This window comes from Micromonospora globbae (assembly GCF_036184225.1).
Classification (GTDB): domain Bacteria; phylum Actinomycetota; class Actinomycetes; order Mycobacteriales; family Micromonosporaceae; genus Micromonospora; species Micromonospora globbae.
In genome coordinates this window covers 5,726,895-5,838,337 of sequence record NZ_CP108084.1, presented here as the reverse complement: position 1 = coordinate 5,838,337, position 111,443 = coordinate 5,726,895, and the positions used below count along the sequence as shown (strand labels likewise).

112 protein-coding genes, 3 tRNA genes, 3 rRNA genes, 1 other RNA gene and 1 pseudogene (2 of these 120 cut by a window edge) are annotated in these 111,443 nt (G+C 71.1%); 57 read left to right on the top strand and 63 right to left on the bottom strand.

Going from position 1 to position 111,443, the window contains the following annotated elements:
* Together OG994_RS26560 and OG994_RS26555 are read left to right on the top strand one after the other, a co-directional pair.
* Positions 1-789 carry the 3' portion of an ArsA-related P-loop ATPase gene (locus OG994_RS26560; protein WP_328851346.1) on the top strand. 189 nt of this gene lie to the left of the window's left edge, so only the last 789 of its 978 coding nucleotides appear in the window; its start codon lies off the left edge, out of view; its stop codon occupies positions 787-789.
* 54 nt (positions 790-843) lie between these two features.
* A complete protein-coding gene (locus OG994_RS26555; RefSeq protein ID WP_328851345.1) occupies positions 844-1,995 on the top strand; it encodes an ArsA family ATPase in 1,152 nt (383 codons plus the stop codon).
* Here the strand turns inward: OG994_RS26555 and OG994_RS26550 are convergent.
* On the bottom strand, positions 1,982-2,299 hold the full coding sequence (locus OG994_RS26550; RefSeq protein WP_120329813.1) for a WhiB family transcriptional regulator: 318 nt from the start codon (positions 2,297-2,299) through the stop codon (positions 1,982-1,984). The genes OG994_RS26555 and OG994_RS26550 overlap by 14 nt on opposite strands.
* Positions 2,300-2,704: 405 nt before the next feature.
* On the opposite strand from OG994_RS26550, the gene OG994_RS26545 reads away from it, so the two are divergent.
* On the top strand, positions 2,705-5,158 hold the full coding sequence (locus OG994_RS26545; RefSeq protein WP_328851344.1) for a penicillin-binding protein: 2,454 nt from the start codon (positions 2,705-2,707) through the stop codon (positions 5,156-5,158).
* A gap of 115 nt (positions 5,159-5,273) precedes the next feature.
* Here the strand turns inward: OG994_RS26545 and OG994_RS26540 are convergent, their stop codons facing one another.
* Positions 5,274-5,729 carry a GatB/YqeY domain-containing protein gene (locus tag OG994_RS26540; RefSeq protein ID WP_120329811.1) on the bottom strand — a complete coding sequence of 152 codons (456 nt, stop codon included), beginning with the start codon at positions 5,727-5,729 and terminating at the stop codon, positions 5,274-5,276.
* A gap of 25 nt (positions 5,730-5,754) precedes the next feature.
* Between OG994_RS26540 and OG994_RS26535 the strand changes: the two genes are divergently transcribed.
* Complete coding sequence (locus OG994_RS26535) at positions 5,755-6,648, top strand: metallophosphoesterase (protein ID WP_328851343.1); 894 nt, start codon at positions 5,755-5,757, stop codon at positions 6,646-6,648.
* A gap of 183 nt (positions 6,649-6,831) precedes the next feature.
* Positions 6,832-6,908 (top strand) — tRNA-Pro (locus tag OG994_RS26530).
* Positions 6,909-7,165: 257 nt separating this feature from the next.
* Here OG994_RS26530 and OG994_RS26525 read toward each other — a convergent pair.
* Positions 7,166-7,660, bottom strand: a complete 495-nt coding sequence (locus OG994_RS26525) for a pyridoxamine 5'-phosphate oxidase family protein (RefSeq protein ID WP_328851342.1) — start codon at positions 7,658-7,660, stop codon at positions 7,166-7,168.
* Positions 7,661-7,762: 102 nt separating this feature from the next.
* Entirely contained in the window at positions 7,763-8,173 is a 411-nt protein-coding gene (locus OG994_RS26520; protein WP_120329808.1) for a VOC family protein, read from the bottom strand.
* 89 nt (positions 8,174-8,262) lie between these two features.
* Between OG994_RS26520 and OG994_RS26515 the strand changes: the two genes are divergently transcribed.
* Complete coding sequence (locus tag OG994_RS26515; protein WP_328851341.1) at positions 8,263-8,685, top strand: glutaredoxin domain-containing protein; 423 nt, start codon at positions 8,263-8,265, stop codon at positions 8,683-8,685.
* Between the two features lie 52 nt (positions 8,686-8,737).
* Here OG994_RS26515 and OG994_RS26510 read toward each other — a convergent pair whose 3' ends face one another.
* Positions 8,738-9,940, bottom strand: coding sequence for a low temperature requirement protein A (locus OG994_RS26510; protein ID WP_328851340.1), 1,203 nt, complete (start codon positions 9,938-9,940; stop codon positions 8,738-8,740).
* A gap of 59 nt (positions 9,941-9,999) precedes the next feature.
* Positions 10,000-10,473 carry a hypothetical protein gene (locus tag OG994_RS26505; RefSeq protein ID WP_328851339.1) on the bottom strand — a complete coding sequence of 158 codons (474 nt, stop codon included), beginning with the start codon at positions 10,471-10,473 and terminating at the stop codon, positions 10,000-10,002.
* 128 nt (positions 10,474-10,601) lie between these two features.
* Between OG994_RS26505 and OG994_RS26500 the strand changes: the two genes are divergently transcribed.
* The gene (locus tag OG994_RS26500) at positions 10,602-11,882 is read left to right on the top strand and encodes an MFS transporter (protein WP_328851338.1); all 1,281 of its coding nucleotides are present in this window, start codon (positions 10,602-10,604) and stop codon (positions 11,880-11,882) included.
* Positions 11,883-12,073: 191 nt separating this feature from the next.
* On the opposite strand, the gene OG994_RS26495 is transcribed toward OG994_RS26500, so the two are convergent.
* Together OG994_RS26495 and OG994_RS26490 are read right to left on the bottom strand one after the other, a co-directional pair.
* Positions 12,074-13,774, bottom strand: a complete 1,701-nt coding sequence (locus OG994_RS26495) for a bifunctional metallophosphatase/5'-nucleotidase (protein WP_328851337.1) — start codon at positions 13,772-13,774, stop codon at positions 12,074-12,076.
* A 196-nt stretch (positions 13,775-13,970) separates the two neighbouring features.
* Positions 13,971-14,750 carry a phosphodiesterase gene (locus tag OG994_RS26490; RefSeq protein WP_120329802.1) on the bottom strand — a complete coding sequence of 260 codons (780 nt, stop codon included), beginning with the start codon at positions 14,748-14,750 and terminating at the stop codon, positions 13,971-13,973.
* A gap of 216 nt (positions 14,751-14,966) precedes the next feature.
* Between OG994_RS26490 and OG994_RS26485 the strand changes: the two genes are divergently transcribed.
* A complete protein-coding gene (locus OG994_RS26485) occupies positions 14,967-16,436 on the top strand; it encodes a diguanylate cyclase (protein ID WP_328851336.1) in 1,470 nt (489 codons plus the stop codon).
* Positions 16,437-16,603: 167 nt separating this feature from the next.
* Here the strand turns inward: OG994_RS26485 and OG994_RS26480 are convergent, their stop codons facing one another.
* Both OG994_RS26480 and OG994_RS26475 read right to left on the bottom strand, forming a co-directional pair.
* On the bottom strand, positions 16,604-17,662 hold the full coding sequence (locus OG994_RS26480; protein WP_120329800.1) for an aspartate-semialdehyde dehydrogenase: 1,059 nt from the start codon (positions 17,660-17,662) through the stop codon (positions 16,604-16,606).
* Between the two features lie 3 nt (positions 17,663-17,665).
* Entirely contained in the window at positions 17,666-18,931 is a 1,266-nt protein-coding gene (locus OG994_RS26475; RefSeq protein ID WP_120329799.1) for an aspartate kinase, read from the bottom strand.
* Between the two features lie 320 nt (positions 18,932-19,251).
* On the opposite strand from OG994_RS26475, the gene OG994_RS26470 reads away from it, so the two are divergent.
* The 3 genes from OG994_RS26470 to leuA all read left to right on the top strand — a co-directional run bounded on the left by OG994_RS26470 (position 19,252) and on the right by leuA (position 22,921).
* Entirely contained in the window at positions 19,252-20,109 is an 858-nt protein-coding gene (locus OG994_RS26470) for a hypothetical protein (protein WP_240033032.1), read from the top strand.
* Between the two features lie 83 nt (positions 20,110-20,192).
* The gene (locus OG994_RS26465; RefSeq protein WP_120329797.1) at positions 20,193-20,849 is read left to right on the top strand and encodes a nitroreductase family protein; all 657 of its coding nucleotides are present in this window, start codon (positions 20,193-20,195) and stop codon (positions 20,847-20,849) included.
* Between the two features lie 320 nt (positions 20,850-21,169).
* Entirely contained in the window at positions 21,170-22,921 is a 1,752-nt protein-coding gene (gene leuA / locus OG994_RS26460) for a 2-isopropylmalate synthase (RefSeq protein ID WP_328851335.1), read from the top strand.
* A gap of 41 nt (positions 22,922-22,962) precedes the next feature.
* Here the strand turns inward: leuA and OG994_RS26455 are convergent, their stop codons facing one another.
* Positions 22,963-24,372, bottom strand: a complete 1,410-nt coding sequence (locus OG994_RS26455; protein WP_120329795.1) for an MFS transporter — start codon at positions 24,370-24,372, stop codon at positions 22,963-22,965.
* A gap of 135 nt (positions 24,373-24,507) precedes the next feature.
* Between OG994_RS26455 and OG994_RS26450 the strand changes: the two genes are divergently transcribed.
* Complete coding sequence (locus OG994_RS26450) at positions 24,508-25,149, top strand: HNH endonuclease family protein (RefSeq protein ID WP_120329794.1); 642 nt, start codon at positions 24,508-24,510, stop codon at positions 25,147-25,149.
* 58 nt (positions 25,150-25,207) lie between these two features.
* Positions 25,208-25,684, top strand: a complete 477-nt coding sequence (locus tag OG994_RS26445) for a hypothetical protein (protein ID WP_407942549.1) — start codon at positions 25,208-25,210, stop codon at positions 25,682-25,684.
* 265 nt (positions 25,685-25,949) lie between these two features.
* Here the strand turns inward: OG994_RS26445 and OG994_RS26440 are convergent, their stop codons facing one another.
* The 9 genes from OG994_RS26440 to ffs all read right to left on the bottom strand — a co-directional run bounded on the left by OG994_RS26440 (position 25,950) and on the right by ffs (position 36,040).
* On the bottom strand, positions 25,950-27,047 hold the full coding sequence (locus OG994_RS26440) for an ABC transporter ATP-binding protein (protein ID WP_328851334.1): 1,098 nt from the start codon (positions 27,045-27,047) through the stop codon (positions 25,950-25,952).
* Positions 27,044-28,030 carry an ABC transporter ATP-binding protein gene (locus OG994_RS26435; protein WP_120329792.1) on the bottom strand — a complete coding sequence of 329 codons (987 nt, stop codon included), beginning with the start codon at positions 28,028-28,030 and terminating at the stop codon, positions 27,044-27,046. The genes OG994_RS26440 and OG994_RS26435 overlap by 4 nt, the downstream gene beginning before the upstream one ends.
* Before the next feature lie 45 nt (positions 28,031-28,075).
* Positions 28,076-29,032, bottom strand: coding sequence for an ABC transporter permease (locus OG994_RS26430; protein ID WP_120329791.1), 957 nt, complete (start codon positions 29,030-29,032; stop codon positions 28,076-28,078).
* Positions 29,033-29,087: 55 nt separating this feature from the next.
* Entirely contained in the window at positions 29,088-30,095 is a 1,008-nt protein-coding gene (locus OG994_RS26425; protein WP_120329790.1) for an ABC transporter permease, read from the bottom strand.
* 96 nt (positions 30,096-30,191) lie between these two features.
* A complete protein-coding gene (locus tag OG994_RS26420) occupies positions 30,192-31,865 on the bottom strand; it encodes an ABC transporter substrate-binding protein (RefSeq protein ID WP_120329789.1) in 1,674 nt (557 codons plus the stop codon).
* Between the two features lie 253 nt (positions 31,866-32,118).
* Positions 32,119-32,712: a recombination mediator RecR gene (recR, locus tag OG994_RS26415; RefSeq protein WP_120329788.1), complete on the bottom strand. Its 594-nt coding sequence runs from the start codon at positions 32,710-32,712 to the stop codon at positions 32,119-32,121.
* 7 nt (positions 32,713-32,719) lie between these two features.
* Positions 32,720-33,028, bottom strand: a complete 309-nt coding sequence (locus OG994_RS26410; RefSeq protein ID WP_328853802.1) for a YbaB/EbfC family nucleoid-associated protein — start codon at positions 33,026-33,028, stop codon at positions 32,720-32,722.
* Between the two features lie 219 nt (positions 33,029-33,247).
* On the bottom strand, positions 33,248-35,782 hold the full coding sequence (locus OG994_RS26405) for a DNA polymerase III subunit gamma and tau (RefSeq protein WP_328851333.1): 2,535 nt from the start codon (positions 35,780-35,782) through the stop codon (positions 33,248-33,250).
* A gap of 163 nt (positions 35,783-35,945) precedes the next feature.
* An RNA gene (gene ffs / locus OG994_RS26400) (signal recognition particle sRNA small type) lies at positions 35,946-36,040 on the bottom strand.
* A 79-nt stretch (positions 36,041-36,119) separates the two neighbouring features.
* On the opposite strand from ffs, the gene OG994_RS26395 reads away from it, so the two are divergent.
* Positions 36,120-36,205, top strand: a tRNA-Ser gene (locus OG994_RS26395).
* An 87-nt stretch (positions 36,206-36,292) separates the two neighbouring features.
* Here the strand turns inward: OG994_RS26395 and OG994_RS26390 are convergent.
* The gene (locus OG994_RS26390) at positions 36,293-36,895 is read right to left on the bottom strand and encodes a TetR/AcrR family transcriptional regulator (RefSeq protein ID WP_328851332.1); all 603 of its coding nucleotides are present in this window, start codon (positions 36,893-36,895) and stop codon (positions 36,293-36,295) included.
* Between the two features lie 82 nt (positions 36,896-36,977).
* Between OG994_RS26390 and OG994_RS26385 the strand changes: the two genes are divergently transcribed.
* The 3 genes from OG994_RS26385 (at position 36,978) to OG994_RS26375 (ending at position 39,168) form a co-directional block, all read left to right on the top strand.
* Complete coding sequence (locus OG994_RS26385; RefSeq protein ID WP_328851331.1) at positions 36,978-37,769, top strand: alpha/beta fold hydrolase; 792 nt, start codon at positions 36,978-36,980, stop codon at positions 37,767-37,769.
* Positions 37,770-38,034: 265 nt separating this feature from the next.
* Entirely contained in the window at positions 38,035-38,601 is a 567-nt protein-coding gene (locus tag OG994_RS26380; protein ID WP_120329784.1) for a hypothetical protein, read from the top strand.
* Positions 38,602-38,682: 81 nt separating this feature from the next.
* The gene (locus OG994_RS26375; protein WP_328853801.1) at positions 38,683-39,168 is read left to right on the top strand and encodes a hypothetical protein; all 486 of its coding nucleotides are present in this window, start codon (positions 38,683-38,685) and stop codon (positions 39,166-39,168) included.
* Here OG994_RS26375 and OG994_RS26370 read toward each other — a convergent pair.
* From OG994_RS26370 to OG994_RS26360, 3 genes are all read right to left on the bottom strand, one after another.
* Complete coding sequence (locus OG994_RS26370) at positions 39,165-40,208, bottom strand: hypothetical protein (protein ID WP_328851330.1); 1,044 nt, start codon at positions 40,206-40,208, stop codon at positions 39,165-39,167. The genes OG994_RS26375 and OG994_RS26370 overlap by 4 nt on opposite strands.
* A gap of 48 nt (positions 40,209-40,256) precedes the next feature.
* The gene (locus OG994_RS26365) at positions 40,257-41,069 is read right to left on the bottom strand and encodes a DUF998 domain-containing protein (protein ID WP_328851329.1); all 813 of its coding nucleotides are present in this window, start codon (positions 41,067-41,069) and stop codon (positions 40,257-40,259) included.
* Positions 41,070-41,196: 127 nt separating this feature from the next.
* Positions 41,197-41,475, bottom strand: coding sequence for a hypothetical protein (locus tag OG994_RS26360; RefSeq protein ID WP_328851328.1), 279 nt, complete (start codon positions 41,473-41,475; stop codon positions 41,197-41,199).
* 618 nt (positions 41,476-42,093) lie between these two features.
* On the opposite strand from OG994_RS26360, the gene OG994_RS26355 reads away from it, so the two are divergent.
* The 7 genes from OG994_RS26355 (at position 42,094) to OG994_RS26325 (ending at position 48,306) form a co-directional block, all read left to right on the top strand.
* Positions 42,094-42,330, top strand: coding sequence for a hypothetical protein (locus OG994_RS26355; protein ID WP_328851327.1), 237 nt, complete (start codon positions 42,094-42,096; stop codon positions 42,328-42,330).
* A 252-nt stretch (positions 42,331-42,582) separates the two neighbouring features.
* A complete protein-coding gene (locus OG994_RS26350; RefSeq protein WP_328851326.1) occupies positions 42,583-43,113 on the top strand; it encodes an RNA polymerase sigma factor in 531 nt (176 codons plus the stop codon).
* The gene (locus OG994_RS26345; RefSeq protein ID WP_328851325.1) at positions 43,103-43,270 is read left to right on the top strand and encodes a hypothetical protein; all 168 of its coding nucleotides are present in this window, start codon (positions 43,103-43,105) and stop codon (positions 43,268-43,270) included. The genes OG994_RS26350 and OG994_RS26345 overlap by 11 nt, the downstream gene beginning before the upstream one ends.
* A 118-nt stretch (positions 43,271-43,388) precedes the next feature.
* Entirely contained in the window at positions 43,389-44,348 is a 960-nt protein-coding gene (locus OG994_RS26340; RefSeq protein ID WP_328851324.1) for an HNH endonuclease signature motif containing protein, read from the top strand.
* Between the two features lie 425 nt (positions 44,349-44,773).
* Positions 44,774-46,186 carry a hypothetical protein gene (locus tag OG994_RS26335; RefSeq protein WP_328851323.1) on the top strand — a complete coding sequence of 471 codons (1,413 nt, stop codon included), beginning with the start codon at positions 44,774-44,776 and terminating at the stop codon, positions 46,184-46,186.
* A gap of 165 nt (positions 46,187-46,351) precedes the next feature.
* Entirely contained in the window at positions 46,352-47,014 is a 663-nt protein-coding gene (locus tag OG994_RS26330) for an AbiTii domain-containing protein (protein ID WP_328851322.1), read from the top strand.
* Between the two features lie 56 nt (positions 47,015-47,070).
* Complete coding sequence (locus OG994_RS26325) at positions 47,071-48,306, top strand: tyrosine-type recombinase/integrase (RefSeq protein ID WP_328853800.1); 1,236 nt, start codon at positions 47,071-47,073, stop codon at positions 48,304-48,306.
* Positions 48,307-48,392: 86 nt separating this feature from the next.
* On the opposite strand, the gene OG994_RS26320 is transcribed toward OG994_RS26325, so the two are convergent.
* A tRNA-Ser gene (locus OG994_RS26320) sits at positions 48,393-48,479 on the bottom strand.
* Positions 48,480-48,554: 75 nt separating this feature from the next.
* On the opposite strand from OG994_RS26320, the gene deoD reads away from it, so the two are divergent.
* From deoD to OG994_RS26305, 3 genes are all read left to right on the top strand, one after another.
* Positions 48,555-49,262 (top strand): purine-nucleoside phosphorylase, encoded by a 708-nt coding sequence (deoD, locus tag OG994_RS26315; protein ID WP_120329778.1) that lies wholly within the window; start codon positions 48,555-48,557, stop codon positions 49,260-49,262.
* A 157-nt stretch (positions 49,263-49,419) separates the two neighbouring features.
* The gene (locus tag OG994_RS26310; RefSeq protein ID WP_328851321.1) at positions 49,420-50,058 is read left to right on the top strand and encodes a TetR/AcrR family transcriptional regulator; all 639 of its coding nucleotides are present in this window, start codon (positions 49,420-49,422) and stop codon (positions 50,056-50,058) included.
* Positions 50,055-50,519: an acyl-CoA thioesterase gene (locus OG994_RS26305; RefSeq protein ID WP_120329777.1), complete on the top strand. Its 465-nt coding sequence runs from the start codon at positions 50,055-50,057 to the stop codon at positions 50,517-50,519. Before OG994_RS26310 ends, OG994_RS26305 begins: the two co-directional genes overlap by 4 nt.
* A 102-nt stretch (positions 50,520-50,621) precedes the next feature.
* Here OG994_RS26305 and OG994_RS26300 read toward each other — a convergent pair whose 3' ends face one another.
* From OG994_RS26300 to OG994_RS26285, 4 genes are read right to left on the bottom strand one after another with little or no spacing between them, the layout of a single operon-like run.
* Complete coding sequence (locus tag OG994_RS26300) at positions 50,622-51,857, bottom strand: ABC transporter permease (RefSeq protein WP_120329776.1); 1,236 nt, start codon at positions 51,855-51,857, stop codon at positions 50,622-50,624.
* Positions 51,857-52,555: an ABC transporter ATP-binding protein gene (locus OG994_RS26295; RefSeq protein ID WP_120329775.1), complete on the bottom strand. Its 699-nt coding sequence runs from the start codon at positions 52,553-52,555 to the stop codon at positions 51,857-51,859. The genes OG994_RS26300 and OG994_RS26295 overlap by 1 nt, the downstream gene beginning before the upstream one ends.
* Complete coding sequence (locus tag OG994_RS26290; RefSeq protein WP_407942619.1) at positions 52,552-53,613, bottom strand: peptidoglycan-binding protein; 1,062 nt, start codon at positions 53,611-53,613, stop codon at positions 52,552-52,554. The genes OG994_RS26295 and OG994_RS26290 overlap by 4 nt, the downstream gene beginning before the upstream one ends.
* A gap of 17 nt (positions 53,614-53,630) precedes the next feature.
* Positions 53,631-54,158, bottom strand: coding sequence for a hypothetical protein (locus tag OG994_RS26285; RefSeq protein ID WP_120329774.1), 528 nt, complete (start codon positions 54,156-54,158; stop codon positions 53,631-53,633).
* A gap of 155 nt (positions 54,159-54,313) precedes the next feature.
* Between OG994_RS26285 and OG994_RS26280 the strand changes: the two genes are divergently transcribed.
* Both OG994_RS26280 and OG994_RS26275 read left to right on the top strand, forming a co-directional pair.
* Positions 54,314-54,970 carry a response regulator transcription factor gene (locus tag OG994_RS26280; RefSeq protein WP_328851319.1) on the top strand — a complete coding sequence of 219 codons (657 nt, stop codon included), beginning with the start codon at positions 54,314-54,316 and terminating at the stop codon, positions 54,968-54,970.
* Positions 54,967-56,196, top strand: a complete 1,230-nt coding sequence (locus tag OG994_RS26275; RefSeq protein WP_120329772.1) for a sensor histidine kinase — start codon at positions 54,967-54,969, stop codon at positions 56,194-56,196. Before OG994_RS26280 ends, OG994_RS26275 begins: the two co-directional genes overlap by 4 nt.
* 49 nt (positions 56,197-56,245) lie before the next feature.
* Here the strand turns inward: OG994_RS26275 and OG994_RS26270 are convergent, their stop codons facing one another.
* From OG994_RS26270 to OG994_RS26255, 4 genes are all read right to left on the bottom strand, one after another.
* Positions 56,246-56,785, bottom strand: coding sequence for a nucleoside deaminase (locus OG994_RS26270; protein ID WP_328853799.1), 540 nt, complete (start codon positions 56,783-56,785; stop codon positions 56,246-56,248).
* Positions 56,786-56,969: 184 nt separating this feature from the next.
* Positions 56,970-57,497, bottom strand: coding sequence for a tRNA adenosine deaminase-associated protein (locus OG994_RS26265; protein WP_328851318.1), 528 nt, complete (start codon positions 57,495-57,497; stop codon positions 56,970-56,972).
* 125 nt (positions 57,498-57,622) lie between these two features.
* Positions 57,623-57,790 (bottom strand): hypothetical protein, encoded by a 168-nt coding sequence (locus OG994_RS26260; RefSeq protein WP_192902192.1) that lies wholly within the window; start codon positions 57,788-57,790, stop codon positions 57,623-57,625.
* A 179-nt stretch (positions 57,791-57,969) separates the two neighbouring features.
* Positions 57,970-58,362: a hypothetical protein gene (locus OG994_RS26255; RefSeq protein WP_396845410.1), complete on the bottom strand. Its 393-nt coding sequence runs from the start codon at positions 58,360-58,362 to the stop codon at positions 57,970-57,972.
* A gap of 61 nt (positions 58,363-58,423) precedes the next feature.
* On the opposite strand from OG994_RS26255, the gene OG994_RS26250 reads away from it, so the two are divergent.
* Both OG994_RS26250 and OG994_RS26245 read left to right on the top strand, forming a co-directional pair.
* The gene (locus OG994_RS26250; RefSeq protein ID WP_328851317.1) at positions 58,424-59,161 is read left to right on the top strand and encodes a M23 family metallopeptidase; all 738 of its coding nucleotides are present in this window, start codon (positions 58,424-58,426) and stop codon (positions 59,159-59,161) included.
* Between the two features lie 18 nt (positions 59,162-59,179).
* Positions 59,180-60,250, top strand: coding sequence for a PHP domain-containing protein (locus OG994_RS26245; protein ID WP_328851316.1), 1,071 nt, complete (start codon positions 59,180-59,182; stop codon positions 60,248-60,250).
* Positions 60,251-60,272: 22 nt separating this feature from the next.
* Here the strand turns inward: OG994_RS26245 and OG994_RS26240 are convergent, their stop codons facing one another.
* A complete protein-coding gene (locus tag OG994_RS26240) occupies positions 60,273-61,259 on the bottom strand; it encodes a DMT family transporter (RefSeq protein WP_328851315.1) in 987 nt (328 codons plus the stop codon).
* 144 nt (positions 61,260-61,403) lie between these two features.
* Here OG994_RS26240 and OG994_RS26235 point away from each other — a divergent pair, with 144 nt between their 5' ends.
* The gene (locus OG994_RS26235; protein ID WP_328851314.1) at positions 61,404-63,074 is read left to right on the top strand and encodes a DUF885 domain-containing protein; all 1,671 of its coding nucleotides are present in this window, start codon (positions 61,404-61,406) and stop codon (positions 63,072-63,074) included.
* A gap of 72 nt (positions 63,075-63,146) precedes the next feature.
* On the opposite strand, the gene OG994_RS26230 is transcribed toward OG994_RS26235, so the two are convergent.
* The 3 genes from OG994_RS26230 to nudC all read right to left on the bottom strand — a co-directional run bounded on the left by OG994_RS26230 (position 63,147) and on the right by nudC (position 66,793).
* The gene (locus tag OG994_RS26230; RefSeq protein ID WP_328851313.1) at positions 63,147-64,802 is read right to left on the bottom strand and encodes a DUF6114 domain-containing protein; all 1,656 of its coding nucleotides are present in this window, start codon (positions 64,800-64,802) and stop codon (positions 63,147-63,149) included.
* A gap of 80 nt (positions 64,803-64,882) precedes the next feature.
* The gene (locus tag OG994_RS26225; RefSeq protein WP_120329927.1) at positions 64,883-65,431 is read right to left on the bottom strand and encodes a DUF6230 family protein; all 549 of its coding nucleotides are present in this window, start codon (positions 65,429-65,431) and stop codon (positions 64,883-64,885) included.
* Between the two features lie 432 nt (positions 65,432-65,863).
* Positions 65,864-66,793 carry an NAD(+) diphosphatase gene (nudC, locus tag OG994_RS26220; protein WP_328851312.1) on the bottom strand — a complete coding sequence of 310 codons (930 nt, stop codon included), beginning with the start codon at positions 66,791-66,793 and terminating at the stop codon, positions 65,864-65,866.
* A gap of 262 nt (positions 66,794-67,055) precedes the next feature.
* Between nudC and OG994_RS26215 the strand changes: the two genes are divergently transcribed.
* Positions 67,056-68,858, top strand: a complete 1,803-nt coding sequence (locus tag OG994_RS26215) for a VanW family protein (RefSeq protein WP_120329763.1) — start codon at positions 67,056-67,058, stop codon at positions 68,856-68,858.
* A 40-nt stretch (positions 68,859-68,898) separates the two neighbouring features.
* Here the strand turns inward: OG994_RS26215 and OG994_RS26210 are convergent, their stop codons facing one another.
* The 6 genes from OG994_RS26210 to OG994_RS26185 form a co-directional block, all read right to left on the bottom strand.
* The gene (locus tag OG994_RS26210; protein WP_120329762.1) at positions 68,899-69,525 is read right to left on the bottom strand and encodes an NADPH-dependent F420 reductase; all 627 of its coding nucleotides are present in this window, start codon (positions 69,523-69,525) and stop codon (positions 68,899-68,901) included.
* Positions 69,526-69,697: 172 nt separating this feature from the next.
* Positions 69,698-69,814 (bottom strand): 5S ribosomal RNA (gene rrf / locus OG994_RS26205).
* A gap of 85 nt (positions 69,815-69,899) precedes the next feature.
* A 23S ribosomal RNA gene (locus OG994_RS26200) occupies positions 69,900-73,013 on the bottom strand.
* Positions 73,014-73,378: 365 nt separating this feature from the next.
* Positions 73,379-74,892, bottom strand: a 16S ribosomal RNA gene (locus OG994_RS26195).
* The 16S, 23S and 5S rRNA genes sit together here, the layout of an rRNA operon.
* 835 nt (positions 74,893-75,727) lie before the next feature.
* On the bottom strand, positions 75,728-75,985 hold the full coding sequence (locus OG994_RS26190) for an SCO4848 family membrane protein (RefSeq protein WP_120332158.1): 258 nt from the start codon (positions 75,983-75,985) through the stop codon (positions 75,728-75,730).
* A gap of 147 nt (positions 75,986-76,132) precedes the next feature.
* Positions 76,133-76,597, bottom strand: coding sequence for a hypothetical protein (locus OG994_RS26185; RefSeq protein ID WP_328851311.1), 465 nt, complete (start codon positions 76,595-76,597; stop codon positions 76,133-76,135).
* Between the two features lie 331 nt (positions 76,598-76,928).
* Between OG994_RS26185 and OG994_RS26180 the strand changes: the two genes are divergently transcribed.
* The 7 genes from OG994_RS26180 to OG994_RS26150 all read left to right on the top strand — a co-directional run bounded on the left by OG994_RS26180 (position 76,929) and on the right by OG994_RS26150 (position 81,162).
* Positions 76,929-77,393: a PRC-barrel domain-containing protein gene (locus OG994_RS26180; RefSeq protein ID WP_120332156.1), complete on the top strand. Its 465-nt coding sequence runs from the start codon at positions 76,929-76,931 to the stop codon at positions 77,391-77,393.
* Positions 77,394-77,440: 47 nt separating this feature from the next.
* Positions 77,441-77,614 (top strand): hypothetical protein, encoded by a 174-nt coding sequence (locus tag OG994_RS26175; RefSeq protein ID WP_158610195.1) that lies wholly within the window; start codon positions 77,441-77,443, stop codon positions 77,612-77,614.
* A 127-nt stretch (positions 77,615-77,741) separates the two neighbouring features.
* Positions 77,742-78,800 carry a tryptophan--tRNA ligase gene (gene trpS / locus OG994_RS26170; protein WP_328851310.1) on the top strand — a complete coding sequence of 353 codons (1,059 nt, stop codon included), beginning with the start codon at positions 77,742-77,744 and terminating at the stop codon, positions 78,798-78,800.
* 50 nt (positions 78,801-78,850) lie between these two features.
* Entirely contained in the window at positions 78,851-79,552 is a 702-nt protein-coding gene (locus OG994_RS26165; RefSeq protein WP_328851309.1) for a DUF6098 family protein, read from the top strand.
* The gene (locus OG994_RS26160; RefSeq protein ID WP_328851308.1) at positions 79,543-80,067 is read left to right on the top strand and encodes a pyridoxamine 5'-phosphate oxidase family protein; all 525 of its coding nucleotides are present in this window, start codon (positions 79,543-79,545) and stop codon (positions 80,065-80,067) included. The genes OG994_RS26165 and OG994_RS26160 overlap by 10 nt, the downstream gene beginning before the upstream one ends.
* A 63-nt stretch (positions 80,068-80,130) precedes the next feature.
* Positions 80,131-80,505: a VOC family protein gene (locus tag OG994_RS26155; protein ID WP_328851307.1), complete on the top strand. Its 375-nt coding sequence runs from the start codon at positions 80,131-80,133 to the stop codon at positions 80,503-80,505.
* A gap of 105 nt (positions 80,506-80,610) precedes the next feature.
* The gene (locus tag OG994_RS26150) at positions 80,611-81,162 is read left to right on the top strand and encodes a DUF5872 domain-containing protein (RefSeq protein ID WP_120332152.1); all 552 of its coding nucleotides are present in this window, start codon (positions 80,611-80,613) and stop codon (positions 81,160-81,162) included.
* Positions 81,163-81,212: 50 nt separating this feature from the next.
* Here the strand turns inward: OG994_RS26150 and OG994_RS26145 are convergent, their stop codons facing one another.
* The gene (locus tag OG994_RS26145) at positions 81,213-81,815 is read right to left on the bottom strand and encodes a TetR/AcrR family transcriptional regulator (RefSeq protein WP_328851306.1); all 603 of its coding nucleotides are present in this window, start codon (positions 81,813-81,815) and stop codon (positions 81,213-81,215) included.
* Between the two features lie 67 nt (positions 81,816-81,882).
* On the opposite strand from OG994_RS26145, the gene OG994_RS26140 reads away from it, so the two are divergent.
* Entirely contained in the window at positions 81,883-82,416 is a 534-nt protein-coding gene (locus tag OG994_RS26140; RefSeq protein WP_328851305.1) for a hypothetical protein, read from the top strand.
* Between the two features lie 324 nt (positions 82,417-82,740).
* Positions 82,741-83,493, top strand: a complete 753-nt coding sequence (locus OG994_RS26135; RefSeq protein WP_328851304.1) for a GNAT family N-acetyltransferase — start codon at positions 82,741-82,743, stop codon at positions 83,491-83,493.
* A gap of 100 nt (positions 83,494-83,593) precedes the next feature.
* Here OG994_RS26135 and OG994_RS26130 read toward each other — a convergent pair whose 3' ends face one another.
* The 3 genes from OG994_RS26130 to OG994_RS26120 form a co-directional block, all read right to left on the bottom strand.
* A complete protein-coding gene (locus OG994_RS26130; protein WP_328851303.1) occupies positions 83,594-84,859 on the bottom strand; it encodes an MFS transporter in 1,266 nt (421 codons plus the stop codon).
* Positions 84,860-85,337: 478 nt separating this feature from the next.
* On the bottom strand, positions 85,338-86,249 hold the full coding sequence (locus OG994_RS26125) for a cation diffusion facilitator family transporter (RefSeq protein ID WP_328851302.1): 912 nt from the start codon (positions 86,247-86,249) through the stop codon (positions 85,338-85,340).
* Positions 86,249-86,632 carry an ArsR/SmtB family transcription factor gene (locus OG994_RS26120; protein ID WP_204985323.1) on the bottom strand — a complete coding sequence of 128 codons (384 nt, stop codon included), beginning with the start codon at positions 86,630-86,632 and terminating at the stop codon, positions 86,249-86,251. The genes OG994_RS26125 and OG994_RS26120 overlap by 1 nt, the downstream gene beginning before the upstream one ends.
* 351 nt (positions 86,633-86,983) lie before the next feature.
* On the opposite strand from OG994_RS26120, the gene OG994_RS26115 reads away from it, so the two are divergent.
* Positions 86,984-87,142, top strand: a complete 159-nt coding sequence (locus OG994_RS26115) for a hypothetical protein (protein ID WP_158610194.1) — start codon at positions 86,984-86,986, stop codon at positions 87,140-87,142.
* A 94-nt stretch (positions 87,143-87,236) separates the two neighbouring features.
* Complete coding sequence (locus OG994_RS26110) at positions 87,237-87,791, top strand: GrpB family protein (protein ID WP_328851301.1); 555 nt, start codon at positions 87,237-87,239, stop codon at positions 87,789-87,791.
* Between the two features lie 1,065 nt (positions 87,792-88,856).
* Here the strand turns inward: OG994_RS26110 and OG994_RS26105 are convergent.
* The 7 genes from OG994_RS26105 to OG994_RS26075 form a co-directional block, all read right to left on the bottom strand.
* On the bottom strand, positions 88,857-89,414 hold the full coding sequence (locus OG994_RS26105) for a DUF5994 family protein (protein ID WP_328851300.1): 558 nt from the start codon (positions 89,412-89,414) through the stop codon (positions 88,857-88,859).
* Positions 89,414-89,818 (bottom strand): LapA family protein, encoded by a 405-nt coding sequence (locus tag OG994_RS26100; RefSeq protein WP_328851299.1) that lies wholly within the window; start codon positions 89,816-89,818, stop codon positions 89,414-89,416. Before OG994_RS26100 ends, OG994_RS26105 begins: the two co-directional genes overlap by 1 nt.
* 398 nt (positions 89,819-90,216) lie before the next feature.
* On the bottom strand, positions 90,217-90,408 hold the full coding sequence (locus tag OG994_RS31635) for a sigma-70 family RNA polymerase sigma factor (protein ID WP_407942548.1): 192 nt from the start codon (positions 90,406-90,408) through the stop codon (positions 90,217-90,219).
* Positions 90,393-91,010, bottom strand: coding sequence for a sigma-70 family RNA polymerase sigma factor (locus OG994_RS26090; protein ID WP_328851297.1), 618 nt, complete (start codon positions 91,008-91,010; stop codon positions 90,393-90,395). Before OG994_RS26090 ends, OG994_RS31635 begins: the two co-directional genes overlap by 16 nt.
* Positions 91,011-91,161: 151 nt before the next feature.
* Positions 91,162-91,893, bottom strand: a complete 732-nt coding sequence (locus OG994_RS26085; protein WP_328851296.1) for a GAF and ANTAR domain-containing protein — start codon at positions 91,891-91,893, stop codon at positions 91,162-91,164.
* Positions 91,894-92,049: 156 nt separating this feature from the next.
* Complete coding sequence (locus OG994_RS26080; RefSeq protein WP_328851295.1) at positions 92,050-93,093, bottom strand: fatty acid desaturase family protein; 1,044 nt, start codon at positions 93,091-93,093, stop codon at positions 92,050-92,052.
* Between the two features lie 376 nt (positions 93,094-93,469).
* Positions 93,470-93,643, bottom strand: a complete 174-nt coding sequence (locus tag OG994_RS26075; RefSeq protein ID WP_328851294.1) for a hypothetical protein — start codon at positions 93,641-93,643, stop codon at positions 93,470-93,472.
* 435 nt (positions 93,644-94,078) lie between these two features.
* Here OG994_RS26075 and OG994_RS26070 point away from each other — a divergent pair, with 435 nt between their 5' ends.
* From OG994_RS26070 to OG994_RS26060, 3 genes and pseudogenes are all read left to right on the top strand, one after another.
* Positions 94,079-94,216 (top strand): hypothetical protein, encoded by a 138-nt coding sequence (locus OG994_RS26070; protein WP_328851293.1) that lies wholly within the window; start codon positions 94,079-94,081, stop codon positions 94,214-94,216.
* A gap of 225 nt (positions 94,217-94,441) precedes the next feature.
* Complete coding sequence (locus OG994_RS26065) at positions 94,442-95,623, top strand: low temperature requirement protein A (protein ID WP_328851292.1); 1,182 nt, start codon at positions 94,442-94,444, stop codon at positions 95,621-95,623.
* Between the two features lie 267 nt (positions 95,624-95,890).
* A pseudogene (locus tag OG994_RS26060) lies at positions 95,891-96,802 on the top strand (ArsO family NAD(P)H-dependent flavin-containing monooxygenase); the annotation flags it as partial.
* A 44-nt stretch (positions 96,803-96,846) separates the two neighbouring features.
* Here OG994_RS26060 and trxB read toward each other — a convergent pair.
* The 7 genes from trxB to OG994_RS26025 form a co-directional block, all read right to left on the bottom strand.
* Positions 96,847-97,779, bottom strand: coding sequence for a thioredoxin-disulfide reductase (gene trxB, locus OG994_RS26055; protein WP_328851291.1), 933 nt, complete (start codon positions 97,777-97,779; stop codon positions 96,847-96,849).
* Between the two features lie 67 nt (positions 97,780-97,846).
* Positions 97,847-98,254: an arsenate reductase ArsC gene (locus tag OG994_RS26050; RefSeq protein WP_120332248.1), complete on the bottom strand. Its 408-nt coding sequence runs from the start codon at positions 98,252-98,254 to the stop codon at positions 97,847-97,849.
* Positions 98,251-98,403 carry a hypothetical protein gene (locus tag OG994_RS26045; protein WP_328851290.1) on the bottom strand — a complete coding sequence of 51 codons (153 nt, stop codon included), beginning with the start codon at positions 98,401-98,403 and terminating at the stop codon, positions 98,251-98,253. The genes OG994_RS26050 and OG994_RS26045 overlap by 4 nt, the downstream gene beginning before the upstream one ends.
* A 32-nt stretch (positions 98,404-98,435) precedes the next feature.
* Complete coding sequence (locus OG994_RS26040) at positions 98,436-99,182, bottom strand: aquaporin (RefSeq protein WP_120332250.1); 747 nt, start codon at positions 99,180-99,182, stop codon at positions 98,436-98,438.
* Between the two features lie 55 nt (positions 99,183-99,237).
* Positions 99,238-99,894, bottom strand: a complete 657-nt coding sequence (locus OG994_RS26035; protein ID WP_120332251.1) for an arsenate reductase ArsC — start codon at positions 99,892-99,894, stop codon at positions 99,238-99,240.
* Positions 99,891-100,577, bottom strand: coding sequence for an arsenate reductase/protein-tyrosine-phosphatase family protein (locus tag OG994_RS26030; protein ID WP_328851289.1), 687 nt, complete (start codon positions 100,575-100,577; stop codon positions 99,891-99,893). The genes OG994_RS26035 and OG994_RS26030 overlap by 4 nt, the downstream gene beginning before the upstream one ends.
* A 75-nt stretch (positions 100,578-100,652) precedes the next feature.
* The gene (locus tag OG994_RS26025; protein ID WP_120332257.1) at positions 100,653-100,985 is read right to left on the bottom strand and encodes an ArsR/SmtB family transcription factor; all 333 of its coding nucleotides are present in this window, start codon (positions 100,983-100,985) and stop codon (positions 100,653-100,655) included.
* A 62-nt stretch (positions 100,986-101,047) separates the two neighbouring features.
* Between OG994_RS26025 and OG994_RS26020 the strand changes: the two genes are divergently transcribed.
* On the top strand, positions 101,048-102,175 hold the full coding sequence (locus tag OG994_RS26020; RefSeq protein ID WP_328851288.1) for a flavin-containing monooxygenase: 1,128 nt from the start codon (positions 101,048-101,050) through the stop codon (positions 102,173-102,175).
* 36 nt (positions 102,176-102,211) lie between these two features.
* Here OG994_RS26020 and OG994_RS26015 read toward each other — a convergent pair whose 3' ends face one another.
* The gene (locus tag OG994_RS26015; RefSeq protein ID WP_328851287.1) at positions 102,212-102,586 is read right to left on the bottom strand and encodes an ArsR/SmtB family transcription factor; all 375 of its coding nucleotides are present in this window, start codon (positions 102,584-102,586) and stop codon (positions 102,212-102,214) included.
* An 85-nt stretch (positions 102,587-102,671) separates the two neighbouring features.
* On the opposite strand from OG994_RS26015, the gene OG994_RS26010 reads away from it, so the two are divergent.
* The 7 genes from OG994_RS26010 to OG994_RS25980 all read left to right on the top strand — a co-directional run bounded on the left by OG994_RS26010 (position 102,672) and on the right by OG994_RS25980 (position 108,006).
* Positions 102,672-102,821 (top strand): hypothetical protein, encoded by a 150-nt coding sequence (locus tag OG994_RS26010; protein WP_158610204.1) that lies wholly within the window; start codon positions 102,672-102,674, stop codon positions 102,819-102,821.
* A 17-nt stretch (positions 102,822-102,838) separates the two neighbouring features.
* Complete coding sequence (locus OG994_RS26005) at positions 102,839-103,087, top strand: hypothetical protein (protein WP_240033319.1); 249 nt, start codon at positions 102,839-102,841, stop codon at positions 103,085-103,087.
* Positions 103,084-104,331, top strand: coding sequence for a M28 family metallopeptidase (locus OG994_RS26000; protein WP_328851286.1), 1,248 nt, complete (start codon positions 103,084-103,086; stop codon positions 104,329-104,331). Before OG994_RS26005 ends, OG994_RS26000 begins: the two co-directional genes overlap by 4 nt.
* Positions 104,332-104,339: 8 nt before the next feature.
* Complete coding sequence (locus tag OG994_RS25995; RefSeq protein WP_328851285.1) at positions 104,340-104,669, top strand: ArsR/SmtB family transcription factor; 330 nt, start codon at positions 104,340-104,342, stop codon at positions 104,667-104,669.
* Entirely contained in the window at positions 104,669-105,166 is a 498-nt protein-coding gene (locus tag OG994_RS25990) for a GNAT family N-acetyltransferase (protein WP_328851284.1), read from the top strand. Before OG994_RS25995 ends, OG994_RS25990 begins: the two co-directional genes overlap by 1 nt.
* Positions 105,167-105,243: 77 nt before the next feature.
* Positions 105,244-106,659: an FAD-dependent oxidoreductase gene (locus OG994_RS25985; RefSeq protein ID WP_328851283.1), complete on the top strand. Its 1,416-nt coding sequence runs from the start codon at positions 105,244-105,246 to the stop codon at positions 106,657-106,659.
* Positions 106,660-106,728: 69 nt separating this feature from the next.
* Positions 106,729-108,006: an MFS transporter gene (locus tag OG994_RS25980; RefSeq protein ID WP_328851282.1), complete on the top strand. Its 1,278-nt coding sequence runs from the start codon at positions 106,729-106,731 to the stop codon at positions 108,004-108,006.
* A gap of 194 nt (positions 108,007-108,200) precedes the next feature.
* Here the strand turns inward: OG994_RS25980 and OG994_RS25975 are convergent, their stop codons facing one another.
* On the bottom strand, positions 108,201-108,572 hold the full coding sequence (locus OG994_RS25975; protein WP_328851281.1) for an ArsR/SmtB family transcription factor: 372 nt from the start codon (positions 108,570-108,572) through the stop codon (positions 108,201-108,203).
* Between the two features lie 327 nt (positions 108,573-108,899).
* Here OG994_RS25975 and OG994_RS25970 point away from each other — a divergent pair, with 327 nt between their 5' ends.
* Complete coding sequence (locus OG994_RS25970) at positions 108,900-110,801, top strand: Hsp70 family protein (protein ID WP_328851280.1); 1,902 nt, start codon at positions 108,900-108,902, stop codon at positions 110,799-110,801.
* Positions 110,690-111,443: the 5' portion of an AfsR/SARP family transcriptional regulator gene (locus OG994_RS25965; protein ID WP_328851279.1), read on the top strand. Its footprint extends 1,457 nt past the window's final position; only the first 754 of its 2,211 coding nucleotides appear in the window; it begins with the start codon at positions 110,690-110,692; its stop codon lies off the right edge, out of view. Before OG994_RS25970 ends, OG994_RS25965 begins: the two co-directional genes overlap by 112 nt.

The window sequence follows — 111,443 nt, the reverse complement described above, 5'->3', positions numbered from 1 at the left end:
GGCACCGACCCGCTGCCGTACGAGGAGCGGCACCTCACCGACGCGCCCGGCGGCGGACAGGTCCGGGCCCTCGCCGTGGACGCCGAACTGGCGCTGCTCGAGTACCTGGACATGTTCTACAAGCTCGGCGCGGCCGGCCGGGCGCTGCGCAAGTTCGGGGCCATCGACTTCGCCACCACCATCGCACCAGGGCTGCGGGACGTGCTGCTCACCGGCAAGGTGAAGGAGGCGACCACCCGGACGGTCGACCAGCGCCGGGTCTACGACGCGGTGGTCCTGGACGCTCCGCCCACCGGCCGGATCGGCCGGTTCCTCAACGTGACGGCGGAGACGGCGCGGCTGGCCAAGGTCGGCCCCATCAAGACGCAGAGCGAGGGGGTGGCGGCGCTGCTGCGCTCCCCGATGACCGCCGTGCACGTGGTCACCCTGCTGGAGGAGATGCCGGTCCAGGAGACGGTGGACGCCATCGCCGAGCTGACGTCGTACGGCTTCCCGGTGGGTCGGATCATCGTGAACGGCACCCGGCCGCCGCTGCCGGCCGGCCGGGTGGTCACCGCCGCCGAGCTGAAGCGGGGGCTGGTCGCCGCCGGGCTGCCGGCGGACCGGGACACCGTGGCGGGCCTGCACGACGAGGCGCGCGACCAGGTCATCCGCCGGGAGCTGGAGGACTCCCTCCGCGCCGACCTGGTCGAGTTGGGGCTGCCGTTGACCGAGTTGCCGCTGCTGCCGGACGGGGTCGACCGGGACGGGCTGGACGTCCTGGCCGACGCCCTGCGGCGGGCCGATTGACTCACACCTGCCGTCGGCACGGGCGCACGGACCGGGTCGGCCCGATACGCTCGATTGGTGCCTTCCGAAGACGCGGCGCCACCGTTGGACGTCGACGAGATCCTCGCTGATCCGGGCGTGCGGATCGTGGTGTGCTGCGGCGCCGGTGGGGTCGGGAAGACCACCACGGCCGCCGCGCTGGCGCTGCGCGCCGCGGAGCGGCACGGGCGTCGCACGGTGGTGCTCACGATCGACCCGGCCCGCCGCCTGGCCCAGTCGCTCGGCCTCACCGAGCTGGACAACACGCCCCGCCAGGTGAAGGGGATCGACGTCGAGGACAGCGGCGGCGAGCTGCACGCCATGATGCTGGACATGAAGCGGACCTTCGACGACGTGGTGCTGCAGCACACCGACCCGACGAAGGCGGCGGAGATCTTCGCCAACCCCTTCTACCAGGCGATGAGTTCGACCTTCGCCGGTACGCAGGAGTACATGGCGATGGAGAAGCTGGGTCAGCTGCACGCCCGGGGCGAGTGGGACCTCATCGTGGTGGACACCCCGCCGTCCCGTTCGGCGCTGGACTTCCTGGACGCGCCGGCCCGCCTCTCCCGGTTCCTCGACGGGCGGATGCTGCGGATGCTGCTCGCCCCGGCCCGCACCGGCGGCCGGAGCATGTTCAGCCTGGTCACCGCGTCGTTCGGCATGTTCTCGAAGGTCGTGCAGAAGGTGCTCGGCGCCCAACTGCTCACGGACCTCTCCGGGTTCGTGGCCGCTCTCGACTCGATGTTCGGCGGCTTCCGGCAGCGCGCCGAGCAGACGTACCGCATCCTCCAGGCACGGGAGACGGCGTTCCTGCTGGTCGCGGCGCCGGAGCCGGACGCGGTCCGGGAGGCCGCCTACTTCGCGGGGCGGCTGCGCGACGAGCGGATGCCGCTGGCCGGGCTGGTGCTCAACCGGGTGCACCGGCCGGCGGTGCCGGAGCTGGACGCCGCTACCAGCCGGGCCGCCGCGGACCGCCTGGCCGAGATCGGTGGGCACGAGGGCACCGTCGACGTGCTGCGGGCGCACGCCGCGCTCGCGCGGCAGGCGGTACGCGAGCGCGAGGTCGCCGCGCGGTTCACGGAGGCGTTCCCCGAGGTGCCGACCGTGTCGGTGACGGCGCAGCCCGCCGACGTCCACGACGTCGACGGGCTGCGGACGATCGGCGCGGCGATCAGCCGGTCGTGACCAGGATCCGGTCCTTGCCGGCCTTCTCCTTGGCGTTCTTCTTCATGGCCGCCTCGAACATCTTGCGCCAGCTCGTCACCTGGGGGTGACGGCGCAGCAGCGCCCGCCGCTCGCGTTCGGTCATGCCACCCCACACGCCGAACTCGATGCGGTTGTCGAGCGCGTCGGCCAGGCACTCGTACCGAACTGGGCAGCTCCGGCAGATCCGCTTCGCCACGTTCTGTTCGGCGCCCTGAACGAACAGCGCGTCCGGGTCCCCGTTCTGACACGCCGCCAGCGACGGCCAGTCAGCGATCATGCCCATGTGTACACGTCCCCCCTTGCAGTACCTACCGACCTCGTCACGCGTCAGCCGGCAATCCCCCCGATCGCCCGCCCGGCCTTCCCCAAGGCGGTACGGACGACATGTGGCGCTGTCGCCGTCCCCCATCATGCTCTGTAGTCACCCGATTACGCAACGTTGTCGGCCAAATCCATCATTCCGGACACTCCCGGCTTCTCGAGCCGTTGACCGCCGCATACCCGGCCGCAGTACGTGAAAACGCAGCGGTGCCCCCTCCGTACGAGGGAGACTCGGCGCCAGGTCCCACGCAACCACGCACCAGGGGTCGTGCGTTTAGCACAACGAGGGCAGCGCGCGCAGGAAATGGGGAAAAGACGCCCCAGCGCCCCTCGTTCTCTGTTCGCGTACCCTGTCGAGGTGACCTGGATGCGGAAACGTGACCACAATGTGCTGACCAACGCCGCATCGCTACTCATCTGTGGCCTGCTGGCCGGTGTGGTGGTCGCAGCGGCGGCCTTCCCCGCAGTGGCGATGTCCGGGCTGGCCGCGAAGGCCGGAGCCGAAACCTTCGGCGCGTTGCCGAAGGAACTGACGGTGTCGCGGGCACCGCAGATCACCACGTTGTACGCGTCGGACGGCAAGACGGTGGTCGCCACGCTGTACGACGAGTTCCGCAAGGACGTGAAGCTGGCCGACATCTCGCCGCACATGCAGAAGGCCATCATCGCGGCGGAGGACCACGACTTCTACAAGCACAACGGCGTCGACATCAACGGTGTCGCCCGCGCCTTCATCAACAACCAGTCCGGCGCGAGCTCCCAGCAGGGCGCCTCCACGCTTACCATGCAGTACGTCCGGCTGGCCATCGCGTACACGGCCACCCATCCGGCCGACGTGGTCGCCGCGACCGAGGACACCAGCGCCCGCAAGCTGCGCGAGATGCGCTACGCCATCCAGATCGACAAGGAGCTCTCGAAGGACGAGATCCTCGAGCGCTACCTGAACATCGCCTCCTTCGGCAACGGCGCGTACGGCATCTACGCCGCCAGCCGGGTCTACTTCCAGAAGAGCCCGAAGAACCTCACGATCCCGGAGGCCGCGCTGCTCGCCGGCCTCGTGAAGGCGCCCACGACCAACGACCCGACCACCGAGAGCGGCGAGAAGCTCGCGCTGGACCGGCGCAACTACGTCATCGACAACATGGTCAAGATCGGCGCCATCACCAAGGAGGAGGGGGAGGCCGCCAAGGCCACCCCGCTGAACGTCGCGGGCAAGCGCCAGCCGAACGGCTGCGTCGCCACCAACGAGAAGGGCTGGGGCTTCTTCTGCGACTACTTCTACCGCTGGTGGTTGCAGCAGGAGACGTTCGGCTCCACGTCGTACGACCGGGAGCGGCGCCTCAAGAGCGGTGGCTACTCCATCATCACCACCCTCGACGCGCAGGCGCAGCGGGGCGCGGACAAGGCCGTCCGCAGGGCGAAGAGCGTGAACAGCAAGGAAGCGGCCATGGTGGCGGTCGTCGAGCCCGGCTCCGGCCGGGTGCGGGCGCTCGCCGTGAACCGGAACTTCAAGCTGGACGACCCGAAGAACCCGGCCAACAAGCCGCACAGCGATCCCAAGCAGCGGAAGAAGGGCAAGCGCGGCAACTACCCGAACACGGTGAACCCGCTGCTCACCGGCGGTGACGGGATCGTCGGCTACCAGGCGGGCTCGACGTTCAAGATCTTCACGATCGTGGCCGCCCTGGAGAAGGGCATCCCGCTCAGCTACACGATGAACGCCCCGCAGACCTTCCGGTCGGAGTACATCGTCGAGCAGGGCAGCCCCGCCGCGTGCCCGGGCACCCACTTCTACTGCCCCACCAACTCCGGTAAGAAGGCCGGCGGCGTCCAGAACATGTGGAGCGCGTTCAGCGCCTCCATCAACACCTACTTCGTGCCGCTGCAGCAGCAGATCGGCGCGGAGAACGTGGTCGACGTGGCCAAGCGGCTCGGCATCCAGTTCCGGGTCAGCAAGGAGAACCAGTGGGCCAACAACAAGGAATACGCCCACGACTGGGGTTCCTTCACCCTCGGCGTCTCGGCGACCACGCCGCTGGAGCTGGCCAACGCGTACGCCACCCTGGCCGCCGACGGCAAGTACTGCGAGCCGATCCCGGTGCAGGAGATCCGCGACCTGGACGGCAAGAAGCTGGACATCGCCAACCCGCGCTGCGAGAAGCGGGTCAGCACCGAGGTCGCCCGGGCCGCCGTCGACGCCGCCCGCTGCCCCGTCGGCGACAACTCCCCGACCACGAAGTGCGGCGGCAGCCGCACGGCGGCGCGGGTGAAGGCGGAGGTCAAGGCGCCGGTGGCCGGCAAGTCCGGCACCACCGACTCGGAGAAGACGTCCGCGCTCGTGGCGATGACCAAGCAGTACGCGGTCGCCGGCATCATGGCCGACCCCGACTGGGCGCAGACGAACGTGAAGATGGGGCACGAGCGGCCCGACGGCATCAACCCGCCGGTCTGGCAGACGCTGCGGGACGCCATGAAGGGCAAACCCCGGATCGACTTCGAGCCACCCGGCAAGAAGATCTCCGAGGGTGACCAGCGCTCCATCCCGGACGTGAAGTGCCAGTCGGTCGACACCGCCCGCTCCCGCATCCGGGGCGCCGGCTTTCAGGCGGTCGTCTCCGACGTGCGGGTGGCCTCCAGCTGCCCGCCCGGCACCGCCGCCGGCACCAGCCCCAGCGGCCGCACCATCAAGGGCGGCGTGGTGACGATCCAGATCAGCAGCGGCAACGGCGGCGGCGACCAGCCGGACAACGGCACCTCCGGGCAGCCGCCGACTCCCGACCGACCCGGACGACCCGGCGGCGGCCGTCCCGGCGGCGGCTGATCCCACGGGGCCCGGCCCGCACCACGGCCGGGCCCGCACCCCGCACGACACAGGACGGGCGGGCACCCCGCGAGGGTGCCCGCCCGTCGTCGCGTACGGCCGAAGGAGCGGCGCCTCAGACGCCGAGCTGCCGGCGTACCTCCGCGGCCACCCGGCCGCCCTCGGCCCGGCCGGCCACCGCGGCCTGGACCGCCTTCATGGCCGGGCCCATCTGCGCCTTGCCGGTGAAGCCACCCGCGGCGAGCGCCTCGGAGACCACCTGGCCGAGCTCCTCGTCGGAGAGCTGCTTCGGCAGGTAGCGCTCCAGCACCTCGCCCTCCGCGGTCTCCTTGGCGGCCTGCTCGCCGCGACCCGCGTCGGCGAACGCGGCCGCCGCCTCCCGGCGCTTCTTCGCCTCCTTGGTCAGCACCGCGAGCACCTCGTCGTCGGTGAGCTCCCGCTTGGCCTTGCCGGCCACCTCGGCGTTACCCACCGCCGCCAGCGCCATCCGCAGGGTGGACGTGGTCAGCTCGTCGCGCGCCTTCAGCGCGGCCCGCATGTCCGCGGTGAGGCGGTCCTTCAGCGTGCTCATGGACGGTCAAACTACCCTGAACGCCATGCGAAAGCGCACAGTATTCCGGCTCGCGGCCACCACCGCCGCGGTGGGCGCGGCCACCCTGGCGTACGCGTCGCTCGTCGAGCGCAACATGTTCACCCTGCGCCGGTACGACGTGCCGGTGCTGCCGACCGATGCGGAGCCCCTCCGGGTCCTGCACCTGTCGGACCTGCACATGATGCCCGACCAGGCGCGCAAGCAGCGCTGGGTGGCGTCGCTGGCCGCGCTCGACCCCGACCTGGTCGTCGTGACCGGCGACAACATGGCGCACCCCGAGGCCGTGCCCGGCGTGCTGCGCGCCCTCCAGCCGCTGCTCGACTACCCGGGAGCCTTCGTCTTCGGCTCCAACGACTACACCGGCCCGGTCTGGAAGAACCCGTTCACCTACTTCCTGCCCGATCGCGAGTACGTCGAGGGCGTCGAGCTGCCGTACGAGGAACTGCGCGACGTCCTCACCGGTGCGGGCTGGATCGACCTCAACAACGCCCGGGCCACCGTCAAGGCCGGCGGACGGGTCATCGACCTGGTCGGTGTGGACGATCCACACATCGAGCGGGACGACTACGCGGCCGTCGCCGGGCGGGTCGCCGCGTCGGCCGAGGTGTCGATCGCGCTCACGCACTCCCCCGAGCCGCGGGTGCTCGACCAGATGTCCGCCGACGGCTTCGGCCTGCTGCTGGCCGGCCACACCCACGGCGGGCAGGTCTGCGTACCGGGGGTCGGGGCGCTGGTCACCAACTGCGGGCTGCCCCGGTCGATGGCCCGGGGGCTGCACCGCTGGCCGGGGTCCGACTCCTGGCTGCACGTCTCCGCCGGCCTCGGCACCCACCCGACCGCGCCGGTCCGGTTCGCCTGCCCACCGGAGGCGAGCATCCTGACCCTGATCGCGCGCTGATCCCGGGCGGAGCGCTGCGGCCTGGCCGGTGAGGCCACAACTTCCTGGATGTTGTGGCCTCCCCCGACCCGGGATGCCCCCACATCCTGGATGTTGTCTGGATCTTGAGCGCGCCGGCGCCGAGGGGCGGGGGTACCCAGTTTGACCGCCGGAGCGGGTGGGCTACTATTTGTCGGCACGCCTCGGGGTGTGGCGCAGTTTGGTAGCGCGCTTCGTTCGGGACGAAGAGGTCGTCGGTTCAAATCCGGCCACCCCGACCAGAGGTAACAGCAGGTCAAAGGCCCCTCCACGGAGGGGCCTTGATCTATTTCCGGGTCAGGTCGCGACCGGCTTGAACGAGCCGGCCCCCGCGAGCGCGGCATCCTCCCCGACGAGCGGCCGGAACGCCGGAGGGGGTGGCGCACGTCATGCCATCCCGGGCAGGGGATCGGCCGTCGCGTGGTCTCGGCGGACGCTTCCGCTCGCGTCGCCGCCCAACCCCTCGGGCGCTTCCGGGTACGGCTGCCGTCCTACGCGGTCAGCCGAGCCAGCGGCCGTCGCGCATGAGGACCCGTCCCCGGAGTTCGTTGGCCTCCCGCCAGGCCTGGATGCGCCGGGGGCGGATCAGGAAGTACTGGTAGGGCTCGTCGAGCGTACGCGGGTCGAAACCCGTCTTGGTCGCGAACGCGTCGCCGGTGTCCGGGCCCAGGTCGGCGACGTCCACCGGTTCGGCCGTGCCGTCGACGATGACGACGTCGCGGGTCGGCCCGAGGCTGAGCCGCACCCGATCGTCCGCCAGCAGGTTGCGGCTGGTGCGCGAGGCGCGCGGGGTCGAGATGAGGAAGGCGGCCCCGTCCCAGAGGAACGAGAGCGGGACGAGGTGAACGCCGCCCGGGGAGCCCGACGTCGCGACCCAGAGGTCGACGTCGTTCTCCAGCTTCGCGCGGGTGTCCCGCAGCCGTTCGTCGAGCGTACGCGGGGGCGCGGGCGTGGGGTCGGCCGTCTCGGGGGTGGCGGTTTCGGTGGATGCCATGATCGTCAGGCTAGCGGCGCCCCGCCGGGCGGCCTTCTCGAATCCTGACGGATGCCCACCGGTCCCGCCACGTGCGGCGACGTGTCCGTCGGACCGTACGTCTCAACGGACCTCCTGGATCCGGACCAGGTTGCCGGCCGGGTCGCGGAAGGCGCAGTCGCGAATGCCGTACGGCTGCTCGGTCGGCTCCTGGACGACCTCCGCCCCGCGCGACCGCACCGTCTCGAAGGTGTCGTCGAGGTCGCGGGAGGCCAGCAGGACCCAGCCGTACGTGCCCTTGGCCATCATCGCGGTGATGGTGCGGCGCTCCTCGTCGGTGATCCCCGGGTCCGCGGCCGGCGGCGCCAGGAGGATGGAGGTGTCGGGCTGGTTCGTGGGGCCCACGGTGATCCACCGCATGGTGCCCTGGCCGACGTCGCTGCGTACCTCGAACCCGAGGGCGTCCCGGTAGAAGGCCAGGGAGGCGTCCGGGTCGAGGTGCGGCAGGTAGGTCGTGTGGATGGTGACGTCCATGACGACGATGCTAGGTGCGGGCGCCTGACCTGCGGGCGCGACAGCCCGAGCCGGGATCTCGTCGGCCGGCGGGGCTAGCATCCGACGTCATGCTGCGTAGTTGGGGACCGCCGGTGCTGCTGCTGGCGTGCGGCGTGCTCGTGGTGGTCCGCGACCGGCCGTCGTGGGTCGGCGTCGGCTGGCTGGTGCTCCTGGCGGCGCTGGCCGTGCTGCTGTCGCCGCTGGTCTTCCCGCGATCCGTGACGGCGGACGAGGCGCAGCGGCGCAGCGCGGCGGACGGCCGGCCGGTCATCTACTGGCGGCCGGGCTGCCGCTACTGCCTCCGTCTGCGGTTCCGGCTCGACCGTGCCGCGCGGCGCGCGTACTGGGTCGACATCTGGCGCGACCCGGCCGGGGCGGCGGCCGTGCGAGCCGTCACGGGCGGGGACGAGACGGTGCCGACGATGGTGGCGGACGGCGAGCCCGTCGTGAACCCGGACCCGGATCTCGTACGGCGGCGGCTGGCCGCATAGCACCGCCACGAGAGCCGGGCGAAACCCCCGGTCTCACCCGCGCCGGCCGGCGTCAACCCGCTGGCTGGTTGGCGGGCAGCGGGGCCGCCGGTCGGGGCCAGCGCCACTCCACGGCGAGCTGCGCCATGAGCGCCAGCACCAGCAGCGCCAGGGCGACGACCGCGGGCAGCAGCCGGGCCGGCGCGATCAACAGCAGGAGTACGGCGGCGCCCGCGAGCGGCGCCAACGTGGCGTGCATGGTGGCCAGCCGCAGGCAGAGCGCCCGGCCGACGAGGTACAGCGCGCCGCCGGCGTAGAGCGCGACCGTCCCGGGGAGCCCCAGCGGCCGCTGGTGTGCGTCGGGCTCGTGGATCAGCGTGGCGAGCACCTGCTCGATGCCGAACGCCACGTACATGATCCCGGCCACCATCGGGAAGTGCGCGAGGCTGTACGCGTCGCTCGCGATGGTGGCCCGCCGCGCCGCGGACGCCCCCTCCAGGCTCCGCTCGATGACCGACGCGAACCGGTCGAAGTACAGCCGCCACAGGCTGGCCGCCGCCGCGAACCCGAGCAGTGCCGCCAACAGCACCAGCCAGCCGCGCAGCTCCGCGCCCGCCCCGATGCCGATCGAGATCAGGGACTCGCCGACGGCGATGATGAGCACCAGCCGGTGCCGCTCGGTGAAGTGGCTGACGCTCCGCAGCGGCCAGGGGCTGAACCCGGAGGCGATGCGCGCGCCACCGACGTCGACGGCGAACGCCACCGTCCAGAGCACCGTCTGCGTGGCGCCGCCCACCAGCGCGCCGGTGACGAGCGGGATCCACCCCAGCACCACCGGGATCGCGGTGAGCCGGAGCGTACGGGTGAGCTGCCGGTCCCGGGACACGGCGAGGAAGAGCGCGAGGTGCAGGGTCCGCACCGCCATGTAGGACGCGGCGAGGACGAGCGCCGTCGGCACCGGACCGGACCCCCGCCAGGCGCCGGGGATGGCCAGCGCCGCCACGAACATCGCCGCCATGGCGGCCAGGGTGCCGGTGCGGACCAGGCCGACGTCCGCGCGCACCTGGTTGCCGAGCCAGGCGTACGAGGACCAGGAGAACCAGAGCAGCAGGAAGAGCAGCAGGCCACGGGTCAGGGTGACGGCCGAGGGCTCGTCCTCCATGAACTCGACGATCCGGGTGAGCGCGAAGACGAACACCAGGTCGAAGAAGATCTCGAAGCTGGTCGTCCGGTGCCGTTCCGCGGTCGTCTCGTACCGGCCCCGGAAGATGCGCACCCTGCCATCTTCGTGCGCCCCTGCCGGCACGGCCGGGCGGTTTGCGTGAACTGCGCCGTTCAGTCGTGCCGCTCGGCGCGCTCGATCTCGGCGAGGGCGGCGGCCAGGTAGCCGTCGAGGGGGCGGCCCGTGGCGGTGAGCAGGTCGGCGACGAGGAGGGGCGCGTGCCGCGCGACCGCCGGCGGGTCGGGGGGCGACTCGTCGCCGGCCGGGTCGTACACCCCGAGGGCGCCCGCGAGCAGGACGAGCAGCACGTGCGGGTCGACGTCCGTGAGCCACTGGAGGCCGTCGCGGGCGACGCGCTCCAGCACCCGGCGGACGTCGTCGCCGTCGAGGCCGTCGGGGTGGGTCTCCTCGAGCAGCAGCCGGACCACCCCGCCGAGGACGAGGCCGGACTGGTCGGCCGCCGCGAGCCGGGCCACGGCCTCGTCGTACGCCTGCCCGTCGCGTCGCCGTACGGCGGCGACGGCCTCGGCGGCGCTCACCGCGATCTCGCGGGCGGGGGCGGGCAGGTGGCGCCAGGTGGTGGTCACGGCGCCAGCATTCCAGACGGGTCGGACAGCGGCCGGGAGTGGGCTTCGTCACCACGCGGGACCACGCTGGGCGTGGCGGGCGGGAATCCGGTCGCCGGCCGTCACACCCTCGGCAGAGAATGCCTCGCATGATCCGCCGCGCCCTGCCCCGCCGTCCCGAAGCCCGCCGGATCCTGATCGGCACCCTGCTCTCGGCCATCGGGCGTGGCCTCACCCTGCCGTTCCTCTTCATCTACCTCACCGACGTGCGGGGCCTCACCGACGCACGGGCCGGCCTGGTGATCGGCTGGTACGGCGCGGTCACCCTCGTCCTGTCGCCGCTGGGTGGCAGCCTCATCGACCGGTTCGGCGCGCGACGGGTGGTGATCCCCTGCCTGCTGATCGAGGCGGCGGGCACGGGCTCTCTCGCGCTCGTCCACTCGACCACCTCGGCGTTCCTGGTGATGACGGTGATCGCGGTCGGCAGCTCGGCCATCTGGTCGGGGCAGAACACGATCCTCGCCACGCTGACCGACGACGGCGAGCGGCAGCGGGTGTTCGGGCTGAACTTCGCCCTGCTCAACCTGGGCATCGGTGTCGGCGGTCTGATCTCCGGCGCGATCATCGACACCGAGCGGCCGGTGACCTTCCAGGCGATCTACGTGCTGGACGCGGTGAGCTACCTGACGCCGGCCATCATCCTGCTGACCCTGCCCGCCGTGGGGCGCCGGATCGCCGCCGCGTCGAGCGGGGACGCGCCGTCGACCGGTGGCTACTTCGCCGTCCTGCGGGACCGCCCGTTCCGGCGCCTGGTGATCTTCGGCCTGGTCCTCACCACGTGCGGCTACGCGCAGATCGAGGTGGGCTTCGCCGCGTACGCCGTCCGGGTCGCCGAGGTGAGCCCCCGCGTGGTGGCCTGGGCGCTCACCGCCAACACCGTGATGATCGTGCTGGCCCAGCTCGTGGTGATCCGGCGCTTGGAGGGGCGCAGCCGCACCGGTGCGCTCGCCGTCGTGGGCGCCGTGTTCGCCGCCGCCTGGCTGGTGCTGGGCGCCGCCGGTGTCGTGGCCACGGGCAACGCGATCGTCGCCGCGCTCTGCGTGGTGGCCTGCTCCGCGATCTTCGGTTTCGGCGAGACCATGCTCTCGCCGATGATGCCGGCGCTGACGAACGCGCTCGCCACCGACGAGCTGCGCGGCCGGTACAACGCCATGAGCTCCATGATCTTCGGCATCAGCGGGGTGATCGGCCCGGTGACCGCCGGCCCGCTGATCGGCGCCGCCGACGGCAAGGTGTGGGTGGTGGCGGTCGTCGGCGGGTGCCTGATCGCCTCGCTGGTGGCGCTGTCCCTGCGCCGCCTGCTCACCCCGATCCAGGACGGCCGCGTCCTGGCCACCCCGGTCGCGGAGCCCGCTCCGGCCCACGCCTGACCCGTCGGCCGGCTCGACAGGATCGCGCTGCATCGTGGTTGTGGTGGCCTCGCCGGCACGCGGAGGCCACCGCGTCCACGATCGAGCGTGATCTCCGCCGTGACCGGCACGGGCGGCGGCGAGCGGCGCCCGGAGACGCATCGGGCCCCGGAGCGGGTGCTCCGGGGCCCGACCGTGGGACGACCGAGCCGTCAGGCGGACTCGGCGGTGGTGCGGATCCGGTCCAGCGCCGGGGCGGAGACCGGGGACTCGGCGGTCAGGTACGCCACGAACGCGTCCAGGTCGATCTGCCCGGTGACCAGGTTCGTGCCGGCGGTGAGCGTGCTGAAGCCGTCACCGCCGCCGGCCAGGAAGTTGTTCACCGTCACCCGGTAGGTGGCGGCCGGGTCGACCGTCGTGCCGCCGATGGCGAGGCTGCCCCGGACCACCCGGGTACCACCGCACGGGTCGGCGGCCGGGGCGGTGGCGCCGTTCGGGTCGACGACGTACCGGACGGTGGACGACGGGTAGAGGATCCGGTTCACCACGAACTGCTGCTCCAGCACGCAGTACAGCTGCGCGCCGGTGAGGTCGAGGGTCACCAGGTTGTTGGCGAACGGCTGGACGGTGAACGCCTCCTCGTACGTGACCGGGCCGGCGTCCAGGTCGGCTCGCACGCCGCCGGGGTTCATGAACGCGGCGACGGCGTTCTGCTCGTCGTCGGTGGCGGCGAGCTGCGCGTCCGCGATCACGTTGCCCAACGGCGACTCGCCCATCGTCGTACCGAAGAGGGTCTCCTGGCTCCGCGTGATCGCCTCGGTGGTCTCGCCGACCTGACGGTCGGCGACCGGGCCGAGCACGGTGGTGTAGCGGTCGATCAGGGCGGTCTGCGCCGGGTCCTTGGCCACGTCCCGGGTGACGACCACGTTCTCGGCCGACGCGCTGAGGACGTCACCGCTGCGCCGGTCGATCTTCAGGTCGATGTCGGTGACGAGGCGGCCGAACGAGCTGGCGCTCGTGACCAGCTTGCCGTTGATCTCGCAGTTGTACGCCTGGTGGGTGTGGCCGCTGACCACGACGTCGATCGACGGGTCCATGCGGTTGGCGATGTCCACGATGGGGCCGGTCATGCCGACGCAGTCGTTGATGCCACCGCCGGCGGCCTGGGTGCCGCCCTCGTGCAGCAGGACGACGATCGACTGCACACCCTGGCGGCGCAGCTCCCGGGCGTACCGGTTGGCGGTCTCCGCCTCGTCGGCGAAGCTCAGGCCGGCGACGCCCTCCTGGCTGACGATCTGCGGGGTGCCCTCCAGCGTCATCCCGATGAAGCCGATCCTGACGCCCTGCACCTCGTGGATGGCGTACGGCGCGAGCAGCGGCTGGCCGGTCGCGGTCCGGAACGCGTTCGCCGAGAGGTACTGGAACCCGGCGCCCTCGTACGGGGTGCCGTCGGCGCAGCCGTCCACCGGGTGGCAGCCGCCGTTCTGGATCCGCAGCAGCTCGTTGGCGCCCTCGTCGAACTCGTGGTTGCCGACGCTCGCGTAGTCGAGCCCGGCCATCGACAGGGCCTCGATCGTCGGCTCGTCGTGGAACGCGGCGGAGAGCAGCGGGGACGCACCGATCAGGTCGCCGGCGGCGACGGTGATGGTGTTCTTGTTCGTGGCCGCCCTGCGCAGCTCGGCCAGGTGGGTGGCGAGGTACTCGACACCGCCCGCGCTCTGCCCGGCGATGGTGCCGCTGGAGCCGCTCGGCGGTTCGAGGTTGCCGTGGAAGTCGTTCAGTGCGAGCAGGGTGACGTCGACGGGCTTGGGCCCCGCCTCCGCCTGGTCGGGGGTGCTGGTGACCGCGCCGAACGCGGCCACCGCGAGCGCGGTCAGGCCGACGGCGGCCCGACGCATCCCGGGGATGGACATGGAACTCCTCGTGAGACTCGGTGGGGGGCGGCACCGGGCCGTGGGTCGCCCGGACGCCGACCGGCACCGTCGGAAGGGTCGGTGCGGCGGCAGCGCTCGGGGGTACGCTGCCCCGTCCGGCACAGCCTCTCATCCCGGACGCCCCGGGTCGACCGGGGACGGCGTCGGACCTGCGGATACGCGATCGCCCGCTGCCTCAGAACCCGCAGGTGTGCCCCGCCGAGTGGCTGACCTGCACGGTGTGCGTGACACAGCCGCCGCCCTCGACGAGGTGCAGCAGGAACGCCGTGGGCTCGGCCACCCAGCCGATCTGCTCGTCCGGGCTCATCGTCAACGACGCCTGCCGCCAGGTGCTCGGCGCGGTCGTGACGACCGTTCCGGCGAATCCCGCCGTGAGCGGCCGGTGCAGGTGACCGGCGCCGATCCGGAGCACGTGGGGGTGCCGGCCGATCACGTCGGCGAACCCGTCGGCGTCGGCCAGCCCGATCGCGTCGGCGGCGGGGACACCCGCGGCCACCGGAGGGTGGTGCAGGAAGACCAGGGCCGGCACGTCCGGTCGGCCGGCCAGGACGCCGTCCAGCCAGCCCAGTTGCTCTTCACCGAGCCGCCCGCCGCTCGCCCCGGGCACCAGGGAGTCGAGGACGACCACCGTCGCGGCCGAGTGGTCGACGAGGTAGTACGCCGAGAAGCCGTCGCCCAGCCACGGGGTGCCGCCGAACGTGTCGAGCAGCGACTCCCGGTCGTCGTGGTTGCCGGTGACCAGGTGCACGGGCAGGGGAAACCGCCCGATGACCTCGCGCAGCGCGAGGTACTCGTCGGGACGGCCGTGGTCGACGAGGTCCCCGGTGATCACCACGCAGTCGGGGCGGGGGGTCAACGCGAGCACCCGGCCGAGCGCCCGGTGCAGCCCGGCGGCCGGTTCGGCGGCGAGCGGGCCGGTGGTCAGGTGCGGGTCGCTCAGCTGGGCGATGCGCATGGGACGCCTCCTCGCGGCCGGGGTATTCACGCTATCGCCGCCGCGACCCGCCCGGGGCCCGCTGTATCCACCGGCCGCGTCCACAGCCTGTGGATAGCACGTGTGTACGAAGAGCCTGCGCGAGCCTGAGCGGAAGGGCTCCCGTCACGCCACGAGTACGCTTGATCGCAGGCGCGGCAGCGGCCGGCCCCCACCCCTACCTGGAACGACGAGCGAGTGGATCACGAGCGGATCATCCGTGACGTCACGGCCAGCCTTCCCGCGGCCTCGACCGCCCTGGAGGCGTGCCAACGCGCCGTCACCGCCCTCGCGAGGCACACCCCGGCCACGATCTCCGTACTCCTACAGGTCCACGACCGGCTGCGCTGCGTGGCCGCCACCGGCGCCTGGCAGGTCTTCGCGACGGTGCCGCCGAAGACCGGGATCGTCGGCCGGGTGCACGCCTCCGGGGAGACCGCCGTCGTGCCCGACGTCGCCGCGGACCCCGACTACCTGCCGGTCCGCCCGGACGTGGTCACCGAGATCTGCGTACCGGTGGTGGACCCCGCCGGGCGGCCGGTCGGCGTGCTCGACCTCCAGTGGAGCGCACCTGTCGACCTGACCCCGTGGCGGGTCACCGCGGAACGGCTGGCCGGGCGGCTCGGCGCCCGGATCATGGCACTCGGCGGCCCTCCTGCGGAGAGCCGCAGCGAGAAACTGCTCCGGCACGCCGCCGCGCTCTCGGCCGCCCCGACCGAAGGCGAACTCGTCGCGGCGGCGGTGTGCGCCGCGCGCGACGTCGCCACCCTCTCCGCCGGCGTGCTGGTGCTGGCGGATCGTGACGGGCACCGCCTCGGCACGCCGCCGCACGGTCAGTTCGGCGGCGTGGCCGGGATCGCGGATCAGGCCGACGGCGCGGTACCCGGTGAGCTGGAGTCGCGGATCCGCGCCGAGTTGACCGAGGCGGGTCCGGGCGCGCTGCGGGCCATCGTCGAGCGGGTCCACCGGTACGGCGCGGGCTACACGCTCGGCGAGGCCGGCCAGCCGCCGACGGCGGAGTACCAGCCGCTGGCCCACGCCGGCGTACGCACCCTCGTGGCCGTGCCCCTCGGCCCGCCCGACCGCGGCGGGGTGCTGCTCGTCGCCGACGAGCGGCTGCTGTACCCCGACCCGACCACGGTCAGCCTCATGGAACTCCTCGCCGGCCACGCCTGGAACAGCCTGGACCGGCTGCGCACCCTCGACCGGCTGCGCGAGCAGGCCATCTCGGACCCGCTCACCGGGCTCCGGCACACCGGGCCGTTCGGCAAGCGGATCGCGGCGGCCACCCCGGGCCGCACGGCCCTGCTCGCGATCGACGTGGACGGCTTCAAGACGGTCAACGACACGTACGGCCACCAGGCCGGCGACCAGTTGCTCATCGGCCTCGCCCGGGCGCTGGAGGGCGCGCTGCGGCAGGGCGACGAGCTGTACCGGGTCGGCGGCGACGAGTTCGTCGCCGTGATCGAGGTGAACCGCCCGGAGGAGGCGGTCCGGATCGCCGAGCGGTTGACCGAGGCGGCCCGCCGTACCGGCCGCACCATCAGTGTCGGGGTGGCCCTCCCCCGTCCCGGCGAATCCGCGGAACTCGCACTGCGCCGCGCCGACCAGGCCCTCTACGCCGTGAAGCGCCACGGCCGCGACGGAGTCCGCCTAGCCCCCGCGTAACCCCCCCACCCCGCCCTGACCCCGCGCCCCGCCCCTGACCCCCGCGATCTTGCACTTTCGGCCCTCGTTATGCACCATTCACACCCTTTGCCGGGGCACAAACTGCAAGATCGACGCTGGGAGCGGGGGCGCGGGGAGCGCGCGGGGGCGCGGGGGCGCGCGGGGGGTTAGCGGGTCAGCTCTTGGGCTAGGAGTTCGGCGATCTGGGCCGTGTTCAGGGCGGCGCCCTTGCGGAGGTTGTCGCCGGTGATGAAGAGGTCCAGGGCGCGTGGGTCGTCCAGGGCCCTACGGATCCGGCCCACCCAGGACGGGTCGGTGCCCACGGCGTCGATCGGCATGGGGAACTCGCCGGCGGCCGGGTCGTCGACCAGGATCACGCCGGGCGCGTTGCGCAGCACCTCGCGGGCGCCCTCGGCGTCGACCTCGGTGGCGAACACCGCGTGCACGGCCACCGAGTGCCCGGTCACGACCGGCACCCGCACGCAGGTGGCGGAGACCTTCAGGTCGGGCAGGCCGAGGATCTTCCGGGACTCGTTGCGGACCTTCATCTCCTCCGACGACCAGCCGCCGTCCAGGGCCGAGCCGGCCCATGGCACCACGTTCAGGGCGAGCGGCGCCGGGAACGGCCCGAGGTCGTCGCCGACCGCCTGGCGTACGTCGCCGGGCCGCGAGCCGAGCACGCGGTCCCCCGCGACCTTGCCGAGCTGCGCGTGCAGGGCGTCCACACCTGCCTGGCCGGCGCCGGAGACCGCCTGGTACGAGGAGACGACCAGCTCGCGCAGGCCGTACTCGCGGTGCAGCGGTGCGATCGCCACGATCATCGCGAGGGTCGTGCAGTTGGCGTTGGCGATGATGCCCTTCGGCCGGTTGCGTACCTGCTCGGGGTTGATCTCCGGCACCACCAGCGGCACGTCTCGGTCCATCCGGAAGGCGCCGGAGTTGTCCACCACGACGGCGCCACGGTCGACCGCGACCGGCGCCCACTGCGCGGACACCTCGTCGGGCACGTCGAACATCGCGACGTCGACCCCGTCGAAGGCCTCCGGGGTGACCGCCTGGACGGTCAGCTCGTCGCCCCGGCAGCGGACCCGCCGCCCGACCGAACGCTCGGAGGCGAGCAGGCGGATCTCGCCCCAGACGTTGCGGCGCCCGGTGAGCAGCTCGCACATGACGGTGCCGACAGCGCCGGTCGCCCCGACCACGGCGAGGGTGGGCAGCTCGCCCATGAGCTACCGCCCGGTGCCCGCGTAGACCACGGCCTCGGTGTCGCCGCCGAGGTCGAAGGCGTCGTGGATGGCACGGACCGCCGCGTCGAGGTCGGTGTCCCGGCAGACCACCGAGACCCGGATCTCGGAGGTGGAGATCATCTCGATGTTCACGCCGGCCGCGCCGAGGGCCGCGAAGAAGCCGGCCGCGACGCCCGGGTGCGAGCGCATCCCGGCGCCGATGAGCGACACCTTGCCGACGTGGTCGTCGTAGAGCAGGCCCTTGAACTTGACCGACTCCTGGATCTTGCTGAGCGCGGCCATCGCCGTCGGGCCGTCGGCCTTGGGCAGGGTGAAGGAGATGTCCGTCCGCCCGGTGCCCTCGGTGGAGACGTTCTGCACGATCATGTCGATGTTGATCTCGGCGCCCGCCACGGTGTCGAAGATCCGCGCGGCGGCGCCGGGCTCGTCCGGCACGCCGACGATCGTGATCTTGGCCTCGCTGCGGTCGTGGGCGACCCCGGTGATCAGTGCTTGCTCCACGGGAAGGTCCTCCATCGATCCGGTGACCATCGTGCCGGTGTTGGTCGAGTATGACGAACGGACGTGGATCGGCAACCCCGCGCGCCGGGCGTACTCCACGCTGCGCAGGTGCAGCACCTTGGCGCCGCAGGCGGCCAGCTCCAGCATCTCCTCGTAGGTGATCTGCTTGATGTGCCGGGCGTTGGGCACGATGCGCGGGTCGGCGCTGAAGACGCCGTCCACGTCGGTGTAGATCTCGCAGACGTCGGCGTCGAGCGCGGCGGCCAGCGCGACGGCCGTGGTGTCCGAGCCACCCCGACCGAGCGTCGTCACGTCCTTGGTGTCCTGGGAGACGCCCTGGAAGCCGGCCACGATCACCACGGCGCCCTCGTCGAGCGCGCCCTTCAGGCGGCCCGGGGTCACGTCGATGATCCGCGCCCGGCCGTGCACCGAGGTGGTGATCACGCCGGCCTGCGAGCCGGTGAACGAACGGGCCTCGTACCCCAGGTTGTGGATGGCCATCGCGAGCAGCGCCATGGAGATGCGCTCACCGGCGGTGAGCAGCATGTCCAGCTCACGGCCCGGTGGCAGCGGGCTGATCTGGTTGGCCAGGTCGAGCAGTTCGTCGGTGGTGTCACCCATCGCGGAGACCACCACCACGACATCGTCACCGGCCTTGCGTGCGGCGACGATGCGTTCGGCGACCCGCTTGATCCGCTCGGCGTTGGCGACGGAGGACCCGCCGTACTTCTGCACCACGAGTGCCACGACGGTGCACTCCCCTCCCAGTGACCCTGAGCGTGCCGACGCCGCCGGTCACGGGCCGGCGGCGTGTCAGACCTCCTCAGCCTATCGGGCCGGCGGGTCCGCCGGGTCGGGTGATCCCACCATCCGGCCCGCACGGGCGCGGACGCGCAGGTCGGCCGCGGGGGCGGACGGGACCCGCTGCGACACGCCGGTGACACGGCGGGCGGCGGGGAAGCGGAGGCCGACACGGCGGGGCGGGCGGGAAGGCGGGGGCCGACACGCCGTCGGTACGACGGGCGGCCGGGGCACCGCGGGGCGCCCGGGCACCGGAGAATGTGCCCGTGCCCGTCCTCTCCCGTTCGCCCCGGGTCGCCGGCAGGCGTACGCCCGACCGGCCCCGCCCCGACCGGCCCGGCCGGCGCGCCTGCGGCCCCCTCGTGTTCGCGATCGCCCTGCCGGCTGCACTCCTCCTCGGCTGCTCCGCCGAACCGCCGTCGACGCCGCCGCCGAGCGACCCGGCGAGCGACCCGACGCCGGTCGCGGCGGACGCCGCCCGGGACGAGCTGGCCGCGCTCGCGGCGGCGGCCCAGGACCGTCACCTCGTCGCCCGGTACACGTTCAGCCGTGGCGGCGAGCCGGACCGGACGATCGTGGTCACCAGCGCGGAGGACGGCACCTGGCGGGTCGACGTGCCGGGCGGGGCGCTCGGCGGGGCGGCCGACGTGTCGTTGGCGGCGACCGCCGACGGGCTCTTCCAGTGCGCCCTGCCGTCGGCGGCCCGGCCCCAGGCGGCGAGCTGCGTACGCCTCGGCGACCGGGACGACACGATCCCGCGCCGGTTCGACCCCCGGGTGCAGCACCCGTTCACGGACTGGCTGGACGTGCTCACCGACCGCCGCGCCCCGCTCTCGGTCTCGCCGGCGCAGCCGCCGAAGGGCGTCGCCGGCACCTGTTACGCGGTGGAGACCACCTCGGCCTCGCTGAACGCCCCGCTGGACGTGGGCATCTACTGCTACGACCAGGACGGCACGCCGACCGCCGTCCGTACCGAGCACGGCACGCTCACCCTCGCCGGGCCGCCGGCGCCCGCGCCACCGACCGTGCAGCTGGCCGGGCCGGTCGTCGACGGCGAGCCGCTGGGCACGGCCTCACCCCCGCCACCCGAGCCGTCGGGGAGCCCGAGCACCGGAACGCAATGATCTTCATCCCGTTACGGGTGCTGTTGCCCACATTTGCCCACCCCGGACGTCTGGGCGAATCGGCCATACAGGACGCTTCTCCCATGGCTGACCTCACCCCGCTGCTCGCCTTCCGCTGGAGCCCCCGGGCCTTCGATCCGAGCGCCGAGCTGACCCCGGACGAGGCCGCCTCACTGCTGGAGGCCGCCCGCTGGGCGCCCTCGGCGGGCAACCGCCAGCCCTGGCGGTTCGCCCTCGGCCACCGGGAGGACGAGACCTGGAAGCGGATCCTCGTCAACCTCCCGGAGCGGGAGCAGCGTTGGGCCCGTCGCGCCGCCGCGCTCCTTCTCGCCGCGCACGTCACCGCCACGAGCGACCGCGCGGCAGCCGACCCCGCCACGGGCGCCGCAGCGGACTCCGCTACGAGCGACCGCGCCGCAGCGGACACGGAGGCGAGCGCCGCACCGGGCCCGGCCGCGGGCGCCCCCGCCGCGCCGGACCCGCAGACGGCGTACGACCTGGGGCAGGCCGTCGCCCACCTCACCGTGCAGGCCACGGCGCTCGGGCTGCACGTACGCCAGATCCACGACCTCGACCGCGCCGGCCTGGCCGCGGACCTCGACCTCCCCGGCGACATCCGGCCCGCCGTCGCGCTGGCCGTCGGCCGGCTCGGCGATCCGTTGAGCCTCCCGGCCGACCTCGTCGCGGCCGAGACCGGGCTGCGCCACCGCCGGCCGCTCGACGACCTCCTCCTGGTCTGAGCTGGGCTTACGCGGCTCAGTCCTGCGACTCACGTCTCAAAGTCCGGACTGTCTTCCCAGATCCACGTCCCGAGTCGTAGGGTTGCGCTTGTCATGTGGCAGGCCCTTCTCCTTGGTCGCCGCGACGAGGCCTGACGGCCGGCACCTCGTCGCGGAGTTGAAGCGCGCCGCCCAGCAGATCCGAACGTCCGCCCGGAATTCCCCGGGCTCGGCACCGCCGCCGACACCGCGCCCCCGGCACCGTCGCCGGCCCGGCGCCCGCGGCACCCGCCGACAACCTCCGATTGCTGACGCCACGTGACCAACGGGAGCACTCCGCCATGGCTCAACCAGCCACCGACGTCGAGACCGATCCGATCGCCCGGCAGCGCCCCAGCCGGATGCCGTTCCAGCGCTACCAGCCCTACCAGCAGCAGTTCCGCGTCGACCTGCCGGACCGCACCTGGCCGACCCGGCACGTCGCCGCCGCGCCCCGCTGGTGCGCCGTCGACCTGCGCGACGGCAACCAGGCCCTGATCGACCCGATGTCCCCCGAGCGCAAGCGGCGCATGTTCCAGCTGCTCGTGCAGATGGGCTACAAGGAGATCGAGGTCGGCTTCCCGTCGGCGAGTCAGACCGACTACGAGTTCGTCCGGCAGCTCATCGAGCAGGATCTGATCCCGGACGACGTGACGATCCAGGTCCTGACCCAGTGCCGCGAGCACCTGATCGACCGGACGTTCGAGTCGCTGCGCGGCGCGAAGCGGGCCATCGTGCACTTCTACAACTCCACCTCGACGCTCCAGCGCCGGGTGGTCTTCGGTCTGGACCGCGACGGCATCACCGACATCGCCACCACCGGCGCCCGGCTCTGCCAGAAGTACGCGGAGATCCACACTCCGGACACCGACATCCACTACGAGTACTCGCCGGAGTCGTACACGGGCACCGAGCTGGAGTACGCGCTGGAGGTCTGCGCGAAGGTCGTCGAGGTGATCGACCCGACGCCGGACCGGAAGCTGATCGTCAACCTGCCGGCGACGGTCGAGATGGCCACCCCGAACGTGTACGCGGACTCGATCGAGTGGATGCACCGGCACCTGCCCCGGCGTGACAGCCTGGTGCTCAGCCTGCACCCGCACAACGACCGGGGCACCGGCGTGGCCGCCGCCGAGCTGGGCCTGCTGGCCGGCGCCGACCGGATCGAGGGCTGCCTGTTCGGCAACGGGGAGCGCACCGGCAACGTCGACCTGGTGACCCTGGGCCTGAACCTGTTCTCCCAGGGCATCGACCCGATGATCGACTTCTCGAACATCGACGAGATCAAGCGGACCGTCGAGTACTGCAACCAGCTGCCGGTGCACGAGCGCCACCCGTACGCGGGCGACCTGGTCTACACCGCGTTCTCCGGCTCGCACCAGGACGCCATCAAGAAGGGCTTCGACGCGCTCACCGCCGACGCCGCGGCGGCCGGCGTACCCGTCGACGAGTACCCGTGGGCGGTGCCCTACCTGCCGATCGACCCGAAGGACCTGGGCCGCACCTACGAGGCCGTCATCCGGGTCAACTCGCAGTCCGGCAAGGGCGGCGTCGCGTACATCATGAAGAGCGAGCACCAGCTCGACCTGCCGCGCCGGCTCCAGATCGAGTTCTCCGGCGTGGTGCAGCAGGTCACCGACCACGACGGCGGCGAGGTCGAGCCGGGCGCGATGTGGGAGATCTTCGCCCGCAACTACCTTCTCGACCACCAGACCGACCCGGCGGTGACGCTGGCCGGCTACACGATCGGCACCGCCGAGGGGAAGGTGGAGATCGAGGCCCGGATCGGCGTGGACGGCGAGGACCGGTCGCTCACCGCGGTCGGCAACGGCCCGATCGACGCGTACGTCACCGCGCTCCAGTCGGTGGGTGTCGGCGTACGGGTGCTCGACTACCACGAGCACGCGCTCTCCTCGGGTGGGGACGCGCAGGCGGCCGCGTACGTCGAGTGCGAGGTGGACGGTCAGACGGTGTGGGGCGTGGGTGTCGACGCCAACATCGTCACCGCCTCGATCAAGGCCGTGACCAGCGCCGTGAACCGCGCCCGACGCTGACGCGGGCAGGGGCCCCTCCGCGACGGAAGGGGCCCCTGCTCTCACCGTGGGCGCGGGCGGTGCACCAGCACGAGCGCCATGACCGCGCCGGCCACCAGCGCGCCGGCGCACCACAGCAGCGCGCCGCGGAACGCGCCGGTCAGCTCGCCGCGCTGCTCGTACCCGCCACCGGAGAGACCGACCAGCAGCGGCAGCGCGGCCACCGCGAGCAGGCCGCCCGCGCGGGCCGCCGCGTTGTTGAAGCCGCTGGCCACGCCGGCGAACCGGTCCGACACGGCGGCGAGCACCGACGCGGTGAGCGGCGCCACCACGAGGGTCAGGCCGGCGCCGAACAGCACCACCCCGGGCAGCACGTCGAGCCAGTACGACGCGCCGGGGCTGACCCGCCGCAACAGCAGCAGCCCGACGGCGGCCACCACCGGGCCCACGGTCAGCGGCAGGCGCGGACCGATCCGCGCGGACAGCGCACCCGCCCGCGCCGAGCCCACGAGCAGCAGGACCGTCATCGGCAGCAGCGCGACCCCGGTGAGCAGCGCCGACCAGCCGAGCACGTTCTGCAGGTAGACGGAGAAGAAGAAGGTGAAGCCGCCGAGCGCGGCGTAGACCACGACGGTGAAGACGTTCAGCACCGCGAACAGCCGGCTGCGGAACAGCAGGGTCGGCAGCATGGCGGTCTCGCCGCGACGTCGCTCCAGCAGGACGAAGGCCGTCGCCCCCAGCAGCCCGGCCAGCGCCGCTCCCCACACCGCAGGCGAGGCGACGCCGCGTCCGGGCGCGTCGATGAGCGCGTACGTCACGCCGCCCAGGGCGAGCGCGCCGAGCAGGGCGCCCGCCACGTCGAACCGGCGGTGCCGGTCGCCGGCGGCCCGCGTACGCGAGACGTCCTCGTCGCGGCTCTCCGGCACCCAGCGCAGCGCGGCGAGCACCACGAGGACGGCCAGCGGCAGGTTCAGGAAGAAGATCCACCGCCAGGACAGCGCGTCGATCAGCCAGCCGCCGATGAACGGCCCGAGCGCCGTCGACACCCCGGACAGCCCGGACCAGGCGCCGATGGCCCGACCCCGGTCGTCCGGGTGGAAGCTGGACTGGAGCACCGACAGCGACCCGGGGGTGAGCAGCGCCCCGCCGGCGCCCTGGAGGAAGCGTGCGCCGATCAGCCACGAGGTGCCCTGGGCCAGGCCGCAGAGGACGGACGCGCCGGTGAACCAGACCACCCCGAGCAGGAAGATCCGCCGGCGGCCGAAGCGGTCGCCGAGCGCGCCGCCGAGCAGCACGAACGCGGCGAGCGTCAACAGGTAGCCGTTCACCGTCCACTGGAGATCGGCCACGGTGGCGTGCAGGTCGGCGCCGAGCCGGGGCAGGGCCACGTTGACCACGGTGGTGTCCAGGAAGACCATGCCGGAGGCGAGGACCGCGGCGAGCAGGGTCCCCCGTCCTGCGGCGGTGCGCATGCGGAGCGCGGGCGAGGGCTGGGTCACGTCTGCCCATCTTTCCCGCACGATGTGGGAGAGGCCACGAAACGCCGAAACCGTGCTTGGGTACTGTGCGGGATCGCCACGAGCCCGCAAGCTGGAGAGGTGTCGTCTGTGCGTACCAGATCAGGACCGCGCGCGGCGCTGTCGGCCGCGCTCGCCGCGGCGCTGGCGCTCGGCGCGGCCGGCTGCGTGCCGGTGGACGAACCGGATGTGCCGCCCCGCACCGACGGTACGGCGATCCAGAAGCTGAGCCAGCTCACGGTGGCCAGCGCCGGGTCGATGAAGGGGTACAGCCGGGAGCGGTTCCCGCACTGGCGGGACACCGGCACCAACTGCGACGTACGCGACACGGTGCTGCGCCGGGACGGCCGCAACATCCGGCTCTCCGGCTGCAACGTGGTGGCCGGCCGGTGGGAGAGCGCGTACGACGGCCGCGCCTTCACCGATCCCTCTGATGTGGACATCGACCATGTGGTGCCGCTGGCCAACGCGTGGCGCTCGGGCGCCGACGAGTGGGACGACGCGAAGCGCGGCGATTTCGCCAACGACACCACGCGCCCGCAGCTCATCGCGGTTTCCGCCTCCTCCAATCGGGCAAAGGGTGACCAGGACCCGTCCCAGTGGAAACCGGCGAACCGGTCGTACTGGTGCCAGTACGCCGAGAACTGGGTCACGGTCAAGCACTACTGGCGGCTGACGGTGACGAGCGCCGAGAAGGCCGCCCTGACCGAGATGCTGGAGGGCTGTGCATGAGCGGGCGTCAGCGGACGGACAGTCCGCGTGGTGGCAGGACGCGGAGTGGGGTGCCGGCATGAGCGACCAGTCCGGGACCGGGCCGGACCCGACGACGGCCGGCATGAACGTGGACGGCAGCGCCGAGGGGCCGGGAGCGGTGCCCGGCGCCGGCATGCAGGCCGACGGGCCGGCCGCGGCCACCGCCGCCGTGCCGGGCGCGGGCATGCAGGCCGACGCGGCGAGCGGGGCCGGCGCCGGCGGAACCGGCGCGGGCGGCGCGGGCGGCGCGGGCGGCGCGGGCGGCGCCCAGGATCGGACCACGGACATCGTGGCCGGCCCGGGCGGGGTGATGACCGACGAGGTCGGCGTCGTCACCGGCGAGCTGACGCTGCGCACCGAGTGGGCGGACGGGCAGGTCACGCTGCGCGTGCAGTACAAGGACGCCGACGAGTGGTACGCCGTCACCGGCGGCCGGGTGGCGCTGCCCGACGCCACGGGTCTCGACGCGGTGCACGCTGTCGCGGTCGCCCTGCTCAACCGTCCCGAGGGCTGAGCGGCCCCGCGGGTGCTGCCGTCCGGGCGGCGGCCCGTCCGCGGCCCGACGAGGTGGGCCCAGGGTCGGGTGGGACACGGATGCCGTGTCGGCAACCGTTGATGTCGGTGACGACATCAGCTCTGAAGCGGCCCGGTACCCGGACACCGACCGGCGAGGCCCCGGACCTCGGGCCGGCAGCCCGGCCGTCGGGCGGGCAGGGGGTCAGGGCGGGCAGGGGTCGGGCGGTCGGCGGAGCCGGAGACCGGCCCCGCCGACCGGACCGTCACGGCGTCGGGATCAGCTCGCCCGGGTCGCCGGGCGCGGCGTCGTCGGTCGGCCGCACCAGCTCCGGCTCGACCTCGTGGGGCCGGATCCGGCCGGCGGCGATGTCCTCCGCGTAGTGGCACGCCACGCGGTGTCCCGTGACCACCTCCCGCAGCGCCGGCCGCTCGTCGGCGCACCGCGTCGGCTGCGCCCACGGGCATCGCGTGTGGAAGCGGCACCCCGACGGCGGGTTGGTGGGCGACGGAAGGTCGCCGGCGAGGAGGATCCGCTCGCGGCGGTCCTCCACCACCGGGTCCGGCACCGGCACCGCCGACATCAGCGCCCGGGTGTACGGGTGCAGCGGCTCCCGGTAGAGGTCGTCGCTGGACGCCTCCTCCACGAGCCCGCCGAGGTACATGACGCCGACGGTGTCCGCGATGTGCCGGACCACCGCCAGGTCGTGAGCGATGATCAGGTACGTGAGGCCTCGCTCGGCCTGGAGGTCCTCGAGCAGGTTGAGCACCTGTGCCTGGATCGACACGTCGAGCGCCGAGACGGGCTCGTCGGCGACGATGAGGTCCGGGTTGAGCACCAGCGCCCGGGCGATGCCGATGCGCTGCCGCTGGCCGCCGGAGAACTCGTGCGGGTACTTGGTGAGCGCCGAGGCGGGCAGTCCCACGGCGTCGAGCGTCTCGCGCAGCCGCCGGCCGGTCTCGGCCTTGTCGTTGGCCAGCCCGTGCGCCTTGAGCCCCTCGACGAGCAGCGACTCCACCGACTGGCGGGGGTCCAGGCTGGACAGCGGGTCCTGGAAGATCATCTGCATGCGGCGGCGGGCCCGGCGCATCTTCTCGCCCTTGAGCGAGCGCACGTCGGTGCCGTCGAAGATGATCTCCCCGGCGGTCGGCTCGACGAGCCGCAGCAGGCCCCGCCCGAGCGTCGACTTGCCGCAGCCCGACTCGCCGACCAGCCCGTACGTCTCACCGGCGTTGATGGACAGGGAGACGCCGTCCACGGCGTACACGTAGCCGACGGTGCGGTCGACGAGCAGACCGCTCTTGATCGGAAAGTGGACCTTGACGTCGCGCAGTTCGACCAGTGGTCCGATCCGCTCGGTCACGGCACCGCCACCTCCTCGGAAACAGGGTTGTTGCAGCGCAGGTCGCCGCCGGTGGCGGTGGGTTCGAGCGGCGGCGGGCCCTCCAGGCAGGCGTCCACCACGTTGGGGCAGCGCGGCGCGAAGGCGCAGCCCTCGGCCCACGGGATGTTGTCGGCCACCGATCCGGGAATGGCGTGCAGGCGCTCGCCGCGGGGCGAGTCGAGCCGGGGCACCGAGTTGAGCAGCCCGTGGGTGTACGGGTGCCGCGCGTGCCCGAACAGCTCGTGCCGCCGCGCCCGCTCCACGACCTTGCCGCCGTAGAGGACGTTGACGGTGTCGCAGAGGCCGGCCACCACACCGAGATCGTGCGTGATCATGATGAGCGCCGTGCCGGTCTCGTCGACGAGCTGCTTGAGCAGGGTGAGGATCTGCGCCTGGATGGTCACGTCCAGCGCCGTGGTCGGCTCGTCGGCGATCAGCAGGCGGGGCTTGCAGGCCAGCGCGATGGCGATCAGCGCGCGCTGGCGCATGCCGCCGGAGATCTGGTGCGGGTACTCCTTGAGCCGCCGCATCGGGTCCGGGATGCCGACCGCGTCGAGCAGCTCCTTGGCCTCCTTGAGCGCCGCCTTGTGGTCCATGCCCCGGTGCCGCTCCAGCACCTCGGCGACCTGGATGCCGATCGGGATGACCGGGTTCAGCGAGGAGAGCGGGTCCTGGAAGATCATGCCGATGTCCCGGCCACGCCGGTCCCGCATGTCGTCCGGCCGCAGCTTCAGCAGGTCGGCGCCGTCGAAGAGCACCTCGCCCGTGACCTTGTTGCCCCGGCGGGGCAGCAGCCCCATGATCGCCAGGCTGGTCACGCTCTTGCCGCAGCCCGACTCGCCGACCAGGCCGACGGTCTGACCCGGCTCCACCGTGAAGCTGACCTTGTCGACGGCGGTGAACGGCCGCTCGCCGCGCCGCTGGAACACGACGCTCAGGTCTCGTACGTCGAGCAGGCTCATCGGGTCACTTCCTCACCGTGCTGGTCCGTTGTCGCTCGCACCGCGTCACCGCCGGTTCTTCGGGTCGATGGCCTCGCGCATGGCCTCGCCGAGCAGGGTGAAGCCGAGCGCGACCACGATGATCGCGAGCGCCGGGTAGTAGGCCAGCTCCGGTCGTACCTCGAAGTAGCGCTGGCCGTCCACGCCGAGCATGAGGCCCCACTCGGCCCGGTTGATGTCCGGGTCACCGAGACCGAGGAAGGAGAGGGCCGCCGCGTCCAGGATGGCCACCGCGAACGTCAGCGTGGCCTGCACGATCACGGCGGTCAGCGAGTTCGGCAGCATGTGCCGCAGCACGATGTTGCGCTCCTTGACCCCGAGCGCCCGCGCGGCGAGCACGTGGTCGCTCTCCCGTTGCGCGAGCATCGAGCCGCGCAGCAGGCGGGCGAAGATCGGCACGTTGACGATGGCGACCGCGAAGATCACCGTCCACTGGCTGGACTTGCTCGCCATGGCGACCAGGGTGATCGCCAGCAGCAGGCTGGGCAGGGCCAGCATGACGTCGGTGAGCCGCATCAGGATGACGTCGATCCACCCGCCGAAGGCGCCGGCGAGCGCGCCGAACACCACGCCGAAGGCGAGCCCGATGAGGGTGGCGAGGACGCCGACGAAGAGGGTCTGCCGGCTGCCGTAGATGAGCCGGGACAGGAAGTCCCGGCCCAGCGGGTCGGACCCGAGCGGGAACTCGCTGCTCGCGCCGGGGATGTTGTCGACGGTGAGGTTGCGGGTCAGCTCGTCGAACCGCTGCACCGGGTCGTGTGGCGCGATGAGCGGGGCGAACGCCGCCACCAGCACGAACAGACCCACGATGATCGCGCCGACGATGGCGACGGGGTTGCGTCGCAGCCGCCGGGCCGCGTCCCGGACGAGGCTGACCCCGCCCTTGTCCGCGCTGGCCCGGGCCAGTTCCTCCAGCCGCGCCTTCTTACGCTCGCCGAGCAGTCCGATACTGCGCTCGCTCATGCCGTCGCCTCGCTTCGTTCGCCGCCGAGCCGGGACCCGCGGATCATCCGCCCGCTCATCGCACACGCACCCGTGGGTCGATGAAGGCGTACGAGAGGTCGACCAGCAGGTTGACCACCACGAACACCAGTGCGGCGAGCAGGATCAGCGCTTGGAGCACCGGGTAGTCCCGGCTGCCGCTGATCGAGTCGGTGATCAGCGTGCCGAGGCCACCCCAGTTGTAGACCTTCTCGGTGAGCACTGCCCCGGACAGCAGCGCGCCGGTCTGGAGGCCGATGGCCGTGACCACCGGAAGCAGGGCGTTGCGCAGGATGTGCCGGCCCCGGATGGTGCGGTGCCGCAGGCCCTTGGCCTCGGCGGTGCGGACGTAGTCCTCGTTGAGGACGTCGAGCACGCTCGCCCGGGTGATGCGGACGATGACGGCCAGCGGGATCGTGGCGAGCGTGATCGCCGGCAGGAGCAGGTGCCAGAGGGCGTCGGCGGCGGCGTCGAACTCGCGGGTCAGCAGACCGTCCAGGACGAAGAAGCCGGTGACGTTCGTGTTGTCGATGCCCGTGCTCACCCGGCCGGACGGCGGGAACCAGTGGATGTTCTGGGTGAAGACGTCCTTGAGCAGGTAGCCCAGGAAGAAGATCGGGATCGAGATGCCGAGCAGGGTGCCGGCGATCGTGAGGTTGTCGAGGAACCGACCGCGCCAGCGGGCGGCCAGGTAGCCGAGCGGCACGCCGAGGCCGACCGCGATGATCATCGCGGCGAGGGCCAGCTCGACGGTGGCCGGGAAGGCCCGGCCGATCACCTCGGTGACGGGGTCTCCGGTGCGGATCGAGTTGCCGAAGTCACCGGTGAGGATCCGCTGCATGAACTTGCCGTACTGGACCAGGATCGGCTGGTCGTAGCCGAGGGCCTTGGTCAGCAGGGCGCGGGTCTCGGGGGTGGCGCGCTCGCCGAGCAGCGCGTCGACGGGGCCGCCGGGCAGGTTCCGCAGCCAGATGAAGATCAGCGCCGACAGCGCTATGAGCGTCACCACCAGTTGCAGCAGGCGGCGAACTATGACTCGCAACATCTTTCACACACCAGACTCTCGATGGTCGCGGAATCGGCCCGGGCGGGGAAGTCCCCAACCCGGGCCGATTCCGCCTACGGCGTCAGCCTGCGGACGTCACTGCTTGACGCTGACGGTGTTGAACCGCTCGTCGGTGAGCGGGCTGGCCACCAGGCCCTCGACGTCCTTCGTCACGACGATGGCCGGCGGGGCGTGCCACACCGGCACGGCCGGCAGCCACTTGCTGGCGATGTCACGGTTGACCTGCTCCCAGGCCGCCTTCTTGCCCGCCTCGTCGACGGTGGCGTCGGCCTTGCCGATCGCGTCGAACATCTCGGTCATCGCCTGGTCGCCGAACTCGGCCTTGCCGCGGCCGAAGAACGTCCCGACGAAGTTGCCCGGGTCGTTGTAGTCACCGGTCCAGCCGAGGATGTGCAGGTCGTGCTTGCCGAACGTCTGCACGTCGTCCTTGAAGCCACCGTTCCACGGACGCGGCACACCGTTCACCTTGATGCCGACGGCCTGGAGGTCGTTCGCCAGGACGGTGAAGATCTCCTGCGGGTTCGGCATGTACGGCCGGGTGACGTCCGGCGGGTAGTAGAAGTTCAGCGTCAGGTTCTCGGCGCCGGCCTCCTTGAGCAGCTGCTTCGCCTTCTCCGGGTTGTACTCGTACTTCTGCACGTCCGGGGCGTAGCCGAGCACGGTGTCCGGCATGAACTCGTCGGCGACCTTCGCGCCGCCCGGGCCCTTGGTCTGCACGAGCTGCTGGCGGTTGAGGGCGTAGGCGATCGCCTGGCGCACCCGCAGGTCCTTCAGCTTCGGGTTCTTCTGGTTGATGCCCAGGTAGAGGATGTTGAAGGCCGGCCGGTCGATGACCTGGAAGCCCTCGTCGGCGAGCGCCTTGCGGTCGGCCGGGGCCGGGAAGTCGATGCCCTGGACGGTACCGGCCCGCAGCTCCTGCTTACGGGTGTTCTCGTCCTTGATGATTTTGATGATCAGCTTGTCGACCTTGGCCTTGTCACCCCAGTAGTCCGGGTTCCGGTTGAGGGTGATCTCGCCCTTGGCCTTGTCCCAGCCACCGAAGGTGAACGGGCCGGTGCCGACCGGGTGCTCGTTGGCGAACGCGCTGTAGGCGAACGAGTCACCGCTCTGCGTGACCGTGTCGGCGTCGTACTTCTTGAGCGCCTCGGGGCTCGCGATGGAGAGCGAGGTCAGCGCGAACGCGCCGGGGAAGGCACCCTTGTACTTCTTGAGCGAGAGGACGGCGGTGTTGTCGTCCTTCGCCTCGCACTTGTCGTAGATCGACTCGCCGGCACCCTCGGCCTCGTTCTTCGCGAACCCGCCGAAGACGTCCATGTAGTAGATCATGTTGGCCTGGGCGGCGGCGCCCTTCATGTTGTACCAACGGTCGAAGTTGTAGCAGACCGCGGCGGCGTTGAAGGGGGTGCCGTCGTGGAACTTGACGCCCTGGCGCAGCTTGAACGTCCAGACCTTACCGGTCGGGTCGTGCTCCCAGCTCTCCGCCAGGCCGCCCGTCAGCTCCGCGGTGCCCGGCTTGTGGGTGACCAGGGTGTCGAACATCTGCCGGATCGGGCGGAACGACTCACCGTCGTCGTTGAAGATCGGGTCGAAGTTCTTCGGGTCACCGGCACCCGCGAAGATGAAGGTGCCGCCGGTCTTGGCCTCACCGCTGTCGCCGTCACGCTCACTCTCCGCGCACCCGGCGGCGCCGACCGCCAGGGCGGTGACGGCCGCGATCGCGACGGCCGTTCTGAGCCTTCTCGCCTGCATCTCTCACCTCTGTCATGCGCCGGACCACGCGGAGTCGTGGCTCGGTCCGTGTGCGGGAGGCTATGACAGGTCACTTGCAAAGCGGAACGCCCGCGCGGCAATCGCTATCAAGCCGACACCTTCTGACACCCGACGGCCCGCCGGAGACCGATGGCGACACATGTAACGGGCTGCTTTGGGCGGTTCGCGAGCAGTGCGGGCAGCGTCCACCACACCCACCACTGTGGTAAGAACCCGGGGCGTCCGGGCCGGTTCAGACGGCCCGGCGGCCCTCGAAGGCGCGGCCGAGAGTGATCTCGTCCGCGTACTCCAGGTCACCGCCGACCGGCAGGCCGCTGGCGAGACGGGTCACGGCGATCCCCATCGGCTTGACCATCAGCGCGAGGTAGGTGGCCGTCGCCTCACCCTCCGTGTTCGGGTCGGTGGCGAGGATCAGCTCGCGCACCGCGCCACCGCCGAGCCGCGTCATCAGCTCCCGGATGCGCAGGTTGTCCGGCCCGATCCCCTCCAGCGGGTTGATCGCGCCGCCGAGCACGTGGTAGCGGCCGCGGAACTCACCGGTCCGCTCGATCGCCACCACGTCCTTCGGCTCCTCGACCACGCAGATCACCTCGTCGGTGCGGCGCGGGTCGCGGCAGATCCGGCACTGCTCGGACTCGGCGACGTTGTAGCAGCTCGTGCAGAACCGCACCAGCTCCTTGACCTTGCGCAGCGCGCCCGCCAGGCGGTTGACGTCGGCCGGGTCGGCGGACAGGACGTGGAAGGCGATCCGCTGGGCGCTCTTCGGGCCGACGCCCGGCAGCCGGCCCAGCTCGTCGATCAGGTCCTGGATGGCGCCTTCGTACATCTGCTGCTCAGAAACCGGGCAGGCCGAGGCCGCCCATGCCGCCGGTGACGGGGCCCATCTTCCGCTCGGTCAGCTCCCGAGCCGCCTCGGCGGCGTTGTGCAGGGCCGCGACGACCAGGTCCTCCAGGGTCTCCACGTCCTCCGGGTCGACCGCCTTCGCGTCGATCTTGATGCTCTTGACCTCGCCGGTGCCGGCGACGGTCACGGTCACCAGCCCACCGCCGGCGGTGCCGGTCAGCTCGGCCTCGGCGAGCTCGGCCTGCGCCTTGGCGAGCTGCTGCTGCATCTTCTGCGCCTGCTTCAGCATCTGCTGCATGTTCGGCTGTCCACCTGGGCGCACGACGGCTCCTTCTCGCACTCGTCTGTCGGGCCGCCGCTCAGCCTATCCGCTGCGGGCCGTCCCGCCCTGCCCGGTGCGCGTGCCGCCCACCGAGTCGGCGATCAGGCAGTTCCGGTGCCCGATCTGCGGGGATCAACGCCTTCCATCCCCACCACCACTGCATGATCGACCACGGCTCGCGGCGACCGCGAGGTCTCAGCGGGCGTCCACCTCGTCGATCTTCTCGGCCCCGAGCGCCTCACGCAGCAGCCGTACCGCCTGCTCCTCGCTCGACTCCCGGGCCGTCTTCTCGTCGATCACGTCGTCCAGCGGCTCGTCGCCCGGGTCGAACCCCTCGTAGACGGGGGCCGCCGCCGGTCGCCCTCCGCCGGGCCGGACCGGCCCGTCGTAGTCGGGGTCGTACGGCGGTTCGCCCGCCCAGTCGCTGTCCGCGGTCGGCCGGGCCGGTGCGGCCGTACGCGCACCGCGCCCCGCGGCGGCGGCACGCGCAGCCGCGATCGCGCTGCTCACGGGTGCACCGGTGCCGCTCCCGGCGGCCGGCTGGCGGGGCGTGGCCGGGGCGGCGCCACCGGAGGCACCCGCCGGGGCCGCCGGACGGGCCGGAGCCGCGGGGACACCCGCCGGGGCGGCAGCACCAGCCGGAGCGCCGACCGCGCCACCGGCCGCACCGCCGACCGGGCCACCCGGCGCGGCGCCGCCGGCACCACCCGGCCGGGCAGGCTCGGGCCAGTCGTCGCCCGCGTCGCTGTCGTCAGGACCGGGGGCGGCGCCGCCGGGGCGGGCCGGCTCGGGCCAGTCCTCCTCGTCGTCGGCGGGGGCCTCGCCGGCGCCCGTACCCGTGGCACCGGCACCTCCCGCACCGCGAGCGCCCGTCGACGCCGGGCCGGCGGCCGCCGGGCCGGGCGGCGGGGACGCGGGCCGCGCGGGAGCGGCGGACCGGGGCGGACCGGAGAGCGTCACACCACCCCGCTCGCCGGCCACCTCGCAGCGGATCTGCCAGCGCCCGCCCAGTTCCTCGTAGAGCGCGTCGGTGAGCACCGCCGCGTGGTCGGACATCATCCGGGCCAGCACGGCCGACTTCACCGTGAGCACCAGGGTGTCGCCGTCGAGTTCGCGGACCACCGCGTCCCGCATCAGCGCCGCGATCCGCTTGTTGGTCCGGTTGACCTTGCCGACCACGTCCGGCCACACCCGGCGTACGGCCGCCGCGTCCAGCGTGCCGGGCGCCTCGGCGCCGGGTCGGGGCGGAGCGGGGGTGGCCGGGTCGGGCATCACGGCCGAGGGCGGCACCGCGCGGCGGGGCGCCGCCGAGCCGTCGTCGGGACGGGAGGCGGGCCGGCCCGGGCCACCGGCGGGAACGTCCGACGCCGGGGCCGGCGGACGGGTCGCCCCGGCACCGGGTGCGGGCTGGGGTGCGGGTGCGGGTGCGGGGGTGGCGGCAGCCGCCGTGGCGGTCCCGGCCGGTGCCGCGGCGCCAGCCGCCGCCGGGGCGTCAGCCGCCGGGCGTACGGCCGGAGCGTGAGCGACCGGCGCGGGGTCGGCGGCGGCCGACGGCGCGTCGGTGCCGGACAGGGTGAGCCGGCGTTCCATGCGTTCCAGGCGCTGGAGCAGGGCGCCGGTCGAGTCGTCGGCGCCGGGGAGCAGCATCCGGGCGCAGATCAGCTCCAGCAGCAGCCGGGGCGCGGTAGCGCCGCGCATCTCCACGAGGCCGTTGTGCACGATGTCGGCGCAGCGGCTCAGGGTGCCCGGGCCGAGGCGCTGGGCCTGCGCCGTCATCCGCTCGATCTGGTCGGCGGGGCCGTCGATGAGTCCCTTGGCGGCCGCGTCGGGCACCTGCTGAAGCACGATGAGGTCGCGCAGCCGTTCGAGCAGGTCGGAGGCGAACCGGCGCGGGTCGTGCCCGGCCTCGGCCACCCGGTCGACGGTGGCGTAGGCGGCCGCACCGTCACCGGCGGCGAGCGCGTCGCACATCTCGTCGATCAGCGCCGAGTCGGTGACGCCGAGCAGGGCGGCGGCCCGGGCGTAGGTGACGCCCTCCGGCCCGGCGCCGGCGATGAGCTGGTCGAGAACGGAGAGGCTGTCCCGGGCGCTGCCGCCGCCGGCGCGCACCACCAGCGGGAACACGGCCGGCTCCACCGCGATGCCCTCGGCCTCGCAGAGCTGCTCCAGGTAGGGGCGGAGCACCTTCGGCGGGATGAGTCGGAACGGGTAGTGGTGGGTCCGCGACTTGATCGTGCCGAGGACCTTCTCCGGCTCGGTGGTCGCGAAGATGAACTTGACGTAGTCCGGGGGCTCCTCGACCAGCTTGAGCAGCGCGTTGAAGCCAGCCGACGAGACCATGTGCGCCTCGTCGATGACGTAGATCTTGAAGCGGCTGCGCGCCGGCGCGAAGACCGCCTTCTCCCGCAGCTCACGGGCGTCGTCGACGCCGCCGTGGCTGGCCGCGTCGATCTCGATGACGTCGATGGAGCCGGCACCGTCGTTGGCCAGCGCCCGGCAGGACTCGCACTGCCCGCACGGCTCGGGGGTGGGCCCCTGCTCGCAGTTGAGCGAGCGGGCCAGGATCCGGGCACTGGAGGTCTTGCCGCAGCCGCGGGGGCCGGAGAAGAGGTACGCGTGGTTGAGCCGCCCGCTGCGCAACGCCTGCGTCAGCGGCTCGGTGACGTGCTCCTGGCCGATGACCTCGGCGAACGTACGCGGCCGGTACTTGCGGTAGAGCGCCAGTGCCACCCGTCCCGCCTCCTCTCGACCGAGCCATTCTGCGCCGGTACGCCCCGGGTGACCACCCACCCCGCCGGTTCCGCCGGCACGCTGCGGTGTGACCGACCCGGCTGTCGCCGCGTCGGGGGGACCGGCTTCGCTGGCCTCGCGTCGACCGAGGCGGGCCCGAGACAGAAGGGCCCCCCGTGCACCCGTCAGAGCCCGCTTATCCTTGCTGCCTTCCGGCCCTGGGGAGGTTCACGAGATGCACGCCGCACGGGGGGCTCGTCAAGCGTACCCGACTCCCTGTCGATCTTCCGGGGGTGGTGGGGTGGGCGATCCGGACGGGACCTGTATCCTGTTCCGCGGAGGATTCGCCTAGCGGCCTAGGGCGCACGCTTGGAAAGCGTGTTGGGGTAACCCCCCTCACGAGTTCGAATCTCGTATCCTCCGCTCTCTTGAGCAGGAAGAACGACAGGGTCGGCCCCCGCGCGGGGCCGGCCCTGATTCGTGTTCCGGGTCGTTCCGCCGCCTCGTCCGTCATCCGTCCTGGCGCGGCCAGGCGGCCATGGCGAGGTCCGCGATGTGTTCCAGCGTCGGCCGGTCGGCGCCGTCGACGGCCTGGGTCGACATGCCCTGGATGACGCTCGCGTAGAAGGCGGCCAGCGCGGCGGTGTCGACCGTCGCGGGCAGGAGGCCGGCGCGTACGTCGGCGGCGATGCGGTCCTGGATCGCCAGCCTGCTGGCCTCCCGCAGGGCACGAAGCTCCGACTTGACGTCCTCGCTGGCCGGGCCGCAGTTCACCGCGGCGGTGATCACCATGCACCCGCGTGGCCGGTCGGGACGGGTGTACTCGGCGGCGAGGTCGCGCAGCAGGCGACTGATCGCCTCACGGGCGGTCCCCGCCCCGGCGAGGGCCCGGGTCATGACCGTGCCGCTGGTGTCCTGGTAGCGCTGGACGGCCTCGCTGAACAGCCGGTGCTTGTCGCCGAACGCGGCGTACAGGCTGGGCGGATTGATGCCGATCGCCTGGGTGAGTTGGGAGACCGACGTCGCCTCGTACCCCTGGCGCCAGAACAGGAGCATCGCGCGCTCCAGCGCCTCCTCCCGGTCGAAGCTGCGGGGACGTCCACCTGTGGCCACGACCCCATTTTATAGGCCTCGCTAAAAAACCTGGTACGGTCTCCGTTTGTAGTGACCGCTACAGAACAGGAAGGGTGCTGCCATGCCACCGGTCATGTCTCCGGCCACGTCCTACGCCCGTACGGTCCGTGGCACCGGCCCGGGGCTGCTGCTCGCCCACGGCGCGAGCGGGGGCGTCGCCGCCAACTACGGACCACTCCTGGACACGCTCGCCGCCGACCACACGGTCGTCGGCGTCGACTACCCCGGCTCCGGGGACACCCCGCGCGCCGGGGCGCCGCTCGTCCTGGACGACCTCGCCGACCAGCTGGTCGCCGCCGCCGATGAACAGGGCCTCGACCGCTTCGCCGTGCTCGGCTACTCGCTGGGCAGTGCGGTAGCGGTCCGCGTCGCCAGCCGGCACCCGGACCGCGTCGCCGCGCTCGTGCTCACCGCACCGTTCGCCCGGCCGAACACGCGGTTGCGCCTCGCGGCCGAACAGGTACGGGACCTCCAGGCCAGGGAAGAGATGTTCCTGCTCGCCCGACACACGCTCCCGCTGGCGCTCGGCGCCGACGCGCTGGAGGCCCTCAGCCCCGACGAGGTGCAGGACGTCCTGCGGACGAGCGCCGCCACCGCCCCACCGGGCGGCGGCGACCAGATGGACCTGGTGACCCGCGTCGACGTACGCGACGACCTGTCCCGCATCACCGCCCGTACGCTGGTCATCTCCACCACGGCGGACCTGCTGGTCACCCCGGACCTGCACCGCGACGTCGCGGCGGCCATCCCCGGCGCGGAGTTGGTGGAGATCCCGACCGGACACCTGCCCTTCCTCGAAGACCCCACCGCCTGGGAAGCCGCGATCACCCGGTTCCTCGCGACGACGTCCTGAGCCGCCGCCGCGTCGCGTTGCCATCCGGATCGGCGCGGCGACGAGCACGGCGAACGCGACGACGGCCAGCACGATGCGCAGCCCGCGCCACCAGGGCAGCACCCAGAGCAGCAGCCGTCCCGGAGGGTCACGTTGGTTCGCGATCCGGGTGAGGTCGCCGCCATGATGGCAGCGTGGGAGAACCTTCCGGCGCGGCGCTGACCCGGGAACCAACCCCGGTCGTACACATGTTCTATCCACAGGCTGTGGATCCCGGAGCGAGGCAATGAGTTACCAGCTCAGCGCCGTGGTCGCCGACGCCGAGCTGCTCCGGGAGCACACCGCCGAGCTCGACCACGCCGTCCTCGGCGCGCTGCGGCAGGACTTCGCGTTGCTGCCGGTCACGCCGCAACTCGTCGAAGAGCTGACCGGGGCACTGCCGGACTTCTCGGTGGCGGAACGGTCGCCCGATGAGCCGTTCCGCCTGATACTCTCGCCGTCCCTCGCCGGGACGTTCGCCCGCTGGTCACGGTCCGGGCCGGTGGCGTACGTCGAGGCGGAGTTCGTCGGCGGCCTCGGGTACCAGTCGGCGGCGGTGTGGCTCGGCGGCAGGTTGACGTGGGGGCCGCAGGTCGAGAGCGCCTTCGACCGGCCGCGCGAGGGCTGGCCGATCAACGCGGCCCTCGTCGAGCTGGGCGTCGAACCCGGCCCGTGGATCGACGCCTTCGCCGAGCTGGGACTGCACCTGGAGCGGGACACCGCCGGCTGGTTGGCCCACGGGCGCCGGAGGCTGAGCCCCGACTACTGGGACGAGCTTGCCGAGGAATGGGAAGAGCAGCAATCGGGCGGATAGCAGCAACCTGGACGCCCGCGATCCGTTAGGGACCCGGGGGAGTCCATGAAATTGCGCCAATTCGCGGTGATCGCGGGGCTGCTGACGGCTGCGGTCGTCTCGGGCAGCCCGCCCACCGTCCACACGCCACAGACACCGGTGGCCGCCGGCGAGGTGCTCGACCTCGACGGCCTGCACGACGTCGACTTCGGCGACACGGAGAGCGAGCTGACCCGGCGCGGCATCCTGCGCACCGACGTGGCGGGATGCGGCCCGACACTGGCCGGGCACGAGACCATCAGCCCCGTCTTCATCGACGACCGGTTGGTGCTGCTCTGGCTGGGCGACTCGACCCGCACGCCGCAGGGGGTCACGGTCGGCACCCCGCTCGACGAGCTGCGCACCCGTTACCCCGAGCTGACTCCGCTCGACGCTCCACAGGGGACGTACCGATTCGATGGACTGCTCGCCCGCCACGGCGACCGCGCCTACCTCTTCCTCCACGATGGACGCGAGGTGCGGAAGATCATCGCCGGGTACGCCGACTGGGCCCGGCGGCTCTTCGAAGAGGGCGTCGGCCCCTGCTAGGTGGATTCGGCCGGCCCGGTGTCGTCAGGGCCGTCGTGCTTGTCGCGCCCGTCGTGCTCGTCGCCGTCGGCGGCGACGGCGTCGCCCCGGCCGCTGTCGTCCTGGCCTGCGTTGCCCCGGCCGCTGTCGTCCTGGCCTGCGTTGCCCCGGCCGCTGTCGTCCTGGCCTGCGTTGCCCCGGCCGCTGTCGCCCTGGCCGGCGCGCAGGGCGCCGAGCGTCAGCAGCGCCGGTCCGGCGAGCGCGACGGCCGCCTCCACCGCCGGGGAGACGTCCAGGCCGGTGTCGACCGCGACCCCGTACGTGAGGTAGGCGTTGCGGCTGGCCTCGGCGAACCACCACCAGGACGACCACGTACCGACGAGGTGGCCGAGGTCGACGGCAGCCACCCCCGCGACCAGCAGCGCCCCGAGTGGCAGGAGGCCGAACCGGTCGGACCGTGCGCCGGACAGCGCGAGCACCACGGCCGCGACCAGGACGGCCAGGAGCGCCGACCAGGCGACCCCGAGCGCGCCGGTCAGTGGTGCGTCACGAAGGTCACCCCAGGCCTCGGCGAGAGCGGCGACGAGCACCAGTACGCCGAGGATCCGGGCCAGCAGCGCCCGTCTCGTCCGCCTGCGGGGCGGCAGGGCGGCCACCGCGTACGCGAGGGCGAGCAGGCCCACCAACTCCCCCGTCTGGACGGCACGGTTCCGGTCGATTCCCTCCTGCCACTCGTCGAGCAGGGCCGACGGGTGCGGCGACGGCGCCGGGCTGCCGTCGAGGGGCGAGTAGGACGGGACGAGCAGTTGGGAGGTGGCGGACGGTTCGGGGAGCCACCGCAGTTCCAGGACCATCACCAGGGCGAGCAACCCGAGACCGGCGGCCAGGGCCACCCGTACGCGACCCGCCGTCGTGTTCGGGAGCAGCGCGAGGACGGCCAGCGCGGCCAGGGCGACCGCGCCGGACTGCAACGCCATCCGCGACTCGTCGAACAGCGTCGCGAGCGCCGAGAGGGCACCCGCCAGGACGGACGCCAGCAGCAGTACTCGACGAGGGCGCACGGTCCGCGATCCTGCCACGGCGGCGGTTGCCACGGGGGACGCCCGGGATCATCGGCTGTCACCGGCCGGTGGGCGGCGCTGAGCCCGTCGCGCGGGGTCTGGGCGCGCATGGCGGTGATTGACCGCGGCGGCTCCCGCCGCGAGGGCGGCTTCGTGGGCGGCGACCACCGCGTCACCGGGGATCCGGAGGTGGGTAGCGGCGCGCCCGTCGCGTGAGGCCCGGGTGCCGGTGGCGAGCAGGATCGCGCCCAGGCAGCAGGCCCAGACGGGGAACGGGAAGACGGCGACGCGCTCCATGCCGCCCAGGCCGATGCCCACTTCCTGCTGCGCGAAGAACAGCACCGAGCCGACCAGCGCCGTGAGGCCCGCCGCCAGGGTGAGGATCCGCAGCCGGCCGAGCACCGTCGTACGCGGGGCGAGCCCGGCGAGCGGCAGGCCGATGTTGCCGACACCCATGATGAGAAGTGCGGCGAGGAAGTGCCGGTTCTCGTCGACGTCGGCCGGGTAGGCGCCGGCCAGTGCGTATCCCACTCCGGCGAGCAGCAGCATCGACTGCGCCACCCGGACCACGACGCCACGGCCGAGCGCCCGCCAGGTCAGGACGAGTCCGGCCACCAGCAACAGCGCCGTCATCAGGAACGTGGCGTTCATGAGCGGGTGCCAGGGAGAGCAGACGTACCGAGGGCGGGTGCTGTCCCAGATCCCGCACTCCACGTTTCCGAGGTCGCTGATGTTGTGCGCGACCCAGCTGTAGGACGGCTGACGCCAGCCGAGTCCCGTGACGACGTTGGCGACGAGGAACAGCGGCGCGGCGGCCAGCCAGCAGAGCGCGCCGACGCGGGCGGGGCGGGAGAGGTCCATGACCACGAGCAGACCAGCCCGCCCGGCCGCGACGCACTGGGCGCAGGCCGACGAGCATGGTAGGGCTGGCGATACCTCGGGCCGCTACCTCACGGTCTGCCCACGTCAGACCACCGGGTCCCGCGCATCAACCTTCGCTTGCGGTGATGCCGGTGCACCGCACGATGGCCTCGCGTACGCCCGGATCAATCGACTCCGGATCGCACACCACCAGGTCCTCCGGCGCGTACACACCGGAGCCGGATTCCGGATGCATCACCACGACGCCGCCCACCGGGAGGAACGCGACGACCTGCCCGTACGGATGTGTGGGAGCCTCACCGGGATCGACGACCGCCGGATCCGGTCGGACCAGAGCCCCTTCCCACAGCCACGGCGGCCGGTCGACGAGGATCGCCAACTCCACCGGCTCCCCGCCGTACGCGGCCGACGCGGCCTCCCGCGCCATTCGGCCGATGTCCTTCGAACGCCGTGTCACCCCCGCGTCGATCGGCCCGTCGGGTCCTGGGACGACGACCTGCATCGAACGGTCCGGCCTGAAGTGCACGTGTGCCGTCATGCCGCGTGCCACCCGCTCGCCCTCCTCGCCAACAGCGCCCGACGCACCACCGACAGCAAGCGGAGAACGGCCGGCTCAGCGTCGCAGCGACCCAACCGAGACGGAAATGCGGAACGCCCGGTGCGATCCTCACGGACCGACCGGGCGTTCCCGCACCTTACGAGCGGTGGCGGCGGGATTTGAACCCGCGGAGGGCGTGAACCCTCACACGCTTTCGAGGTCTGCGACCATGCGTCCGGACCGGTCCGACAGCGCACATGACCAGCAGTTCGGCTGTCCACCGGACCGTCATGGACGACCGCGTACGGCAGCGAATGAGACCACAGTTGAGACCACCCTTCCCCCAACGAGCGGCGCGACTGTCGAGCCACGTGCGGGCTCGGCCACTTGGCGGTTGCACGGCACGCCCCTCTCCATGCACCTCACTCATGAGCCTCCCGATCGGGTGGCAGGTTGGAGAATCAGGTGCGCGAGACGGTGAACGGCTCCACGGAACCCGTCATCAGCGAGACGGGGGGCGAATTGGCCGAGGGGCGGCGCGAGGGCGCCGACGAGCCCGCCAAGCTCTTGATGGTGATGAATGGAGCGCTGGTCGGAGTGCCGTCCGCGTACGCGTTGTCGAACTCGCTGGCGGTCACTGCGATTGCTGCCGTGTTGGCGGTCGTCATGGTTCTCGCATTTGTGGTCCGCCGGGTCCGGTGATCTCCCGGGGACGCTCCAAACTTTTCTTGCCGAGGCGTTGCACGCTGAGCCCTCGCCCGGTACTCAACCGACGAAGGCCAGAGACGAAGACCAGGTAGTTGGACATTGGCCGTCGTCGCGCACGACGACCGATGAGCGCCTATCTGGGCGCCGTCGCGACCGGATGGCCCGGTCGACAAATGGAACGGAGATGGATATGGACAAAAGGGGACAAGGTCTCTGGCTTGCCCAGAGAGAACGGAGGAACAAGACATGCCGTCACAGACCGAGATCCAGCTCACCCAGGAGCAGCTGGCCGACTTCGCCGTCTACTACGAGGGCGACTACAAGCCCCTGGTCGGGCTGCTGATCCGCTGGGGCACGTCCCGGCACGAGGCTGAGGACGTCGCCCAGGAGGCGATGCACGCGGCACTCATGAGCTGGCCGACCGTCCAGTCCCCGAAGGCGTTCGTTCGCACGGTCGCTCACCGCATCCTGCACCGTGGCTGGCAGGTTGCCGAGCGGGAGGCCTGCGCGGCGAGGCGCGTCGCGCAGGACGCCATGGTGGAGGCGTTCGATGCCAACGAGGACCGGTCGGAGTACCTGCGCATGTTGCGGGCACTGCCGGAGGCCCAGCGCGTGGTCTTCGAGCTGTACCACGACGGCTACAGCTATGCCGAGATCTCGGAGATCACCGGGCAGCAGCGCGAGACGGTGCGCTCGAACGTGCGGCATGCCCGTCGGAAGCTCGTTCGCATGATGGACCCCGAGTCGACCCGGAGGGAGGCAACCCATGGATCATGACAAGGAGCACGAACTCGACCAGCTCATGGACCGCGCGTCCACGTCCATACTGAAGTCCCTGGACGCCACGGTCGACGTCAAACAGCGCCTGCGTGAGCTGTTCCGCCAGGCCGGCGTCGACCCGGACCTCGTGCCGGCGCCTAGGCGCGGCCGGTAGCTGCACTACAGCTTGCAGGGCCCCGCTTGCGCTGGGCCCTGCAGTAATCGGCAGGGCGTGTCTGTGTCGCATCCTCCCGCTAGGTTGCTCTCTTGGAGATGGGGAGGGGTGGCGAACGGTGGCTGCGGCTGATGATCCGCCGAAGGCGTGGCTGATGCTGGCTGTCGGTGCGGATCGACAGCACGGTGGCAATGACGGGTACGACGACGACCCGGACGTTCACTACAGCTGGGATCACACCGTTCCGAACGCCCGGACCGTAGCTGTCGGTGATCGGATCGTCCTGTGGGACAAAGAAGCGGTCATCGGCGCCTCCGTGATCGAGGAGATCGAGACAGGCCACGCGGAGAAGATCCTCTACCGCTGCCCTCGCTGCAACGGGGCAAACATCAAGAGACGCAAGCGCGAATCGCCCCCGTTCAGGTGCTTCCCGTGCTCGGACACGTTCCCCATAGCTTCGACACGCGTAGAACGGGTTGAGACCTTCAGGTCACGTCACGACGCCAACTGGGTTGACCTCGGGCGCTGCCTGGACGGGCAAACCCTGCGCAGTCTCTGCGTCTCCCCGAAGTCCCAGCTCAGCATGCGACCATTGCGATGGGACGCATTTGCTGAGGCGCTGCGCAGCGTTGGCAGGGCCCGGGGTGCGGCGTTCCTCGACGAGGCGACCCCTTGGGTGCAGTCGCGCCCGGGAGGGCACCGACAGGCAAGGGTGCGCGTTCGCGTTGGTCAGGGCGGGTTCAGGGAACGCCTGCTCGCGACACTGGGGCCCGTATGCGCCTTCACCGGGCCTGGTCCCGCTGCTGCACTGGAAGCCGCGCATCTGTACAGCTACGCAGCGGTTGGCCAGCACCACGACGACGGAGGCCTGTTGCTGAGACGGGATGTACACCGGCTCTTTGATCAGGGAGACATCGCCGTGGACCCGCACACCCTGACGATCAGCCTGCGGGACGAACTACTCAGGTACCCGGGCTACGCGCCTCTGCACGGCCAGCCGCTTGCGACAAAGCTGGACCGCGGACAAGTGGCCTGGATCGAGAAGCACTGGAGGCAGCACCGGCCCGATGCGTGTTGACCAGGCGGAGCCATGCGAGACGGACGATTACGAGAGGCTTGGCCCACCGGCTGCCACCACTCTGCGTCTCGGTCCTAGCCGGACCAACCCGCTTTCCAAGTCTGTTGCCCACAGTGCAGGGACGGTCGGAAGCATCCGCCATCTGCGGTCGACGCTTGTGACAGATGCGGCCGGTCGGACCCGCACGCCGGCGAATGAGACCAGAACCGAGACCAGCCAGTGTCGGACAGGCAACGTGGGGCATTACGCGCGTACGTCTTCGGATCCTCCGAAGCGGCACAGGGTCGGGCCAGACAACACCGGTGTCGTGGATCCGACTATTACTTGAAATTGCGGATAGACGTGCCACTGGACAGGAGGAAGCCGTCTGAACGGCCGGCCCTTGGGGCCTGGCGTTCTCGCATTATCGCTGAGATAATCTGCCGGTGTTGAGATTCCGACAACTTCGCGGACGCACGCGGACTGACGCCGCAAGAGGCCTTGCCAAAGTCAGGGAACTTCTTCCTCCCGAGTACAGGCCGCTCACCGGTCCAGCAATTGAAAGCCAAGCAGCCACACTTGCTGTAGATGCGGCCGGCTTGCGATATTCCGTCGGAGATCTCCGTCGACTCAGACTGTATAGCAACGCCCAGATGTTGGCGGGCGAAGCCTACGTGAAAGACGGCGAGCTCTACGGTGTAATCATCAAGAGGCCGAGCGAGACGTTGGTATCGCCGGAACGAGCTGCCCAGTCGGCGGTATGGGCTGGTTACGTTGGCTACTCGCTGGAGGGCAGCCAGAGGACCGATGAGTTTGAACAGGCAGTAGCCACAGCCTTCAACGCCAACCTAGAGGAGTTGGTCAGGACATCGGAGCGCACCCGCCTCTTCCTTAACGAGCAGCGGACGCACGCGGATGCTCCGACCGGACCGGAGGTTTCTGCGGCCGGGGTTCTCAAAGATAAGTCGGCTCGCACACTGATGCAGGCAATCAAGGCGTCCGGAGGCCTTCTAGTAAGCGACTTGCCGAAGCAGCTACCGGCAGGTGATCGCGCTCGAATTGACGAGATCCAGGAGAAGCTGCTTTCAAGTTCTTTGTTAGAGCAAGAAACAGTTATTGTCTGCTCAAAGGCTCGCACCCCCGTCTTGAGATACGCCTCAGATGAGGATGCGGAGGCACTCGCGGCCTTGAACGTAAGATGTTCTTGCGGTCAGCCAGTCCAAGGCGAGAAAAGAGAAAGATCGGTAACTGTAACGAAGTTGGGCAGGAGTTTGGTTGACAAAAGCCGATGGATGACGGTTCTGCTGGTCGAGGAGCTTCGCTCGCTTGGAGTACCGCTGGAGCACATCTTTATTGAGCAATTGGACGGTGGTGATGAGATGGACTGCCTCGCCGTAATTGCTGGTGATACGGTGCTGTTCGAGCTCAAGGACAAGGAGTTTTCCCTTGGCCATGCCTACTCCTTCGCGGCGAAGGTGGGAATTCTTCGGCCAGATCTCTCGGCCGTGATCACAACGGACAAGGTTGGAAACGACGCCCGGGAGCATTTCGAGCGAGCGAAGAAAGCAAGTATGGAAGGCTCAAGGCAAAGAACCTTGCCAGTAGGTTCAGCGCCCGTCTTTGTTGAAGGCGTCGAGCGACTCCAGGATGAACTAAGGGCGATCGGTTCGACCCTGACCCTGGATGACGCGAACATGTTCTTTGAAGACGTCTTCCTGCAAGCGGCGCTAAGTCCGTCAAGGTTTATCGCGCAGATGTCAGCCACCGATGCTGCCAGTGGCTCTGTCGAAGCGGTACTTCCAAAGCCGCGGAGAGGTGGCTTGAGTCAGCCGGTCAAGCCGGCAGGCGGAGAAGCGTGAAGGGATAGTTGCTCGCCGTCGGCGTGGCTGAACGCCGAGGACATCGCTGTGGTTTGGGAGGAGGACCGGGAGTGGCGAGGATGCCACGTGGCGCAGGCTGCTGGTCTCGCAGTTTCGCCCCCCGGATCTGAGTCCATTGTCGCACCCTCCCCTAGCCTCACTCAGGTGACCGACACGTTGCTTCGCTCGCTGCGCGAGCACCTACTGGACGAGTCCGAGCCGCTCGCTGGCTTGCTCCGTAAGTGCCTGCTGCTTGGTGCCGAGACCGGCTCCGAGGCCCTCCGAGAGCGGGCGCGCAGGGAGCTGAACGGGTACGGCGACGAGGATGAGGTTCCGAAGTACCGCAAGTTCCACGACGTGCCGATCTCGATGGACTCGATGAGCGGGCGTACGTGGAGGCGGGGCGACATCATCAGCCGACTCAACTTGCCGCCTGAAGCTCGGGAGTACGTGCCGGAGGAGTTCACGTTCAAGCAGCCGATCGAGGAGCTGCAGCACCTTGCCGGGCAGATCAAGCTGTCGTTCACGTCACCCGGTCTGGTCGTCGCCCAGGCGATCTGGAACAGAAAGCTTGGTCCGTTTCAAAGCGTTGACGGCCTGTCCTATGTCATGACGGGCTCGGCGGTCATGGGCATCCTCGGTCAAATCCGCACCAAGCTCGGTGGACGTAGTCGCGGACCTCACCGCCGACACGCCGATGTCGGAACTACCCAAGAAAGGCCAGGTCGACGCCGCAGTGAACCACCGTCTCGGGGACATCTACAACACGACGATCCAGACAACCAACGGGCCTGTCGCTATCGGTGCCGAGGCAAAGGCCAGCACTGAAGGCTTGACCGTCGAGGACGCACTTCGGCTGCTCGACAAGGTGCAACAGACGGCAGCTGGGGCGCAAACCCAACGGCGCATCCAGCATCTACCTCGGCGCCGATGGTTCCTGGCACGGCCGAGTAACCGTGGGCGTGAAGGACGACGGCTCACCGGACCGGAGACACGTGCGGGGGAAGACGGAAGCCGCGGTCATCAAGAAGGTCCGCCTCCTTGAGCGGGAACGGGACAGCGGAACCGTTCGCAAGGCCGGCCAGCGTTGGACCGTGAAGACCTGGCCGACCCACTGGGTCGAGAACATCGCCGCACCTGCGGTCCGAGAGAACACGATCGCCGGCTACCGGGTGGCCGTTTACCGTCACCTGATCCCGGGCCTCGGCGCGCACCGTCTCGACCGTTTGGAGCCCGAGCACCTAGAGCGCTTCTACAAGCGAATGCCGGAGAAGGGCGCCGCTCCGGCGACCGCTCATCAGGCGCACCGCACCGTACGGACCGCGCTCAATGAAGCCGTACGCCGTGGACACCTGGCGCGAAACCCTGCCGCGCTTGCCAGGGCACCACGGCTACCCGAGACCGAGATCGAGCCGTACTCGGTCGAAGAGGTGCAGCGTCTCTTGGCCGCGACCCGCGGCCGACGAAACAGCGCACGATGGGCCATCGCCCTCGCGCTCGGTCTGCGCCAAGGCGAAGCGCTCGGCCTGCGCTGGCCGGATGTTGACCTGGACGCCGGGACGCTGACCGTCTGGCGCGGTCGGCAACGCGCGAGGTGGGAGCACGGCAGCTCACCGTGCGGCCGGAAGCATGGCGGGCACTGCCCCGACCGCCGCCAGGTGCGAGCGGACACCGCCGAGACGAAATCGCGCGCCGGACGCCGCAGCATCGGGTTGCCTGACGAGCTGGTGGCGCTACTCCGCAAGCACCGCGAGGAGCAGGAGCAGGAGCGCGCGACCGCCGCCCAACTCTGGGAGGGCGGCGAGTGGCTGTTTGCCACGCCGATCGGCGGCCCGGTCAACCCGCGGACGGACTATGACGAGTGGAAACGGCTGCTCAAACTCGCCGGGCTCCGGGACGGCAGGCTTCATGATGCCCGACACACCGCCGCCACTGTGCTGCTAATCCTCGGCGTCGCCGAGCGGGCTGTGATGGGCATCATGGGCTGGTCGAACTCTGCCATGGCAGCCCGGTACCAGCACCTGACCGCACAGGTCCGCCGGGACATCGCCAAGCGCGTCGGTGGGCTGCTCTGGGATAGCTCGTCCAACGGCGCAGACGGGCCGAAAACGGCCTCCTGACCACCAACTGAGACCGAAACTGAGACCAGAAGCAGAACGCCCGGCCGATCCCTGCGGATCGACCGGGCGTTCCCGCACCTTACGAGCGGTGGCGGCGGGATTTGAACCCGCGGAGGGCGTGAACCCTCACACGCTTTCGAGGCGTGCTCCTTAGGCCACTCGGACACACCACCGCCGAGTAGGGTACAGGACCGCAGGTTGCGATGCCGAACCGGTACCGCCCGGCCGCGCCTGGCAGGATCCTTGCCATGAGTACGCACATCGGCGCGAAGCCGGGAGAGATCGCCGAGCGGGTCCTGATGCCGGGCGACCCGCTGCGGGCCAAGTGGATCGCGGAGACCTACCTCGAGGGCGCGGAGTGCTACTCGACCGTCCGCGGCATGCTGGGCTTCACGGGCCGCTGGAAGGGTGTCGACGTCTCCGTCCAGGGCTCGGGCATGGGCATGCCGTCGGCGTCGATCTACGCCCACGAGCTGATCAACGAGTACGGCGTGAAGACCCTGATCCGGGTCGGCTCCTGCGGCGCCCTGCGGGAGGACCTGAAGCTGCGCGACGTGATCGCGGCGATCGGCTCGTCCACCGACTCGAACATGAACCGAATGCGGTTCGACGGGCTGATCGACTACGCCCCGGTGGCCGATTTCGGGCTGCTGCGTACGGCCGTGGAGGTGGCCGAGCGGCAGGGCGTCACCATGCACGTGGGGCCGATCCTGGCCGCCGACGCCTTCTACACCGACCGGCCGGACCTCTACGACACCCTCGCCGACTACGGGGTGCTGGCCGTCGAGATGGAGTCCGCGGCGCTGTACACGATCGCGGCCCGGTTCAAGGCGCGGGCCCTCACGGTGCTGACCGTGAGCGACCACATCAAGACGGGCGAGAAGACCACTGCCGCCGAGCGTGAGCAGACGTTCAGCCAGATGGTGGAGATCGCGCTGGACACGATCATCGCCTGACCCGCCACCTGCCTCCGGCAGCACAGCCGGCGCACAGCCACCTGCCCTTCCGCCGCCCCGCCGTCCACCCGGACGGCGGGGCGGCGGCGTTGGCGGGTGACGACGGTCACGGCACAAAACAATACGACCGGTCGTGCTGATTGAGTACGGTGTCGGCATGACGGTCGACGGACGCCTCGCGAGGGGCGAGCGCACCCGCGCCGCGGCACTGGACGCGGCCGTGGTCCTCGCCACCGAGGCCGGCCTGCACGGGCTCAGCCTCGCCCAGCTCGCCGACGCGCTCGGGGTGAGCAAGTCGGGGCTCTTCGCACACTGGCGGTCGAAGGAAGCGCTCCAGCTCGCGGCGATCGACCGGGCCGTGGAGCAGTGGCAGGAGCGGATCGTCGCGCCGGCGCTACGCGCCCCGCGGGGCGTACGCCGGATCCGGGCACTTCACGAGGCCCGGATCGACTTCTACGCCGCCCGCGTGCTGCCCGGCGGCTGCTTCTTCGCCAACACCCAGTTCGAGTACAACGCCCGGCCCGGCCCGGTCCGCGACCGGCTCGCCGAGGCGTTCCGCCGCTGGACGGCGTTCCTCGAGGAGCTGGTGCGGCAGGCCGTGGACGCCGGCGAGCTCGCCGCCGACGTCGACGTGCCGCAACTGGCGTACGAGATCGACGCGCTCGGGATGAGCGCCGCCATGCACTCCCGGCTGCTGGAGCCGGAGGCCGCGTACCGGCACGCCCGCCAGGGTCTGCTGGACCGCCTCCGGGCGCTGTGCACCGACCCGACCCTGCTACCGGAAGGCCGACCATGAGTGCCACCCTCACCGACCAGCCCGCCGTGGCGTACGGGCACGTCGAGCACGTCACCGTGCACTTCGACGACCTCGACGCCATGGGCATCATGCACAACGCCCGGTACGCGGTGCTGCTGGAACGGGGGCTCACCCCGTACTGGTCGCAGCGTGGGCTCGCCTACCGGGGCAGCTCCACCCCGCCCGACCTGTTCCACGCCGTGCGGGAGTTCGCGATCACCTACCGCGCGCCGATCACCAGCACCGGCCCCGTGGCGCTGCACTTCTGGCTCAACCACTTCGGCACGAGCAGCGCCGAGTACGGCTTCCAGTTCCGCTCGGTGGACGGCCACACGCTGCACGCCGAGGGCCACCGCTCGATCGTGCGGCTGGACCCGGCGACGCTGCGGCCGGCGCCCTGGACGGACGCCGCCCGGGCCGTGGCCGCCACCCTGCTCCGGCCCGCGACCACCGCCGCCTGACGCACCGCGCGGCGCGTCCGCCTGACGCACCGCCGGGTCGGGTGCGTCCGCCGCCTCCGCGACGACGAACGCACCCGACCCGCTCACGACGCCCGGCCCCGGTCAGGCGAGCGCCTCGGTCGGGGCGAGGCGGGCGGCCCGGACGGCCGGGTAGAGGCCCGCGAGGCCACCGATGAGCAGGGTGGCTCCGACGCCACCGGCCATCGCCCACACCGGCACCGCGGTCGGCCACTGCCGCCAGAACGCGTACCCCGCGGTGACCAGGATGCCGAGCAGCACCCCGCCCGCACCGCCGAGCGCGGAGAGCAGCAGCGACTCGGCGAGGAACTGGACGCGGACCTGTCCCCTGGTGGCGCCCAGCGACCGGCGCAACCCGATCTCCGCCCGCCGTTCCAGCACCGAGATGACCATGGTGTTGGCCACGCCCACGCCGCCGACGAGCAGCGCCACCGCGCCGAGCCCCAGCAGCAGCCCGGTGAACGCCTCGTCGGTGGCGGCCGCGGCGGCGAGCGCGTCCGACGGCCGCGACACCTGCACCTCGTTCGGCGCCTCCGGGTTCGCGGTCGCGCCGAGCACCGCGCGCACCGCCTCCACCGACTCCTCCCGCGATCGCGTGTAGACGGTCGTGGGGTGCCCGTCGAACTCCAGGTACGCCTCGGCGGCCGGCCAGCCGACGAGCACCGAACTGTCCAGCTCCGGTGCGAGCGGGGCCGGAGCCAGGATGCCCACCACGGTGAACCAGCGACCGCCCACGTACACCTGCACCTCGGGCCCGGCCGCACCGAGCCCGAGCCGCCGGGCGGCGGCGTCGCCGAGCACCACGGCCGGATACCGCTCGGTGGCCGCGTTCAGCCAGGTGCCGCTGCGTACGGTCGCACCGACCGTGTCGAGCAGGCCGAGCTGGGCGGCCCGCGTGGCGATCCCGCCGGTCTCGCCCGACGGGATGCGGTCGGTGCGGTAGACCGGGGCGTCCGGCACCTGCCCCGTGGCGGAGGCGTCCGTCACCGGCCCGATCCGGCCGATCATCGCGACCGACTCGACCGGCAGCTTCGCCTGCTCGCCGAAGAGGGTGTTGCCCGGCGCGACGGTGAGCAGGTTGGTGCCGAGCCGGTCCAGCGTGCGGTCGAGATCGGCCCGGGACGACGACGAGATGCCGACGACGGCGACCATCGCCGCGATGCCGATCGCGATGCCCAGCGCCGAGAGGAACGCGCGCAGCGGCCGGGTGCGCAGGCCCACGCCGCCGACCCGGAACACGTCGCCCGGAGCGAGCCGGGCCGGTGTCAGGCGCGGTCGGGTGTCCGCCGGCACGAGCCGCAGCGGGGTCTGCACGGCCATCAGCGCACCCCCTCGGCGAGCGGCGCCGCCGTGTCGGCGAGCACCCGGCCGTCACGCATCCGCACCTGTCGGGGAAGCCCGTCGGCGATCTCCCGATCGTGGGTGATCACCACGACGGTGGTCCCCGCCGCGTGCAGGTCGCGCAGCAGCGCGAGCACCCCGGCGCCGGCCACCGAGTCGAGGTTCCCGGTCGGCTCGTCGGCGAGGAGCACCGCCGGCTCACCGACGACCGCCCGGGCCACCGCCACCCGCTGCCGCTCCCCGCCGGAGAGTTCGTGCGGCCGGTGCGTCAGCCGGTGGCCGAGGCCCACCCGGTCCAGCGCGGCCTCCGCCCGCCGCCGTCGCTCCCGCCGGGGTACGCCGGCGTACAGCAGGCCGTCGGCCACGTTGTCCAGCACGGGCGTGCCGGAGGCCAGGTGGAACTGCTGGAAGACGAAGCCGATCCGGCGGGCCCGCAGCGCGGAGAGCTGCCGGTCCGGCAGGGCCGCCACGTCGTAGCCGTCGATCACCACCCGGCCCGTCGACGGGCGGTCCAGGGTGCCGATCAGGTTCAACATCGTCGACTTGCCCGACCCGGACGGTCCCACGATCGCCACCAGTTCGCCGTGGCGGATCCGCAGCGACACCTCGCGCAGCGCCGTCACCCCGCCGGGGTACGTCCGGCTCACCCGGTCGAGCACCACGGCGTCACCGGTCATGCCGGCATCCCCACCGTCATGCCCTCGGCGATGTCGGGGCCGCTCACCTCGACCCGGCCGGCGGCGAAGAGCCCGGTGGTCACGGCCACGATCCGGCTCCGGCCCCCGTCGACCACCTCCACGCCGTAGCCGCCCTCGGCGAGCGCGAGCAGCGCGGCCACCGGCACGGTGAGCACGTCCGGCCGCTCGGCGGCGGTGAAGGTGACCTCGACGCTCGCCTGGTCGTATCCGGCGAGCTTCGCTGGGTCGGCCACCGAGACGGTGACCTCGATCTTCGTCTCCGCCTCGCTGGACTGGCCGCCCGCGCCGCCCGAGCCCGGGTCGATCACGGTCTGCACCGATTCGATCTTGCCGGGCACCGAGCCGCCGTCGGGCAGGCCGACGCTGACCGCGCCGCCCTTCTTCGCCAGCCGCTGGTCGTCCACGTCCAGGTCCACGGTGACGAGCCGGCTGGTGCCGGTGTACGTGAGCACCGCCTGGCCGGGCTGCGCCGCGTCCCCGGTGGCGGCCTGCTGGCTCTCCACGCGTACGGCGCCGTCGGCGTAGACGACCCGGCCCGGCTCGACGCGGCCGGTCTCGGGCAGCCCGAGGTCCTCCTGCCACTCGCGGACCGCGTCGGCGGTGCTGTCGGTGTACTCGTCGTCGACGGTGAAGCCGGTCCGCCCGAGCGCCCGCAGGTTCCGCTCGAACTGCTTGACGTCGGCCCCCTCCACCCCGGGTTCGAGCACCCGGTACGCGGGCAGCGCCCCGTAGAGGAGCACCACCGGTTCGTCGTCCACCGCGTACAGCCGGCCGCCCCGCTTCACGACCGTGCCGGTGTCGGGCAGGGCGGTGATCGTGCCGGTGAGGCGGGCGGTGGCGGTACGCGGGCTGCCGTACCCGAGTGTCCCGTCCACCTCCTGCGCGTCGGTCAACGTCTGGCGCGTGACGGTGGCGGTGGCCGGCGGGGTGGTGCCGGCGGCGGCCGTACCCCGGTCGGTGCCACCGAAGCCCACCGCGGCCGCGACGCCGGCGGCGGCCGCCAGCACGACCGCGGCGGCCAGCGCGACGGCGCGCAGCCGCGGGCGACGAACCCTCACCGCGTCGCCTCCGCGATCTTCGGCGCGTACTGCCGGCACTTCTCCATGGCGGCCTTCACCTTCGGGTCCTTGAGGTCGACCACGTCGAGCCGGAGCTGCAGCCCGCCGTCCGGCGACGGGTCGGGGAACTCGGGCACGCCGTTCTCCCGCATGCAGGTGGCGAGCTTGCGCAGCCGCTCCACCTGCTCCGGGTCGAGCTTGCGCTTCTCGCCGCCGTTGGGCAGGTACTGGCGGCACGCCTCCATGGCCGCCTGCACCTTCTTCGGGTCGGTGTTCCCGTCGAACCGGAACAGCCGCTGCCCGCCCGGCTCCGGGTCCGGCACCTCGACGCCGTGCTCCCGCATGCACCCGGTGAACTTCAGCTGCCGTTCCTCGTCGCTGAGCTGGGCCGCCGGGCTGGCGGACGCGGCCTGCGCCCCACCGCCCCCGGCCGTCGCCACCGCCGGCTCCTCGTCCTGGCCGTTCCCGCAGGCGGGAAGGGTCAGGGCGAGCAGCAGCGGCAGTGCGAACAGTCCTCGTCGCATGACGCTTTCCTCTCCCGGCCCGGCCGTGTGCCGGGCGCTCCGATCGGCCACGACGCACCGCCGGGCCTCCCGCCCAGTCGACGGCAAGGGGCGTATCCGGGGCGTAACGGCGGACGTTTACGGCGGCGTTATCCGGCGGGCGGCACCATGGACGGGTGAGGGTCCTGGTGGTGGAGGACGAGAGCCTGCTCGCCGAGAGCATCGCCGAGTGGCTGCGCCGCGAGGCGTTCGCGGTGGACGTCGCGTACGACGGCGGCGCCGCGCTGGAACGGCTCGGTGTGAACGAGTACGACGTGGTCGTCCTCGACCGTGACCTGCCCGGGGTGCACGGGGACGACGTGTGCCGGGCGATCGTCGACGGCGGCGGGGAGACCCGGGTGCTGATGCTGACGGCCGCGGCGGCCGTACGCGAGCGGGTGGCCGGCCTCGCGATCGGCGCCGACGACTACCTGACCAAGCCGTTCGCCCTGGTCGAGCTCTCCGCCCGGGTGCACGCGCTGAGCCGACGGGCCCGCCGGGCCGCGCCGCCGACCCTGACCCGCGCCGGCATCGTGCTCGACCCGGCCCGCCGGGAGGTGCACCGTGACGGCCGGTACGTGCCCCTGTCCCGCAAGGAGTTCGCCGTGCTGGTCGAGCTGATGCGCGCCGACGGCGCCGTGGTCTCGGCCGAGGAACTGCTGGAACGTGCCTGGGACGAGCACATCGACCCGTTCACCAACGCGGTCCGGGTCACCGTCATGAAGCTTCGCCGCAAGCTCGGCGAGCCGCAGGTGGTCGAGACCCTGGCCGGCGTGGGATACCGGATACCGTGAAGCGACTCTCCCTCCGGGCCCGGCTCACCCTGATCTACGGCGGCCTCTTCCTCGGGGCCGGCCTGGTCCTCCTCGCGGTCACCTACGTGCTCGTCGACCAGCGCACGGTGCAACCGTTCGGGCTGGCGCTGCGCGACGTCAAACCCGTGGTGCAGGACATGAACGGGAGGCTCACCGGCGACCAGGCCGAACAGCTGCGCCTCATCGTCAACAAGGCGCAGGACGACGCGCGGGACCAGACGCTGGACTCGCTGCTCACCCAGGGCGGGATCGCGCTGGGCCTGGTCTCGGTCGTGGCCATCGCGTTCGGCTGGCTGGTCGCCGGCCGGGCGCTGCAACCGCTGCACCAGATCACCGGGACCGCCCGGAGGATCGCCGGTGCCGACGTGGCCGGGCGGGGCCTGCACGAACGCATCTCCCTCTCCGGCCCCGGCGACGAGATCCGCGAGCTGGCCGACACCTTCGACGAGATGCTGGAACGGCTGGACCGGTCGTTCGACGGGCAGCGGCGGTTCGTCGCGAACGCCTCGCACGAGCTGCGCACCCCGCTCGCGCTGAACCGGTCGCTCATCGAGCTGGCGGTCACCCGGCCGGGCGCCTCCGAGGACGTACGCCGGCTGGGCGAGTCGCTGCTCGCCGTGAACGAGCGGCACGAGCGGTTGATCGACGGGCTGCTGACCCTGGCCGACTCGGAGAACGAACTCACCGCCCGGTCCCGGGTGGACCTCGCCGACGTGGCCGACCACGTACTCGACCAGGCCGCCGGGAAGGGCGACGGACCGGTCGTGACCCGGGAGCTGGCGCCGGCGCCGGTGGTGGGCGACCCGGTCCTGCTGGAACGGCTCACCACCAACCTCGTGGAGAACGCGGTGCGGCACAACGTGCCCACCGGAGGCTGGGTCCACGTCGGCACCGGCTCGTGGGACGGCCACGCGACGCTCACGGTGAGCAACACCGGCCCGGTGGTGCCGGGCTACGACGTGGAGGCGATCTTCGAGCCGTTCCGCCGGCTCGCCGGTGACCGGGTCGGCGGGGGCCGCGGGTTCGGCCTGGGCCTGTCCATCGTCCGGGCCGTGGCCCGGGCGCACGGCGGCACGGTGACGGCTCAGCCGCGCGACGGCGGCGGGCTGGTGGTCACCGTACGGTTGCCCGTGGCGCCGGCCGCACCACAGCTCTCCGCCGTGCCGGACAGCCGGCGGGCGGAGCCGGACCGGAGTCTCCGGTAGCCCGCGCTCCCGGGCAGCGGTCGCCGGCGAGGGGTCGCGGGCGCGCGGCTCAGCGGAAGAACGCGCGCAGCAGCGCGGCGCTCTCGTTCTCCAGCACTCCCGCGTAGACCTCGGGCCGGTGGTTGAGCCGGCGGTCCCGCAGCACGTCCCACAGCGACCCGACGGCGCCGGTCTTCGGCTCCCAGGCCCCGAAGACCACCGTCGAGATCCGGGCCAGCGCCAGGGCGCCCGCGCACATCGTGCAGGGCTCCAGGGTCACGACGAGTGTGCAGCCGTCGAGCCGCCACCGCCCCAGCCGTTGCGCGGCCCGGCGCAGCGCCAGCACCTCGGCGTGGGCGGTCGGGTCACCGGTCAGCTCGCGCTCGTTGCGGCCGATCGCCAGTTCGGTTCCGTCCGGGCCGTAGACGACGGCGCCCACCGGGACGTCCTCGACGGCCGTGGCCTCGGCACCGCCCTCCGCCGGACCCGGCACGGCCCAGGCCGATCCGCCCGGCGAGGCGGAATCGCCGGCCGAGCCGAAGCCTGGCCCGGCGCCGTCGCCGGCCGGGGTCGCCGGGCCGGTCACCGCGACCTCCAGCGCCCGCCGCATCCACAGCTCGTGCCGCTGCCGGCGGCCCAGGTCACCCGGGTCGGCCAGCCCCTCGTCGGCGCCCGGGCCGACCCGCCCGATCCGGCCCGGCGTCGGCTGGCCCGGCCGGACGGTCTCCAGCGCCGGATCCGTGGCGTCGGACGGCTCGCCGCCGCGTGGCAGCAGCGGATCGCCGCCGGGCGGATCAGACCTCACGCAGTTCCTCGACCTGGTCGGCGCAGCCCAGCACCTGGCAGATCTCGGCGGTCACGTCGGCGGGCAGCATGCCCTCCTCGGCGCAGAGGGAGAGCAGCTTCTGCGCGGGGATGCCCAGGTCGGCCAGGATGTCGGCGTCCCCGACCGGGTCGGCCTCGGGGTCGACGGCCGGCTGCTCGGTCTCCTCGTCGCCGCCGACCGCCGCGCGCGGCTCGTCGGTGTCCTCCAGGCCGGTCACCGACGCCTTCAGGTCACCGACCAGCAGCGCGCCCAGCTGGGACTCCTCCGCGTACGCCGAGTCGGAGCCGAAGACGCGCAGATCCTCGCCCTCGTCGAGGCGCAGGATCACCAGGTAGGTGTCGTCGGCCTCGACGAAGAGCAGCGACAGGTCGGCGTCCTGGTCGACGTCGCGCAGCCGGTCCGCGACCTCGTCGATGTCGGCGGTCCCTCGCAGGCTCACCTCGGCGGCCGTCCAGCCGCCGTCATCGCGCACCACGGCCGCAGCGAAGTACGACACGTTCCCCCCAATTGCCCTCGGCACAGCACGCCGACTCGTTACGCGTGCACGTTAGCCGGTCGGGTCGGCGGGCGACCGGTCAACGCCCCGAAGCGCCGGTCATTCGTGACAAAGTCTCCGCCGGTTCAGCCGGCGAGCTGTCGTCGCGTGGCGATGATCTGTCGCAGTCGCTCGGTGCGCAGCCGCTGCGGGCGCTCCCGCCGGCGTACCGCCCGGGCCCCGGCCAACTCGGCGAGGAGTTGCAGGCGGCGGCGGCTACGGTCGGGGTCGAGCCGCGGAGTGGTCCAGGCCATAGCTGCGAGAGTGCGTCAGCCGTGGGGCCCTCGTCAAGCCGGGCTTCGCAGCGCAGCCGAGCGGCGACGGGCCGCAGTCACCGACACCGCGCGGTGACCGATCTGACGGGTTCACCGGGCTCCCGCCGGTGACCAGAGTGCGCCCGCACCGACCTCGCGCGGGCACCGGCCTCGCGGCCTCACCACAGCGGCCAGTCCCCACTGGTCGCCCAGCGCACCGCCACGACGGCGGCCGCGATGCTCCACCCGCCGGCGGTCACGATCGCGATCCCGACGCCCACCCCCCGGTCGCCGTGCCGCACGAGCACCGCGGCGACGAGCCAGGCCAGCAGGCCCGCCACGAGGGTCCACCAGGCGTAGCCGGCGACGTCGGTGCCGAGCAGCCCGAACAGCAGCAGCCACACGAACGCGGACCCGCCCCCCGCCGCCACGCCGGCGCCGGTGACCGGGTGCGGTTCGCGGTAGGTGGGCCGGCTCGGCGGGCCGGCGGGGAAGAGCCCCGAGGGGGTACGCGACACGGGCCGGTGCGCGGCGCCCGGGTCGTACGGGTAGGGAGGCTGGCCGGTCGTCACCCGTCGCCTCCCCTCAGCCGGACCACTCGTACCACCGTACCGACTCTGCCAGGATGACCGGATGCCCTCGCCGACGACCAGACGCCGCGCGTACCCGGTCCTGCTGCTCGCCGCCACGCTGGCCGCGGGGTGCGCGACCACGCGGCCCGGGGCGCCGCCCGGCGGCGTGGTGCCGACCCCGCCGAGCGCACCGGTCACCGCGGACCAGGCGCCGGGCTCCGCCGCGCCGACCGGCTCCGCCTCGCGGGGGACGGCGGCCCCGGCCACGAGCGCGAGCGGCGGCACGGCACGGCACGTCTTCCCCGTGCGGGCCGACAAGGTCGCCTACCACCGGACGCACTCCGGATACCCGGCGACCGACATCTTCGCCGACTGCGGCGAGCCGGTCGTCGCGGTGACCGACGGCACCGTCCTGGAGGTGAGCCGCGTCGACCGGTTCGACAAGCGGGGGCCGCTCGGCCCGGACAACGGGGGCCTGTCGGTGGCGCTGCTCGGCGACGACGGCGTCCGCTACTACGGCTCGCACCTCAGCCGGATCGCGGGCGGCGTGGACCCGGGCGTGCGCGTCCGGGCGGGACAGCAGCTCGGCGAGGTGGGGCGTACGGGCAACGCCAACAACGTCTGCCACCTGCACTTCGGCATCTCGCCACCGTGCGCGGGCCAGGACGGCTGGTGGATCCGACGTGGCGTGATCTGGCCGGCTCGCTACCTGGACAGCTGGCGCAAGGGCGGCAACCGGGCACCCGCCGCCGAGGTCGGTGCGTGGCACCGCCGCCACGGCTGCCCGAAGGCACCCTGACCGGCTAGGTTCGGTGGGATGAAGGCCCGGGACCCCATCGCCGACCTGCGTCGGATCGCGTTCCTGCTGGAGCGGGCGAACGAGGCGACCTACCGGGTGCGGGCGTTCCGCTCCGCGGCCAAGGCCCTCGCCGCGCTGCCGGCCGCCGAGCTGGCCGAGCGCGCGGCCGCCGGCACCCTCACCGAGCTGGCCGGGGTCGGCGACGTGACGGCCCGTTGCGTGGCCGAGTCGATCGCCGGGGAGGAGCCGGTCTACCTGCGGCGGCTGCTCGCCACGGAGGGCAGCGACCTGGACGCCGAGGCGACCGCGTTGCGGACCGCGCTGCGCGGCGACTGCCACACCCACTCGGACTGGTCGGACGGCGGGTCACCGATCGAGGAGATGGCGCTCGCGGCGGTCGAGCTGGGGCACGAGTACGTGGTGCTCACCGACCACTCGCCCCGGTTGACCGTGGCGCGGGGGCTCACCGCCGAGCGGCTGCGCCGCCAGCTCGACCACGTGGAGAAGGTGAACGCGGCGCTGCCCGAGGGGTTCCGGATCCTCACCGGCATCGAGGTGGACATCCTCGCCGACGGCTCGCTCGACCAGGACGAGGAGCTGCTCGCGCGGCTCGACGTGGTGGTCGGCTCGGTGCACAGCGGCCTGAACGACGAGCGGTCGAAGATGACCCGCCGGATGCTCACGGCCATCGCGAACCCGCACCTGGACATCCTCGGCCACTGCACCGGCCGGATGGTCTCCTCCCGGCCGGCCGGTGTCACGGGCCCCGGCGACCGCGGGCACCGGGCGCGCAGCCGCAAGGAGAGCGACTTCGACGCGAACGCCGTGTTCGCCGCGTGCGCCGAGCACGACGTCGCCGTGGAGATCAACTCCCGTCCGGAGCGGCAGGACCCGCCGAAGCGGCTCATCCGGCGCGCGCTGGAGGCGGGCTGCCGGTTCGCCATCAACACCGACGCGCACGCGCCGGGCCAGTTGGACTGGCAGCGGTTCGGCTGCGAACGGGCGGCCCGCTGCGGCGTGACCGCCGACCAGGTCGTGAACACCTGGCCGGCGGAACAGCTCGTCGACTGGGCGCGCGGCCACTCCTGACCGGGGCGGGCGTGCCGGTGGCTCAGCGGTGTGCGGCCGGCTCCGCAGACGCCGCGGGCGCCCGGGCGGGCGTCGCGGGGACGGTCGCGCGACGCCGGCGGCCGAGCATGCCCTGCGAGACGGCGACGCCCAGCAGCACGACGAACGCGCCGACGGGCTGGTGCCAGTTCAGCCGCTCGTCGAGGACGAGCGCGCCGATCAGCACCGCGAAGACCGGGATCAGGTACGTCACGCTGGACGCGGTGCTCGCCCCCACGACCCGGATGTTGCGCATGTTGACCACGAAGGCCAGGCCGGTGCCGAGCGCGCCGAGCGCCAGCACGCTGGCCAGCACCCGTGGCGACAGCTCGGTGGGCACCGGAGGCGCCCCGGCCACCAGCGGGGTGACGATGGCCAGCTGCGCCGCGGCCATCAGCAGCTGCGCCGCCGACAGCGAGACGCCGGAGTGCGCGCTGCCGGCCACGAACCGCTTCTGGTACGGGATGGCGACGCCGTAGCAGGCGGCCGCGCCGAAGCACATGAGCTGGCCGGCGAAGTGCGCCCCGCCCACGCCCTCCCAGACGCCGAGCACCACCAGCACGCCGGCGAACCCGAGCGCGAGCCCGATGCCCCGGCGTGCCGTGAGCCGCTCGGTGCGGAACACCAGCACGGCGAGTGGGAGGACGATCAGCGGCGTCGTGGCGTTCCAGATGCCGGCGAGCATCGACTCGACGCGCTGCTCGCCGTAACCGAAGAGGGTGAACGGCATGGCCACGCCGAACGCCGCGATCACGAAGAGGTGGGCCCACACCCGAGGTTCGCGGGGCAGCCGGTCGCGGAGCACGGCGAGCACCACGAGGAGGGTCAGCGCCCCGGCGGCTACCCGGTAGAGGGTGAGCTGGAACGGATGCAGCTCCTCGACCCCGACCTTGATGAACAGGAAGCTCGAGCCCCAGATCGCGGCCAGGGCGAGGTATCCGGGCAGCCAGCTGCGGAGCGCTGGCCGGTCAGGAGTGAAGTGGTCCGGCACTCCTGACACTCTGCCGGACGCGTACGACAAAGTCGCGCGGAATTCGGACGCCCGTGTCGCACGCCACGGGCGCCGGTTCCGTCCGCCGCCCGAAGGTGCGAACACGCTCGACACGGGGCGGGCCCGGTCACGTAGGGTCGCCGTGTGGGACGAATCGACGAACTCGCGAACCGCTACGTGGCCGAGTGGGCGCCACTGAGCCCGACCGGGGCCACCTACGTCGGCATCGCCGGCTACGACGACAAGCTGGACGACCTGTCGCCCGAGGGCTACGCGGCCCGAGCCGACCTGACCCGTCGCACGCTGGCCGACCTCGACGTCACCGAGCCGGAGACCGAGGCGGAGCGGACCGCCAAGGAGGCCATGCAGGAGCGGCTCGGCCTCGACCTCGCCCGCTACGAGGCGGGCGAGACGACGAGCGAGGTCAACGTCATCGCCAGCGCGCTGCACGACCTCCGGATGGTCTTCGACCTGATGCCCACCGAGGGCGAGGACGCGCAGGCCAACATCGCGACCCGGCTGAACGCCTTCCCCGCCGCGGTGGAGGGCTACAAGACCACGCTGCGCGAGGCTGCCGCGGCCGGGCACGTCAGCTCGAAGGTGCAGCTCATCGAGACGGCCAAGCAGTGTGACATCTGGGTCGACCCGAACGGCGACAACGTCTTCCACGGCCTGGTCGAGCGGCTCGGCGCGCAGGGCAGCGTCGGCGCCGAACTGCGCCGGGGTGCGGCGGCGGCCACCGCCGCGACGGCGCAGTTCGGCCAGTTCCTCCGCACCGAACTCGCCCCGCTCGGCCGGGAGAAGCAGGCGGCCGGCCGGGAGCGCTACGAGCTGGCGTCGCAGTACTTCCTCGGCGCGAAGGTCGACCTGGACGAGACGTACGCCTGGGGCTTCGCGGAGCTGGCCCGCCTGGAGAGCGAGATGCGGCAGGTGGCCGCACGGATCGCGGGCCCGGGCGCGACGGTCGACGAGGCCGTCGCGGCGCTGGACGCCGACCCGGCCCGGACGATCCAGGGCAAGGAGGCGTTCCGGGACTGGATGCAGTCGCTCGCCGACAAGGCGATCGGCGAGCTGCACGGCACGCACTTCGACATCCCGGAGCAGGTACGCCGGATCGAGTGCTGCATCGCCCCGACCAGCGACGGCGTCATCTACTACACCGGTCCGAGCGAGGACTTCTCCCGCCCCGGCCGGATGTGGTGGGCGGTGCCGCAGGGCATCAGCGAGTTCTCCACGTGGCGGGAGGTCACCACCGTCTACCACGAGGGTGTCCCGGGCCACCACCTCCAGGTCGCGCAGACCGCCGTCCGGGCCGACCTGCTCAACCGCTGGCAGCGGCTGCTCTGCTGGGTCTCCGGCCACGGCGAGGGGTGGGCGCTCTACGCGGAGCGCCTGATGGACGACCTGGGCTACCTGGAGGACCCGGGCGACAAGCTCGGCATGCTCGACGCGCAGGCGTTCCGGGCGGCCCGGGTGATCGTCGACATCGGCATGCACCTGGAGCTGGAGATCCCGCGCGACAACCCGTTCGGCTTCCACCCCGGCGAGCGCTGGACGCCGGAGCTGGGCTGGGAGTTCCTGCGCGCCCACTGCCGCATCCCGGACGAGAACCTGCGCTTCGAGCTGAACCGCTACCTGGGCTGGCCGGGCCAGGCGCCGTCGTACAAGGTGGGCGAACGGATCTGGCTCCAGGCGCGGGACGAGGCGAAGGCCCGCAAGGGCGCCGACTTCGACCTGAAGGAGTTCCACCGGCAGGCCCTGGACCTGGGCTCGCTCGGGCTGGACCCGCTGCGCCGGGCGCTCGCCCGGCTCTGACCGCCGGGGGACCGGCGCCGACCGAACTCGACGAAGGGCCGGGAGCCAGAGGCTCCCGGCCCTTCGTCACGGTCAGGCCAGTTCGATGTTCAGCGGGCCACGGGTGTTCGCGGTCAGGGTGTCGCAGTCGATGTACGCCAGGTTGATGTCGACCTTCGTGAAGGTGATCGGCACCGGCGAGGTGATCGGGATGCCGTCCGGGAACGGCAGGTCCGGGGTCAGGGTGACCTTCAGGGGACCGAGCCACCCGACGAACCGCGTCGCGAAGAACCGCACGTCGCCCTTCACGATCAGCTGCTCGGTGACGTACCGGACGGTCTTCCCCGCCGGGCCGTCGACCGCGAGGACGAAGTCGTTCGTGACGGCCTTGTCCATCGTGAACATCAGCGTCCTGAGCGTGCCGTCGGCCGTGTCCAGCTCGGCGATGCCCTCGAAGCGCAGGCCGGTCATCGTCTGCGAGGAGCCGGTGAGCTTCCCCGGCTTGGCGGCGACCCTCGGCAGGTCGTCGTCCGTGGCGACCATGGGCAACGGCTTGCCGGGCTCCACCTCCCGCGGCGTGGTGGGTGTCGGGGTCGGGCACCGGCCGGGTTCGGTGCCGCCGGGCTTCGGCGCACGGGCGGGACGCTGTGGCGTCGGCTCGTCGGTCGACGCGCTGCGGGACGGCGTGGCCGAGGGCTCGCCCTCCGGGCTGGCGGTGGGGGACGGGGACGCCGTCGCGGTGGTGTCCTTCTCGTCCGAGTCACCGCCGGTGAGCAGATCGGTGATGCCGCCGACGATGTCGGTCAGCAGGTTGCCGTCGGACGACTTCTCGGGGTCCGCGCTGGCCGGGGCCGAGGGGGTGGCGGCGCTGGACGACGTGGCGCTGGCTGTCGACTCGGCAGTTCCGGTCGGCTTCGCGGTGGCGGTCGGCTTCGCGCTCTCCGTCGGCTTCACGCTCTCCGTCGGGGTGGGGCAGGACGGCGCGGCCACCGCCGGCCCGCTGGTGCGGAGCCCGAGCAGCCCGGCCGCGGCGGCCGTCGCCACGACCAGCAGGATCGCGTACGTCCTCGGCTCGCGGTGCCGGCCACCCTGCGCCGGCCGCTCCGGGTCCGTGACGGGGAGCGCGACGGTGTCCGGCCCCGTGCCCTGGGCCGGCTCGGTGGGTGCCGACTCCCGCAGCGGGTTGCGCGGCGGCGGCACCGTGTCGGTGAGCACTCCCGTGTGCTCCTCCTCCCGCTGCCGCGGCATCAGGTCGTCGACGAGCGCTGGCTCACCGGCACCGGTCCAGTCGGCGGGACGCTCCTCCGCGATCTCCTCGTCCGCCGCCGGCTCGTCCACGGGCGGCGGGGCGACCGGCCTCTTCACGGGCACCCACGCGAACCCGAGCGCGCTGCCGACCATGCCGAGGACCAGCCCGACGAAGAAGCCGCCCAGGTTCACGCCGATCAGCGAGTAGACCGCTGTCACGGCCGCGACCACGGCGTAGAAGATCCGTTGTGCGGGGCTCAGCCAGAGAAGCAGGCCGCAGGTGAACAGGATGGCGGGGATCAGCCACGCCAGGAAGCCGGTCGGACCCATCTTGACGGAGAGCCCGTCGAGGGACATCTGCGTGCTTCCGAAGATCTCCAGGCCGGCCAGCATGGTGAACAGCCCGGCCCAGAACGGGCGCTGCCGCCGCCAACGGCGGAACCCGCGCCACGTCCGGCCCCACCAGCCGGAGCGGGCGTTCTGCGTCTCGGCGGTTGTCACGTACTCCTCCTGGCGGTGCCGACGGGGTGGGACACGGACGAGGCCCGCGGAGGGAGCCCTCCGCGGGCCTCGGGGTCAGATCAGAAGCATTCCTTGGCGTCCGGGCCCACCTTGAGGCCGAGCTTCAACCCGTTGAGCGTGAACGTGCCGGCGCTGGTCGACCACGCCACCTGCTTGAGGTCCTTGATGACGACCTTGTCGGCGTCCTGCCCGAAGGACTTCGGCAGCGCGTGCTCGTTCAGGTCGGTGGCGTCGCGCCCGATCTGGATGTTGGTGAACTCCGCGTTGCCCTCGAGGGACTCCATGTCGATGAGCAGACCCTTGGCCGTGGCCGGCTTGCCGCCACCACCGGCGTTGATGGTCAGCACGATGTCCATCCCGAGCACCCGGGACTTGACGGACTGGCACAGGTTGTGGAGTTCCGCGGTGCCGATCTCGGACACGGCCACCGGGTGGACCGTGTTGTCCTTCTCCTTGACCATGCCGCCGTACTGCTTGAAGTCGTGGCCCACCAGCTCCGAGGCGCCGACCTTGAACGTCTGACCGGAGACGTTGAACGACGCGGCGATGGCGCCGTTGGCCATCCCCAGGACTATGCCGCCGGCCACGACGGTCGCGGGGACCATCATCGCGGCGAAGCGGCGCCACCGGGTGCCGCCGCTCAGCTGACGGTCTTCCGATTCACTCACGGGGTCCTCCTCGACGGGGGTGTCGTCACCGATCGCGCACGCGATGCGGGACTGGGAAAGAGCGAGCGCTGCGCTGCCGTGGTGTGCCATCAGCGGGGCACTGCACGCGGATGGATGCTCTCGCGAAGGGACCTACGTCACAAGACCCTAGCTACTGACCGGTAACAGGGTGGGTCCGCCGAGCGCCACCGCCGCTACAAGCCGTTAACCCGCGGGTGCGGCGGGTCGGCTGACAAATGCGCTTTATTACGACAATGTGGCCGGTAGGTTTCACCGGTGGTAGCCGAGCAAGCCCTTCATCACAGTTCAGTAACGGCAGGCTGTCAAAGCGCTGAGGGTGACCCGATCCCGACCGTCCGGACGAGGCGGCGGTCAACTGTCCCGCCCGTCGGCGTCGAGCCACGAACCGAGCAGATGGCGGTCGATGGAGTCGACGCGGCCGAGCGGCCGGCCCGCGGCCACCCGCGCACGGAGCTCCCTCCGGGTGAACCACCGCGCCTCCAGCAGTTCCACGCCGTCCACCCGGACCTCGTCGGACACCGCAGTGGCGCGGAAACCGACCATCAGGCCGGCCGGGAACGGCCACGCCTGCGATCCCTGGTAGACGAGGTCGGTCACCGTCACACCGACCTCCTCGGCCAACTCCCGGTGCACCGCGTCCTCCAGGCTCTCGCCCACCTCGACGAACCCGGCCAGGGTCGAGTACGAACCCTCCGGGGAACCCGCGTGCCGGGCCAGCAGGCAGCGGCCGGGCTCGCCCGGCGCCTCCACGAGGACGATGACCGCCGGCTCGATCCGGGGGAAGTGCAGCCGCCCGCACTCCGCGGCCGTGCAGACCCGCACGTGGCCGCCCGCGCGGGCCGCCGTCGTGGCACCGCAGGCGCCGCACCACCGTTGCTGGCGGTGCCAGTGGAGCAGACCCCGGCCGTACGCCTGGGCGGCCGCCTCGGCGGCGCTGAGCCGGCCCGCGAGCCGCCGGACGTCCACGGCCGACGCCGCACCCGCCACGTCGAGGGCCCGTGCCTCGGGCTGCCCCGTCAGGTCCGCCGCGAACACCGCCGCGCCCGCGTCCAGGCCGAGGAAGACCGTCTCGTCCGCGACGGCGAGCACCCGCGCCGCCGCGTCCCCCGTCAACCGCACCGGGACGTCCTCAGCGGTCACCAGGCAGCGGTCCCGCCACAGCGCCAGCACCGCCGTCCGCTCGTCGGACCTCAGCGCCGCCAGTCGCTCCGCGTCGGCGCGGACGTCACCCGCCCGGTCCAACCACCCACCGCCGTACGCGAACACCCGCTCGCCGCTCATGCCGTCACGCTTTCACGGCCGCCCCGACGACCGGCGGGCAGGCCCCACGTCGAGACGGCCGACCCCGTCCACGGCGGGCGTGAGGGGTGCCGGAACCGCACGCCGGCCCCCCGGCACGGCCGGGCCGTCCGGGCGCGACACGCCGGGCGACACGCCGTGCGGGGACGATCGGACGGCGACTGCCGACCCGGCCGGGCGTTCGTTACCGTAGGTGTCCGCGCGGGGAGAGTCCCCGGGATGGCACGTCGCGATCGAGGTAGCTGTGACGCTGTACGGCGAGAACCGTCCGCCCGCCGACGACCGTCCCACCGTGCAGGTCACCGCCGTCACGTGGCCCGTCGAGGAGCCCGAACCCACACCGCCGGCCACGCCCCGCCGCCCCCGCCGGCTGCGGCTGCTGGTCGCCGCGGGCGCCACCGCCGTGATGCTGGCCGGCGTGGCGGGTGCCGGGGCCTACGCGTACGCCGGCGACGTGCCGCGCGGCACCGTCGTCCTCGGCGCCGAACTGGGCGGCCGCAGCCGCGCGGAGGCGGCCCGGGAGCTGCGCGCCGAGCTGGACCGGCGGGCCGCCGCACTCGCCGCCCCGCTGACCGTACGCGTCGGGGAGCGGACCGCCGAGATCGTGCCGGGCGACGTGGGCCTCACCGTCGACGTGGAGGCGACAGTGGCCGCCGCGGCGAAGGCCGACGCGCATCCGGTGAGCCGGCTCGTCGGGTCGCGGTCGGTGCGGCCGGTCGTGTCGGTGGACGTCGACCGCCTGCACACCGCCCTGCAGAAGGTGGCCGGTGACCAGGTCCGGAAGATGACGATGCCGGCCATCACGTACGCCGGCACCACCCCGAAGGTGGTGCACCCGAAGCCGGGCCTGGCGCTCGACCCGCAACGCTCGGCGGAGGCCGTCCGGACCGGGTGGCTCGACGGGCAGCCGGTGACCGTGCCGCTCGTCGAGACGCAGCCGGCGACCAGCGCCGAGGAGGTGCAGCGCCTCGTCGACGAGCTGGCCCGCCCGGCGGTCGCCGCGCCCGTGAAGGTCACCACCGACAAGGGCTCGGTGACGATCCCGCCGAAGGCCATCGCGCGGAGCCTGCGTTTCAGCGCCGACGAGACCGGCAAGCTGACCCCGCGGGTGGACGTGAAGCGGCTGCGCGCCGCCCTCGGCGACGACCTGGCGAAGATCGAGGTGGCGCCGCGCAACGCGCGGATGAGCATCTCCGGTGGACGCCCCAAGGTGGTCGACCAGGGCCGCCCCGGCCAGCAGCTGGACGCCGTGGCGCTCGCCCGGGACCTGCTCGCCGTCCTGCCCGACGCCGACGGCCGGGAGGTCACCGGCCAGCTCAAGCCGGCGCAGCCGGAGCTGACCGCGGAGAAGCTGGCCGGGCTCGGCATCAAGCAGAAGGTCTCCTCGTTCACCACCCGCTTCACCGGTGGCCTCTCCTCGCCGCGCAGCCAGAACATCGTGACGATCGCCAAGGAGGTCGACGGCACCGTGGTGCTGCCGGGCGAGACGTTCTCCCTCAACGGGCACACGGGGGAGCGCGGCTACGCCCAGGGCTACCGGGACGCACCCGTCATCCTCGACGGGAAGCTGGTGCCGGGCGTCGGTGGCGGCACGTCGCAGTTCACGACGACGCTCTTCAACGCCACCTACTACGCGGGCCTCGAGGACGTCGAGCACAAGCCGCACTCGTACTGGTTCGACCGCTACCCGCCGGTCATCGAGTCGACCATCTTCTGGCCGGACCTGGACTTCAAGTTCCGCAACAACACCCCGTACGGCGTCCTCATCGACACCTCGTACACCTCCAGCACGATCACCGTGTCGATCTGGAGCACGAAGATCTACGACAGCGTCAAGACGGAGTACGGCCCGCGGCGCAACATCACCACCCCGCGGACCATCTACCTGGAGCCCGGGCCGTCCTGCATCCCCAGCAACGGCATCAACGGCTTCACCCAGGACGCGTACCGGGTCATCCGCAAGGACGGCAAGGTCGTCAAGCGGGAGAAGTTCACCTGGCGCTACGACGCGGAGCCGCGCTACGTGTGCGGCCGCGAGCCCTCCTGACGCGGGTCACGGCCCGCCGCAGCCCTCGTCGTACGCGGGCTCAGCGGCGGGCCTCCGCGAGCGCCTGGCGTACGCCGTCCGCGTCCCGGTCGGCGAGGTAGACGGGCGTGCCGGGCTCCTGGCGCCAGCTGTCGTCGAGGCTTCCCCCGTCGACGGGGTCGAAGCCGAGGGCGTCGACCAGTTCCATCACCGTCCGCTTGGCCTCGGGGTCGTCGCCGGCTACCGGCAGCGCGATCCGGTCGGGGGCACCGGCCGGGCGCCCGTTCTCCAGCAGGTGCTGGGCCTGGATGGTGTTGAACGCCTTCACGAGCCGCGCGCCGCGAAGGTGTTCGGCGGTCCACCGGCTGGACGCCGTGCCGTCCATGAGTTCCGGGATGTCGCCGTCCCGGTCGGGGTAGTAGTTGTCGGCGTCCACCACGAGCTTCCCGGCGAAGAGGCCGTCGCCCGGTAGGTCGGGCACCCCCATGAGGGGTACGGCGACGACCACCACGTCCGCACCGCGTACGGCCTCCTCGACCGTGGCGGTCTCCGCGCCGGTCTCGCCGGCGAGGGCGCGCAGCGTCTGGGGGCCACGGGAGTTGGAGACGGTGACGTCGTGCCCGAGGGCCGTGAACCGTCGGGTGAGGGTGCCACCGATGTGCCCCGAGCCGATGATGCCGATCCTCATGCCCGCCCCCTGGTCGTCGCGACGCGATCCGTCCTCGACGCTATCGCCGATCGTGGCGGCGGTTCAGGGAAACGGCGGACACCGGGCGTGGGCCGCGAGGCCGCGAGTGGAAAAGGTCCGTAAACGGTGTCAGGGCCACCCCCTGTAAGGGGGTGACCCTGACCGAAAGAATGTCCGGCGGCGTCCTACTCTCCCACACCCTCACGAGTGCAGTACCATCGGCGCTGGAGGGCTTAGCTTCCGGGTTCGGAATGTGACCGGGCGTTTCCCCTCCGCCATGACCGCCGTAACTCTATCGACATATCAAACAACACCACCGTTTGGGTGTGTTGTTCGTTTGTCGGGAGTTGCACAGTGGACGCGTAGCAGCTTTGTAAGTCAAGTCCTCGGCCTATTAGTACCGGTCGACTGAACCCGTTACCGAGCTTACATCTCCGGCCTATCAACCCAGTCGTCTAGCTGGGGGCCTTACCCACTAATAGTGGTGGGATACCTCATCTTGAAGCGAGCTTCCCGCTTAGATGCTTTCAGCGGTTATCCCTTCCGAACGTAGCTAACCAGCCGTGCCCCTGGCGGGACAACTGGCACACCAGAGGTTCGTCCGTCCCGGTCCTCTCGTACTAGGGACAGCCCTTCTCAAGTATCCTACGCGCACGGCGGATAGGGACCGAACTGTCTCACGACGTTCTAAACCCAGCTCGCGTACCGCTTTAATGGGCGAACAGCCCAACCCTTGGGACCTGCTACAGCCCCAGGATGCGACGAGCCGACATCGAGGTGCCAAACCATCCCGTCGATATGGACTCTTGGGGAAGATCAGCCTGTTATCCCCGGGGTACCTTTTATCCGTTGAGCGACACCGCTTCCACACGCAAGTGCCGGATCACTAGTCCCGACTTTCGTCCCTGCTCGACCCGTCAGTCTCACAGTCAAGCTCCCTTGTGTACTTGCACTCAACACCTGATTGCCAACCAGGCTGAGGGAACCTTTGGGCGCCTCCGTTACCCTTTAGGAGGCAACCGCCCCAGTTAAACTACCCACCAGACACTGTCCCTGAACCGGATAACGGTCCGAAGTTAGATACCCAAATCAACCAGAGTGGTATTTCAAGATTGCCTCCACCCGCACTGGCGTACGAGCTTCACCGGCTCCCACCTATCCTACACAAGCCAATCCGGATACCAATGTCAAGCTGTAGTAAAGGTCCCGGGGTCTTTCCGTCCTGCCGCGCGTAACGAGCATCTTTACTCGTAGTGCAATTTCGCCGGGCCTGTGGTTGAGACAGTGGGGAAGTCGTTACGCCATTCGTGCAGGTCGGAACTTACCCGACAAGGAATTTCGCTACCTTAGGATGGTTATAGTTACCACCGCCGTTTACTGGCGCTTAAGTTCTCCGCTTCGCCCCCGAAAGAGCTAACAGGTCCCCTTAACGTTCCAGCACCGGGCAGGCGTCAGTCCATATACATCGAATTACTTCTTCGCATGGACCTGTGTTTTTAGTAAACAGTCGCTTCCCCCTGCTCTCTGCGGCCATACAACGCTCCACCCGCGCGGGGCTTCACGTCTCCGGCCCCCCTTCTCCCTAAGTTACGGGGGCAATTTGCCGAGTTCCTTAACCACAGTCCGCCCGATCGCCTCGGTATTCTCTACCTGACCACCTGTGTCGGTTTGGGGTACGGGCCGCTCGGAACTCGCTAGAGGCTTTTCTCGGCAGCATAGGATCACTGACTTCACCTGAATCGGCTCGGCATCACGTCTCAGCCTCATGGCGTGCGGATTTGCCTACACGCCGGCCTACACGCTTACCCCGGCACAACCACCGGCCGGGCTCAGCTACCTTCCTGCGTCACCCCATCGCTTGACTACTACCCGCCAGGTTCCCACGCTCCCCGCAGTCGGTCCGAAGACCGCCCACAGTTCGGGTGGTTAGCACAACGAGGTTCGTCAGGGTCGCTCCTACGCGGGTACGGGAATATCAACCCGTTGTCCATCGACTACGCCTCTCGGCCTCGCCTTAGGTCCCGACTCACCCAGGGCGGAATAACCTGGCCCTGGAACCCTTGGTCATCCGGCGGAAGGGTTTCTCACCCTTCTTTCGCTACTCATGCCTGCATTCTCACTCGTGCCGCGTCCACAACTCGGTCACCCGGCTGCTTCACCCCCGGCACGACGCTCCCCTACCCACCCACACACCTGCACCAGACCCCCAAAGGAATCCGGCGAAGTACCTGTGTGAGTGCCACAGCTTCGGCGGTGTGCTTGAGCCCCGCTACATTGTCGGCGCGGAACCACTTGACCAGTGAGCTATTACGCACTCTTTAAAGGGTGGCTGCTTCTAAGCCAACCTCCTGGTTGTCTATGCGACCCCACATCCTTTTCCACTTAGCACACGCTTAGGGGCCTTAGCTGGTGATCTGGGCTGTTTCCCTCTCGACTACGAAGCTTATCCCCCGCAGTCTCACTGCCGCGCTCTCACTTACCGGCATTCGGAGTTTGGCTGATTTCGGTAAGCTTGTGGGCCCCCTAGACCATCCAGTGCTCTACCTCCGGCAAGAAACACACGACGCTGCACCTAAATGCATTTCGGGGAGAACCAGCTATCACGGAGTTTGATTGGCCTTTCACCCCTAACCACAGGTCATCCCCCAACTTTTCAACGTTGGTGGGTTCGGCCCTCCACGCGGTCTTACCCGCGCTTCAGCCTGCCCATGGCTAGATCACCCCGCTTCGGGTCTAGGACACGCGACTCAACGCCCTATTCAGACTCGCTTTCGCTACGGCTCCCCCACACGGGTTAACCTCGCCACATGCCACTAACTCGCAGGCTCATTCTTCAAAAGGCACGCCGTCACCCCAAAAAGGGCTCCGACGGATTGTAGGCGAACGGTTTCAGGTACTATTTCACTCCCCTCCCGGGGTACTTTTCACCATTCCCTCACGGTACTCGTCCGCTATCGGTCACCAGGAAGTATTTAGGCTTACCAGGTGGTCCTGGCAGATTCACGGCAGATTTCAGGAGTCCGCCGCTACTCGGGAACACCCACAGAAGACCAGCAGCTTTCACCTACCGGACTATCACCGTCTACGGTCAGCCTTTCCAGACTGTTCGACTAACCACTGGCTTTATCACTCCTCGAGTGCATGTCAGTACACTCAGCAGGGTCCCACAACCCCGACCACGCAACCCCTGACAGGTATCACACGCAGCCGGTTTAGCCTCAATCCGCTTTCGCTCGCCACTACTCACGGAATCACATGTTGTTTTCTCTTCCTACGGGTACTGAGATGTTTCACTTCCCCGCGTTCCCCCCACACACCCTATGAGTTCAGGTGCGGGTGACTGGACATGACTCCAGCCAGGTTCCCCCATTCGGACACCCTGGGATCACAGCTCGGTTGACAGCTCCCCCAGGCCTATCGCGGCCTCCCACGTCCTTCATCGGCTCCTGGTGCCAAGGCATCCACCGTCCGCCCTTGACAACTTGACCACAAAGATGCTCGCGTCCACTGTGCAATTCTCAACAAACGACCAACCCACAACCCACAGCCCCACACCAGCACCACCCGAAAGCAGCCGGTATGCGAGGCCAGGCCATGCCTGGCAACCTCCCCCACCACAGTGGGGGCATAGTTCCGAAAGAGACAACCACCGGTTGTTCTTTCAGGACCCAACAGGGTGCTTACCGCCCCGCCCAGCCGCGCCGGAGCTCGTTCCACCACCCCCACAGGGATGCGTACTAGAACCCGACCGTTGCCGGACAAGACTGGCCAGTGTCTCCGCCATTGAGCACCCCGCCACCACACTCGGGCAGCGCGGGCTCCATGCCAGCTTTCGCTGGATGGTGCTCCTTAGAAAGGAGGTGATCCAGCCGCACCTTCCGGTACGGCTACCTTGTTACGACTTCGTCCCAATCGCCAGCCCCACCTTCGACGGCTCCCTCCACAAGGGTTGGGCCACCGGCTTCGGGTGTTGCCGACTTTCGTGACGTGACGGGCGGTGTGTACAAGGCCCGGGAACGTATTCACCGCAGCGTTGCTGATCTGCGATTACTAGCGACTCCGACTTCACGGGGTCGAGTTGCAGACCCCGATCCGAACTGAGACCGGCTTTTTGGGATTCGCTCCACCTCACGGTATCGCAGCCCATTGTACCGGCCATTGTAGCATGCGTGAAGCCCTGGACATAAGGGGCATGATGACTTGACGTCATCCCCACCTTCCTCCGAGTTGACCCCGGCAGTCTTCGATGAGTCCCCGGCCGAACCGCTGGCAACATCGAACGAGGGTTGCGCTCGTTGCGGGACTTAACCCAACATCTCACGACACGAGCTGACGACAGCCATGCACCACCTGTGACCGCCCCCGAAGGACCCGACATCTCTGCCGGTTTTGCGGCCATGTCAAACCCAGGTAAGGTTCTTCGCGTTGCATCGAATTAATCCGCATGCTCCGCCGCTTGTGCGGGCCCCCGTCAATTCCTTTGAGTTTTAGCCTTGCGGCCGTACTCCCCAGGCGGGGCGCTTAATGCGTTAGCTGCGGCACAGAGAACCGGAGAGGCCCCCCACACCTAGCGCCCAACGTTTACAGCGTGGACTACCAGGGTATCTAATCCTGTTCGCTCCCCACGCTTTCGCTCCTCAGCGTCAGTATCGGCCCAGAGACCCGCCTTCGCCACCGGTGTTCCTCCTGATATCTGCGCATTTCACCGCTACACCAGGAATTCCAGTCTCCCCTACCGAACTCTAGCCTGCCCGTATCGACTGCAGGCCCGCAGTTGAGCCGCGGGTTTTCACAGTCGACGCGACAAGCCGCCTACGAGCTCTTTACGCCCAATAAATCCGGACAACGCTCGCGCCCTACGTCTTACCGCGGCTGCTGGCACGTAGTTGGCCGGCGCTTCTTCTGCAGGTACCGTCACTTGCGCTTCGTCCCTGCTGAAAGAGGTTTACAACCCGAAGGCCGTCATCCCTCACGCGGCGTCGCTGCATCAGGCTTCCGCCCATTGTGCAATATTCCCCACTGCTGCCTCCCGTAGGAGTCTGGGCCGTGTCTCAGTCCCAGTGTGGCCGGTCGCCCTCTCAGGCCGGCTACCCGTCGTCGCCTTGGTAGGCCATCACCCCACCAACAAGCTGATAGGCCGCGAGCCCATCCCAGGCCGAAAAACTTTCCACCAAGCGCCATGCGACGCCAGGTCCTATCCGGTATTAGCCCCGGTTTCCCGGGGTTATCCCAAAGCCTAGGGCAGGTTGCTCACGTGTTACTCACCCGTTCGCCGCTCGAGTACCCCGAAGGGCCTTTCCGCTCGACTTGCATGTGTTAAGCACGCCGCCAGCGTTCGTCCTGAGCCAGGATCAAACTCTCCAACAAAAACTTGGAAAATCATCCCAGCAACAAAAGTTGCCAAAGGAATCCCCACCAGATCAGACCACAAAAGCCCAACCCAGCACGGGGCAATAAATCAAATTGGCACTGGCTTATCAAGCACCCTGTTGAGTTCTCAAAGAACAACCACACACCATCCGGAAACCCCCCACCAAGGAGGACCCCCGTCCGGGGCGCATCGTCCCACACCCACCGCTCCCGCGCCGGGCACTTTTACTACGTTACCTCACCGTTTCCGCCGCGTCAAACCGGTCTGTCCCGGTCTGTCACGCTTCACAGCTCGGCCCCGACGAACACACGCAGCAGCGAACCACCACACGCGATCATCGGATTCAGCAGGCCGGCCGCCGCGATCACTCGCAAGCACGCCCGGTGCCCTGCCGGTCGTCCACCATACCCGGTCGGCTCCGCCCCACCAAATCCGCCTCACGGCGAATCCGGGGCACCGCCCGGTACCGGGTCCAAGGGGTGCAACCCCGCCGATCCCGGCGCCATTCCCGGCCCAGGACACCCCGGACTTTCGTCCCGTTTGCCCCGTTCCGCGCTGGCAGAGAGAAAGGTACGTGGCTCCCGCCATGATCGTCAAATCGGGGTGCCGCGTCCCGCGTCACATCATCTTCGGACGCCGATCTTCCCAGGTCACGCGCTCAGGACGGCGATGCTGGCAGGTCCACGGCCACATGTCAGGGCGGGCACACACCGGAGAGGGCTGCCCGGACGGTTCGACCGACCCGCAACCGGAGGCCGCTCACCAGACCCGGGCCTGCGCACCAGCCGACCCCCGGACCCGGAGCGCCGGCCCGGCTCCACCGGCGAAAGGTCAGGCGCCCGACCGCCGTCGCCGGGCGGCGAGCACTCCGCGGACGCCGAGCACCGCGACGGTCGTACCGATGGCCAGCGACGCCGCGATGAGGAGGGCGTGCACCCAGAGGAAGCTGGTGGGCGTGCCCTCCGCCACCGTGCCCGTCGACCAGGCCCGGGGGTCGTTCCAGATCGCGACGGCGAACCTCGGCCAGATGACCCAGGTCCAGACACCGACCCCGGTGAGGAAGAGGGCCCAGCCACGCGACAGCACCATGGGTGCCCAGTATGCCAGCGCCGGATCGCCCGCCGCCCCTTGCTGATCCCCAGCTCAGCAGCGCTGCGAGCGGTCGGCCCAGGACCGCTACCCCGCGGATGCGGCGCCCGTTGTCGGCCACCGTTCGCCCAGGGAAGGGATCCCGGATCAGAAGCAGGTGCCGATGCCGCCGATCGCCGGGTTCGCGCGGTCGTGGTAGCTGATCGTTCCGCTCAGGTCCGCCGCGTACCCGCCCCAGATCGCGCACCCGCCCCGGACGTACGCCCTCGCCGGCCCGGCCGCGTACGCCCGCGGCCCCTTGTCGAGCTGCGTGGGCAGGTGCTCGGCGGACAGGTGGACCTGGGTGCGGGTGGGCGTGCCGACGTACGCGGACTTGATGGTCACCGCGCAGGCGTGACCGGTGAGCGCGTTGTAGAGGAGGTGGACCGTGCCCAGCCGGACCCCGGTCCGGGCGTCGTGGATCGGGTCCTGGTCGGTGGTGAGGTAGCCGGGGCCGCAGAGCGCCTGTGGCGTCCAGGGGGTCGCCGCACGGGCGGCCGTGGACCCGACCCAGGTCGCGATCGCGATCACCAGCACGATGACGGTGGCCGAGCGGCGAATGGCGCGCTGCATCCGCGTACCTCACTTTCTCTCCGCACGAAATACCGCAACAGAATGGCGGCCCGGGATGACCGCCGCGAATGTGTCGGACGGACACCACCGCCGGCCGCCGTCTGTGCACGACGGCCGGCACACCGGCCGTGGCCTGCGGTGATGGCTCACCCATGACCCTGCGGCGACGCCGTATGAGGTATTTCTCTCCCGGGTTGATCCGCGCGCCCGCGTCGGCGGGCCTGTTTTCCCGGCGGTCGACCCGGGCACTGTCTGGGCAAATGACCGCGGAAAGACGACCCCGGCCGCGGAAAGACGAGCCGGCTGTGAAAGACGACCCGGAGGTGCAGGTATGCCATCGCCGTTCGACCCCTGGGCCTGGCGGGACCCGTCCGCCCTCGCCGGCGGGTACGCCGGAGCCTCGCCCGACTCCCCGCCGCCGGACGACGACGGCGGTCCGAACGACGGCGGTCCGAACGGCCGTGGTCCCGACGCCCCTGGTCCCGGCACCCCCATCGAGCTGGCCGGCTACCGGGTGGAGGCCGTCGACGGGCGCATCGGCTCGGTCGACGAGGCGAGCGGCGACGTCGACGCGCGCTACCTGGTCGTGGACACCGGACCGTGGATCCTCGGCCGGAAGGTGCTGCTGCCCGCCGGCACCGTCACCCGGGTCGACCACCTGGAGCGGACGGTGCACATCGACCGCACCCGCCAGCAGGTGAAGGACTCCCCGGCGTTCGACCCGCAGGAGTACGGGCGGCCGGAGTACCGGGACCGGGTCGGCGACTACTACGCGGAGAGCTACCGGCGGGGCTGAGCCGGGCGGGGCCGCCAGGTCGGGGTGCCGCGGCTATCGTGGTAGCCATGGCCCGGCCGAGCATCTGCGCGCCGGAGGTCGTCACGGCGATGGACGGCCTCCCGCTCGGCGTACCCACCGGCCCGGCCCGTCGCGGCCTCGGCCGCGAGCAGATCATCGACGTCCTTCGTGCCGGCGGACTGCGGTTCCGCGACGGCGCGCGATGGCGGTTGGCTCACTGAGCGCGTCCGCTGACGCGGTCGGCTCACTGAGCCCATCCCACTGATCCGGTGGGGCGGAACGTCCCGCCCCGGCCGGCGCGCGCCCGCGCACACCTCACCAGTCACCACGCACGAAAGGCGTACCACCATGTCCGTTGCACGGATGCTCACCGGGGACCGGCCGACCGGGCGGCTGCACCTGGGGCACTACGTCGGCAGCATCGCGAACCGCGTACGGCTGCACCAGCGCTACGAGAGCTTCTTCATCATCGCCGACCTGCACATGCTCACCACCAGGAACACCCGTGAGGACATCGAGCGGGTCGCCGGCAACGCCCGCGAGATGGTCACCGACGTCCTCGCTGCCGGCGTCGATCCGGCCCGGGCGACGTTCTACCTCCAGTCGGCCATCCCCGAGGTCGGCGACCTGAACACGCTCCTGCAGAACCTGGTGACCGTGCCCCGGCTCGAACGGGTCCCGTCGCTGAAGGACATGGCCCGCGACTCCGGCAAGGAGGAGATGCCGTACGGGCTGCTCGGCTACCCGGTGCTCCAGGCCGCCGACATCCTCTGCGTGAAGGGGCAGGTGGTCCCGGTCGGCAGGGACAACGCCGCCCACGTGGAGGTGACCCGGGAGATCGCCCGCCGGTTCAACAACCTCTACGGCCCGGTCTTCCCGATCCCCGAGCTGATCCAGGCCGACACGCCGTCGCTGGTCGGCACGGACGGCGCGGCCAAGATGAGCAAGAGCCGGGGCAACACGATCCTCCTCTCCGACGACGCCGCCACGGTGCGCCGCAAGGTGATGGGCATGTACACCGACCCGAACCGGGTGCGGGCGGACGTGCCCGGGCGGGTCGAGGGGAATCCCGTCTTCGCGTACCACGACGTGTTCAACCCGGACCGGGCGCAGGTCGAGGACCTGAAGGAGCGGTACCGCGGCGGACGGGTGGGCGACGTCGAGGTCAAGGAGAAGCTGGCGGTGGCGTTGAACCGGTTCCTCGACCCGATCCGGGAGCGGCGCGCCCGGATCGAGGACGACCGGGGCCTGGTCGACCAGTTGATCGTCGAGGGCACCGAACGGACCCGCCGGGAGGTGCGGCAGACGGTGACCGAGGTACGCCGCGCCATGGGCCTGACCAGCGCGTACACCCAGGTGCGCCGCCGGGCCGAACGGGCCGGGCGGGCGGTGGCCGGCTCCCGGTGAACGCCGCCCGGCCGGGAATGGTCCGGGCCGCGCGGGGCACAGAAGAGGCCATGAACGGCGTACGGGAGGAGGCGCTGCCGGTGGTCGAGTCCCTCGACCACCTGGCGGCGCTGCTGCGCAAGGCCGGTCGCGGCGAGGAGCTGTACGTGCGGTGGTCGCGCGGTCCCGACGCCGATCTCTCCTCCGGCCGCGAGGCGGACCAGTCGAGCAAGGACGCGCTCACCGGGATCGACCTGCCGGGTCTCTCGGCGAACCCGCTCGCCGTGGAGCCGTGGTGGGGTGACCGGCCGCTGCGGCTCTGGGTGGCGCGCCGGCTCTACGACTACTGCCACCTGCGGGAACTGCGCGGCCCGGGGGTACGGCCGTGGGTGCTCGTCGGCGAGCAGATCGGGCGGGGGCCGGACAACGAGCCGTTGGTGCGCTGCCACCGGCCGGTGGCCTGGGTGTCGGAGCGGGCACTCCAGGAGGCCGACCGGGCGGTGGAGGCGCAGCCGTCGTCGGAGTGGGGCCGCTGCACCGGGCCGACTGAGCACCGCGCCGAGGGCTGGTGGTCCTGCATCACAGGGCGAGCCGGCCGCCGCCGCGGGACGCGGCGACGGCAGCGAGCAGGGCGACGAAGGGCACGAGGTGCTCGCGCATCAGGGATCTCCATGTTGTACCGGTTCCGGTCGGTCCGGACGCCGTTCGGCATCCACACGGGGGCCGGCCGTCAACGGTTCAGTGCCGGATGTGAAGATCCGTCATGCCCGTGACGAACCCCTGGCTCGCCGGCCCGGCCCCCACGAGACGGCTCGACCGGCACCGCCTCGAGGAGCGCATCCTCAACCTGCTGTCGTCGCAGAACATGTGCGTCCTCGCCACGTCGGGACCGGACGGTCCGCTGGCGACGCCCGTGCGCTACTTCCACCTCGACTTCGCGCTGATGTTCACGGCCTCGGCGGTGTCCCCGAAGATGCGGAACATCGCCGCCGACCCGCGCGTCTCGATCGGCGTGTTCGCGCCGCTGGTCGGGCAGGCGAGCAGCCGGGGAGCGCAGGTCTTCGGCCGGGCGCGGGTGCTCGTGCCCGGCGATCCCGACCGGGAGCACTACTGGCCGGCCGTACGCTGGCAGTCCGACCACGTCGAACGCTCCCGTTCCCTCGACGATCCGCCGGCCGACCCGCTCGTCGTGGTGGAGGCGGAGCGCATCGTCTACACCGAGCACTGGCTGCGGCGCGACGGGTACGCGCCACGCCAGTTCTGGCGGCGCCGGCCGGCGGACGGCTGAGACGACGCCCGGCCCGCCGACTCGCGATGGTGGGGTGGGCTCGTCGTGGGTATGGACGACGGCATGGCAGATCGACCGAGACTGACCCTGACCAGCACCGTGCTCGACGCACCCGACGCCCGGGACCTCGCGGCGTTCTACGAACGCCTGCTCGGCTGGTCGCGCGAGGAGGACGAACCGGACTGGGTGGTGCTGCGGGCGCCGGACGGTGGCGCCGGCCTCGCGTTCCAGACCGAGCCGGCATACGTACGGCCGATCTGGCCGGCCGGGACCGGAGATCCGCAGATGATGGCCCACCTCGACATCAGGGTGGACGACCTGGAGGCGGCCTCCGCCCACGCCGTGGCCGCCGGGGCCAGCGTGGCGGACTTCCAGCCCCAGGACGACGTGCGGGTGCACCTCGACCCGGCGGGCCACCCGTTCTGCCTCTTCGTCTGACCCTCCCGTCGCGGAGGCGGAGGGCGTCGGTCACGTCCACTTCCACGCGCACGGCCGAGCCGGCCGCCGGGTGATTCCCGGTGCGGCCCGGGTATCGCCAGGGGCATGGCGCGGTACACGAAGCCGGAGCTCAGGGAGCAGGTCAAGGAGGAGATCAAGGCCTCCGACAAGGGCGGCCGACCGGGGCAGTGGTCGGCACGCAAGTCGCAGTTGCTCACGAAGGAGTACGAGAGGCGCGGCGGGGGCTACCTGGGACCGAAGGACGAGCGGCAGAAGGCCCTGCAACGCTGGGGCGCCGAGGACTGGCAGACGAGGGAGGGCCGTACCCGGGCACGCCGGAACGGTGAGACGAGCCGCTACCTGCCCAAGCAGGCCTGGGAGGAGCTTTCCGAGCAGGAACGGCGCGCGACCGACGTCAAGAAGCGGCGCGCGTCCCGGGCCGGCAGACAGTACGTCGCCAACACGGCGCCGGCCAGGCAGGCCCGTAAGGACGCCTCGTCGGCGGAGCGGCTGTCGGAGATGACGGTGGCCGAGGCGACCAAGCTCGTCCACGGGCTCGACACCGGCCAGCTGAAGGCCGCGCTGAGGCGTGAGCGCGGTGGCCGGGCCCGCAAGACGCTCATCCAACGGCTGGAGTCGGAACTCGACCGGCGCTGATCGTCGACGCGGGGAGCGCTTCGACGAGCGACCTGCCCGGCGACCTCGGGTCAGGAACGCGGGTCGCGGCCGGTCAGATCCGCGAGGTACGCGTCCAGCTGCGCCACCATCTCCGGGGAGCTCAGGTGCCCGGCCAGGACGTGCATCGTCAGACCGTCGACGACCGCGTGCATCCGCCGCGCGACGGTGTCGAGGTCGTCGGGATCGCCGGCCAGGACGCCGTGCGTCGCCAGACCGTCCACGAGCCGGCGGCACATCTCGAACATCGAGCTGAAGTGCCTGCGTTGCACGCGGGCCAGCGCGGGATCACCGAGGCCGAGGGCGAGGAAGGAAAAGGCGATCGTGGCCTCGACGCGCCGGAGCTCGTCGACGGGCATCGTCTCCAGCAGGATCGCCCGTACCGCCACGACCGGATCGGCGGGTAGCCGTAGCCCCTCGATGCGCGCGGTCACCTGGTCGATGACCTGCTCGCAGGCGAACGCCAGCAGCTCCGCCCGGGTGGCGAAGTAGTGCCGCAACGCGCCGGTGGACCAGCCGGAGGCGGCGGCGACCGACCGGGTGGAGACGCTGTCGATGCCGCCCCGGGCGATCACGTGCCAGACGGCCTCAGCCAGCTCTCGACGGCGCTCGGCGTGGTCGACGATCTTCGGCACCCCGCTATTGTCGCACGGTCGTGTTACAAAGATAAAGCACGGTCGTGTGAAAAACGGGGAGGGTGCCATGCTGCCGGCGATCATCGCCTGCGAGATCGGGTTCTGGGTGCTCCTGCTGGCCGGTCTCACGGCTCGTTACCCGCTGCGGGCGAAGACCCTCAGCGCGGTGCTGCTCGTCTGCGTGCCGCTGGTCGACGTGGTGCTGCTCGCCCTGTCCGTCATCGACCTGCGCGGGGGCGGCCAGGCCAGCACGGCGCACGGGCTCGCCGCCATCTACATCGGGGTGTCCGTGGCCTTCGGCGGCCAGATGGTCCGCTGGGCCGACCAGCGGTTCGCCCACCGATTCGCGGGTGGGCCGGCGCCGGTCCGGCCGCCCAGGCACGGCCGGGAGCACGCCGCCCACGAACGGCGGCAGTGGCTGCGCCACGTCGTCGCGTACGTCGTCGCGGTGGCCGTCATGGGACTCTTCACGGTGCTCGTCGGCGACTACGAGCGGGTCGCGCCGATGTGGGGGCCGATGGGCGTCTGGGGGATCGTCGTCGTCATCGACTTCCTGATCTCGTTCAGCTACACCGTGGCGCCCCGCAGGGCCAGGTCCTGACCAGGTTCCGCGTGCGCGCCGGCGGGGTGGGCCGCCCGCGTGATCGCATCCGCTGGGTGGACCGAGTGGCACGTGGGGAAGCCGGACGCGGCACCGATCAGGATTGACAGCGCACACCCCGCTGCGGCAGCCTGGCAGCCGACCACGCGATCGGCGTGGGCAACTCTGCATGAGGGAATGACGCCTGTGATCCGGGTAGGCCGAGCGGCCGCCTGAGTGTTGACCACGCGGCGGATGACCGACGCGCGGCGCCATCACGGTTGAGCGGTCCAACGCACCGTCGTTCACCGCAGCTTCTCTCACGCATCGAGGTTCACCTTGTTCATGGATGTCCGCATCCAGCAGTCGGTCGTCGCCAACCTGTCCCACCGACCCGCGCCCGTCGAGGTCGGGCCGTTCGTGATCGGGATGGATCCGACAACCACCAGTCCCCACATCAACTACGCGACGCCCCGTCCCGGTGCCGCCATCACGGCGGCCGATGTCACCGCCCTGGTCGCTGCCTTCCGCGCGGCTGATCGCAAACCCCGTCTGGAGTACGTCGTCAGCTGCGCCCCCGACCTGGAGGCACTCCTGACCGCCGCCGGATTCGTCGTGGAAGCCCGGCACACCTACCTGCTGTGTGTCCCCGACACATTGGCAGCACCGCCCGCTCTCGACCGGTTCGGTCTGCGTGAACCGGCCACCGATCCGGAGCGCACCGCGCTGATCAGCGCGCAGAACGAAGCCTTCGGCGGCGACCCGGTGGCCTCCGAGGCCGACGTGGCGCGGCTCCGGCGCACGCAGGACGCGGGTGGCGTGGCCGTCATGGCCGTCACCGACGACGGCACCTGTGCGGGAGGGGGCGGAGCGGTCCCGCCCACCGGCGGGGTGAGCGAGGTCGCCGGCATCGCGGTCCGCACGCCCTACCGCCGTCAGGGACTGGCGGGCGCGATCACCGCCGACATCACCCGACGGCTGTTCGACAGGGAGACGGAGATCGCCTGGCTGGAGGCCTCCGGCGAGGATTCGTGGCGGGTCTACGAGCGCGTCGGCTACCGACCGGCCGGTGAACGGCTCTACATCGCCCTGGACTGAGGCACAGGACCCGGGCCCTGGTTGACCGACCAGGGCCCGGGCCACCTGTGTGTGGCGCCAACCGGATGCCGTACGTCGACGCGGTGCCGCGACGCCGTCGTCAGCCCCGTACGGCGACCGGGGCGGTGGCCGGAGCCGGCTGCTGCCGGTCCATCAGCCGCCAGGTGCGCCGACGGATCAGGGGGTCGAGGGTGACCAGCAGGTAGGCCGTTCCCACCACGAGGATGCCGCCGGTGGCGCCGAGCGTGGACGCGAGCGCGCCGCCGACGAGCCCGCCGAGCGGGATGCCGGCCCAGGCCAGGCCGCCGATCGCGCCGAGGACACGCGCCCGCAGGCCGGCCGGGATGCGTTCGAACTCCGCGGCGGACAGCAACGGGTTGATGGCCCCGATCAGCACCCCGCCGGCCAGCGCGACGCCCGCGACGACGGGCAGCCCGACCGGCAGCGCCAGAACGAAGATCCGCGGGACGGCGCCGAGCAGGAAGGCCACGGCGTACGTGCGCCATCGTGGCAGCCGCGCGCCGTGCACGGACATGAGCAGTGACCCTACGAGCGCTCCGGCGCTGAGCGAGCCGAACACGAGCCCGACGGGTGCGGCGTCGTCGAAACGCTCGGCTGCCCACACCGGGACCAGCACCGCCGTCATCGCCTGGTCGAGCAGGTTCGTCAGCAGGATCATCGCGACGATCGCCCGTAGCAGCGGATCACGCCGGACGAAGCGAAGCCCGGCCCGGAGGTCGGCGAGATAGCCCCCGAGACCGGTGGGGCGACCCGCCTCGGCCGGTTCGGGTTCGGCCCTCCGAACCCGGACCAGTGCCGCCACCAGCGCGGCGGCGAGCAGGAAGCTGGCCGCGTCGAACGCGATCACCGCGGGAGCGCCGACCAGAGCGATCAGCACCGCGCCCAGCGGCGCCCCGACCAGCGACCCGAGGCGCTGCACGCTGTCGGCCAGCCCGGCGGCACGCTCGTTGCTCCAGCCGGCGGCAGCCGCGACGTCGGGGACCATCGCGTACTTCGCGTTGTCCGACGGCCCGCGGAACAGCCCGACTATCCCGACGAGCACGAGCAGGACCGGGAAGGCGAGCAGGCCAGCGGCGTACAGGAGGGGCACGACGCCGAGCGCGAGCCCGGCGATCAGGTCACCGCCGATGCTGGCCTTCCGCAGGCCCATGCGGTCGATCAACGGTCCGCCGAGCACTCGCGCCGCGACCAGGGTGCTCATCTCCACGAACGCGGTGACGCCGGTCAGCAGGGCGTCACCGGTGGTGTGCAGCACGAACCACGGCACCGCCACGACCGACATCCGGGTGCCGGTGACCGAGACCGCCTCGGCGACGAGCAGCCCGTACGCGGACCGCCGGCGCACGGCCGGTCCTCGCCCGTCGCCGGAGGACCCATCGACCCCGGTGCGGGACGGTCGAGTGCCCGCGGCCGCCCGGTCCTGGCCGGAGTCGCACCCGGGTTCCTGTCCTCGATCACCTGTCATGGATGCCAAGATAGCCTTGCAAAGAAATCTTTGCAATGGGTTGTTGGCATAGCCGGGGTCTTCGGCGTCTCCGAGGAAGGAACCCGACGCTCGGTCGAAGCACCGAACGGTCACGGCGATGTCGCGGTCGTAGATGACCCAGTTCGACCCTCCGTCGGTCGAGTGTCTCCGCTGGTGGGCAGCGCGGGCAGTCCCGAGTCAGCGGCTCTGGCCGTCAGAGGAACGCCGATGGCGGCGGCCGCGATGAGCGTGCCCAGCGTGACGGCCACGGCGCCTGGCCGGGGCAGGCCACCGGGGCGGGCGGTGGAGGTCGTGACCATCCAGGGGTGTGAAGGGGAAGGCGGGCTGGTGGCCGGGCCTACCAGCCGAGTTCGTCACAGCCGCGGTGGTCGGCGGGTTCGACCTGCAGCGTGGCGTGGGCGATGCCGTGGCGGTGGCGCAGCAGGTCGCGGGCCTGGTCCAGGACGGCGTGGTTGTCGCTGTGGTCGGCGGTGACCAGGTGGGCGGTGGCGACGTTCATGCCCGAGGTCAAGGTCCACAGATGCAGGTCGTGCACGTCGCGTACGCCCTCGATGGCCGCCAGGTCGTTGGCCACCGCCGCCGCGTCGACGCCCTCGGGGACGTGCTGGCCGAGGACGGCGAAGACCTGCCGGCCCAGCGAGACCGCCCGCACCGCGACGAACGCACCGATGGCCAGCGCGATGACGGTGTCCCAGAACACCTGACCCGTGGCGGCCACCAACCCGCCGGCGACGATGACGCCGACCGAGCCCGCCGTGTCGGCCACCACCTCCAGGTAGGCGCCCTTGACGTTCAGGCTTTCGCTCGCCCCGGACCGCAGCATCAGCAACGCGACCACGTTGACCAGCAGGCCGATCGCGCCGACGATCAGCATCGGCCCCGTGGAGACCTCGGCGGGGCCGCCGATACGGCCGATCGCCTCCGCGACCACGTACACCGCGACGCCGAGCATGAGCACGACGGCCAGCAGGGACGCGAACACCTCGGCCCGGTAGGAGCCGTAACTGCGGCGTCCCGTGGAGTCGGGACGGGTGGCGATCCTGGTGGCGACCAGCGCCGCGCCGAGGGTGACCACGTCGGCGGCCATGTGCCCGGCGTCCGACAGCAGCGACAGCGAGCCCGACAGCAGCCCGAAGATCAGCTCGACGACGAAGAACGCGCCGATCAGGACGAACGAGACCGCCAGCCGCCAGCGGTGGCGTCCACCCGCGTGCCCGTGCCCGTGCCCATGACCGTGTCCCGCTCCCATCAGACGCTGCCGTCCCGTTCGGGGTGCAGGGCCTCGGTGTGCTCGGTGTGGGCCAGCGCCAGGTCGAGCAGCATCCGTACGTGCGGGTCCTCCAGCCGGTAGTAGGCCATCCGCCCGGAGCGGCGGGCCGCGACGATGCGGTGCGCACGGAGCAGCCGCAGCGCGTGCGAGACGGCCGACTCGCTCTGGCCGGTCACCGCCGCCAGGTCGCACACGCACAACTCGCCATCCAGCAGGGCGACCAGCAGCCGCAGCCGGTTCACGTCCGACAACAGGCCGAAGACGTCAGCGGTGTCGGCAAGGTCCTCGGCGGAGGGCATCCGCTCATTTACGGCGGTGACCCGGTCGGCGTCGACGACCCGGGCGGTGCAGCCGTCCAACACCAACACATGGTCATCTGAATAGCTGTTCACATGTCCACGATATCGAGGACGACTGCCGTGCTGTCAAGATTGGGCGAGCGCCGGACCGATCGTGCGCCGACCTCGACACGTTGCACGGCCGGTTGCCGACAGAGGCTTGGCCGAGAAGCAGTCCCGCGGCGTCACCGACCGGAGCTTGGCGTGCGTCTGGCGTTCCTCGCCACGTCTGGCCAAGAGAGGTGTGACGCTCGTGCTCCCCGGCGACCTTCGGGTGCACCTGGCACGTGGACGGCATGGGCCCCTGTTCGCAGCCGTTACCGTCGAGCGTCGCTGTCGCGGCGCACTGGAGCCGAAGGCACGAGCGGAGTAGCGGTGACGGAAGAAGAGATCATCACAGCGGTACGTAACCGCGCGGTGGACCTACCGCCGCCCGCATCAACCGAAGCGGTCAGCGACGCCGAGAAGGCCATCGGCTATCCACTCCCGCGGGTCGTAGCCGCAGCTTGGAAGAGCGTGCTCAAGCGGTCGTGATGCTTGCCTCTCATACCCCTCCGTGACCGCTGGGCCCGCCGGCTACTGGCCCGTGGACGGCCCATTGCGGCTCGGGGCCGCTACCGTGATCGACGTGAGGAACGATGCGCGTGTCGTCGAGGTGGTGGCCTACGATCCGGCCTGGTCGGAGCAATTCAAGGTCGAACAACGGCGGTTGGCGGATGCGTTGCCCACGGCGCTGAGCATCGAACACATCGGATCTACCAGCATTCCTGGGCTGGCGGCCAAGCCAATCATCGACATCCTCGCTGTAGTACCTGTGGTCGATGTCGTAGTCGCCGCCCTCGCGCGACTTAAGCAGCTTGGGTACGTCTATCGGCCGCTGGCCTTCCCCGAGGACAGTGAGCACCTGTTCTTTGTCAAGGACACCGCCGGGAAGCGAAGCCACCACCTGCACGTCTTCGGCGTTACGTCGCCGGCGCCAGAGGAGAACCGGCTCTTCCGCGCCTACATCGCGGCTAACGCCGATGCCGCCCGCCGCTATGAGGCGGCGAAGAGGCGCGCGGCCGAACTGCATCCCGACAGTCGAGCCCAGTACGGCGCCGCGAAGGAAGAGGCGTTTATGCAGCTGCTCGCCGAGGCCCGGCTCTGGGGCAGCTCGGATGGGCGGCAATCGGCGGAACGCTGAAACCAGCGTCCGGCGAGGTCAACCCGCTTGGCGGTGGCAGCACCGATGCCATGGGGAGCGGATCTCCTCGTCGGGCAGTCTCCGACCGTCCAGCCTCCCCGGACGGGGCCCAGGTCGTTCGTCCGGTAGGGCGCTCCACCTGGCCCCTGTGCGGGGAGGCTGGTAGCCCTTGTGGTGCCCGGGAGGTGATCCGCGGCTGATCTCTGAGGAGGGGCGGGGTTCGGGGCGGAGCCCCGAGGTCTTCAAGGTTTTGTCGTCCGCGGGTGTGGCCGGCCGGCCCGGCCGATGCCGGCCGGAGGTCGCCAGCAGGCCGGAGCCGGGCCGGCGCGGCCCGCTTTGCGGGCCGCTCTTGATGATGACGAGGCCCAGGAATGACGTTGCTGTCACCGGTTGCTGTCAGGGCCGGTCGCAAGCGACCGGCCCTGTGCGTTTCTCCTGTTCAACTGTGCGCGCCCGAAGGGACTCGAACCCCTAACCTTCTGATCCGTAGACCGATGCGTGTCTATGGGCATGATCTGGCTGGCCAGCCGTCCGCCCCAGTCCCGCACGGATCCCCACAGGTACCAGCAGGTCCAGGCTATACATCAGGTTCTGTCGATCGCTTCTCGCCGTCAGAAACGGCCCCGGAATCCGAACCAGTCCCCGCACCTTCGGATCAGTTCCCCGATGTCCGAGCAGCCACGGAGCAGCCATGGATCGGCCCGTTCACGACGCTGGGCCTGAACTACCGCGACTTGCGGCAACGCTGGAACCGCTGAGTTCGTGCTGGATGTTGGACTGCGGACGTCCGCGCACCGTTGGAGCCTCCACAGCCAGCTCGCGGGGTTGTCAGGCCAGCGAGATCTTCCGCATCGTGGTCCAGGTGTGGCTGCGTAGATGAAAGGCGGCAACTCGGCAAGGGAGCGCTCGATGTCGCGCCAGCCGCTCATGACAACCTCGAGTTGCGCGAAGACGCTGCCCGCGGCGGCGCGTCTGGTGGAATGCGGTCAGTGGTGGCTGCGGGGTCCGGGACCTCGAACCGAGGTCCCGGACCCCGCGCCTTCCGGCCCGGGCCGGTTGGAGCGTTCAGGTCCGGGCCGGCGCTGTGGGTTGTCGATCGGGCTGAAGGTGGCCGCCTTCGGTCTCCCAGGCGGCGACATCGTCGCCGTGCCGCGCCAACGGTCGTGAGCTAGGGCTGGGCGGTATGGAGAGGATGTCGGCGGCGCGGGTGGTGTTGGCGGGGCGGGAGGTGGCGAGCATGGCCGCCGCCGCCACGGCGTACGTGGTCTCAGGCGCTATCACGGCCAGGTCGATCCGCAGATTCCTCGGGCCTGTGACGATCACGAGCGCGGCCTCGAGGGTGGTGAACCAGCCCACCCGCACCACGGCACCGTCGACGCCGATCCGGCGTGGATGACTGTCCCAGGCCGCCGGCTGCAGCATGATCCGTTCGATCACGCCGCCACGTTGGGCGGTGAGCGCGGTGACCAGGCTGCACAGTTCGACGACCGGGTCTCGTGAGGTCGGCCACCAACCGCCGTCGAGCATCGCGCGGCTGGACGGCGAGTCGGCCAGCCGCAGGCGTGCCGCAGGCGGCTCACGGGTGCAGACCCACGTCATGCGGTCCTCGGCGGAGCGGATCATCAGTTCCGTCCCTCCGGTACGTCGGCGCCCGGGTCGGTGCCGGCGGGGTCTGGACGAGTGATGGTGGTGGTGTAGACGGCCGTGCGGTGCCTACGGGTCAACGGCCGCAGTTGGATGATGCGCCGCATGGTGGCTTGGATGGTCACCAGCAGCACGCCGAACACCGCGGCGAGCAGCAGCGCTACTCCCATCGGAAGTTGCCCCTGCGCGCCGAAGAAGTGCACGTCCGTACGCTGACCGTTCTGCAGGATGAAGATCAGTAGCAGGAGCAGCACCACGGCGGATGCTGTGAACGCGACCAGCGAACCCCCGGCGCGGACACGCGGTACAGGCCGGGACCGGTCGTTGATCTTGGGGGCGGACTGCATGTTGGTGGGGTGGGCTGAGCCGGTGGACCTGGTCATTGTGGACCTCATCTCGACGGTGGTGCGCGACGTACGCGAACCGGAGCCGTCGGGGTCCAGGACGACAACCTCAGCCTACTCTCCGTCTAGGCTGATCGGCACGCTCGAGATGTCGGATCTACCAATCCGGACAAACATGTTCCGCCGCACCCGCCCCTCACAGGACCAACAGAAGAACAACTGGAGCCCATAGCCGTTCGACGACGCCTGCAGTGGGAGGCGAATCCGGCAGCCGGCGCCTCGGCCGAGCACAGCACCGCCTCATACCAGACAGGGCCATCGGCAAGATGGGCGATGGAGGACTCAGTCGCGACGGACGGACCAACTGCCATCGAAATTTTCTCGTGACCGTTTGGCGCTCTCCTCTGGGCGATCGGAGTGACCGGGACGGCGGCCCGTCAGCTCGGCATTCCGGCCCTGAGCTGGGCCAGGGAACGCTTCAGCAGCCGGGACACGTGCATCTGCGACAGCCCGACTTCGGTGGCGATCTGCGCCTGGGTCATATGGCGGTAGAACCACATAGTCAGAATCCGACGCTCACGCAGAGGAAGAGCGGCGAGTAACGGCAGTAGTGTCAGGTGGTCGTCCACGCGCGCGTAGCCGGGATCACGGCGCCCATGAGCTCGATGGTCTCGACGCTGTCGGCGCCGAGGTCGGGCGCGTTGAGGGATGGCAGATGGTAGGCCTGCGATGTAGTGAGGGCGGCCTGGACGTCGTTGACGTTCACGTCCAGGTGATCGGCGAGTTCCGCGGTGGTCGGGTGGTGGCCCTGTCGCTGCGTGAGCTCGGCCGTGGCGGCTCGCACCACGCTGTTTCGTTCCTGGGTGCGGCGCGGGACGCGCATCGCCCATGTCGTGTCGCGGAAGTGCCGGCGGAGGGCACCGAGAGTGGTCGGCACCGCGTAGCAGGAGAACGGGACGCCTCGTCGGACGTCGAATCCGTCGACGGCCTTGACCAGGGCGAGGGCCGCGACCTGGGCTAGGTCGTCGTAGGGCTCTCCGCGTCCGGTGTATCGGCGGGCCAGTCGGCTGGCCATGGGCAGATGGCCCTCGATGATCCGGGTCCGCAGTCTCGTACGATCGGGATCGTCGCAGCTCAGGGCAGCGTGTCGACGCAACAGTTGTTCGCTCGTCGCCGGCACTTCACCCGCCGGCGGATGTCGGGTAACGGCGGTCGCGGTGGGTATGACCATTGTTCAACGCCCCTTACGGCTGGCAGCGGTGGAGCTGACACCCACCCGGCGGCGCGGGCGACACACCTCACCATACGCCCGAGCACGCCGATTCGCGCCGCTGAGCGCCGGCCGGCGGGACAGCACAGGCCGCCGCGGGCCGACCAGGCAGTCAGGCGGACAGGTCGGCTGCTGGTCCTGACGGGAGTTGCTCGGAGCCGTCGACGATCGCCTGTGCCAGATCGGACAGCCGCCGATTGCGGCTGCGAGCGCCGTTGCGCAGCAGCGCGAAAGCCTCGCCCACGTCCACCTGGAGGCGTTCGGCGAGGACGCCCTTGGCCTGCTCGATCAGAACTCGGCTGTTGAGTGCGGTCTGCAGTTGCTCCGTGAGGATGTCGCGGTGGTGGATGGCGCGTTGCTGGAGCAGCCCGATGGTGGCCACGTCCGCCAATGCCTGCCCGATCCGGACCCTGCCTTCGTCGAGGGCGCCCGGGCGGGTGTCGAAGAGGCTCAGCGCGCCGATGACCTCGGAACGTAGGCGCATGGGCAGGGCGTGTACCGCAGTGAAGCCGACCTCGGCTGCGGCGGCGGCGAACCGGGGCCAGCGGTGACTGGCGACCCGCACGTCGATGACCGACACGGGTTGGCCGGTGCGGAAGCAGTCCACGCAGGGCCCCTGGTCGGTCTGCAACTGGAACAACTCCAACCGCCTGGTGCGTTCGGAGGAGGCCGCCACCACCTGAAGGTTGTCCTGCCGGTCGGTCACCACCAGCCCGGCCGCCGAAACGCCCAGCAGCTGCACGCACCGGTCGGCGAGCACGTGCAGGAACTCGATCACGTCGAAGTCGTCGACGAGTGTGTCGGCCATTTCCACGAACACGTCGGAGAGCTGGATCTCGGCCATGTCACCCACCCTCGGCCTACCATAGCCCCACTTGGATGTGCGGCGGCGCGGGCAACGGACCGGCTGCACGATGGGCCGGGTCCCGGCTTTCATCCGGCCCCGCCGCCAGCGACCCCGGTAGGGGCGCCTCGGCTCCTGCCCGGGCGGCTCAGCAGCTCAGCGCATAGCGACGCCGGTCGGAGGTGCGGGGGATCCGATGTCGTGCAGGTGGCGCAGTGTCTCGGCCCAGGAGCGGCCCAGGGTGGTTTCGTGGTAGTCGATGTCGTGCTCGGCGCAGAACCGCCGGATCAATGACCGGGCACGGCGCAGGTTGGGACACGGCATGCTCGGGAACAGGTGGTGTTCGATCTGGTAGTTCAAGCCGCCGAGCAGGGTGTTGAGGAACATTCCGCCGCGGACGTTGCGGGAGGTGAGGACCTGTCGCCGTAGGTAATCGAGGTTGTCCTCGGCGCCGAGGATCGGCATGCCCTTGTGGTTCGGGGCGAAGGAGCAGCCGAGATAGAGGCCGAGCACGCCCTGGTTGACGAGGATGAACACGACCGCCTGCACGGGGCTCAGGAGCAGGAACACGGCGGCGAGGTAGCCGCCCAGGTGCAGGGCCAGCAGTCCGGCCTCGGCGGGTCGGCGGGCGATGCGGCGTGCGCCGAGGACCGCCTTCACGCTGTTGGCATGCAGGTGCAGGCCTTCCAGCAGAAGCAGCGGGAAGAACAGATACGCCTGCCAGCGCACAAGCAGCGCACCGAGGCCACGCCGCCGGCGGGCCTGGCCGACGGTGAAGGACAAGGGCGCCACGGTGATGTCGGGATCCTTGCCTTCGGTGTTGGGATGGGCGTGGTGCCGGTTGTGCTTGTCCACCCACCAGCCGTAGCTGATCCCGGTCAGGAGGTTGCCGTGCACGATGCCGATCAGATCGTTCACCCGACGCGAGCGGGCTATCTGACGGTGCCCCGCGTCGTGCCCGATGAACCCGGCCTGCGCGAAGACCACCGCGAGGACCACCGCCACGCCGAGCTGCCACCACGATTCACCCAGCCGGACGAACAGGACGCACAGTCCGGCGAAGGAACCGACGACGAGGCCGATACGCACTGCATAGTAGCCTCGCCGCCGCCCGAGTAGACCCGCCGCGCGGACCAGCCGGGACAGGTCGGCGTAATCGCTGCCCCGCTCCCGGTCGGTGCCGAGACTGGTATCGCTCACGATGGCTGCCCCCGCTGGTTCTTGCCCGTCGGCTTGGCTCACCGGCAGCGGCTAGACCAGCCGGTCAGGCGCGCCATGGAGCTGTTGAAACGTCCGCAGCGCGCCGGGGCTGCCCGGGCCGCAGCGGCCACGCCGCATCCGGCCACGCGCTCCGGGGCTGCGGACCAAGCCCTCGATCCGTCGGCTCACCGATCCCGACGCCATCGCCACGCTTCCTCGCTGGTCGGCCCTGCGTCGGCTGACTCCGATGCCTCTTCACCTTGGATTTTCGGCGATCGACCAACCCGCCGCAGCGGATTGGGCTCAATAGCGCCGCGGCACGGGGTCGCCACGGTCGGGGGTGTGCGCGTGGCGAACGGTCCGAACGGAGCACCCCTCACGGCGAAGGCGCGTCAACGAGATCAGCCGGATCGAGACGCAGGATGGCGAGCAGCCCGGCGTGCTCTCCCGAGTCCACCCGCTCCGGTAGCTCGCGCTCGACCCAGTCGGCCCTGACCTGCTGGCCGCGTTGGCGAAGAACGTTGACGATCCGCTGCCTGGCGATGTTCATCGGATACTCCCCTGTGAAGCCGCCCGAAAGGGTCGTGCTCACGGGCGGCCGTGCGAACGCGCTGATTTGATCCCACCACCGTCGGGACACACGGCGGCCCTGAGCGTGCCGCGCCGGCGGATCCGGCGGCCGGGACGTAATTGGCGATCAGCCAGCACGACGAGCAGGCTTGGCACGATGGAAGTGACGATTGGCGCCCGAGGGGGATGGTGGACGGCAGTGGCGGCCGCCAGGGACTCGGGTGACACACTCACCGTACGCCTCATGGCGTAGATCCGCACCCGCACCGGGCCGGCTTCGCACATCGCCCCTGCCCATCGGTCTGGCGCTACTGCTGGCCGCTGTCATCGGCACCATGAGCCCGCTACAACATCCGCCGCACCTTGGCTTAATCCTCACCGCCACCCGAAGGCGAGCGGTTCTGGACGGCGGGCGGTGGCCGCGATCCCGGAAGCGATCGCCGAAATCCCGAGCCTCGCCCTCACCCTGGTTCGAATCCGGCAGATCATGCGTGCGGGTACCACCGGCCCCGGCGGCGACAACAACCCGCACCGATCCATGCTCGGTCTGTGAGAAGGAGGGTGGGGGTAACGGTGGCAACACGAAGGACCGGGATTCTCGGGCCAGCCCGAGGCGCGGGCGCCAACCCAAACCGAGGGGACAAAGTCAACTTTTGCCATATTGAGTTCGCTACTGCCTTAAAATCGCTCAGGGCTTTCTCGCCACCGACCCGGCCACGTCCCCCACCGCAAAACTCTCGCCAGTCCAGGAAGGCCCGGGTTAGTAGACGGGAGCCCGATGACGACCGACCGAGCAATAGGGCTGGCCCGGGAGAGCGAGGGACCTCAGCGGGCAACCCTGCTGGAACTGTTTCTCGACCTGGTCTTCGTCGCCGCGCTCGCCCTGACATCACGAACCTTGGCCCAGCGTCTCGACTGGGTCGGGGCCGTCCAGACCGTGGTGCTGCTGTTGGCGATCTGGTGGGTCTGGTCCGCCACCGCGCTGGTAACCGACCTCTACCACGCGCAGCGGCCTCCCATCTTCGTCATGACGCTATGGGTCATGCTCGGAACCATCCTGATCGGTGGCACGCTGCCCGACGCCTTCTCCGACCGCGCCCTGGTCTTCGCGGGCGCATACGTGGCGATCCACCTGGGACGTGGCCTCTTCCTCATCGCCACGCTGCACACCCGCACGACGCGCCTGCACCCCAGCCAATTCGTCTTCTGGTTCCTCGTCTCCGCCGCACCATGGCTCGCCGGCGGCCTCGTGGCAGGCCCAGCGCGGGGCCTGCTGTGGACCGCGGCCCTCACCATCGACTACGGATCAGCCTGGCTCCGTTACCCCACGCCCCGGCTCGGTCGGGTACCCACATCCGAGTACACGGTGGCAGCCGACCACCTGGCGGAGCGCTACCAGCAATTCTTCACCCTCGCCCTCGGTGATCTCATCCTCGTCACCACCATCACCTACGCCGACAGCGACATGACAGCCGGGCGCACGGCCGCGCTCCTGCTTGCCTTCGCCGCCACCGTGCTGCTGTGGCAGGTCTACGTCCACCGCGCCGGAGCCCTGCTGAAAGCCACCATCGAATCCTCCCGAGATCCGGGCCGATTCGTGCGGTCCGCACCCAACACCCACCTGCTCATGGTGGCCGGAGTGGTCGCCGCGTCCGCCGGCTTCGAAGTCGTCATCGCCCACCCCACCGATCACAGCACACCTTGGCAGGCCGGCGTCATTCTCGGCGGACCCGCGTTGTTCCTGGCCGGACGAGCCCGCTTCGAATACGAGGTGTTCAGCCGGGTGTCACCGTCCCGGCTGGTGGCACTGCTAGCGCTGATCGTCGCCGGACCCGCTCTAGTGCTCGCACCCGCACTGCTGGCCGGCCTCACCGCCACCCTCGTCCTGGCAGGAGTTGCCATCGCAGACAGCATCCGGGCCCGCGGCGCCCCACCCGAGCAACCAGCCCCCTCCATGTAACTGAAGGCGCGAGACCACTCGAACAACTGGACTCATCAGGAGCCAGATCCTCCTGCTGATCTCCGGCACGCAGAGCGGATGGTGCTCACTAAAAAGACATCTGCGCCCTGTTGGCACCAGGACCTGACCTGGCGCCAGCAGGGCAGCTACATGGGGCGGCTTCTTGACGGGTGCGGTGGGCCGGCGACCTCCCCGCGACCGTCAAGCCGCGCGACGCGGCGGCGTACGTGATCGCCCTGTCCCAGGGCTTCGCGGTCCAAGCAGCACTACTGGCACTCCATGCGTCTTTTCTCTCCGGCGGAGTACAGCCCGCTGCCGGGGTGGGGCATGCCGCGGCAGGAGGGTGAGGAGTTTCCGACCGCCGGGCACGTGGTGGATTACCTGCGCGCGTACGAGAAGCGGTATGACCTGGCGGTGCGCCGGCCTGTCTGGGTGCACCAGGTGCGGCCGGCCGGGGAGCGCCTGGCGGTGGAGAGCGAGGCTGGGACCTGGTTGGCCCGGTACGTCATCTCGGCCACTGGCACGTGGGAGTGCCCGTACGTGCCGGACGTCCCGGGTCGTGAGGCGTTCGCCGGTCGGCAGTTGCACACGGTGGACTACACCTCGCCGCAGGACTTCCGGGGGCAGCGGGTCGTGGTCGTCGGTGGGGGTAACTCGGCGGCGCAGATCCTGGCCGAGGTGTCCCGGGTCGCCGAGGCCACCTGGGTCACCATGCGCCCTCCGCGGTTCATGCCGGATGACGTCGACGGTCGGGTGCTGTTCGGGGTTGCCACCCGCGCGGCCGGCGGTGGTGCAGGTGGCGGTGTCAGCGACTTGGGGGACATCGTGATGGTGCCCACCGTCCGCGATGCGCGGGAGCGCGGGGTCCTGCACGCCCGTCCGATGTTCGTACGGCTGACCGCGCACGGCGTGCGTTGGGCGGACGGCGCCGAGCAGTCCTGCGATGCCGTCATCTGGTGCACAGCGTTCCGGCCAAACCTCACCCATCTCGCGCCGCTGCTACCAGGCGGGCGGCACGGAGAGGTGGAGACCGAGGGAACACGGTCGGTAGACGAGTCCCGCCTCTACTTGCTCGGCTACGGCGACTGGACGGGGCCGGCGTCGGCGACGCTGGTGGGTGCGGGCCGGACGGCGAAGGCCACGGTGGCGGACGTCGCCACTCGAATCCGAGAGTCGTAGGCCTGAGGTCCGGCCGGCTCGGCCAGGACCTCAGGCGGTGTCGGTTAGGGCAGGGCGGCGAGGTAGCGCTCGGCGTCGAGTGCGGCGGCGCAGCCGGTGCCGGCGGCGGTGATGGCCTGCCGGTAGGTGTGGTCGACGAGGTCACCGGCGGCGAACACACCGGGCACGTTGGTGCGGGTGCTGGGGGATTCGACGGTGACGTAGCCGTCGGGGTCGAGGTCGACCTGCCCCGCGAAGAGTTCGCTGCGGGGGTCGTGGCCGATGGCGACGAACACGCCGGTGGCGTCCAGGATCCGGGTTTTGCCGGTGTGGACGTCACGGAGGCGGGCTCCGACGACGGCACCGTTGTTGCCGATGATTTCCTCGACGATGCTGTTCCACGCGATGCGGATCTTGTCGTTGGTGAGGGCGCGTTCGGCCATGATGGGGCTGGCGCGGAAGGTGTCGCGGCGGTGCACGATGGTGACGCTGCGGGCGAAGCGGGTGAGGAAGGTGGCTTCCTCCATGGCCGAGTCGCCGCCGCCGATGACGGCGATGTCCTGGTCGCGGAAGAAGAACCCGTCGCAGGTGGCGCAGGAGGAGACGCCGTGCCCGAGGAGTTCCTGTTCGCCGGGGACGCCGAGGGGCCGCCAGGCGGATCCGGTGGCGAGGATGACAGCGTCGGCGCGATAGGCCTGCTCGCCCACGTGCACGGTCTTCGGGCCGGGGCCGGTGAGGTCGACGTGGGTGGCGTCGTCGGTGAGGAACTGGGCGCCGAATCGGTCGGCCTGCTTGCGGAGATTGTCCATCAGCTCGGGGCCGGTAATGCCGTCGGGGAAGCCGGGAAAGTTCTCCACCTCGGTGGTGGTCATCAGCGCGCCGCCGGATTGGGCGCCCTCGATGACTAGGGGTGTGAGGTTGGCGCGGGCGGCGTAGAGGGCGGCGGTGTAGCCGGCGGGCCCGGAGCCGATGATGATCAGGCGGTGCGGGTCGGGCACGAGGGGCTCCTGCTCAGTTGAGCCGCCCGCTGGTGGGGCTGGCGGGCGAGGTGGGGCGGGGTGATGTTCAGGTGGTGGGGCGCAGGTCGGCGAGCAGGTTCTCCACTCGGGTGCGGATCTCGTCACGGATGCGACGGACCGCGTCCAGGCCCTGGCCGGCCGGGTCGTCGAGTTGCCAGTCTTCGTACCGCTTGCCGGGGAAGGCCGGGCAGACGTCGCCGCAGCCCATCGTGATGATGACGTCGGAGGCTTCGGCGGTGGCGTAGTCGAGGATCTTCGGCTTGTTGGCGGTGATGTCGATGCTGACCTCACGCATGGCCTCGATTGCCACCGGGTTGATCTGGTCGGCGGGCTCGGAGCCGGCGGAGCGGACCTCGACGGCGTCACCGGCGAGGTGGCGCAGCCAGCCGGCGGCCATCTGGGAACGGCCGGCGTTGTGGACGCAGACGAACAGGACGCTGGGCTTGGACATCAGATGCCTTCCTTGCAGTACAGGTCATAGGGCCGGTTCATGGGCGCCGCGGCGCGGGTTGCAGGTAGGAACCGGTCGGGGTCGCTGTTGTGGTCGAGCAGTCGGTAGCGGCCGGCGGGGCGCGGCGGGTTGAGCAGGTGGCGGTTGCCCATCTCTGTCTCACCCTGCTCGGGGTTGGGGACCGTCACGGGCGCTGGTCCAGCACCGGGTCGCCTTCCTTCGCAGGGACGACGACCTGATCGGCGGCCCGCCCAGCATCGGGGTAGAGCGCAGCGAGCAAACCGACGCCGACTACCAGCCCGACCAGTTGGGCGACGACGAACCCGGGGAGGGAAGCGGGCGCGATGCCGGCGAACGTGTCGGTGAACGCCCGCCCGATGGTGACCGCGGGGTTGGCGAACGAGGTGGACGAGGTGAACCAGTAGGCGGCGCCGATGTAGGCACCGACGGCGGCGGGTGCGACGGGGGCGCGGCCGGAGCGGGCGAGGGCGAAGATCAGCAGGAGCAGGCCAGTGGTGGCGACGACCTCGCCGAGCCACAGGTGCCCGGCGGCCCGATCTTTGTGGGAGAAGTCGACGGCGGCGAGGTTAAACATCAGGTTCGCCAGCACCGAACCGGCGATCGCGCCCAGCACTTGGGCTGCGATGTAGCCGCCCAGGTCGCGGGCGGTGAGGCCGGTGCCGGCGCGGCGGCCGAGGAACCAGTCAGCGGCGGATACGACCGGGTTGAAATGTGCCCCGGAGATCGGGCCGAAGATCAGGATCAGCGCGCCGAGGGCGAACGCGGTGGCGGTGGAGTTCTCCAGCAGTTGGAGGCCGACGTCGCCGGGGGAGAGGGTGGTGGCCATGATGCCGGAGCCGACCACGGCGGTGACCAGCAGGGCGGTGCCGGTGAACTCGGCCAGCAGGCGCCGCCGAAGTGCGATGGTCATCAGTCTGTTCTCTCTCCTGGTCGAGCGGTCACCACATCTGCTGTGACGGTGCTGGTTATCGGGTGGCGGCGACGTTCAGCTCGTCGAGCAGGCGGCGTACCCGGCGTTCGATCTCGTCCCGGATCGGCCGCACGCCGGCTAGGTCCAGCCCGGCCGGGTCGTCGACGACCCAGTTCTCGTAGTGGGTGCCGGGGAAGACGGGGCAGGCGTCGCCGCAGCCCATGGTGACCACGACGTCGGCGGCACGGACGACCTCGTCGGTCCAAGGCTTGGGGAATTCCTCGGAGATGTCGATGCCGCGTTCGGCCATGGCGGCGACCGCGGAGGGGTTGATCTCGATGCCGGGTTCGCTGCCCCCGGACCACGCCACCGCGCCGTCGCCAGCGAGGTGGGTGAGGAAGCCCAGCGCCATCTGGGAGCGGCCCGCGTTGTGGGTGCACAGGAACAGCACGACGGGACGGCCGTCGCGGTGGTGGCCTTCGACCCGGGCGAGGGCACGCAAGCGTTGGCGGGCGAAGCGCTCGGCGAGCAGCGGCAGGTAGTTCGCGATGCTGGCGACGGTGGCGAACTGGTCGTAGCTGCTGTGCAGGAACCGCTCGATTGTCTCAGTGCCGTAGGTACCGTCGAACTCGGCGGCCAGTCGGGTCGCGGCGGTGTGTAGGGCGACCTGCTGGTCGAGGGTGATCTCCTGGTGGGGGCTGGTGTCGGTCATTGGGGACCTCCGGGGATAACGGCGGGAGCGAGCCGATTGACCCGGTCGGCGAGGTCGGCGTAGGCGGCTTCGAACGCCTCGTCGGTGTCGACGCGGACCGGGTCCGGCACGGACCAGTGCAGGCGGGGGCGGACCGGGCCGGTCAGTTCCTCGTGGGCGTTGTCGCACACGGCGATCACGAGGTCATCGTCGCGGACGATGTCGGTGACGTGGGCGGTGCTGGTCGGGTCGAGGTCGAGGTGGTGGCGGTAGGCCACGGCCAGCGCGCGGGGGTGCACCCTGGCGGCAGGTTTCGTGCCGGCGGAGGCGACGTCGCTGTGGGTGTGCTGCTTCCACAGCGCGGCGGCCAGCTGGGAGCGGGCCGAGTTGTGGGTGCACACGAACACCACGCGGCCGACGCCGGTCAGCCGGGGAGTGGCGAGTGCGGCGAGGGCCTCCGGGCGTAGCCGCAGGTAGGTGCGGCGGCGGTCACCCTCGGATCGGCCCTTGGTGACCAGGCCGGCGTCGGTGAGGACCTTGACGTGGTGGGCGACCAAGTTGGTCGGCATGTCGAGGGTGTGGGCGATCTCCCCTGGGGAGGCATCGCCCAGGGTGAGCGCATCCACGATCGCCAAGCGCGCCGGGTCGCCAAGCGCGGCGTGGATTCGGGCACGCCCCACGAGGGAAGAAGACTCAGCGTTCATTGACTCAATGATTGCTGAGGCACCCCCCAGAGTCAAGCTGTTCCCGCAGGGGGTCCGGCCATTAGGGCGGCTCGATCAGCAGCAGGTCGACAGGTAGGACTGCAAGTCGGCCAGGGCGGCGAGGGCGCCGTCGCGGTCGGCCCGGTAGAACACCGTCTTGCCGTCGCGTCGCGAGGTGACCACCCCGCCGCGTCGCAGCAGCGTCAACTGCTGCGACGCGGTGGCCTGGCTGATGCCGACCCGCTCCGCCACCTGGCCCACGGACATCTCGGCGCCGCGGGCGAACAGCATCATGATCCGCTGCCGGGTGGGGCTGCCGAGGGCCTTGAGGAACTCCTGCGTCTGCGGCGCAAGACCCGGGGCACCGCTCTGCGGCCCGGTCGGCTGGTCGGCGGCGGTCTGGCTCATGGTCACACCTTTCCTCGTCACCCTCATATTGTCATTCAACAAAATGACGTTATGATTCGGACGTGACTGCTCAAGCGGATCCCGTGATCATCATTGGCGGCGGCCAGTCCGGCCTCGCCGCCGCTCGTGCCGCCCTCGCCGTCGGCCTGCGTCCGGTCGTTCTTCACGCGGGTGACTCACCGGCTGGCTCCTGGCCGGACTACTACGACAGCCTGACCCTGTTCTCGCCCGCCCGCTACAGCGCCCTGCCCGGGATGGCTTTCGACGGGGACCCCGAGCACTACCCCCACCGTGACGAGGTCGTCGCCTACCTGCGCCGCTACGCCCGCACTTTCGACGCCGAGATCCGCACCGGCGTACGCGTCACCGAGGTTCACCCGCGCGCTGGCGGCGGGTACCTCGTGCGCACCGGCGCTGGTGACGAGATCGCCGCAGCCGGTGTCGTCGCCGCCAGCGGGTCTTTCGGCAACCCGTACCTGCCCGACCTGCCCGGCCGGGGCGACTTCACCGGGGACCTGCTGCATGTCGCCGACTACCGCCGGCCCGGACCCTATGCCGGCAAGCGGGTGATCGTCGTCGGGGCGGGCAACTCGGCGGTGCAGGTCGCCTACGAGCTCGCGGCGCACGCGCACGTCACCCTCGCCACCCGGGGGCCCGTCCGGTTCCTGCCGCAGCGCATCGGCGGGCGGGACCTGCATCACTGGCTGCGCGTCACCGGCGCGGACCGCCTCCCTCGGCGCGTCCTCAGCCGCCTGATCCGGCACGCCGCCGTGCTCGACACCGGTGTCTACCGCGACGCCCTCGCCTCCGGGCAGCTCGCCCGTCGGCACATGTTCACTGCCTTCACCCCCGACGGCGTCGTCTGGGGCGACGGCACCATCGAGTGCGTCGACGCGGTCATCTTCGCCACCGGCTACCGCCCGAACCTGGGCTACCTGGAGCCCCTCGGCGCCCTGGCGCACGGCACGCCCCGACAGGTGGGCGGACTCTCTACCAGCCACCAAGGGCTCGTCTACGTGGGGCTGGAGTTCCAGCGGTCCTTCGCCTCGAACACGCTGCGCGGCGTCAGCCGCGACGCCACCCACGTGATGCGCGCCCTCGCCGCGCACCTGTCCGGACGGCGCAGGCTGCCACGCTCGGCAGCCGTCCCGGCGTCCGCGCCGACCGGCACGTCCGGCGCAGGACGCTGACCCACTGCGCGGCAGCCGTCCCGCACGGGCGGTGGGTTACGAGTCGGCTGGCGCGACGGTGAGCAGGGCCGCCAACTGGCGCAGGATCCCCGGACGCGCCCGGTAGTAGACCCAGGTGCCCCGCCGCTCGGCGTCCACCAGACCTGCCTGCCGCAACGTCTTCAGATGGTGCGAGATCGTCGGCCCGGTCAGGTCGAACGCCGGTGTCAGGTCACACACGCACGCCTCCCCGCCTTCGGCGGAAGCGATCATCGACATCAACTGCAGCCGCACCGGATCACCCAGGGCCTTGAACGCGGGCGCGAGGACCGCGGCGGTCTCTGCCGGCACCCGGCGCTGCGCCAGCGGCGGGCAGCAGGGTGCATCGGCGTTCAGGTCGATCATGGCGAGGGGCACGACTTGCTTCGACATGCCTCTAGGTTGACATCCCTCTAATCAGCGTGCAAGTCTCTGCTTAGACAGACGTCAAGACAGACGCCGTCGGGAAGGAATCGTCATGTTCGGCAAGGCTCGGCGGTCATCGGCAGCGCCGGCGGGAGTGGTGTTCTGCGACTCCTGCGCGGAGGTGTCCACCGCCGCCCAACGCGCGCAGCGCCGCTACGAACGCGCCCGCACCACCGTCTACACCCTGATCAGCCCCCGATAACCGGAAGGGACATCCTGATGAGCGAGAACATCCAGACCACCGGCGGGTTCGCCGGCGACCCGGCCGCCGCCCTGGCGGTCACCGGATCTGGCTCCTGCTGCGGAAGCCCCGCCCAGGCGGTCGGCGCGATCCTCCCTCCCGCCGGTGAGGCGGCGACGGCCGGCGGCTGCTGCGGCACGGCGGAGGCCGCCCATGCCGCCGGTTCCTGCTGCGACGCCGAGGCCAAGGCCGACGCCATCACCGCGGGACAGGGGTGCTGCGGATGATGTCCTCGGCCTTGCTGGCAGACCTGCTCGGCCAGGTGTCGGCGGACCGGATGACGGCCACCGTCGCCGCCCTCGCCGGGGACGGCTTCGCCGGCCGACGCGTCGGCTCGGCCGGCGGGGCCGCCGCCCGGGCGTGGCTCGTCGACCAGCTCGCCTCCCTCGGTGCTTCCCTGACGACCGACGCCTTCCCGGTCCGGTCCGTGCCGCAGGTCTACGCGGGGCCAGCGGCGATGTGGGGCGGCGACGACACAACCGCCTCGCTGGCCTTCGGCCGGCAGGTCGCGATCCACACCGCCTCCGCGCAAATGAGCGAGGTGCGCCGAGGGCCGCTCGGGGTCGCCGGCCGCGAGGACCCCGCCGGCCGGTGGCTCGTGGTGCCGGCGGGGACGAGCCTGTTCGACGCGTACCGCGACACGCAGGAGGCGGTCGGGCTGTTGATGAGCCGGGCCGTCGACGCCGGCGGATGGCAGTTCACCACCCTCGCCGGTCCCAACCCCGGCCCGCTGCCCATCCTGACCCTCGATGCGGACACCCACCGCGACGTCCTCGCCGCCGCCAGCACAGCCGGGAGCTGGTTCAGCGGGAACGCCCCGCTGCGGCGCGACGACGTCACCGGCGTCAACGTCCACGCCGCCGTTCGCGCGCCGGCTAGGCCCCATGACATTGACCTTCTGCTGACGGCCCACTATGACGGGGTGGGTGACCACCCGGGGCTGCGCCAACCCGGCGCGTCGGACAACGCGAGCGGGGTCGGAGTGGTCCTCGAGGTGGCCCGAATCCTGTCGGCCGGGCTACCTGAGGGGATCGGGCTGTCCGTCGCGCTGCTCGACGGCGAGGAGGTCGGTGCGCTCGGCTCCGCCCACCACGCCGCCCAGCTCCGCGCCGCAGGGGCCGCACCGCTGGTCATCAATGTCGACGGCGCCGGCCGCCTGGACGGGGCAGCGGCGGTGGAGGCCGGCGGTCCTGCCCACCGGCTCCTGGCGCTGCTCGACCAGGCGGGACGGCACACCGGCGTCCCTCTCGCAGCGGGTCCGGTGGCATCGGACAACCGCCGCTACGGCGGAGCCGGTTTCGCCGCGGTGGGAATCGGAGCCGGCATGGTTGGGTACCACAGCCCGGCCGACACCGCGGACCGCGTCGACCCGCAGACGCTGACTGCGATCGCCCGCCTCGTCGTCGCCACCGCCTGCCTCGCCGCGGCGGCGCCCGCTACACTTTCATCGTCGATCGGCGATAAACGATAGAAGGAGTGATGGTGGGCGACCTCCTCGACCGGGCGACCGCGCAGACCTACGCCTCGTGGTTTCGTGCACTGGCCGACCCGACGCGGGTGCAGATCGTCGAGTACCTCGCCCGGCACAACCGGCCCATGAGCGTGGGCGAGATCGTCGCCGCCGTGGGGCTGGCCCAGTCCACCGTCTCCCAACATCTGAAGATCCTCACCGAGGTGCGGTTCGTGCTCGTCGAGCCGGTCGGCACCGCCCGCCACTACCGCATCAACGACGCCTGTGTCGGCTGTTTCCCGTCCGCGGCCGACGTGGTCATGGGCCGCCCGGCCCCGACCCCGAAGGGAGCCTGCTGATGGCCGACATCACCGTCCGCCGGATGACGGGGGATGACGCTGACCGGGTCCTGGCGATCTACCAGGCCGGTCTCGACGGAGGCAACGCCAGCTTCGAGACCGTTGCCCCGACCTGGGCGGCGTTCGACGCCGGCAAACTGGCCGAGCACCGGTTCGTCGCCGTCGATCCCGACGATCGCGTCCTCGGCTGGGTCGCCGTGTCACCCACCTCGGCGCGGGCGGTCTACGCCGGCGTGGTCGAGCACTCCGTCTACATCGACCCCGCCGCCCAGGGCAGAGGCGTCGGCCGGCTGCTCCTGGACGCCGTGATCGCCTCGACCGAGGCTGCCGGCATCTGGACCATCCAGTCCGGTGTTTTCCCCGAGAACACCGCCAGCCTCGCCCTGCACCAGCGGGCCGGCTTCCGGATCATCGGCACCCGCGAACGCGTCGGCCGCCACCACGGCCGCTGGCGCGACGTGATCCTGCTCGAACGCCGCAGCCCCGCCATTACCTGACCCACACTGCCGCCGCCGTTGACCGGCGGCCTAATACGCCCTGTTGTTTCGACGAACCTCAACATAAGGAGTTTCTGATGAGCGCCTTGGACCAGCTGCCCGTCGCCGTCATCGGCGCGGGACCGGTCGGCCTGGCCGCCGCCGCGCACCTGCACGAGCGTGGCCTCCCCTTCCTCGTTCTCGAAGCCGGCGACACCGCTGGGGCGGCCGTACGGCAGTGGGGCCACGTCCGCGTGTTCTCCCCGTGGCGGTACAACATCGACTCATCCGCCCGCCGGCTGCTCGACGACGCGGGGTGGCCCGCCCCCGACCTGGAGGTTCTGCCCACCGGCGCCGAGCTCGCCGCCGACTACCTGCAGCCCCTCGCTGAGCTGCCGCAGCTCAAGCCGCACTTGCGCTACGGCGCCCGCGTCGAGGCGATCAGCCGTCTCGGCCTGGACCGGCTCCGCACCGCCGGACGCGACCAAGCCCCGTTCCTGATCCGCCTCACCACCGGCGAGGAGATCCTCGCCCGCGCCGTCATCGACGCCTCCGGCACCTGGGGGACCCCCAACGTCCTCGGCGCCTCCGGCCTCCCGGCCCAGGGTGAGAAGGAAGCCGCCGGGTTCCTGGAGCACGCGCTGCCGGACGTGCTCGGCGCCGGCCGAGACCGGTTCGCCGGCCGGCACACCCTCGTCGTCGGGGCTGGGCATTCCGCCGCCAACACCCTGCTGTCCCTCGCTGAACTCGCCGCCCAGGTGCCCGGCACGGAGGTGACCTGGGCGATCCGTTCCGCGTCCCCGGCCCGCACCTACGGCGGCGGGGACGCGGACGCCCTCCCGGCGCGCGGCGCGCTCGGCTCCCGGCTGCGCGACCACGTCGACGCGGGCCGGATCCGGCTGCTCACTGGATTCTCCGTCCACGCGATCACGCCGACCGACGGGCGGGTCGCCGTCGTCGTCCGACACGCCGACGGCACCGACGAATCGGTCACGGTCGACCGGATCGTCGCCGCCACCGGCTTCCGACCCGACCACTCCCTCGCCGCCGAGCTGCGCCTGGACCTGGACCCGATCATGGGCGCCACCCGCGCCCTCGCCCCGCTGATCGACCCGAACGAGCACTCCTGCGGCACCGTGCCCCCGCACGGCGTTGACGAACTTGCCCACCCCGAGCCGGGTTACTACGCCGTGGGCATGAAGAGCTACGGCCGCGCCCCGACGTTCCTCATGGCCACCGGCTACGAGCAGGTCCGCTCCGTCGTCGCCGCCCTCGCCGGAGACTGGGACGCCGCCCGCGACGTGCAGCTCGACCTGCCGGAGACCGGGGTGTGCAACAGCAACCCCGCCGACTCCACCGGCACCGACAGCTGCTGCGGACCGAGCCCTGCGGCAGAGACGGCCGGTAAGGGGCTTGCCACGGGCATCTCCGGTGGCCTGCTGTCCGCGCCGCTTCAGCTCGTCAACCTCAACACTCCGGCAAGCGGCCAGACCGGCGGCTGCTGCGCCAGCTGATGGCCACCTCCACGAGGGTGCCCGGCCGACCCGACCGTCGGCGGGCACCACGCCCACGCGTGGCGACTGGTGGCCGCCCTGGCCATCACCTCGACCGTCGGCTACGGCACCCTCTACTACGCCTACGCAGTCCTGCTCAACCCCATGGCCGCCAGCCTCGGCGCTTCCACCACCGCTGTCACCGGCGCGCTGACCGCCAGTGTCCTCGCCGGCGCGCTGATGGCCATCCCGGTCGGCAGATGGCTCGACCGACACGGTGGACGCGCCCTCATGACCGCAGGCTCCATCACCGCCACCGCACTCCTGATCGCCTGGTCCCAAGTCCAGACCATCGGGCAGCTCTACGCCGTCATGATCGGCATCGGGATCACCGGCGCGATGGTCCTCTACGAACCCGCCTTCGCCGTCATCATCTCCTGGTTCACCCCCGACCGGCGACCCACCGCCCTCCTCGCCATTACCATCGTCGCCGGATTCGCCAGCACCATCTTCCTGCCACTCACCGGCCTCCTGGTCGCCCACCTCGGCTGGCGCGACGCCCTGCTCGCCCTCGCCGCCGTCCACGGCGTCGTGGCCATCCCCCTGCACGCCCTCACCATCCGCAAACCGCCGCACGACACCGCGCCCACCCCCGCCGCGCTGCGAACGGGCCACACCTCGCGGCGGGTGGCGACACGCGCCGCGATGCACGACCCCCGGTTTTGGCTCCTCGCCGCCGCGCTTATCGCTCACGGCGCCGCCACCAGCACCATCGGCGTCCACCTCGTCGGCTACCTGACCAGCCGCGGCCACCCCGCCACCTGTGCCGCCACCGCCGCCGGCCTGCTCGGTGCCCTGTCCGTCACCGGACGACTCGTCCTCACCGGCGCCCGACGCCGCCTCCGAGTCACCACCATCGTTTCTGCGGTCTTTGCCGTCCAGGCCGCCGCTGTCCTCACCATGCCTCTCGCCGCCGCAACCCGCGTAGGCGCGGTCATCACCGTCACCGGATTCGGGCTTGGCTTCGGCATCGCCAGCCTCGCCACCCCCGCCCTCATCGCCGACCGCTACGGCACCACCGCCTACGCCACCATCGCGGGGCGGCTCGCCGCCCCCGTCACGACGGTCAAAGCCGCCGCCCCCCTGCTTGCCGCCGCGCTCATACCGCACGGCGGCTACCACGCCTTGCTGGCAGCCGTCACCACCGCATGCCTTCTCGCTGCCGTCGGCATGCGCGCCGTGGGCGGGTCGGCGGAAAGCCGCGGCGGGCGCCAACGCCACGACCGCGGCGCGGAAAGCCACCAAGCAGACCGCGAAGAGCGAGGCGGCCACGGCCACGGGCCGCGTGTACCGGCGGTCGCCGAGTGATCTCGAGTCGGTGTATCAGCAGGCCGGCAGCGCGACGGCTGTCGCGATCACTACAACGGGCGTGCACACAGCCCAAGGGTGGATCCGCCCTGCGCCGCCGGCAAGCCAGCCAAGCCAGGTAGGACAACGCCGCACCCTGTGACGTGGGTCTGCCGACCCATTTGGGCTGGGGACCCGCGACGGCCTTGGCAGCCTCAGCGGACCCGCTTCGTCGCCCGCTTGCGGGGCGGCGTCAAGATCTCAGCGATCGCCGCTATCGCGGACCGCTCCAGGCGGTAGTACGCCCAGACGCCCCGCTTCTCGCGCACGAGCAGGCCGGCCTCGGTGAGAATCCGAAGGTGATGACTCACGGTCGGCTGAGAGAGACCAAGCAGCGCGGTGAGGTCACTCACGCATGCCTCGCCCTGCGCACCGGACTGGATCAGACTGAGCAGTCGCAGCCGGGCCGGGTCGGCGACTGCCTTCAGCACTCCCGCGAGTCGTTCGGCATCGGCGCGCTTGATTGGCTCGCCGCCGAGCGGCGAGACAGCAGGCGTAGCAGTTGTCGCAGTTCCCACGTCTTCCATCGTGGCACCAGAACCATCGATAGGCCGGCGGAATCAGAACCAGCACCCCGATGGCGGCCGAGAGCCCTGGTATGAGGAATGCTGGGCCGAGCGGGCCCGGCGCCAGGCGCCCGTTCGCCGGCACGACGGTTGGCACGGCCACCAGCTCCGCCACCTAGCCCGGTCGAGCGACCAGGCGCACGCTACGCAGCTCATGCGGCGCCGCTTCCCGTCCCGCTCGGCCGCGTTTCGGTTCGGGCGAGCAGTGACCCGGCCGGGAACACGAGCCTGCTCTCTGTGAGTGATCGGCAGATGACGTGAACGTTATCCTCATGTTTGACTATGCGTATGCGGGCGTGGGAGGCGCGACTGTCGATCGATTGCGGCACGGCCACCACCACGGCGGTCCTCGCCTGGCCTGATGGGAGCTCAACGTCGTTGTCGTTCGACGCCGCCCCGTACCTGCCCAGCGCGGTCTACGTGTCTCCCGGCGGTGAGGTGTGGACAGGCCAGCAGGCGCGGCAGGCCGCCGTGGCGGAGCCGAGCCGGCTGATCCCAAGCCCCCGTCGTCCTGCCGATGACAGCCTCACCGTGGAGGGGACCACGGTGGATGCGCTTGAGGTGGCGGCGGCGCCGCTGCGCCGGGTGGCGGTGGAGGCGGAGCAGGTTGCGGGTGGGCCGGTGCGGGATGTGCGGCTGGTGGTGCCGGCGGGCTGGGGTCCGAGGCGGCGCACATGGATGCGGCAGGTCGCGCACCGAGCCGGGTTGCCGCAGCCGCGTCTGGTCGAGGCCCCGGTGGCCGTCGCCGGGCATCTGCTGGCCACCGATGTGCAACTACCGGTCGGGGCTTTCATCGTCATCTGCGATGTAGGTGCGGGTGCCGAGATCAGCGTGCTGCGCCGCGGCGCAGCGGGTTTCGAGGTGCTGGCGACTCTCGCCGACGCGGCGGCAGGCGGCACCGCCATCGACGAGGCCGTGGCCGCCACCCTCACCGACCCGGATGTGCCCGGCGACGGCGCAGGCTGGTCGACGACAGTGGAGAGCGCCCGCGCCGCGAAGGAGGCCTTGGCCGCCCACCCGGCCGTCACGGTGCCGCTTCCCGACCGACCACCGGTGGTCGCGAACAGCGCCATGCTCGAGCAGGCGGCAGGACCGGTGCTGCAGCGGGTGGCGCAGCTGACCCAGGAGACGATGACGGCCGCCGAGCTCACCGCCACCGACGTTGCAGGCGTCTACTGCGTCGGCGGCAGCACCCACCTACCCCAGTTGGCCCAAGCCATCGCCGCGCGCACGGGCATCACTCCCTCGGTCGTACCGGAGCCCGCATCTGCCGCCGTGCGGGGCGCTGCGGACGCCGGCGCCGCCGGCCCTGGAGCCGCCGACCGGGTGGAGGTAGAGGTGCCGCCGGTGCGGCGCGCCGCCGCGATCGCGGTTCCTGGCTTCGCCTCGTTGGCGCTGATCTGGCAGTGCCTCATGACCGCGGAGCAGCACAGTACGCTGAACATCTACTTCTGGGTGGACCTGAACTGGGGCGAGTTCACGATGGCCACCGTGATGGCGCTGCTGGCATGCCTCGCGGCCGGCACTGTGCTCGGTTCCCTCATCGCTGCCCGCAGTCCCAGCCCCGGCACCCGCACTGAGGGCGGGAGGGTCGGCATCGGCATCCTCGCCGCAGTGTCCCTCGGGACCGCGATCGCCGGCCTGTACGCGGTGGTCGCCAGCCAGTACTTCGGCCAGCCGGTGGGCCGGTTTCTGAGTTGGGCGCTGTGGCCGATCGCCCCGATCGCGGTGATAGCCGTGGCGATGGCGGTGGTCGCCGCCCGGCAATGGCGTGCCCCGCACGGCGGTTGGTCGGCGCTGCTGGCCGCGCCGACCGGCTCGGTTGTCACCGCCACGCTCGGCATGGGGCTGGTGCAGTACTCGCTGACCGCCGAGCGGTGGCCGGAGCTGCTGCTGTGGATCGACGTCGCCGGCCGGGTCGGTGGGCTGCTGCTCGGTGTCGGGGTGGTGATGGCGCTGGTCGCGCCGCTGATGTTCCGGCTCATCCTCGCCGCCCCCCTCGCGGTGATCACGGCCGCGATCGTCAGTGATCAGGCCGCTGGCATTCTCGGCGTCACCTATGCCGTCGCTGTCGCGGTGTGGTGGGCCGCCCGGTTGTGGACCCGCATCATTCGCCCCGCTCCACACAGGCCCGCCGAGCAGCCGCCAGCGATGATCCCGGCCGGTATACCGACAGCTGGGGGTCGGTAGGGGTGCGGTGGCCGCGGCAGCTGATGTCGCTGCTGGTCGTCCTCGCGCTCCTGGCTGGCCCGCCGGTGGTGTTGCTGTCCCTGATCGGCCCACCGATATCCGGGTGGCCGACGGGGGAGCATCTGCGAGCATGGGTGCAGCAACCGCTGACCGAGCAGACCGTGACCGCCGCGCTGACCATCACGGCCTGGCTTCTGTGGCTTGTGCTCGCCTACACCGTCACCGTTCGGACGCTGACTCGCATCCGCGCTACCGCGCGCTGGCTGGCGCGCCTGCCACTGCCGACGCCCCTGCAGGCAACCGCCACCGGGATGGCCGGAGCTGCCGTTCTCGGTGCCGGCGCGAACGCCGTGACCGTCCCGGCGCCACCGCTTCCCGCGCCGGTGGGAACCCTCGACAGTCCTGGTGGCACCGGGGCCGCCAAGCACGACGGAAGGGCGCAGCGCTATGACGGGATCGCGGTGCACGGTGGATGGCTGCCCCGTGAGGTCGCCGAACAGGTCACCGCCGCAGCGGCCCTCGTCTGGCTGCGCCGCCGCCGCGACTACCAGCCCCACCCACCCGGACGGCTCGGGCGCGAGGACCCGGAACTGGCACCGTTGCCCTCGACCGCCGCCGCCGTGCAGGCAGCCCTCGCCGACG

Bases quoted from the DNA above. Each gene is read 5' to 3' on its own strand.
- OG994_RS26010 (WP_158610204.1), top strand. From the start codon at position 102,672: ATGTTCGGCAAGGCTCGGCGGTCATCGGCAGCGCCGGCGGGAGTGGTG.
- OG994_RS26350 (WP_328851326.1), top strand. From the start codon at position 42,583: ATGCCGTCACAGACCGAGATCCAGCTCACCCAGGAGCAGCTGGCCGAC.
- OG994_RS26140 (WP_328851305.1), top strand. From the start codon at position 81,883: ATGCTGCCGGCGATCATCGCCTGCGAGATCGGGTTCTGGGTGCTCCTG.
- OG994_RS26540 (WP_120329811.1), bottom strand. From the start codon at position 5,729: ATGAGCACGCTGAAGGACCGCCTCACCGCGGACATGCGGGCCGCGCTG.
- OG994_RS26345 (WP_328851325.1), top strand. From the start codon at position 43,103: ATGGATCATGACAAGGAGCACGAACTCGACCAGCTCATGGACCGCGCG.
- OG994_RS26135 (WP_328851304.1), top strand. From the start codon at position 82,741: ATGGATGTCCGCATCCAGCAGTCGGTCGTCGCCAACCTGTCCCACCGA.
- OG994_RS26180 (WP_120332156.1), top strand. From the start codon at position 76,929: ATGCCATCGCCGTTCGACCCCTGGGCCTGGCGGGACCCGTCCGCCCTC.
- OG994_RS26075 (WP_328851294.1), bottom strand. From the start codon at position 93,643: ATGAACATCGCCAGGCAGCGGATCGTCAACGTTCTTCGCCAACGCGGC.
- leuA (WP_328851335.1), top strand. From the start codon at position 21,170: ATGGCTCAACCAGCCACCGACGTCGAGACCGATCCGATCGCCCGGCAG.
- OG994_RS26210 (WP_120329762.1), bottom strand. From the start codon at position 69,525: ATGAGGATCGGCATCATCGGCTCGGGGCACATCGGTGGCACCCTCACC.
- OG994_RS26030 (WP_328851289.1), bottom strand. From the start codon at position 100,577: ATGAACGCTGAGTCTTCTTCCCTCGTGGGGCGTGCCCGAATCCACGCC.
- OG994_RS26015 (WP_328851287.1), bottom strand. From the start codon at position 102,586: ATGTCGAAGCAAGTCGTGCCCCTCGCCATGATCGACCTGAACGCCGAT.
- OG994_RS26285 (WP_120329774.1), bottom strand. From the start codon at position 54,158: ATGCGACGAGGACTGTTCGCACTGCCGCTGCTGCTCGCCCTGACCCTT.
- OG994_RS26295 (WP_120329775.1), bottom strand. From the start codon at position 52,555: ATGACCGGTGACGCCGTGGTGCTCGACCGGGTGAGCCGGACGTACCCC.
- OG994_RS26550 (WP_120329813.1), bottom strand. From the start codon at position 2,299: ATGGGCATGATCGCTGACTGGCCGTCGCTGGCGGCGTGTCAGAACGGG.
- OG994_RS26385 (WP_328851331.1), top strand. From the start codon at position 36,978: ATGCCACCGGTCATGTCTCCGGCCACGTCCTACGCCCGTACGGTCCGT.
- OG994_RS26465 (WP_120329797.1), top strand. From the start codon at position 20,193: ATGGCTGACCTCACCCCGCTGCTCGCCTTCCGCTGGAGCCCCCGGGCC.
- OG994_RS25995 (WP_328851285.1), top strand. From the start codon at position 104,340: ATGGTGGGCGACCTCCTCGACCGGGCGACCGCGCAGACCTACGCCTCG.
- OG994_RS26005 (WP_240033319.1), top strand. From the start codon at position 102,839: ATGAGCGAGAACATCCAGACCACCGGCGGGTTCGCCGGCGACCCGGCC.
- OG994_RS26245 (WP_328851316.1), top strand. From the start codon at position 59,180: ATGAAGGCCCGGGACCCCATCGCCGACCTGCGTCGGATCGCGTTCCTG.
- OG994_RS26100 (WP_328851299.1), bottom strand. From the start codon at position 89,818: ATGACCAGGTCCACCGGCTCAGCCCACCCCACCAACATGCAGTCCGCC.
- OG994_RS26425 (WP_120329790.1), bottom strand. From the start codon at position 30,095: ATGTTGCGAGTCATAGTTCGCCGCCTGCTGCAACTGGTGGTGACGCTC.
- OG994_RS26155 (WP_328851307.1), top strand. From the start codon at position 80,131: ATGGCAGATCGACCGAGACTGACCCTGACCAGCACCGTGCTCGACGCA.
- OG994_RS26185 (WP_328851311.1), bottom strand. From the start codon at position 76,597: ATGCAGCGCGCCATTCGCCGCTCGGCCACCGTCATCGTGCTGGTGATC.
- OG994_RS26045 (WP_328851290.1), bottom strand. From the start codon at position 98,403: ATGGGCAACCGCCACCTGCTCAACCCGCCGCGCCCCGCCGGCCGCTAC.
- OG994_RS26260 (WP_192902192.1), bottom strand. From the start codon at position 57,790: ATGGCCTGGACCACTCCGCGGCTCGACCCCGACCGTAGCCGCCGCCGC.
- OG994_RS26090 (WP_328851297.1), bottom strand. From the start codon at position 91,010: ATGGTCATACCCACCGCGACCGCCGTTACCCGACATCCGCCGGCGGGT.
- OG994_RS26190 (WP_120332158.1), bottom strand. From the start codon at position 75,985: ATGGTGCTGTCGCGTGGCTGGGCCCTCTTCCTCACCGGGGTCGGTGTC.
- OG994_RS25970 (WP_328851280.1), top strand. From the start codon at position 108,900: ATGCGGGCGTGGGAGGCGCGACTGTCGATCGATTGCGGCACGGCCACC.
- OG994_RS26105 (WP_328851300.1), bottom strand. From the start codon at position 89,414: ATGATCCGCTCCGCCGAGGACCGCATGACGTGGGTCTGCACCCGTGAG.
- OG994_RS26490 (WP_120329802.1), bottom strand. From the start codon at position 14,750: ATGCGCATCGCCCAGCTGAGCGACCCGCACCTGACCACCGGCCCGCTC.
- OG994_RS26515 (WP_328851341.1), top strand. From the start codon at position 8,263: ATGCTGCGTAGTTGGGGACCGCCGGTGCTGCTGCTGGCGTGCGGCGTG.
- deoD (WP_120329778.1), top strand. From the start codon at position 48,555: ATGAGTACGCACATCGGCGCGAAGCCGGGAGAGATCGCCGAGCGGGTC.
- OG994_RS26000 (WP_328851286.1), top strand. From the start codon at position 103,084: ATGATGTCCTCGGCCTTGCTGGCAGACCTGCTCGGCCAGGTGTCGGCG.
- OG994_RS26500 (WP_328851338.1), top strand. From the start codon at position 10,602: ATGATCCGCCGCGCCCTGCCCCGCCGTCCCGAAGCCCGCCGGATCCTG.
- OG994_RS26525 (WP_328851342.1), bottom strand. From the start codon at position 7,660: ATGGCATCCACCGAAACCGCCACCCCCGAGACGGCCGACCCCACGCCC.
- OG994_RS26455 (WP_120329795.1), bottom strand. From the start codon at position 24,372: ATGCGCACCGCCGCAGGACGGGGGACCCTGCTCGCCGCGGTCCTCGCC.
- OG994_RS26365 (WP_328851329.1), bottom strand. From the start codon at position 41,069: ATGGACCTCTCCCGCCCCGCCCGCGTCGGCGCGCTCTGCTGGCTGGCC.
- recR (WP_120329788.1), bottom strand. From the start codon at position 32,712: ATGTACGAAGGCGCCATCCAGGACCTGATCGACGAGCTGGGCCGGCTG.
- OG994_RS26040 (WP_120332250.1), bottom strand. From the start codon at position 99,182: ATGACCATCGCACTTCGGCGGCGCCTGCTGGCCGAGTTCACCGGCACC.
- OG994_RS25975 (WP_328851281.1), bottom strand. From the start codon at position 108,572: ATGGAAGACGTGGGAACTGCGACAACTGCTACGCCTGCTGTCTCGCCG.
- OG994_RS26445 (WP_407942549.1), top strand. From the start codon at position 25,208: ATGAGCGACCAGTCCGGGACCGGGCCGGACCCGACGACGGCCGGCATG.
- OG994_RS26165 (WP_328851309.1), top strand. From the start codon at position 78,851: ATGAACGGCGTACGGGAGGAGGCGCTGCCGGTGGTCGAGTCCCTCGAC.
- OG994_RS26520 (WP_120329808.1), bottom strand. From the start codon at position 8,173: ATGGACGTCACCATCCACACGACCTACCTGCCGCACCTCGACCCGGAC.
- OG994_RS26310 (WP_328851321.1), top strand. From the start codon at position 49,420: ATGACGGTCGACGGACGCCTCGCGAGGGGCGAGCGCACCCGCGCCGCG.
- OG994_RS26250 (WP_328851317.1), top strand. From the start codon at position 58,424: ATGCCCTCGCCGACGACCAGACGCCGCGCGTACCCGGTCCTGCTGCTC.
- OG994_RS26380 (WP_120329784.1), top strand. From the start codon at position 38,035: ATGAGTTACCAGCTCAGCGCCGTGGTCGCCGACGCCGAGCTGCTCCGG.
- OG994_RS26025 (WP_120332257.1), bottom strand. From the start codon at position 100,985: ATGAGCCAGACCGCCGCCGACCAGCCGACCGGGCCGCAGAGCGGTGCC.
- OG994_RS26545 (WP_328851344.1), top strand. From the start codon at position 2,705: ATGCGGAAACGTGACCACAATGTGCTGACCAACGCCGCATCGCTACTC.
- OG994_RS26495 (WP_328851337.1), bottom strand. From the start codon at position 13,774: ATGTCCATCCCCGGGATGCGTCGGGCCGCCGTCGGCCTGACCGCGCTC.
- OG994_RS26225 (WP_120329927.1), bottom strand. From the start codon at position 65,431: ATGATGGTCCCCGCGACCGTCGTGGCCGGCGGCATAGTCCTGGGGATG.
- OG994_RS26035 (WP_120332251.1), bottom strand. From the start codon at position 99,894: ATGACCGACACCAGCCCCCACCAGGAGATCACCCTCGACCAGCAGGTC.
- OG994_RS25990 (WP_328851284.1), top strand. From the start codon at position 104,669: ATGGCCGACATCACCGTCCGCCGGATGACGGGGGATGACGCTGACCGG.
- OG994_RS26435 (WP_120329792.1), bottom strand. From the start codon at position 28,030: ATGAGCCTGCTCGACGTACGAGACCTGAGCGTCGTGTTCCAGCGGCGC.
- OG994_RS26065 (WP_328851292.1), top strand. From the start codon at position 94,442: ATGACGACCGACCGAGCAATAGGGCTGGCCCGGGAGAGCGAGGGACCT.
- OG994_RS25985 (WP_328851283.1), top strand. From the start codon at position 105,244: ATGAGCGCCTTGGACCAGCTGCCCGTCGCCGTCATCGGCGCGGGACCG.
- OG994_RS26160 (WP_328851308.1), top strand. From the start codon at position 79,543: ATGCCCGTGACGAACCCCTGGCTCGCCGGCCCGGCCCCCACGAGACGG.
- nudC (WP_328851312.1), bottom strand. From the start codon at position 66,793: ATGAGCGGCGAGCGGGTGTTCGCGTACGGCGGTGGGTGGTTGGACCGG.
- trpS (WP_328851310.1), top strand. From the start codon at position 77,742: ATGTCCGTTGCACGGATGCTCACCGGGGACCGGCCGACCGGGCGGCTG.
- OG994_RS26270 (WP_328853799.1), bottom strand. From the start codon at position 56,785: ATGCGGCGGGCGCTGGAGGTCGCGGTGACCGGCCCGGCGACCCCGGCC.
- OG994_RS26420 (WP_120329789.1), bottom strand. From the start codon at position 31,865: ATGCAGGCGAGAAGGCTCAGAACGGCCGTCGCGATCGCGGCCGTCACC.
- OG994_RS26175 (WP_158610195.1), top strand. From the start codon at position 77,441: ATGGCCCGGCCGAGCATCTGCGCGCCGGAGGTCGTCACGGCGATGGAC.
- OG994_RS26480 (WP_120329800.1), bottom strand. From the start codon at position 17,662: ATGGGCGAGCTGCCCACCCTCGCCGTGGTCGGGGCGACCGGCGCTGTC.
- OG994_RS26535 (WP_328851343.1), top strand. From the start codon at position 5,755: ATGCGAAAGCGCACAGTATTCCGGCTCGCGGCCACCACCGCCGCGGTG.
- OG994_RS26125 (WP_328851302.1), bottom strand. From the start codon at position 86,249: ATGGGAGCGGGACACGGTCATGGGCACGGGCACGGGCACGCGGGTGGA.
- OG994_RS26085 (WP_328851296.1), bottom strand. From the start codon at position 91,893: ATGGCCGAGATCCAGCTCTCCGACGTGTTCGTGGAAATGGCCGACACA.
- OG994_RS26305 (WP_120329777.1), top strand. From the start codon at position 50,055: ATGAGTGCCACCCTCACCGACCAGCCCGCCGTGGCGTACGGGCACGTC.
- OG994_RS26430 (WP_120329791.1), bottom strand. From the start codon at position 29,032: ATGAGCGAGCGCAGTATCGGACTGCTCGGCGAGCGTAAGAAGGCGCGG.
- OG994_RS26150 (WP_120332152.1), top strand. From the start codon at position 80,611: ATGGCGCGGTACACGAAGCCGGAGCTCAGGGAGCAGGTCAAGGAGGAG.
- OG994_RS26410 (WP_328853802.1), bottom strand. From the start codon at position 33,028: ATGCAGCAGATGCTGAAGCAGGCGCAGAAGATGCAGCAGCAGCTCGCC.
- OG994_RS26300 (WP_120329776.1), bottom strand. From the start codon at position 51,857: ATGGCCGTGCAGACCCCGCTGCGGCTCGTGCCGGCGGACACCCGACCG.